The organism is Actinoplanes derwentensis, assembly GCF_900104725.1.
GTDB lineage: Bacteria > Actinomycetota > Actinomycetes > Mycobacteriales > Micromonosporaceae > Actinoplanes > Actinoplanes derwentensis.
On record NZ_LT629758.1, the window covers coordinates 56,373 to 171,715 of the forward strand.

Genomic DNA, 115,343 nt, shown 5'->3' on the forward strand with positions numbered 1-115,343 from the left:
AGGTCGCGATCCAAGCCGCCATCCTGGCCGTCCTCGGTGTGCTGGCCAGCGTGGAGATCCTGGGCCGCAGCACCCGCGTGACGGTCGCGCCCACCGGAGTGCGGCTGGAGACCGGCGACAGCGTTGTCACCGTGCCCCGGGCGGAGATCGACTTCGTCTTCCTGGAGCGTGGCAGCCTGATCATCCTGGACGGGGAGTCCCGGCAGATGTTCCACGGCGAGCCACAGGCCGATGCGGGCCCGCTGGAGAAGACCTTCCTTGCGTACGGGTACCCGTGGCGTGCCGACGACCCCTTCACCGATCTCTACCAGCCGTGGGTGCCCTACTCCGGGGAGCTGCCGGTGGCCGTCGAGGCAGTCCTGTCGGCCCGTGCCATGGCTGTGCGCAAGAAAGCCGGCAAGGAGGCCGCCGAACTGCGCGGATCGCTGGAGAAGCTGGGTTACGCGATCCGCGACGACGGTGACCGTCAGCACTGGCGACCCCTGGTCCGGTCATGACCGGCACGCAGAACGAGCCGGCACCCGTGGCCTCTGGTCGTCCGCGGTTCAGCCGGTCGTGGATGGGCCGGGTGTGGGACGGCCGGGCGTGGGACGTGGCGGCGATCCTGGTCTCCTGGTTCGGCGGGTTGCTCCTGGCCGGCGACGCGGCTGAGATCCGGGGGCTCGACGACGACACCACCTTCCTCATCTTCCTGAGCGGTTGTGTCCTGTCCCTGGCGCTGTGGTGGCGGCGTAGCCACCCGATGCCGGTCGCCCTGTTCCTGGCGGCCGCCGCGACGGTCGACGACGCGGCCGGTGCCGCCGCGCTGATCGCTCTCTACACGGTCGTGGCCCGCCGCCGGGGCCGCCCGGTCGTGGCGATCGTCGCGGTGAACCTGCTGGGCGGGGCCGTCTATTCGGTCCTCTACCCCGACCCGTCCGTCCCGACGGTGGTGAGCCTCGTCCTGAGCGTCGCCATCACCGCCACCACGGTCGCCCTGGGAACGGCCGCCCGCTCCCGGCGGGAGCTGATCGAGTCACTGCGGGAACGAGCCGCCCGAGCCGAGGAGGAGTCCCGCCTCCGCGCCGACACGCTGCGCGCCCTGGAACGAGAACGGATCGCCCGCGAGATGCACGACGCCCTCGCCCACCGGATCTCCATGGTCAGCCTGCACGCCGGTGCCCTGCACATCCGCCCCGATCTGACGCCCGACGAAGTGGCCAGGGCCGCCACGCTGATCCGGGACAGCGCAGCCCAGGCCTTGGACGACCTACGCGAGATCCTTGGCATCCTGCGGGCCGGCCCGACCGAGGACCTGCGCCCCCAGCCCGACCTGAGCCACGTGCCCGAACTGGTCGCCGAGGCCGGCCGGGCAGGCTTGTCCGTCACGTTCACCGACCGTCTCGGCTCCCCACCGGTCGGCGCGTCCCTGGGCCGAACGGTCTACCGCCTGATCCAGGAGGGCCTGACCAACGCCGCCAAACACGCGCCGTCAACTCCCGTCACGGTGCTGCTCGACGGCGACCCGTCATCCGGCCTGCACATCCACATCTCCAACCCGCTCCCCACCAGACCCCGCCGCCCCACGCCACCCGTTCCCCGCTCCGAGCCGTCCGCTTTCCGTTCCGCGTCAGCCGAATCCCATTCCCGCTGGAAGCCAGCCGGTCCTCGCGCCGCGTCAGCCGAATCCCATTCCCGATCCGGGCCTTCCGGTTCCCGCTCCGTGTCGGCCGGATCCCCGTCCGGCTCAGGGCTGATCGGGCTCGCCGAGCGTGTCGACCTTCTCGACGGGCGACTGCGACACGGCGTGTACGGCGACCCGCGGACCGGCCTCACCTTCGACCTGGAAGCCTGGTTGCCATGGCCGCCGACACCGTCCACGCCTTGATCGCGGTCTACGCCTTGGTCGCGGTCCACGCATTGCTCGCGGACCACGTCCTGATCGCGGTCCACGCCCGGGTCGCGGTTCGTCACCTGGACGCCGTCCGTGGCCTGGTCGGTGGTCCCGGCCGGAGTCCTCGGGGGCGGAGCGGTGTTCTCGTCCGTCATCCGGAAACCTGGGCGTCTTGACCTCTCCCCGCCCTAAAGGACCCCGTTGGGGAACGGCCAAACCATCTGAATCCGCTTGTTGGCATGATTGTCGGGTTTGCCGGGTGGAAAGGGTTCAGGGTGTCGCTGGAAGCGTGGGATGACCGTGGGGTGCCGGAGTTGACCGCGCGGGTGGTGCGGGCGTCGTTCCCGAAGGGCACTCTCGCGGTGCGGATCCGAGACGCGCTCGGGCCGGTCTTTGGCGATTCGGCGTTCGCACTGGCGTTCCCGGCGGTGGGCCGTCCGGCGGCCTCGCCGGGGGTGTTGGCGCTGGTGTCGGTGCTGCAGTACGCGGAAGGGCTCAGCGACAGGCAGGCCGCTGACCAGGTCCGGGCCAGGATGGACTGGAAGTACCTGCTCGGTCTGGAACTCGATGATCCCGGTTTCGACTACACGATCCTTGGCGATTTCCGGGCCCGGCTGATCAAACATGGGCTGGAGGAGAAGGTCCTGGAGGTGATCCTGGACCACTGCTCGCGGCTGGGACTGCTGCGCGCCGGTGGCCGGCAACGCACCGACTCCACCCATGTGCTGGCAGCGGTGCGCACGTTGAACCGGATGGAGTTCGTCGGGGAAACCCTGCGGGCGGCCCTCGAAGTCCTGGCCAAGACCGCTCCACAGTGGCTCGCCCCACGCATCGATGCCGACTGGGCCGGGCGATACGGTGCCCGGATCGACTCGTACCGCTTCCCCAAGGGCGACGACGTGCGCATGCGGTGGGCTGAGCAGGTAGGGCGGGACGGCTATCTGATCCTGGACGCGGTCGCTGCACCCGGTGCGCCGGCATGGTTGCGGGAGATCCCGGCGGTCCAGGTCCTCGGCCAGGTGTGGGAGCAGCAGTACCAGCGTGCTGGTGAGGAGGTGCACTGGCGGGAGGGCAAAGACCTCCCGCCCAGTAGAAACCGGCTGGCCTCGCCGTACGACATCGACGCCCGCTACGGCCTCAAACGGGGTCTGGGCTGGTCCGGTTACAAGGTGCATTTCAGCGAGACCTGCGAGGCGGACCTGCCGCGGATCATCACTGGTGTGCTGACCACCGATGCCACAGTCACCGACACCGAGACAACCGGGACCATCCATCAGAACATGGCCTGCCGGCAACGAGTGCCGGGCGAACATGTGGTCGACGCCGGTTACGTCACCGCCGCGCACATCGTGACCGCTCGCGACGAACACGGTATCGATCTGCTCGGTCCGGTAGGACTGGATACCCACCAGGGCGAACGTTTCCCGCAGAGCGCCTTCCGCATCGACTGGCAGTCCAAGGCCGTGACCTGCCCGCAGGGCAAGACCAGTATCAGCTGGTCGGCCCAGCGCAAGAGCAGCGGCACCGAACTGGCACGAGTGCACTTCGCCGCCGGTGACTGCACGGGTTGCCCGGTCCGGGCCGAGTGCACCACTGCCAGCGTCAACAGTAAATGGGGTCGCAGCCTCACCCTGCTTCCCGCAGCTCAGCAGGAAGTCTTGGAGGCCAGACGTGGTGAACAGGTCACCGAGGCGTGGCAGCAGCGCTACCACATCCGCGCCGGAGTCGAGGCCACGATCTCCCAGGTCGTCCGGCACACCGGAATCCGGAGCACCCGATACACCGGTGCGGACAAGACCCACCTCGGTCACCTCCTCGCCGCTACCGCAGCCAACATCGTCCGCATCGACGCCTGGCTCACCGGAACACCACTCGGCCGAACCAGAACCAGCCACCTCACCCAACTCGACCTCGACCTCGCTGGCTGAAGGTCGTTACATACCGTTTTGGCCGTTCCCCAACGGGGTCCTAAAGGACGGGGATTCCGGCGGTCGCCCGCCGGGTTTCCTGCTTCACAGCCTGCCGCCCCGAACGGAGATTCCCCCGTTGAGGTCTTACGCCGGCTCCACAGGCAGACACCGCCAGCCCGGCGGCCAAAATGTTGCGTGCCGCGTTCACGTCACGGTCGTGGGTCGTGCCGCACCGGCACGTCCATTCCCGTACGTTCAGCGGCATCTTGTCAGCGATGGCTCCGCACGCCGAGCAGACCTTGGACGACGGGTACCAGCGGTCGATCACGACCAGGTCCCGGCCGTACCACTCGGCCTTGTAGGTCAGCAGGGAGCGGAAGTCATGCCAGGCCGCGTCGCTGATGGCGCGGGCCAGGCTGTGGTTCTTGACCATGTTGCGTACGGCCAGGTCCTCGATCACGATCGTTTGGTTCTCACGAACGAGCCGAGTAGTCAGTTTGTGCAGGGTGTCGCGTCGCCGGTCGGTGATGCGGGCGTGGACGCGGGCAACCTTGAGCCGGGCCTCGGCCCGGTTCTTGGAGCCCTTGTCCTTGCGGGCCAGTTCCCGCTGCGCGCGGGCCAGCCGCTTGCGGTCGGTGCGTTCGTGGCGGGGGTTGGCGACCTTCTCCCCGGTGGACAGGGTGACCAGATGGGTCAACCCGGCGTCGATCCCGACCGCTGCCGTGGTGGCAGGCATCGGGGCCGGGATGTCCTCGCAGAGCAGGGACACGAACCAGCGGCCCGCCGAGTCCCGCGACACCGTCACCGTGGACGGTGTCTGCCCCTCGGGCAGCGGCCTGGACCAGACGATGTCCAGCGGAGCGGACATCTTCGCCAGGGTCAGCTTGCCGTCCTTGAAGCGGAACGCGGACGGGGTGAACTCGGCCGACGCCCGCGACTTGCGCTTGGACTTGAAGCGCGGGTAGCGGGTCCGTTTCTCCCAGAACGCGGAGAACGCGCCTTGCAGGTGCCGCAGGCACTGCTGCAAGGGCACGGAGGACACCTCGTTGAGGAAGGCCAGTTCCTCGGACTTCTTCCACGCGGTCAGCATGGCGCTGGTGGCGTTGTAGTTGACTCGCTCCTGGCGCTGGTACCAGCCCTCGGTGCGGGCCTGCAACGCCAGGTTGTAGACCTTGCGCACGCACCCGAACGTCCGGTTCAGCAGGTCGGCCTGCTCCGGGTCCGGGTAGAAGCGGAACTTGAACGCCCGCTTCACGCTTGAGGTCACGCTCACAAGTTAGCACAATAGTTTGGAAACGATCGTGCGGGCTTGTCGCGGGTGGTAGACGCCTATCCGCCTTGACGGCGGATCGGCTATCCCCGACCTGCTCCGCAGGGGTTCCGTTTCCTCTCCGGCCTGAAGGCCGGAGTATCCACAGAAGGAAATCTGATGACCGATACCGTCCGTGTCCTGATCGCCGATGACGATCCGCTCGTGCGGGTCGGGTTGTCGCTGGTGCTCGGCGCCGACCCGGTGATCCGGATCGTCGGCGAAGCCGGGGACGGCGCCGAAGCCGTCGCGATGACCCGTGAGCTGAAACCCGACGTGGTCCTGATGGACGTGCGGATGCCCCGGATGGACGGGCTGGCCGCCACCGAGGAACTGCGGCGTGACGGGCCGTCGCCCGCGATCATCGTGCTGACCACCTTCGACACCGATGCGAACCTGCTCGGAGCACTCCGGTTGGGCGCCAACGGCTTCCTGCTCAAGGACATCGCCCCCACCGAGATCATCAGTGCGGTCCGCCGCGCCGCGGCCGGCGAGTCGATCCTGGCTCCGGCGGTACTCCCACGCCTGATCGACTACGCGGTCGGCCGCAGCGACCCAGCAAATCCGGGCTCAACCCGGGGCACGGGCTCGGGGGAGGATCTGAGCCGCGGTTCGCGGGAGGAACAGGGCCGAGGTTCGTGGGAAGGCTCGGGCCGGGATTCGCTGGGGAGTTCGGGCCGGGGCTCTGGGAGGAGTGGGGGCTGGGGCTCACGGGAAGACCTGGGCCGGGGCTCGGGGGAGAGCGCGGACCGGGCCGGCGACGGTGCTCGGGAGCGGGCGTTGGCGGTTCTGGAGAGGCTGGCCGAGCGGGAGCGGCAGGTCGCCGAGGCGGTGGCGACCGGGGCGTCCAACGCGCAGATCGGGACCGAGCTGCACATGAGCGTGCCGACGGTGAAGGCCTATGTGTCGCGGGTTCTGGACAAGCTCGGCTGCGTCAACCGGGTGCAGGTCGCGGTGCTGGTGCACGAGGCGGGGATCCGGCGAGCGTGACCGTCCCGCACGGGCGTAGCGGGTAACGACGCGGCACGGGGTGGCACGGGTGGCGTGGGACCTGGCTGGGCGCGGGTGGGACCTGGGACCTGGGACATCGGGGAGCGTGAAAGTTACGGAAGTCGTGAGGGTCGTTACACGAGGTGGCTATCGCTGGTAACGGACGCTAGTTTGAGTTCCGGTGCAAAGCCCACGGGATGAGTAGGTTTTGCGGCGACCGTCACAACTGCTGACCAGGGTGTTCACGTGATCGAAATAGGCGGGCTTCGCAAGACGTACCGCTCCAGGAAACGGGCCGTCATTGCTGTCGACGGGGTGGACCTCAGTGTTGGTGAGGGCGAGGTCTACGGGGTTCTGGGGCAGAGTGGCGCGGGCAAGAGCACGCTTCTACGGTGTGTGAACATGCTGGAGCGGCCTGATGCGGGCACCGTCTCGGTCGACGGTCGTGAGCTGACGAAGCTGCGCCGCAAGGACCTGCGGATCGCGCGGCAGGGGATCGGGATGATCCACCAGCATTTCGCGCTGCTGTCGTCGCGGACCGTGGCCGGTAACGTCGCGTTCGCGCTGGAAGTGACCGGTACTCCGCGGGCCGAGCGCAAGGCCCGGGTCGCTGAGCTGCTCGATCTGGTGGGGCTCGGTGAGCGTGCTGACGCGTACCCGGCTCAGTTGTCCGGGGGTCAGAAACAACGAGTCGGGATCGCCCGTGCGCTCGCCGCACGGCCTAAGGTCCTGCTCTCCGACGAGGCCACTTCGGCGCTCGATCCGGAGACGACCGAGTCGATCCTGCGGCTGCTGCTCGACCTCAACCGGCGTCTCGGGCTGACCGTTCTGTTGATCACCCACGAGATGACCGTGGTGAAGCGGATCTGCACGTCGGCCGCGGTGATGCGGGACGGGCGTTTCGTCGAGTCCGGCACGATCGCCGACCTACTGAGGCGGCCGGACTCCGAGCTGGCCCGCGACCTGTTCCCCCTGGAACCCCGCGTCCCCCTGGAGCCCGGCGTATCCCCCACGTCCGGCGGATCTCCCACGTTCGGCGGCAGTGGCGGCACGACGAGCGACAGCACGACGAGCGACAGCACGACGAGCCACGGCACGACGATCGTTGACATCACGGTCAGTGGTGCTGATGCGGATGAGCCGATCATCGCCGACCTCGCGAGGCGGTTCGAGATCGACGTACGCATCCTGGGTGGTTCGGTGGAGACCCTGGCCGCGACGCGTGCCGGCCGCTGGCGGCTGGCCCTGCCCGGCTCGCCCGATGCCAACAGGGCGGCTCTCGACTACCTGCGTAAGCGCGGAGTGACGGCATGACCTGGTCCGAAGTCCTCGAACTGCTCGAAGTGGGCCTTCAGGAGACCGCCTGGATGGTCCTCGTCTCCACCCTGCTCACCGCGGTCGGCGGGCTGCTCGTCGGGGTGCTGCTGGTGCTCACCGACAAGGGTGGCCTGCTGCCGGTGCCGCCGCTGAACGTGGTGCTGGGCCTGATCGTGAACGTCGGCCGTTCGCTGCCGTTCATCATCCTGCTGGTCGCCGTCATCCCGTTCACCCGGGCGATCGTCGGCACCACGATCGGCACCGACGCGGCGATCGCGCCGCTGACCATCGGTGCGATCCCGTTCTTCGCGCGGATCGTCGAGTCGGCGTTGCGGGAGGTCCCGGCTGATGTGGTCGCCGCGGCCACCGCGATGGGCGCCACCCGAACCCAGATCGTCGGCAAGGTGCTGCTGCGTGAGTCGCTTCCCGGCCTGGTCGCGGGTCTGACGATCACAGTGATCGCGCTGGTCGGCTACTCGGCGATGGCCGGCGTGGTCGGCGGTGGCGGCCTCGGTGACCTGGCCATCCGGTACGGCTATCAGCGTTTCGAAACCGACATGATGATCGCCACGGTGGTGGCTCTGATCATCTTCGTTCAGCTCGTCCAGATGGTCGGTGACCTGCTCGTCCGCAGGTTGTCGCACCGCTGAGCCACTCGGGCCGTGATCCGGTCCGGGGTTCGTCCGAATTCCTCTAAGTCCGATCGAAATGAAAGGTAAAGTCATGCGCCGCCGTTCCCTTGCCGCTGTCCTCGCCGCAGCCACCCTCACCCTGGGACTGGCCGCCTGTGGTTCCTCCAGCGACGACGCCGCCGAGTCGGCGTCCACCGACACCCTCAAGGTCGGCGTCAGCCCGGTCCCGCACGGTGAGATCCTCAAGTACGTCTCGGACAACCTGGCCGCCGCCGAAGGCCTGAAGATCGAGATCGTCGAGTTCAACGACTACATCCAGCCGAACGTCGCGCTGAGCGAGAAGCAACTGGACGCCAACTACTTCCAGCACATCCCGTACCTGGAGGAGGAGGTCGACGCCAAGGGCTACAAGTTCACCGCGCTCAAGCCGGTGCACATCGAGCCGCTCGGCGTCTACTCCAAGACGGTCAAGGCGATCGCCGACGTCCCCAACGGTGGCGTCGTCGCGATCCCGAACGACCCGTCGAACTCGGGCCGGTCCCTCAACCTGCTCGCCAAGAACGGCCTGATCACCCTCAAGGAGGGCGTCGGCGTCAAGGCGACCGAGAAGGACATCACCGTCAACCCGAAGAACCTGCAGTTCAAGGCCCTCGAGGCGGCTCAGCTCCCGCGCAGCCTGGAAGACACCGCGATCTCGGTGATCAACGGCAACTACGCGATCGAGACCGGCCTCAAGCCGTCGACCGACGCGCTCGCGCTGGAGACGGGTGACGACAACCCGTACGCGAACCTGGTCGTCGTGCGCACCGGCGACGAGACCGACGCCCGCATCGTCAAGCTGGAGAAGCTGCTGCACTCGGCCGAGGTCAAGAAGTTCATCGAGGACAAGTATCAGGGTTCCGTCCTGGCCGCGTTCTGATCCAGGACACCGAGAGGGAGTCACGTGAGAACGCGGCTCCCTCTTTCCCGAATTCGGGGTAGCGCGGGCCTCTCACCAGGCGCATCATCAAGGGATGGCTGAGCAGACCCATCCGGCCGAGGCCGTTTCCGCCTCCGCGCGGCACCGCACCGAGCGCTTCGGCATCCTGCCACCGCGCATCCTCGCCGACGACGTCGTCGAGCTGGTCGACACCCGTCGTGCCGACCAATGTCCCGCCACGATCCTGAGCTTCGAGCACGAGCGGGCCCTGCACACCGCGGCCTGACGCGTCACCCCGGTTGCCGTGGTGACCGTGCGGTGAGGGGAGAAAAGGGCGCGCCCTCCGCCCGGTTCGGGAGCGGAGGGCACGCGGGAGAGGTCGGGTCAGAGCGCCAGTACTGCGGCGATCTTCTCGGTGGGGAGACCGAGGGCCGAGCCGACCAGGTCGTTGGTGAGGGCGCCGTGGTGCGCGTTCAGGCCGAGGGCGAGGGCCGGGTCGGCGCGCAGGGCGTCGCGCCAGCCGAGGTCGGCCAGGCGGATCGCGTACGGCAGGGTGGCGTTGGTCAGTGCGTACGTCGAAGTGTTGGGGACGGCACCGGGCATGTTGGCGACGCAGTAGAAGACCGAGTCGTGCACCTGGTAGACCGGGTTCTCGTGGGTGGTGGGCCGGGAGTCCTCGAAGCAGCCGCCCTGGTCGATGGCGATGTCGACGAGCACCGAACCGGGTTTCATCCGCTTGACCAGGTCGTTGCTGACCAGAGTGGGTGCTTTGGCGCCGGGCACCAGGACGGCCCCGATCACCATGTCGGCGGTGGTCACCGACTGTTCGATGGTGTACGAGTTCGACACCAGCGTCTTGACCCGGCCGCCGAACTGCGCGTCGATCTGCCGCAGCCGCGGGATGCTCAGGTCGAGCACGGTGACGTCAGCGCCGAGACCGAGGGCGATGGTGGCCGCGTTCACGCCGGAGACACCGCCTCCGATGATGGTGATGCTGGCCGGCGCCACGCCGGGAACCCCGCCGGGGAGCACGCCACGGCCGCCGCTGTTGCGCATCAGGCTGTAGGCGCCGACCTGCGGGGCGAGCCGCCCGGCGACCTCGGACATCGGGGCGAGCAGTGGCAGGGAGCCGTCAGCGAGCTGGACCGTCTCGTACGCGATGGCGGTGGTCCCGCTGTTGAGCAGGGCTTTGGTGCCCTCGGCGTCGGCGGCCAGATGAAGGTAGGTGAAGAGGACCTGGCCTTGGCGCAGGCGGTGGTACTCGCTGGCGATCGGTTCCTTGACCTTGAGGATCATGTCGGTGGTGCCCCACACCGAGTCCGCGTCGGGAAGGATGTGGGCGCCCGCGCTCACGTAGTCACCGTCGGTGATCGAGGATCCCGCTCCGGCCCCGGACTGCACCGACACCTGGTGCCCGTGCCGTACCGCTTCCACCACGCCGGCCGGGGTGATGGCCACCCGGTACTCGTGGTTCTTGACCTCTGACGGCACACCGATGTGCATGGCGATCCCTTCCGCTGCTCTTGTCGTTAGAGTGAAACGATGTGCAGCACTCCGGCAAGCCGAACGAAGAAGATTCTGTTCGTAACGGTGGTGGCGCATTTGCTGCCGGGGGGCAGCGTGCTGTGACCGACGTACCGAAGGATGTTCGAGGTCTCGATCACATCGACCTGGAGTTGCTGAGCCTTCTGCGGGTCGACGGCCGGATGCCGAACAACGCCCTCGCCGACCGGGTCGGCATCGCCCCGTCCACCTGCCTCACCAGGATCCGCCGGTTGCGGGAGATCGGTGCGGTCCGTGGTTTCCACGCCGACGTCGACCCGGCGTGGATCGGCCGCCCGATCCAGGCGATGATCGCGGTCCGGATCCGCCCGGACGCCCGCGAGGCGATCGGCCGTTTCGCCGAGTCATTGGCCGGCATCCGCGCGGTCCGCGACGTCTACTTCGTCTCCGGCTCCTACGACTTCCTGCTGCACGTGGCCTGCGCCGACGTCGACGACCTACGCGCCGTGATCACCGAACGCCTGAGCGGCACCGGCCTGATCTCCGGCACCGAGACTTACTTGATCTTCGAACACCGCCGCGGCGTCTAGAAGGACATCGCCGCGGCATATGAGGCACCGCCGGGGCGCGGCGAAAGCGCGGCGCGGAAGAACAGAAGACCTACGAAGCGGGCCGCTCCAGCCAGATCGTGTCGGGCCATTCCGCCTGATCAGCGGCTTCCCGGCGCAGCAGGGCGAACCCGTGCCGGGCGTAGAAACGGGCGGCCCGGTCATTCCCGTCGAGGTGCTCGAGCCGTACCGGACGGCCCGGAGCGAGATCGAGCAGTGCCCGGATCAACGCCGACCCGACGCCGGCCGACTGGACGTCCGGGTGGACGTACAGCTTCCAAATGATCGGCACCTCGCCCCGCAGATCGATGTTGCCGGTCGCGATCGGCCCGTCGTCGTCCGTGGCGACCAGAACCGTGGTGGTGCTCAGGCTGCGCGCGACCGCCTCCGGTGACCACCAGCCGGCCAGACCGTGCGCGATGTAATCCGGCCCGGCGAACCGGTAGGTCTCCGGCCAGGTCGTATGCCCGATGTCCACAATGCCGGTGATATCGGCGACAGTCGCTTCTCGGATCTCCACCCGAGCATATTTACATGATCACCTATGCTCGCGGCGCACAGCGAAGCGACCAACGAGAAGCGACCGCCCGGGCGACGCGCCGCTGTTCACGATGGGAACATTTCTGCTCGTCCCGGCGAGGGTGATCACCCTGTCCATCGCCGTCGTCATGATCATTATGCTCTGGTGGGCGATCACCCGGGCTCGTACCGTTGAAGAGAGCCGTTGATGTCGACGAGTGTGTTGCCGGCCTGGGCGGGCCGGGCGGCGAGGGTGGCCGTGGCGACCACCGCGCTGACGTTGCTGGTCTCCTGTTTCGCGTTCGGCGGGGTGATGCAGTGGTACCCGGTCGGCGGGGACCGGGCGCCGAAACCCCAGGGTGCCGGGTCGGTGCCGGCCGTGGTCGGGGCGCCGACACTGTGGACCTCGGACGCTCTGGAGGCGCCGATCGGGGCGGCGTCGGTGCTGTACACGTCGAACACCTGGTTCCCGGACGAGTCGGACTGGCTCGCCGGGCTGGTCGGCCGGTCCGACGACAGTTACCGGGTGGCCGAACTCTACGGCCCGGCCGGGATGGGCACGGTGCTGTCCCCGGACGGTTCCCGGCTGGCCGCCGAGGAGGGTATCGCCGACCTGACCACCGGGCGGGTCACCGCCTATCAGGGCGTGGTGTCGTCCGGCGAGGGCGACGACGAGCCCGCGGCGCAGGCGTGGTCCCCGGATGGGAAGTCGGTGGCGGTGCTGGTGGGCCGATGGACCGACCACGACGGCCTTGCTCCGGACGTACGGCTGCTGCTCGCCGACGCCGAGACCGGCGCGACGCGCGAGATCGCCGTGCTGCGGACCCTCGCCGCGTTGTCGGGCTGGACCGTGGCGTTCTCGCCGGACGGTTCGCGGCTGGCATTTCAGAACGGAGCGGGGGTACGGGTGATCACGCTCGCCGACGGCACCGGGGTGGACGTGCCGCTGCCGTCCGGTGCCCGGCTGGCCGGCAAGGGGGCGTGGTCGCGCGACGGGAGGAACCTGCTGGTGGTGTCGGGTGCCGAGTGCGGGTGCGGCGACTACCCGATGCGCTGGACGGTCACCGAGATCGCGGTCGCGGACGCGGTGGCCACCGGCCGGTCATGGAGCCGGGACGGGATCTACGCGCTGCGGGTGCTGGGCTGGTGGCCGTCCGGTGATCCGGTGGCCGTCGAGTACACGCCGACCGTGGACGCGCGGCCGACGACCTTCGAGGACGAGGGCAGCCAGTACGACCTGACCAGTCAGAACCTGATCCGGACCGCGAGCCTGATCGAACTGGGCACGTCGGCGGTGCTGCTGTCCGGCGACGACCACGGGGCAGCAGGTGACGTGGAGTCGCTGGACGTGCCGGATCAGGTGCTGTCGTCGGGGGCGGTGCGGCCCGGTGACCCGCCGCTGTTCGACATGGACCTGATCTCGGTGGTGGTGCTGGTCGTGATCGGCGCTGAACTGTCGGTGCTGCTGGCGTTCGCCGGCTCCTGGCTGGTGGCGAGGTTCCGGCGGGGCCGGTTCGGCCGGTAGCGGGCCGAACCGGCGTCACGCGGGGGCGAGGCGGTCGCTGATCACGTGCGCGGCGAACAGGTGGAAGCCGATGACCAGCGGAATCGTGGCCGGCATGGACAGCGCCAGGAAGAACGCGAGGACCCCGGCCAGCGCGGGCGCCAGCGCCGACCAGGGCCGGGTGGTAGCCCGCTCCCAGGCCCAGCGAAGCGGGGACGGGGTCTCCCGGCCGATGGCCACCAGGGTCAGGGTGGCGACCCCGGCCAGCCAGGTGGCGGCCACCGCGGTCACCACCAGGACGGGTGTGCCGCCGGGCACCCAGCCGCGGCTCAGTGCCATCAGGTCGATCAGCAGCAGCGCCGCCGCCACGGCAAAGGGCATGCCGGGCAGCAGCGCCCGGCCGAACCGGCGCAGCAGCGACCGGAAGCCCGGCAACCGGCCGTGCTCGTAACGGTGCCGGACCGCGGTGGAGCCGGCGGCCAGTGCCGCCGGCAGGGTCAGCAGCGGTAGCCCGGCGACCGTGACCACTACGCCGATCAGGGCGAGATCGGTGCCGAGAGCGAAGCGTTCCCGCCAGTCCAGGCGGAGCTCCGGCGCTGCTTCGACCGGCCAGTTCATCCTTTCAGGCCCGACGTGTTGATGCCTTCGACGAGCATCCGCTGGAAGGCCACGAAGAACAGGAAGACCGGGGCCAGCGACAGCACCGACATGGCGAACATCGGCCCCACCGAGGACTGCCCGCTGGAGTCGATGAACAGGGTCAGTGCCACCGGGGCGGTGTACTTCTCCAGGTCGGACAGGTAGACCAGCTGCCGGAAGAAGTCGTTCCACGTCCAGATGAAGGAGAAGATCGCCGTCGACACCAGGGCCGGGCGGGACAACGGCAGGATCACATGCCGGAACACGCCGTACGGGGTGCAGCCGTCGATCGTGGCGGCCTCGTCCAGGTCCCGGGGCACACCCCGCATGAACTGGACCATCAGGAAGACGAAGAACGCCTCGGTGGCCAGCAACTGCGGGACGATCAGCGGGGCGTACGGCCAGTCGCCGCCGACCCAGCCGAACGTCTTGAACATGACGAACTGCGGCACGATCAGGACGTGCCCGGGCAGCAGCAGCGTGCCGATCATGAGGGCGAACCAGAAGCCGCGCAGCTTGAACTTCAACCGGGCGAACGCGTACGCCGCCAGCAGGCAGGAGACGCAGTTCGCGACCACCGTCAAGCCGGCCACGAGCGCGCTGTTGACGAAGAACCGCCCGAAACTGACGTCGAAGTTGGTCCAGCCCGCGGCGTAGTTGCCCGGTGTCCATTCGCGCGGCAGGATCGACATGTTGTTCAGGACCTCCTGTTGGCCCTTGAACGAACTGCCGAGCATCCACACCAGCGGGTAGAGCACCACCGCCGAGAGCAGGACCAGCGTGAGCGGCCGGGCCAGGCGCTGGAGGGTCATCAGTCTTCTCCGTCCGAGTAGTGCACCCAGAACCTGCCGGTCCGGAAGACGACGGCGGTCACCAGGCCGATAGCGAGCAGGAAGACCCAGGCCATCGCCGAGGCGTACCCCATCTGGTATTCGTTCCAGCCCTTGATGTAGAGGTGCAGGGTGTACATGAGGGTCGAGTCGACCGGGCCGCCGGTGCCGTTGCTGAGCACGAACGCCGAGGTGAAGCCCTGGAACCCGTTGATCGTCTCGAGGACCAGGTTGAAGAAGATCACCGGGGAGAGCATCGGCAGGGTGATACTCAGGAACTTGCGCATCGCGCTCGCCCCGTCCACCGAGGCCGCCTCGTACAACTCGGTCGGCACCTGTTTGAGACCGGCCAGGAAGATCACCATCGGGGCGCCGAACTGCCACACGGCCAGCAGGATCAGGGTGCCGAGGGCGAAGTCCGGGTCGTTGACCCAGGCTTTGCCCTCGATGCCGAACCAGGCCAGGAACGAGTTGAACGCGCCGTCCCGGTTGAACATGTTGACCCAGACGATGGCCAGCGCCACACTGCCGCCGAGCAGCGACGGCAGGTAGAACAGGCCCCGGAACAGGCCGGCCGCCTTGAACGAGCGGTTCAGCAGCACCGCCACCCCGAGCGCGGCGGCGAGCTTGAGCGGGGTCGCGACCAGCGCGAACACCAGGGTGGTACGGACCGCGTGCCAGAACGACGGGTCCTCGGTGAACATCGTGCGGTAGTTGTCCAGCCCGACCCACTGCATCGACTCCCAGTCGGAGAGGACGTCGTAGTCGGTGAAGCTGAGGTAGAGCGACATCAGCATCGGGATGGCCGTGATGGTCAGCAGCCCGAGGAGCCAGGGGGAGAGGAAGACGTAGCCGGCGGTGCTCTCCGCGTTGTGCCGCGCGGGCCGGCCCCGCCGCTGGGAAGCGGCGGGACCGGCCGACGGCGCGGTCGGCGAGGGCCGGGCCGTGGTTGTCGCCATGGGACCAGAACTCACTTCTTGATCGCGGCCTGAGCGGCAGTGAAGAACTTCTCGGCCGCCTGTGCCGGGGTGGCGCGTCCGTACTGAGCCTCCTCGGCGGCCTTGATCAGCTCCGAGCGGACGGTGCTGTGACCGGCCGGCGGCACCGTGGGCGCCGGCCCGAAGTTCTTCGCCAGTTCACCGACGACCTCGATGGTCTGCTTCATCGACGGGTTGTCGGTGGAGGCGGCGACGGCGGCCCGGATGTCGCTGTTGGACGGCAGACCACGGTCGGTGCCGAGGATCTTGCCGACCTCCGGGTCGTTGGCCAGGAAGTTGAGCACGTCGGCGGCGACCTCCTTGTGCTCGGTGCCCCGGAAGACCGAGAAGTACATCGAGGCGCGCGGCCACTGCTTGGAGGCGTCACCGGGGTACGCGATCACCCCGAGCTGGTCCTTGGTGTTCTTCTGCAGCTCCGGCATCTGGTTGGCCCACACCCAGGAGGTCAGCGCCTTACCGGTGACGACCAGCTGCTTGCTGACGTCGGTGGCGTTGCCCTCGTGGATGACGTCCGGCGTCGGGGTGGCCTTGGCGTCGCGGGCGCCCTTCCACAGCTCGAACCAGGCCTGCACGTCGGCCTGGGTGAAGCCGAGCTCGGTGCCGTTGTAGAGCTCCTTGCCGGTCTGGCGCAGCCACACCCAGAACGCCTTGTAGTCGGCGCTCGGGTCCATCGTGCCGGGCACCCCGGTCTTGGTGGTGGCGTCCTTGGCCCAGGCGATGTGCTCCTCCCAGGTCTGCCCGGTGGTGGGCAGGGCGACCTTGGCGGCCTCCAGCTTGGTCTGGTTGTAGACCAGGCCCTGGGTGTTCTCGCCGAACGGCAGGCCGGCCAGCTTGCCGTCGACGGTGCCGTAGTCGAGCAGACCCTTCGGGAACTTCGTGGTGTCGAGCTTCCCGGACTTCTGGTACTCGGCGAGGTCCAGCGTGACGTTGCGGCTGGCGTACTCGGCCAGGTAGTTGTCGTCGATCTGGAAGATGTCCGGAGCGTCGTTGCCGGCCGTCAGCGTGGCCAGCTTGTCGAAGTAGCCCTGGTTGGCCTGCCAGGTCTTCTTGAACGTGACGTCCGGGTGTTTGGCCGTGTAGAGCGCGAGAGCCTGTTCGGTGAGCTGGGCGCGGGCTTCGGCGCCCCACCAGAAGAAGCTCAGTTCGGTCTTGCCGTCGGCGGCCTTGTCGTCACCGCAGCCGGAGAGGGCCAGGGGAAGGGCTAGCATGCCGGCGACGAGGCCGCTCAGCAGGCGGCGCCGGGGAAAGCGGGATGCGGTCATGGGGGTTCGTCACTCCTTGACGGTTGCGGCAACCTCAGCGTCGATCGCTACGGCCGGGGCGTACGGCCCCGGTCCGGTGGAGTTGCGAATGATCAAGTCGGTCCGGAGGGTTATCTGTCCGGTCGTCGGGTCGTCGCCCTGCTGCAGCAGCATGTCGACGGCGGCCCGGCCGGCGGCCGCGGTCGGGTTGGCCACGGTGGTCAGCCGGGGCCGGATCAGACCGCTGTACGCGATGTCGTCGATCCCGACGACACTCACCTGCCCGGGTACGTCCACACCACGGTCCTGCAACGACTGGAGCAGACCGATCGCCATCAGGTCGTTGTAGGCGAGCACCGCGGTGGCGCCGCTGCGGAGCACCGCCTCGGCGGCCGCGGCACCGGTCTGTTCGACCGGTTGGTTCGGGCCGAGGACGGTCAGATCCGCGCCGGCCGCGCGGGCGGTGGCCCCCGCGGCCCGGCGGATCTCCCGGTTGGTCCACGAGCCCCGCGGACCGGCCAGGTAGACCAGTTCGCGGTGGCCGAGGGCGAGCAGGTGACGGACGGCTTCCCGGGCGCCCTGCCCCACGTCCATGACCACCGCTGGCAAGCCGGTGATCAGGCGGTTGACGACGACCAGCGGCACTTCGCGGCGCAGCTGTTCGATCTGGTCGTCGGTCATCCGGGGGCTGCAGAGGAGAATCCCGTCGACCTGCTTGGCCAGGGCCTGCACCAGGTCGAGCTCGACGATCGGATCCTCATCGGTGTCGGCGACGAAGACGTGGTAGTCACGTCGCCGGGCGTGGGTCTCGGCCGCCTTGATCAGAGGCGGGAAGAACGGATTCGCGATATCGGCGACGATCAGGCCGATGTTGTGGGTACGTCCGGTGATCAGTGCCCGGGCCGCCCGGTTCGGGCGGTAGCCGAGCTTCTCCGCGGTGGCCAGAACCCGGGACCGGGTCTCGGGGTTGACCAGATGCGGTGCGGAGAACGTGCGCGACACCGTGGAGATGTGCACGCCGGACGCTCGAGCGACGTCTCGGATCGTCACGGCCACGGTGTCCTCCTTGACAGCGACCCGGAGTGTGACCCGGGTCTCTCGGTGACAGCCATTAATGCAAACGGTTGCGGTGGTGTCAACGCCCTTCTATGTCGTGGCTGTTGCCTGATGATCACGTAGTGTGGTCAAACGTGGACAAAGTAGAGCCATGCATTGACTTTGGTCGTGGTCCCCTCCCTAATCTGTTGCAAACGTTTGCCGACAGGAGGCGACGGCATGACCCTTCCCCCTCGCCGCCGGTACGCCCTCGTGGGCGCCGGCTCCCGGGCCGGGATGTTCCTGCGGGCGATCACCGGCGACCACGCGGACGTGGCCGAACTGGTCGCCATGGCGGACACCAACCCGGCCCGCCCGGCCGTCCACAACGAACGCCTCGCCCGCCTCGGCGTGCCACCGGTCCCGGTCTACGACGCGGCCGACTTCACCGAGATGCTCAAACGCGAGCGTGTCGACGTGGTGCTGGTCGCGACCGTGGACCGCTACCACGACCACTACATCGAAGCGGCAGTCGACGCCGGTTGCGACGCGATCACCGAGAAGCCGATGACCGTCGACGCGGCCGGCTGCCGCCGCATCCTGGACGCCCAGCGGCGCACCGGGCGCGACGTCCTGGTCACCTTCAACTACCGCTACAACCCGCTGCACGAGGCGGTGAAGCGGATCATCGCGTCCGGCGAGATCGGTGAGGTCGGCTCGGTCCACTTCGAATGGCTGCTCGACGTGCGGCACGGCGCCGACTACTTCCGCCGCTGGCACCGCGAGAAACAGAACTCCGGCGGCCTGCTCGTGCACAAGGCCGGACACCACTTCGACCTGGTCAACTGGTGGCTCGACGACAGCCCCGACCAGGTCTTCTCGGCCGGGCGGCTGTTCTTCTACGGCGAACAGGGCAAACGCCACGGCTACGCCCGTGACTACGACCGGGCCCACGAGGCCGCCGAGGCGCAGGGCGATCCGTTCGCACTGCGGATGGCCGACGAACCCGCGATGAGAGAGCTCTACCTTCAAGCCGAGCAGCACGACGGCTACCACCGTGACCGCAACGTCTTCGCCCCCGGCGTGACCATCGAGGACGACATGGCGGTGCTGGTCCGCTACACCGGCGGCGCGTCGATGAGCTACCACCTCACCGCCTACGCGCCGTGGGAGGGCTACCGGGTGATGTTCAACGGCAGCAAGGGGCGCCTGGAACTGGAGGTCGTCGAGAGCGACCACGTGGCCCCCGGCGCCGCGTCCGGTGTCAAAGGCGAACCGGGCGCCGAGTCCACCGCCGAACAGGGCTTCAAACGCCTGCTGGTCCGGCCGTTCTGGGCACCGCCCCGCGAGATCGAAGTGGACGGGCTCGCCCGGCACGGCCACGGCGGCGCCGACGTCCGGATGCTCGCCGACCTCCTCCGACCCGACACCCCCGAGGACCCGCTCGGGCGGACCGCGAACGCCGTGGACGGCGCCCGTGCCCTGCTCACCGGCCTGGCAGCCAACGAGTCCCTGGCACAGGGCCAAGCCGTCCGCGTGCACGACCTTCTAGATCTCAAGGACTTCAGGTGACCGACGAGAACCATCTGTTCCCCGCCGAGCCGATTCAGCGGCAGATCGCGCGTGAGCTCTACACCCACGCGAAGGACCTGCCCCTGATCAGCCCACACGGGCACGTCGACCCGGCACTGCTCGCCGACGACGTGCCCTTTCCCGACCCGGCCCGGCTGTTCGTGGTCCCCGACCACTACGTGACCCGGATGCTGGCCAGCCAGGGCATCCCACCGGCCCGCCTCGGGGTGCCCAGCGTGGACGGCACGGACGTGGAGACCGACGGCCGGGCGATCTGGCGGCTGCTCGCCGAGAACTGGAAGCTGTTCCGGGGCACCCCGTCACGGCTCTGGACCGAGAAGGTGCTCGCCGACGTCTTCGGCATTTCCACAATCCTTTCCGCCGGTACGGCCGACGAGGTCTACGACGAGCTGTCGTCCCGGCTCGCCGAACCGGACTACCGGCCGCGTGCCCTGTTCACCAGGTTCAACATCGAAGTCCTGGCCACCACCGAGAGCCCACTGGACGACCTGCACGCACACGCCAAACTGGCCGCCGACGGTTGGGGCGGCCCGGGCGGCCGGGTGATCACCACGTTCCGGCCGGACAACCTGGTCGACCCGGAGTGGCCGGGCTGGGCCGGGCGGGTCGCCGACCTGGGCGTGCTCACCGGACTCGACGTCGGCACGTACTCCGGTTTCCTGTCCGCGCTGCGCAGCCGCCGCCAGGCCTTCATCGAAGCCGGGGCGACCAGCTCCGACCACGGCCACCTCACCGCCCGGACGCTGGTCCTGTCGGACGCCGACGCGGCGGTGCTCTACCGCAAAGCGCTCGGCGGTGGCGCTGACGCGGCCGAGGCCGAGGCGTTCCGGGCACACATGCTGACCGAGTTCGCCCGGATGTCGCTCGACGACGGCCTGGTCATGCAACTGCACCCGGGTTCGGTGCGCAACCACAACACCGCGCTGTACGAGCGGCACGGGCGCGACACCGGCGGCGACATCCCGTCGGCCACCGACTACGTGCACGCGCTGCGCCCACTGCTCGACGCGCACGGCACCGACCCCCGGCTGCGGATCGTGCTGTACACCCTGGACGAGACCGCGTTCAGCCGGGAACTCGCCCCGCTCGCCGGCGGCTACCCGTCGCTGTACCTGGGCGCGCCGTGGTGGTTCCTGGACAGCCCGAACGCGCTGCGCCGGTTCCGGGAGTCGGTCACCGAATCGGCCGGCTTCTACAACACGTCCGGGTTCGTCGACGACACCCGCGCGTTCTGCTCCATCCCGGCCCGGCACGACGTGGCCCGCCGCATCGACGCCGGCTATCTCGCCAAACTCGTCTCCGAGGGCACGCTGCCGCTCGACGAGGCCGCCGAGACCATCGCCGACCTGGCCTACCACCTGCCGAAACGAGTCTTCCGGCTGGACGGTGCGGCATGAGCCTGAACCGGGCGGCGCTGGACTCCCTCAAACCGGAGAACCGGCCCGCCGTCACGCCCGGCTCGGTCCGGCCCGGCGTCGTCCACCTCGGGCTCGGCGCCTTCCACCGGGCCCACCAGGCCGTCTACACCGAAGCCGCGGTCGCCGCTTCCGGCGGGAACTGGGGCATCATCGGGGTGGCGCCCCGCTCCCGGGAGATCCTCGACAAGCTGCGGACCCAGGACGGGCTCTACAGCGTCCTGACCGTGGACGGCACCGGCGACCGGGCGAAAGCGGTCGGCATCCACGGCGGGTTCGGGCACGCGGCCGGTGATCCGCACGGCGTGGTCGCGGCGATCGCCGACCCCGGCATCCGGATCGTGTCGATGACGGTGACCGAGAAGGCGTACCGGCTCGACCCGGCGGGACGGCTGCTGCTCGACGAGCAGTTGCGGGCCCAGCTCACCGGACAGGCGCCGCCGACCACCGTACCGGCGCTGCTGGTTCGTGGGATCCTGCGGCGGCACGCCGCCGGTGCCGGGCCGCTGACCGTGCTCTGCTGCGACAACCTGCAAGGCAACGGCGCGCGGATCCGTGGCCTGGTCGAACAGGGGCTGGAGGTCGCCGGGGCCACGCTGCCCGCCGGGGTGGCCTTCCCGGCCACCATGGTCGACCGGATCGTGCCCGCCACCAGCGCGGATCACATTCGCCGTACGGCCGTCGCGCTCGGTGCCCACGACGCGGTCCCGGTCGTCGCCGAACCGTTCACCCAGTGGGTGATCGAGGACGACTTCCCCGGCGGCCGGCCCGGCTGGGACGGCGTCGGCGCGATCATGACCGGCGACGTCACGTCCTGGGAGAAGCTGAAGCTGCGGGCCCTCAACGGGGTCCACTCGGCCTGCGCCTACCTCGGGGCGCTCGCGGGCCGCGAGCTGATCGCCGACTCCCTGCAGATCCCGGGCCTGACCGCGCTGCTGCGCCGGTTCATCGCCGAGGACATCGCCCCCACCGTCCAGCCGCCCGAGGGCGTCACGGTGATCGGCTACGGCGACACCTCGCTGGACCGGTTCGCCAACCGCGAACTCGGGCACCGCAACATCCAGGTCGCGATGGACGGCAGCCAGAAACTGCCGTACCGATTGCTCGGGACCATCGCCGACCGGCGGCGCGACGGCGCGTTCCCCGGCTGGGCGGTGTTCGTGCTGGCCGCCTGGATGCGCTTCGCGCGGGGGTACGCCGACTCCGGCGCGAGCCTCCCCCTGGACGACCCGCTCGCCGGCCGGATCCGGGAGGTGCTCGCCGCCGCCCCGGACACCCCGGCCGGAGTGGTCGGCGCGCTGCTGGCCCTGGACCAGATCTTCCCGCCCGCACTGGCCGGCGACGACGAACTGCGCCGGGCGCTGATCCGCTGGTACGGGGAACTGGAGAGACACGGCGTCGAAACGACCGTCCGGAGCCTGGCGTGACCACCCGGGTCGCCCTGATCGGCGCCGGTGGCCACGGACTGTGGCACCGCCGGGTCCTCCAGAAGCTGTGGGACGACGGCCGGATCAACGTGGTCGGCCTCTGCGACCGGCAACCCGTCGAACCGGCTCCGGACGCGCCACTGGACGGGGTGCCGTTCTTCACCGACCACGGCGACCTGCTCGCCACCGCGTGGCCGGACGTCGTGGTGGTCTGCACTCCGCCGCACACCCATCTCGCACTGGCCCTGGACGTCTTCGCCGCCGGAGCGGACCTGCTGCTGGAGAAGCCGCCGGTGATGTCGCTCGCCGAACACGAACGGCTGGCCGCGGCGGTCACCGCCGGCAACCGGGTCCTCCAGATCGGGTTCCAGGCGCTCGGGTCGGCGGCCCTCGCTGAACTGTGCGTGGCCGCCCCGGCCGGCGACATCGGGGTGTCCGGGGCCTGGTGGCGGCCGGACAGCTACTACCGCCGGGTGCCGTGGGCCGGGCGCCGGTCCGTCGACGGGCGGCCGGTCTTCGACGGAGCTCTGGTCAACCCGTTCGCGCACGCCCTGATGCAGGCCCTGGCGGTCGCTGATTCCGGCCTTCCGTTCACCACCGCGAAGATCGAACTGGAACGGTACCGGTCCCGGGACATCGAGACCGACGACAGTACGTTCCTGCGGCTCACCGCAATCGACGGGCGGCGGATCACGATCGCGGTGACACTCGCCTCGCGGGTGTTCATTCCCGGGGAGATCCACGTCGGCGACGCGGTCCTGGAATACCCGACCGACCGGCTCAGACTGCCCGGCGAATCCGATTTCACGCACGTGCCGGGCCGGGCCGGACTGCTGGAGAACCTGATCGACCACCGCGACGACCCGGAAGTGCCGTTGCTGGCGCCACTGAAACGAACCGCTGGATTCACCGCGGTCGCCGAGGCGATCGTGACCGCGCCGGAACCCGTGACCATTCCCGATGCATTCCGGGAACCGCATCCGGACGGGGGCGGATCGGTGGTGACCGGAATCGACCAGGTGATCCGGGACGTGGCCGACAGCGGGCGATTGCCGTCCGAACTCGGCGTTCCCTGGGCGCGCTGACTGTTTTACCGGCTCTGCCCACCCGTACCCACGAATGGCTGTTGATCTCATGGAAAGGAGAACCGTGCGCACCGCTCTCGCCGCGACCATCGGCCTCGTCCTCACCGCCGGTGTCGCCTCAGCCCCCGCTCTCGCCGCCCCACCCGGGGTGCCGTCCCAAGCCCGGGAGGTCCTGCCCGCGAACGACGGATGGGCGGCCGCCACCACCGGCACCACCGGCGGTTCAGCGGCCGACGACACGCACGTCTTCGTCGTGCGCAACCGGGCCGAACTGGCCGCCGCCCTGGCCGGTGGCACCGACCCCACCCCGCGGATCGTGCTGATCAAAGGCACCATCCGGGCCAACGAGGACGACGCGGGCACTCCACTGACCTGCGCCGACTACGCCGACCCGGACTACAGCCTGGACCGTTACCTGGCCGCTTACGACCCGGCCGTGTGGGGTCGCGCCACCCGGCCGACCGGCCCCCTCGAAGAGGCCCGGGTCCGGTCGCAGCGCAACCAGGCGGCCCGGGTGCAGTTGAAGGTCGGCGCCAACACGACCGTCTACGGCCTGCCGAACGCGCGCCTGATCGGCGGCAACCTGCTGATCCAGAACGTCGACAACGTGATCGTGCGCAACGTGCGTTTCGAGGACGCCGCCGACTGTTTCCCGGCCTGGGACCCGACCGACGGTTCGGCCGGGAACTGGAACTCCAACTACGACCTGATCACGCTCACCGGGGCGACCCACGTATGGGCCGATCACAACACGTTCAGCGACGGCGACAACGTCGACGCGAGCCAGCCGCAATACCTGGGCCGGCCCTATCAGGTGCACGACGGGGCGCTCGACGTCATCCGCGCCTCCGATTATGTGACCGCCTCCTGGAACAATTTCCAGGAACACGACAAGACGATGCTGATCGGCTCCAGCAACACGGTCGGCGCGGACGTCGGGAAACTGCGCGTCACCCTGCATCACAACCGTTTCGCGAACATCGGCCAGCGGGTGCCCCGGGTTCGTTTCGGGCAGGTCGACGTCTACAACAACTACTACTACCAGACCGATGAACAATCGTATTCGTATTCGTGGGGTGTGGGCGTCTACTCGGCCGTCTACGCCGAGAACAACTTCCTGCTCCGCAGCGCGGATCTGGCCCTCGACGACATCGTCTACGACTGGGGCGGCACGGCGATCACCGAGATCGGCACTCTGACCCGGGTCGGCACCGGAGGGGTTCAGGCGGTCAGCCTGGTCGGCGAGTACAACGCCACCCACGACCCCGACCTGGGCACCGACGCCGGCTGGACACCGGTGCTGCGGGCCGGGCCGGTCACCGCGACCGCTGACGTTCCGGCGCTGGTCGGCAAGGGGGCCGGCGCGGGACGGCTGTGATCGCCCGGGATTCCCGGCCCGTTTACCCGGCGGACCGGGAATCCCGGAACTACGCTTGCCACCATTCCCGGCATTTCCGTAATGTTCGGAGTGGCTTCCATGCGTCTCGCTGTGCTCCTCACCGTCAGCCTCCTGCAGCTCACCGGCCTCGCCGTGCCGGCCTCCGCAGCCGTCCGTACCCCACCCGGTGCCGGCTCCGCGACCCTGGAACGGATGCGCCGTCAGGTCACCGCCGACACCGGTGCCGCCGAAGTGCCCTGCTGGCGCAACCTCAGCATCAGATCAACCGCCAACGGCCGGTACGTGTCGGCCGAGATCGGCTGGAGCGGCGCCCTCCACGGCACGCTCCGGGCCCGCGCGGTGACCGCCGGCAAATGGGAGAAGTTCATCGTCTGCCGTGACCCGGGCACCGGGATCACCAACATCAAAGCGCAGGCCAACGACGACTTCGTCTCCGCTGAACTCGATTACGCCGGAGCCCGCTACGGCCTGCTGCGCGCCCAGGCCGACAAGGTCGAAGGCTGGGAACGGTACTACTCCAACAGCGCTCCCGGCGGGCAGTTCTCGTTCTACGCCCGGAGCACCCGGCGGTGGATCGCCGCCGAGGTCACCTTCACCGGAACCCTCAACGGAGTGTTGCGTGCCAGGTCCACCAGCGTGAGCGCCGAGGAGACCTTCACCTGGTGAGAGCGGCATTAAAGGCGTAAGTCCCCGAACCTTAAGTTTTTCTTTATTCCGGACTTCGGTGATCCGTGGTTGGGAGCGTTCCCGTATGGACCGATCGAGAAGGTGGTCCAAGAGGAAGGCACGCACATGAAGCGGTACCGAAGCAACGCTGGTGGATCCAACACACGGCGCTGGCGCGTCGCGGGTGTCGCGGGTGTCGCGGTGGCGCTGGTCGGTGCGGGCCTGGGTGTCGCGGCCGCCGCCGACAATGCCATCCCCACGGTGAACTGCCCGACTGTCGCCGACAAACTGGGCGCCGTACCGGCCCAGGCGCAGGCCGAGATCGCCCGCAACCTCGAACTGCTGAACACGCAGATCACCGAAGCCAACAACCGGATCCGCACCACGCAGGGACAGGGCGGCGCCGCCTTCATCCAGAACGCGATCCTCGGCCCGCTGAAGGACAAGCGGTTCGCCACGATCAACCGGATGGAGACGGCCATCGGCCGGACCATCGCGAAGCCGGACCTGAACGCCGAAGGCCTGTCGACCTGCTCACTCAACGCCGAAGGCGGCGGCGACGTCTCCCCGGAACCGACCGAGGTCCCCGAGGCGTCCGTCTCGTCCGGTGCCGCCGTCGTCGCCGACGTCCCGACCGTGAACTGCCCCGACGTCGTCATCGACGTGGCGATTCCGGCGCAGGCGCAGGCCGAGATCGACCGGAACCTGGCTCTGCTGGACACCCAGATCGACGAGGCCAACACCCGGATCAAGAACACCGTGGGCCAGGGTGGGGACGCCTTCATCCAGAACGCGATCCTCGGCCCGCTGGAGGACAAGCGCTTCGCGACCATCAACCGGATGGAGACGGCGATCGGCCGCAACGCCGCCAAGCCGGACCTGAACGCCGAGGCGCTGGCACCCTGCTCGCTGAACGAGGCCGGCGACGGTGCCGAAGCCGGTGGTGACGAGGCCGCCGAGGAGCCGACCGCGGCCCCGACTGCGACCGTCCCCGCAGGTAACGCCGGCGTCAACGACGGCACCGCCACCGTGAACTGCCCCGAGGTCGTCATCGACGTGGCGATTCCGGCGCAGGCGCAGGCCGAGATCGACCGGAACCTGGCTCTGCTGGACACCCAGATCGACGAGGCCAACACCCGGATCAAGAACACCGCCGGCCAGGGTGGCGCCGCGTTCATCGACAACGCGATCCTCGGCCCGCTGGAGGACAAGCGCTTCGCGACCATCAACCGGATGGAGACGGCGATCGGCCGCAACGCCGCCAAGCCGGACCTGAACGCCGAGGCGCTGGCACCCTGCTCGCTGAACGCGTGACGCGTGACGCGCGACTCGTGACGCTCGCTCGACTCGTGACGTGACTGGAGTGGCCCGGCTGTCCGACAGCCGGGCCACTCTCGTTTCGTTGTCATCGAGGGATGACAATGACCGCATGGGAAAGCCTGAAGTCCTGGCCCGAGTGGACGCCGACCTCGACCGTGGCCACACCCACCTCGCCGCGCAACGCCTCAACAGCTTGATCGCGGGCGATCCCTTCGACCTCTCGCTGCGCATCCGGCTCCGCGACGTGCACCGCCGGACCGGCAATCACGCCCAGGCCGGGCGCTGGGGATACCTCACCGAGGACGTCACCCCGGCCGAACTCGGGGCTTTCGCGAAGGCGTACTACCGCTCGGACGCCGACCAACTACGGGCCCTCGGGCTGCGGGGTGACCGGCCGCGCGGGCTCGGGCCCCTCGCCGAGGGCCGCCTGGCGGCTCTGACCGACGGCCCCCGGCCATCAGCGGCCGTCCCCGATCCACCGGGGCCGGCCCCGTATCCGGTTCCGCAGGCCGCGGCCACCCGCCGCACCGCGTCGCCGGCTCCCGACATCCTCGCCTCGGATTTCGCCGGCGCGATCATCCTGCTCCTGGTGGCGATCCTGACGGGCATCGGCGTGGTGACGGTGATCAGCTGGTTCCTCTGACCCGATTTTCAGCGGCCCTGCCCCGCTTTGGCCCGCCCGGCGTCCCGGGTTCCTTCGCGTCGCGTTCAGCGGCCTGGCACCCCGCCGGGGGTCTCCGCGGCGAAGAGGCCGTTCAAGCCGGAGACCGCCGCCTCCCGTTCACGGGCTTCGAGGGCCTCGCGTTCCACGTTCTGGGCCTCCTCGACCATCGCCTCGGCCGCCACCGAAGCGACGTGGGAGCGGTCGCGCACCTGAACCGCCTCGGCGACCGCCTCCTCGTAGGCCTGCAGCGCGTCCCGCACCCGGCCGTCGTCGATCTCCACCGCCGCCGGGCCGGCCGCCGACCAGATGCCGTTGAGCTGCTCGACGGTCAGCTCGCCGCGCCGGTAAGCAGCCAGCGCCGCCCGCTGGACCAGCAGATGCGTCTCGTCGGCCGTGGCCACCCGAGCCTCCCAGCGCGCCTCCAGGAAACGGTCCTCGGCCCGGTCCCGCTCACCGGCCGCCTGCGACGCCCGATGCCAGGCGTCGTCGGCCTCCCGCACCGCGCGCCCGGCGGCGGCCCGCACCGCCCCCGCCTCGGTCAGCATCTCGTCCGGCTCGTCCGGCACCCGTCGCGGTCTCTGCCAGGCGGCCACCACGGCCACGCAACCCAGGATCACCACGATGACGGCGGCCGCTCCAGCCATCCACGTCCAGACCATTACTTGCGAAGCCTCCCCAATGAACCTTTTCACCCGACACTAGGCCGAAGCCACCGAGTCTGCCTCGCGTCGTGGATCACGAATCGATGGCATTGATCGCTCAGTGATAGCACTATCCGATAGCCTCATGCGCCACCTGTGGATCGCGGATCACACCTGTGGACGGCCGTCCCGGCCGTAACACCGGCGTGGTAGAAATCGCGCCGACAGATATCGATCAGGGAGGGTCTCGTGTTGCCAGCGAGCACAGACACGATCGCCGCATCCGGCGGCGCGGGAGTCCGGGCCGGCGGCAGCGTGATCGTCTACCTGTCCGTGAGCCTGCGCTCCCGCCTGCGAGAACGCGCCGCGGCCACCGGCCGCTCCCACACCCAACTGGTCTTCGACGCCCTCAACGCCACCCACATGCGGCTCGACGGTCTGCTCGGCGCGTTCCCCGCGCAGCCCGGCCTGGCAGACGGCATCTTCCTCGCGCAGCGGTCCGGGCGGCGCCTGCACCGGGAGGACCGGGTGCAGGTGTCGATCCGCCCGCATCCGGCCAACCTCGCCGTCATCGATGAATTGGCGGCACGGCACACTACCGGCAACCGCTCCGCGTTGATCGCCACGGCGCTCGACGAGTTCCTCCCCGCCGGCATTCCGGCACCCCTGAAAGGCGTGACCCCGTGAAGCAGCTCAACGACCTGACAGCGGACTTCTGGCGAGATTACGCCGCCTTGGTCCTCCTGGCCGCGGGCCTGCTCGGGGTGGTGCTGCTGATCGCCCTCGGGATCTGGGCCAAACGGTCGAAGAAGCCGCTGCGCCCGATCGCCCTGGCGTTCAGCATGAACCTGGCGCTGCTGCTCAACGCCGAGGGCATGTGGGTCATCGCGATCGACCAGCTGAAACTCCCGGCGATCTTCGCGGTGCTGGTCTTCGCCGTCTTCGAGATCTGTTTCCTGACGGCGACGTCACTCGCCGCCGAGCAGTACCGGCGGACGTCCGTCTACGCCGCTGACGGAACGATCGTCACCCCCGGCCACCCCGGCCCGATGCTGTGGATCGCCGCGCTCATCGCCGGGCTGTCCGGCATCATCGTCGCCAGCAACGCGGCCACCTTCACCGAGCAGCTGCTGCGCCTCGCCGTCCCCTGCATGATCTTCCTGATGTGGTGGGCGGCCCTGACCGCCGCCGGCCAGCGGGTGCGCCGCGGACGGTTCGCCTACAGCCCCCGCCGCCTCGCCGAGCGCTGGGGTTTCCTCATTCCGGACGACGACCCCGATCTGGTACGGATGGGAGCCGACCGTCAGACCCGCCGCATGGTCGTCAACTACCACCGCGTCAGTGCCGGCCGTTTCCCCAAGTCGTTCTGGCGCAACCGCCTGCTCAAGGACGCCCGCACCGCCGGGGAACCGGTCGTCGAAGAGGTCATCGAACAGCTCGCCCGGATCCAGCGCGTGATGGACCTGCTCGTGCCCGGCGCGGTCCGGATCAACGTGCCCACCCGCCCCGAATCGCTGCGATCCGCGGCCACCGGGCCCGCTCTGTCGGCCGCCGCACCGGAACCGGCCGCCGCCGCCCCGGCCGCTGCTGCCACCGCAGTTCCGGTGCCGTCGCAGGTCCCGGCATCCGCGCAGGCCGTGCAGTTCGTCGAGCCGGTGCGGTTCGTGCAGCCCGCCACCGATCCGGTCGACACGGTGGTCCCGGCTGACCTCGAACCGGCCGTCGCGGTCGTGCCCGCACAGCGCACCGCCGCATCCTCCGCGCTCTCCGTACCCGCGTCACCCTCGGAGCTTCCGCCGGTCGCTGTCGCCCAGCCCGTTGCGGTCTCCCCGTCGAACGGGGTCCCGCAGCCGGCTGCGGGACCCCCGTCGAACGGTGTCGCTCAGCCGATCACGGTCTCGCCGTCGAACGGTGTTCCTCAGCCGGTTGCGCTCTCGTCGTCGAACGGTGTCGCTCAGCCGGTCAGTGCTCTTGCACCGGCCATCGCCGCGGCCAAGGCCGCCGCGGCTCGGGAGGACGGCGTCTCCTCGGAGACCGTCGCCGCTCTGCGGGCCGTCGTCGCGGCGCAGGCCTCCTACCCGGCCCCGCGCGCCGGGGAGAGCGCCACGGTTCCGGTGGCGTCGGTGTCACCCGTCCCCGAGCAGCCGGCCCCGGCGCAGCCCGCCCCGCCCGCGATCCCCGCGTGGGCGTCGACCGGCACCGGTGCCCGCCCGGCCGTGAGTATCGCCGGTTCGCCCTGGTGGCGGCTGGCCGTCGACCGGCTGAGCAAGCTGGTCGCCCAGGAGATCAGCGCCGAGGACCTGCCGGAGATGAACTACCTGCGGATCAACGAACTGGCCCGCAAACTCGCGCCCCGGGTGTCCGAACTGGGCGAGGGCGTGGTCCGGACGTTCATCGGCGAGTACGTCCGGGAGCTGGACGGCGAACACGTCGAATCGGCCTACCCGTGGCGTGACTTCCTGCCGGCCCCGGCCGCCGCCCAGCTCGGTTCGGACGCCTGGCTCGCCGCCCTCGCCGACCTGCGCACCGCCCTCGAGGAGGAACTCGGCGAAGGCCAGCCGATGGACCCCGACGAGCTGTCCGCTGTGCTCGCACCGAGCGCGCCCCGCCTCGACGAGGGCACGGTCCGCGCCTTCATCGGCGACTACGTGCTGGCGCTGAGCGGTATGTCCGCGGCCGGTGCCGGCCAGCCGTGGGCCGAGCTGATGCCCCGCCCGCAGTCGGCTCGCCCGGCCAGCGACGAGGATCTGCTGGAGGTGCACGGTCCCGAACTGTTCGAGCACCTGCGCAGCACCGGCCGCCTGAGCCGCTACAAGGTCCAGGCCGTGACCGGAATCAAGAGCCGGGTCCAGGCCGACCGGATCAAGGCGACCATAGAGGAACGATCCGCCGAAACCGCCACCGCCTGACCACGAGGCGACTGACGAGCCGTAGTGGGAGAACCGCCCGAGCCGATCGGCTCGGGCGGTTCTTCGTTCCCGACTTCTCATGAAGGTGCCCCGGCGGGGAACAGGAGATCGGGCGCGATGTCAGGCGCGGGACCGTCAGGCCGGGGGTGGCCTGTCAGGCCGGGCGGGTGTTGCGGCTTGTCAGGCTGGGGTGGACAGCCAGACTGAGCGGGTGCTGCGGACGGTCAGGCCCGGGAGGGCGCGCAGCACGCGGGCGTCGTCGGCGAGCAGTGTGTCGAAGGTGGCGCGGTCGTCGGCGGAGAGGCCTTCGGCGACGCCGGTGCGGAAGCGCCGCAGGGTGGCGACGGCGTAGCGGACAGCCTGGGCGGACAGCGGCGCGGACAGGTCGACCACCAGCTCCCGGGAGTCCCGGATCTTGAAGCCCGCGGCGCTCAGCCGGGCCGCCCAGTCCGAACCCTGGTGCGGCAGATGTTCAGCGCGGGCCTGATCCGCGATGGCGTGGCAACGGTCCTCCAATCCGGGGCGGCCGAGACCGATGTCGGCGGGCAGGAACCGTGGCACCGACTCCATCTCGATCATCGCGAGCAGCCCGCCGGGTCGAAGCACTCCGCGGATGCCGGCCAGTACCCGTTCCGGGTCACCCATGTGATGCATCGATGACGCCGCCCACACCAGGTCGGCCGCACCGATCTCCGGCCAGCCCGCGTCGAGGTCGGCCTGTCGGGTCCGGATCCGTCCGTCGAAGCCGTGCCGCCGGGCACTCTCGCCGAGATGAGTCAGCATGTCGGCCGAGGTGTCGATGGCGGTGACGGTGGCTTCCGGGAAGCGGCGGAGCAGCGCGAACGTCCCGGTCCCGGTGCCCGCGCCGATGTCGACGACGTCACGAACCGGACGGTCACCGGCCAACTCGGCGATCCGGTCGGTGAGCTCGGCCAGATGCCCGGCGGTGACCTCGGCATCCAGATCGAGCATCTCCGTCATCTCATGCGAGAACCCATGAGCATGCTCGGACCCGTGCGCATGGCCGGACCCGTGACCGGTCCCGTGCGCATGGCCGGACTCGTGTCCGTGTCCGGGGCTGGCGGTGTGGTGGTGACCGGGGGAGTGGTGTTCGTGTGCCATGCGACCGACTGTAGGCCCACTTTGCGCTGAGCGCATACACTCTTGCGTATGACGCAAGACGCTGAGGTGGACGCGCTCGTCCGGGCCCGGATTCGGGGGCTGCGGCTCGCCAAGGGCTGGTCCCTCGACGATCTGGCGGGCCGCTGTCATCTGAGCCCCTCGACACTGAGCCGGATCGAGACCGGGCACCGGCGGATCGGCCTGGACCAGCTCACCGCCATCGCCCGAGCGTTGGGGGCGAGCCTGGATCAGCTCGTCGATTCCGGTGGTGACGCCGTGGTGATCAAGCCGCATCACCACCCGGAGCGGGGGATCACGACGTGGGTGCTAGCCGGTGAACAGGGCCGCACCGGGATGACGGTGGCCCGGATGCGGGTCACCCGTCCGGCGTCACGACGGCCCGAGGATCTGCGGGTGCATCCGGGCAAGGACTGGTTCACCGTGCTGTCCGGCACGGTGGAACTGGTTCTCGGCGACCGTCTCGTGGTGGTCGAAGCGGGCGAGGCGGCCTCGTTCTCGACGATGGTCCCGCACTCGTTCGGCGCCCGCGGCGGCCCGGCCGAGGTGATCGCTGTCCTGACCCCGGACGGCGAGCGCACCCACGTCGACAACTGAAACCCGAAACCCACCGGAAGACTGGTCAGTCCGGGGTGGTGGGGGCGGTGCAGCTGGAGCGCCAGATCAAGGTGGCGTCGGCGGCCTCGATGTGGGGTTCGGCGCTGTCGCCGAGGGCCAGGGCCATCGCCCGTTCGCCCATCTCGACCAGGGGAAGTTTGACGGTGGTGAGGGCGGGCGTGACGTCCCGGGCGATGGGCATGTCGTCGAATCCGGTCACCGAGATGTCGTCGGGGACGCGGATGCCGCGTTCGCGGAGGGTGGCCAGGGCGCCGACGGCCATCGAGTCGTTCAGGGTGATCAGGGCGGTCAGGTTGGGCTGTGCGTCGAGGAGCCCGGCGGTGGCGGTGGCGCCGCCGTCGCGGGTGAAGTCGGAGTAGACGATCCGGGACGCGGGCAGTGGGACGCCCAACTCGTCGAAGGCGCGGCGGAAACCGGTGAGCCGGTCGGTGGTGGTGGTCAGGTAGCGGGGCCCGGCGATCACCCCGACGTCGCGGTGCCCGAGTCCGAGCACGCGCAGGCCGAGGGCGTGGGCGCCGATCTCGTTGCCGGGCAGGACCGCGCTGCCGACGAGCCGGTGCCGGCCGATCACCGCGACCCGGCCGCCGGCCTGCTGGTACGCGTTGAGTTCACCGTTGAGCCGTTCGGTGAACTGGTCGTCGTGGTAGCCGGAACCGGCCAGGATCAGCGCGTGCACCTGCTGGGCGCGCAGCAACCCGACGTAGGCCAGTTCGCGTTCCGGTTCCCGGTAGCTGTTGCAGATCACCAGGAGCCGGTCGTGCGCGCCCGCCTGGCGTTGCAGCCCGCGGGTGATCTCGGCGAAGTACGGGTCGGAGACGTCGTGCACGATCACGCCGACCGCGGATTTGCGGGGGCGGGCCACGTTCTGGGCGTGCGCGTTGGGCACGTAGTGCAGTTCGCGGACCGCGGCGAGGACCCGCTCACGCAGGTCCTCGTTGACCTTCTTCGCGCTGTCGTTGATGACGCGCGAAACGGTCGCCGGGGACACCCCGGCAAGCCGTGCGACATCCGCCAGGGTGACCGCCATCCGCACAGGTTAGCGGGACAGCAACGTCAATGTGTCCACGACCCGGTTGGCGAAGCCCCACTCGTTGTCGTACCAGGCCACCGCTTTGACGAGCCGGCCGTTCGCGGCGGTCAGCAGGGAATCGAAAACGGACGACGCGGGGTCGCCGGTGATGTCCGAGGAGACCAGTGGATCGGTGGAGTAGACCAGCACACCGCGCAGTGGCCCGGACGCCGCAGCCTCGAACGCGCTGTTGATCTGCTCGACCGTCACCTCCCGGCTGACCAGGGCGTTCAGCTCGACCAGGGAGCCGACCGGAACCGGGACCCGCACCGAGTACCCGGCGAGTCTGCCGGCGAGGCGGGGCAGCACGGCCCCGATCGCGGTGGCCGCTCCGGTGGTGGTGGGCGCGATGTTGACCCCGGCGGCCCGGGCCCGGCGCAGGTCGCGGTGCGGGCCGTCCTGCAGGTTCTGCTCCTGGGTGTAGGCGTGGATCGTGGTCATCGACCCGGCTTCGATGCCGGCCAGGTCGTCGAGGACCGAGGCGACCGGGGCGAGCGCGTTGGTGGTGCAGGAGGCGTTGGAGACGATCCGGTGGCGGGCCGGGTCGTAGTCACCGTGGTTGATCCCGTACGCGATGGTGATGTCCGCGTCCTTGGCCGGTGCGGTGACCAGGACCTTGCGGGTGACGTGCACTCCGGCGCCGGCGGTGAACCGGCCGGTGGACTCCACGGCCACGTCGATGTCCTGCCAGGGCAGCCGGGCCGGGTCGGGCTCGGCGGTCACCGCGATCTTGCGGCCGTCGACGATCAGGTGGTCCCCGGCGGCTTCGACCGTTCCGGGGAACCGTCCGAGGGTGCTGTCGTAGCGGAGCAGATGGGCGAGCGTACGGCTGTCGGCCAGGTCGTTGACGGCGACGATCTCGACGTCCGTACCCCGCTGGATCGAAGCTCGTAAGACACTGCGACCGATCCGGCCGAATCCGTTGATGGCGATTCTCATGCCGTCGACTCTTCGCCCCGGCCGGCTGTGAAAAAAGTCGCGGAAGCGCCGGATCCCGCAAGCTTTCCGCCAAACTCCCTGCGGTACTCGGTCGGTGTCGTCCCGAGGATCCGCTGGAAGTGCAGCCGCAGGTTGGCGCCGGTGCCGAGGCCGACGTGCCCGGCGATCTGCTCGACGCCCAGCGCCGAACTCTCCAGGTACCAGCGGGCCATGTCGACGCGGGCCCGCAGGATCCACTGCATCGGGGTGTAGCCGGTGTCCTCGACGAACCGGCGGCCGAACGTGCGGGTCGACACCCGTGCGTGCCGGGCCATCTCGGGGACACCGATCGGCTCGTTCAGACGCCGCAGGGCCCATTCGCGGGTGGCGGCGAAGACGTCGCCGAGAGGTTCGGGCAGGCTGCGCGGGACGAGCTGGGGCTGGCCGCCGCTGCGGTAGGGCGCGGCGATGATGGTCCGGGCCACGTCGTTGGACGCTTGCACGCCGTGGTCGCGGCGGATCATGTGCAGGCACAGATCGATGCCGGCGGCGAGTCCGGCCGAGGTGAGCACGTCCCCTTCGTCGACGAACAGCACGTCCGAAACAACCGATATTTCGGGATAAAGGCGTTGCAGAGTGGCAGTGCGCTGCCAGTGTGTCGTAGCCCGCCGCCCGTCGAGCAACCCTGCCGCCGCGAGCGCGAACGCCGCCGTGCAGATCGAGACCATCCGGGATCCGCGGGCTGCCGCGCCACGTAGAGCGTCGAGGACCGGCAAGGCCGGCGGAGACTCGTAGGTATTGAAAGCGGTCACGACGACGGTGTCCGCGTCATGCAGGAGCTCCAGACCGTACTCGACCGTATAGCCGAGCCCGTCCCGCCCCGGAACCGGTCCGGGGGTGACCGAACAGTGCCGCAGTTCGTACCCCAGGCCGTGCCGGGGCGCGAAGATCTGGCTGATGATCCCCACGTCCAGGGGATTGGCACCCGGTAATACCAGGACCGCGATTCGATGTGGTCGCACACAACAATCCTGCCTGGTGCCTGGAAACGCTTTTGTGGCGCGTGTACCGTGGGTCGGTCGCGGAAAGGACGGTCAGCGATGAGGGAAGACCGGAACCGCTCGACCGGGCGCCCGACCTTGGAAGAGGTCGCAGCCCGGGCCGGAGTGGGTCGTGGGACCGTGTCCCGGGTTGTCAACGGGTCGGCGCAGGTGAGCCCCAAGGCGCGATCGGCAGTGCAGGACGCCATCGACGCTCTTGGTTATGTACCGAACCGGGCGGCCCGAGCGCTCGTCACGCAGCGCACTGACTCGATCGCTCTGGTGATCTTCGAGTCGGGGGAGCGGTTCTTTGCTGAGCCGTTCTTCGGCCGGATAGTGCAGTCGATATCGTCCGTGCTGGTGGCCCGCAATCTGCAGATGGTCCTGATGATCGCGCAGGCCCCCGAGGAACGCCGTCAGCTCGAGGGTTACCTGACCCGCCAGCACGTCGACGGCGCCCTGTTGCTCTCATTGCACGGTGACGATCCGTTACCGGCGGTCCTGGAGGAGCGGGGGGTGCCGACGGTCCGCGCCGGCCGGCCGTACCACCCGGAACCGGTCAGTTTCGTCGACGCCGACAACCGGGCCGGGGCCCGCGCCGCCGTCACCTACCTGCGGGAGCAGGGCCGCCGCTGCATCGCCACGATCACCGGTCCGCTCGACATGGCGGTGGGTATCGCCCGGTTCGACGGTTACCGCGACGTGGTCGGCGAGGGACCCGCGGCCCGCGGCGACTTCGGCGAGCTGAGCGGCGCGACCGCGATGGAATGGCTGCTCCAGCAGTACCCACAGATCGACGCGGTCTTCTGCGCCTCCGACATGATGGCCGCCGGTGCGCTGCGCGTGCTGCGCCGGGCCGGGCGCCGGGTGCCGCAGGACGTCGCAGTCGTCGGTTTCGACGACTCGGTCGTCGCCCGGCACACCGACCCGCCGCTGACCAGCGTCTATCAGCCGGTCGAGCAGATGGGCCAGGAGATGGTCCGCCTCCTGCTCACCAAGATCGACGGCGAAGAGCACACCGACTGGGAGACCGTGCTCCCGACCCGCCTGATCTTGCGTGGGTCCGCTTAAAACCTTTCATTTTGTACGGTCGTCAGCAGCCCCGCCTCCACCCCGCGAGGTGGGCGCGGGGCCGGGACCGATGCGCGGCTGCCGGGCCGAATGCGGTGGTCCAGGCCCGGCTCAGACCACGGCTCGTAGGTCGGCGATGCGTTCCTGCAGGATGGCCGCCTGGTTCTCGGAGAGGCCGCCCTCGTTGAGCCGCTGACGCACCTTGCGCCGCAGCTGGTCGACCTGGTCGGTGAGGTCGTCGCCGGAGTCCGGGTCGATCAGGCGCAGCAGGTTCTCGAAGTCGAGGGCCACGTCCTGCCGGATCTCGCCCTGTTCCTCGCCCCGTTCGACGGCGGTCCGCACCCGGCGCAGCGCCACGTCGACGGTCAGCGCCGCGGTGATCGCCTGACTCGCCGAGGTGACGGCGGCCGACGGGCTGGGTGAGCCGGCCGAGGGCGAAGGGCTCGGCGACACGCTGGGCGGAACCGGCGGTGGTGTCTCGGCGTTCTCGGTGACGGACACCGTGGGTTCGGTGGTGTCGGCCGGCCCGGCGGCGAACTCACCCTCCCGGCTGGACGTCCCGACGGCCTGCACGGCGAAGACGAACGCGACGGCGAACGCGAGCAGGGCGGCGCCGACCGCCACCCGGCGTACCACCGGTGTGCTCTGTGTGACGGCGCCCGCGGTGGCCGGGACCTTGGCGTGACCGGTGGGTGGTCGGCCCGGCAGCGGAATGGTCAGCCGGGCCGGGGCGGACGGGATCAGCCGGGACAGCACCCGGCGGGCCTGCGCGGCGGTCGGGCGGCGGTGCGGGTCCTCGTCGAGGCAGCGCATCACCAGCTCCCGCAGCCGGCCGGGCAGCGCCTCCGGCAGGGGAGTGGGCCCGTGCACGAGGGCGGCGGCCAGTTCCTCCCAGGTGTTGACGTCGTACGGCGGATCACCGGTGACCATCTCGAACAGCAGCACGCCCAGCCCGTACAGATCGGTCGCGGGTTCGGCGGGTTTGCCGTCCAGTCGTTCCGGGGCCGCGTAGGCGGGCGTGCCGAAACTGGCGCCGGTCTCGTCGTCGTCCGGCTCACCGGCGGCGGCACTGATCCCGAAGTCGAGGAGTTTGACACCGCCGGGGCAGAGCATCACGTTGCCCGGTTTGATGTCACGGTGCACCACGCCGGCGGCGTGCGCGGCGGCCAGAGCCTCGGCGACCGCGGTACCGATCGACACCGCCTCACCCCACGGCATCGGCCCGCCGAGGTCGCAGAGCCGGGCCGCCACCGTCTCCCCGGCCAGTAGTTCCATCACCACGAACGGGGCGACCGAACCGTCCGGCCGGACCGCCTCCCGGTAGTCGTGCACGGCGGCGATGCCCGGATGGGACAGCCGCGCGGCGAGCCGGGCCTCCCGCCAGGCCAGGTGCGCGGCCCGGGTGTCACCGGCCGGAAGCTTGACCGCGACCGGCCTGTCCAGCAACTCGTCGGTCGCCCGCCAGACCTGCGCCATGCCGCCGGTCTCCAACAGCGTCACCAGGCGGTATCGGGAGGCGAGCAGGACACCGGTGTCCGGCCAAACTTCGTGCATCCCAGGACATTCACGTAGTGCGGCGGGCATGTCAACTCTTGCGGTGCTCAGACGCGGCGCATCTCACCGTCGATGACAAAACACGAGGCAACCGAACCGCACCCGGGAGCACCCCGTTGTTGAACCCCGGCCTGCCGAAGCTTGGGTCCTCCCCGAGAAACCAAGGAGTTCCCAAAATGCGCATGCGCCGTACCGCAGTCGTCGTCGCCACCGTGGCCACCGCCTTCACCGTCTCCGTCGCCGGCAGCACCGCCGCATACGCCCAGACCGGTAGCGGCAAGGATCGCAAGCCGTACCCGACCGGCTCGGCGAAGCCCAAGTCCAGCGACTCGAAGGTGAAGCTCAAGCCCACCCCGGCGGTCACCGTCACCGCCACGGTCAACCCGACGGTCACCGCCACCGCCAGCCCGACCAGCTCGTCGGGTTCGTCCGGCCTCAAACTGCTCAAGCCGTTCCAGGCCACCGGAACGCTCGACGCGGTGAACCTGGCGGCCGGCACGATCACCGTGGACGCGACGAGCGGCACGGCCGACGTGATCGGCAAGGACATCACGGTGAAAGTCCCGAAGGTCGCCCAGGTGCTGCTGAACGGCAAGAACGTGCTGCCCGGCGACCTGACCACCGGGCTGAAGGTGTCGGTGGGCGGCCTGCGTACCGACGACACCTACACCGCCGGCCTGATCCAGGCCGGTGTCACCCCGGGCGGCATCCAGGCCGGTATCAACCTGGGCGGCATCCAGGCCGGTATCAACCTGGGTGGCGTGAAGCCCACCACGACCCCGGCACCCACCACCTCACCGCTGGTCGGCGTGACGATCGGGGTCGGGTCGGGCCGGACTCCGGCGCCCACCAGATCGCCGCTGGTCGGCGTGACGATCGGGGTGGGTTCGGGCCGGACCGCGACGCCCACCACCGCCGCACCCACCGTCACGGTCACCGTCACCCGGACCGTCACGCCCACCCCGACCGTCTCGATCGAGCCCGGCAACCCGTGAGCCGCCGGTGATCCCCCGGGACCGGCACGCCCCACCCGCCATGACAAGCCGGGGCGTGCCGGTCACCGGCGTTCTACCGCTGAGGTTAATTCTCGCTCCGATCCGGCCGATAGCCGACGGGGAAGGTCCCCGTCAGGACGGAGTGCGGCATGGCGCCACCGTTGTCCACCCGGCTGCTGCGTGACCCCGGACTGATCGCGCTGACCGTGGTGGCCGTGCTGGTGGTCGGCGCGTGTCTGCTGGACGTGGGCACCTCGTACGGTCAACTGGTCGCCTGCGCGATCATCACGCCGATCCTGGACGTGTTCCAGTTCCACCTCGCCCGCCGGGTCTGCGCGCTGCCCGGTCTGCCGCGGTACGCCCACCGGTTCTGGCGGGCGATCTCGGTTGCCGGGCTGTTCTACCTCAGCGGCGACCTGGTGCAGCTGGCGACGATCCTGAACGATCCGGGCCTCGAGGAGAACATCGCCCATCCGGTGCAGTCGCTGACCCTGATGGCCGGGATGATCACGATCTGTGTGGCCGCGATGCGCCCCGGCGACCCGGCTGGCCGGTCTCGCCGGGACCGGCTCCGGATGACGCTGGACACCATGATCGTCAGCAGTGCGTCGGCCGTGGTGGCCTGGGCGTTGATGAGCCGGCCGGACACCGGGAGCCAGGGTGCCGGCGACCACCTGCTGGCCCTGTTCGGCTGCGGTGTGATCCTGTGCGCGGCGTACGCGGCGCTGCGGGCGGCCCTGACCGGGGTCGCCCCGGCCAGTCTTGCCGCCGCCGCCCCGCTCGCGGTCTCGACGGTGTTCCTGGCCGCGTCGAACATTCTGCTGCCCACCGGCGCCGTGACGGACGTCGGCACCCAGATGGCGCTGCTGCTCGTCCCGTCCTTCATCGTGCTCGCCGCACCCCGGATCCAGGTGCTTCAAGGGCGGGCCGGTCTGGAGGGGCAGTGGCTTAGCCTGCGGACCCGGCAGTACGGCAACCTGCCCTACGCCGGGACCGTGGTCTGCGCGGCCACGCTGGTGATCGTGCTGGCCACCAGCGGCCTGGGTGTCTCCGCGTGGGGCGCCCTGGCCGGGCTGCTGGCCAACGTCGGCATGGTGATCGCCCGGCAGGTGCTGACGCTGGCCGAGAACAACAGCCTGATCGAGGAGGTCCAGGACCGGGAGCGGCGGCTCACCGCCCTGCTGGAGCAGTTGCGGTTCCAGGCCGGCCATGACGAACTGACCGGGCTGGCGAACCGCCGCCAGTTCACCGCGGCGATGGCGGAGCGGTCCGGCGACGCCACGGTACTGCTGATCGACCTCAACCGTTTCAAACAGATCAATGACACGTACGGGCATGCCGCCGGGGACGCCATGCTGAGACACGTGACCGGTCTCCTGCTGGAGTGCGCCGGCCCGGGCGACCTGCCGGCTCGTCTGGGTGGCGACGAGTTCGCCGTCCTGGCCGCCGGTGACGCGGCCGCGGGCGAGCAGATCGCGGCCCGGCTGCGGACGGCCTTGAACCGTCCGGCCCGGATCGCCGGCCGGCCGATCCGCCCGGGCGCGAGCATCGGCGTGGCCAGCGGGCCGGCCGACGACCCGGACCAGCTGCTGCACACCGCCGACCTGCGGATGTACGAGGAGAAACAGCGAAGCCGGGCCGTCGTGTGATGCGGGGCTGGACCGCCGCGGCCGGAGCCGTCTGTCTGCTGGGCACCCTCTGGTACCTGAGCTGGATGGTCGCGTCCCCCGGCACCGTGGCGGTCGGCTACCTGTTCATGCCGGTCACCATGACGATCGGCGCGCTGTCGGTGCGCCGTCTGCGCCGGAGCATCCCGATGGAACCGCCGGGCCGCCGGTTCTGGCTGCTGCTGGAGATCTGCTGCCTGCTGTTCGCGGCCGGGTTCGCCCTGCTGGCCGTGGCCGCTTTCCGGGCCGCCCCGGAGCTGGCCGCGATGCCGCCGGCCGGTGCCGCGCTGATCGGCTCCGGGGTGCTGGTCGCGATGTGGGGCGTGGGCCAGGTGCCGCTCGGCGTGACGACCTGGGCGGAACGCGGCCGGCAGTGGCTGGACCGGACCATCGCCTTCCTCGGCTGCGCCACCGTGCTGTGGCATCTCGGTATCGCCCCGATGGTGTGGGCGGCCGAACCGTGGAGTGTCCCGGCGCTGTCGGTGCTGCTGCTGGCGTGCCTGTTCGCCGCCGGGTCGATCACCAAGGTGGCCTACATCGCCGGTGGGCCGGTGGACCGAACCGCGATGCGCCTGGTCGCCTCGACCGGCCTGGTCGCCGCCGTGGTGTCGCTGCTCGCCGTCCTCGGCGGCTACCAGGGAATCCTGCCCGGCCAGGCGGTGTGCATGCCGGTCTGCGGCCTGCTGATCACGCTCGCCGCCGGCCGTCAGCGGGCCACCGCGGCCCACTCCGGCCCGGCCGGCACCGGCAACGTCTGGCTGCCCTATCTGGCGGTGCTCGCGGTCGACGTGCCGGTCGTGGACGTGCTGATCCGCCCTCGGTTCTGGACGCCGGGCGTCTGGGAGGGCCGTCTGGTGGTCTCCTCGGCGGTGGTGGTGACCGCCCTGGTGGCGTTGCGGCAGTACGTGGTCTGGCGTGACAACATGGCCCTGCTGCGGGAGAAACGGGAGTCCGAGGCGCGGCTGCGGCACGAGACCACCCACGATCCGCTGACCGGGCTGGCCAACCGGGCGCTGTTCCGGCAGGCCCTGGACACCGCCCTGGAGACCGGCCCGGCCACCGTGCTGCTGGCCGACCTGGACGAGTTCAAGACGGTCAACGACTCGCTCGGCCACGACGCCGGTGACGGGCTGCTCGCCGCGTTCGCCGTGGTGCTGCGGGACGCGGCCGGGCCGGGCGCCGCGGTGGCCCGGCTGGCCGGCGACGAGTTCGCGGTGCTGCTGCCCGGCGACGTCACCGGAGAACAGGCCGCCGAGCGGGTGGCCGCGGTGACCGTGCGGCCGATCAGCGAGCAGCGGCTGCTGGTCCGGTTCAGCGCCGGCCTGGACACCGCGCCGCGGGGTACCCCGGCGAGTCAGGTGCTGCGTCGCGCCGACGCCGCCCTCTACATGGCGAAGGAACGCGGCGGTGCCAACTGGGTGCGGTACGCCGACGGCATGGAACGACCCGCCTCCGCACACGCCCGCCTCGGCGGCGACCTGCGCCGGGCCTTGGACGACGGCGAGTTCACCCTGCTCTACCAGCCGCTGGTGGCGCTGGACGGCGGCCGGATAGTCGGGGTGGAGGCACTGGTCCGCTGGGAGCACCCGGAACGCGGCACGGTGTCACCGGCCGACTTCATCCCGGCGGCCGAGCGGACCGGGCTGATCGTGCCGCTGGGCCGGTGGGTGCTGCGCGAGACCTGCCGGCAGGCGGCCGCGTGGATCGCCGAGTTCGGCCCGGACGTCCTGGAGAAGGCGTCCCCGAACGTGTCGGTGCGGCAGTTGCACGACCCCGACTTCGTCGCCGACGTGGCGGCCGCCCTCGCCGATTCGGGACTGCCCGCCGCCCGTCTCGTCCTGGAACTCACCGAGTCGGCCGTGCTCCGCGGACATCACGTGTCCCAGGTGCTGCAGGAGATCCACGCGATGGGCGTACGCCTGGCCCTGGACGACTTCGGCACCGGCGAGTCGTCATTGAGCCTGTTGCGCGCCTTCCCCGCGGCGATAGTCAAGCTGGACAAGTCGTTCGTCGACCACATCGAACTCGACGAGCCCGGCACCCCGGCGGCCGACGCCCGGCAGGCGGTGGCCCGCGCGGTGGTGCAGCTGGCGGGGGCCCTCGGCCTGGAGACGGTGGCCGAGGGCATCGAGAACCAGGAGCAGGCCGACCGGCTGCTCCAGCTGGGCTACACCGTCGGCCAGGGCTATCACCTGTTCCGCCCGATGCCGTCGGAGAAGCTCACCGAGATCCTCGCGGCCCGCCGGGTGACGGCGGCCGCCTGAGAGGCCCGGGTGACGGCGGCCGCCTGAGTGGCCTCCGGGTGACGGTGAGCGCCGTAGGGGCCGATATCGTACGGAGATGGACGCCGCTGACTCGCTGGCCGAATGGCTGGGCCGGCTCACGTTCGAGGGCCTGTCCGAGGGCGACGCCACCGCCCGGATCGTCGGCGAGATCGCCAAGTGGGCCGACTGGCAGGGCTGGCGGGTCTACCGGCGCGCGCCGAGTGTCTTCCCGCTGCCGCCGCCGTTGCGCGGCCATTCGGTGCTGGACGTCGCGTGCGCCCGGCCCGGCGATCAGCCGATCGCGATCGAGGTGGACCGCACCGACCGGCAGCGGACCGTCGACAAGCTGCTCGCCGAGGCCGCCGCCGGCCGGGTGGCGATCTGGGTGCGCTGGGGTGCCGGCCCGTTCCCGCCGCCACCGCTGCCGGTGCACCTGGTGAGCGTCGAGGCCATCCGCCGGTCCGGCCGGTGGCACACCGTGACGGCGGCCCGGCCCGCCCCGCAGCACTCCGCCGTCGACCCGATGGGTGTGGAGGCGCCGTTGTGGGAGGCGTGAACCAGCCGGACGGTTGAACCGCTGATGGCATTGATCACGAATTCCACCCCTTCGAATCATTTGCCGGAGGGTATTCGATAGGTCACGCTTGGTGGCGTGACACAGCATCCGCGGAGAAACCCGGCGTCCTGGTGGGCGCAGTTCCCAGTGGCCTCCGAGCGGTTCGACGCCGCCTACCTGACGGAGGGGCTGGGTGAGCTGATCACCCCGAAGATCGCCTCGCCGCTGCTGCGGCGAGAGGCGGAACTGGCCGTCTACGCGGTGGTGCGGCACCTGAACCGGCCGCAGTCGGAGGAGTTCGCCGATCGCGCGGCGAAGAGTGCCGAGCGGCTGGTCGCCACGGTGGCCCGGCTCGAGGAGCGCTCCGGCGACGGGTTCTCACTGGTCGAGGCACACGCGGTCGCGCTGCTGCTACAGGGCCGGCTCGGGGAGGCCGCGCATGCCGCCGAGGAGTTCCTGAAGACGCAGCAGATCCTGCGGCTGTTCGTCGGCGCGCTGCGGATGGAGCGTTTCGACGTGAACCTGACGGTGCGGATGCTGGCGGCCGGGCATCAGCCGGCCGCGGCGATGCAGTCCGGCCTGGTCGTCGGGAAGTACAGCTGGTGGCCCAGCTGGCTGGTCAACATCGTCACCGAGCGGGCGATGGCCGGTCATCTGGACGAGGAGATGGTCAGTGCCCTGGACCGGTGCGCCTACGCGGAGCTGACCCCGGCCCAGTCCCGGATCGCCCGTCGGCTGCTCGCCGGGGAGGACGCCCTGGTCGACGCCTCCGCGATCCGCCTGGAGGGCCTGGGCGAGCCGGAGGCGGCGAAGAAGTTGCGCCAGGGCGACCTGACCGCGGTCGCCCTGGCCGCCCGCCTCATCCCGGTCTGACAGACGTGTGGTGAGTTCGGGTGCGAATCGCACCCGAACTCACCACACGGAAACTAGGCGCCGCCTTCGGTGAGGGTGACGGGGGCCGGCTGGAACGCCGACCCGGTGACGTCGACGCCGGCCGCCTTGGCCGCCTCGATCGCCTGGTTGATGTAGTCGTTGGTGTAGGCCAGCCCTTCCGGGGCCTTGGTCAGGACGGTGTCGCCGGTCTGGTTCTTGGTGGTCATCGAGAGGTCCACGGTCTGCTTCCAGGCCGTTTCGTCGATGGCTCCGATTCCGGCGCCGGTGGCCGGCCAGATCAGCTTGTTGGTCTCGTTCATCTGCCACAGCTGGTGGCTCTTGCCGAGCTTGGATCCGGTGGCGACGACCAGGTCACGGCACTTCTCCGCGTTGTCGCGGCAGAACGCCCAGCCCTTGATCGTGGCGGTCAGGAACTTCACCGTCTGCGCCTGGTAGTTCGGGTCGCTGAGTTTCTCGGTGTTGGCCCAGACCGCGTCCTGCAGCATCGAGGAGCCTTCGGTCTTCCAGTCGATGACCGAGAAGTCGTCGGCGGTGTACAGCTTCCCGGTGGCCGGGTTCTTGGCTTCCAGGAGCTGGGCGTACTCGTTGTAGCTCATCGCCTGGGCGGCGTCGATCTCCTTCTTCAGCAGCGCCTGCATGTCGAACTGCTGCTGGACCAGGGTGACGTCCTTGCTGGGGTCGAGCCCGGCCTTGGTCATCCCGGCGAACAGTTCGAACTCGTTGCCGAAGCCCCAGTTGCCGACCTTCTTGCCCTTGAGGTCGGCGGCCTTGGTGATGCCGCTGTCCTTCCAGGCCACCTGGTAGGTGCCGGACCGGGCGAAGATCTGCCCGACGTCGGTGATCCCGGCGCCCTGTTCGCGGGAGGCGAGCGCCTTCGGCACCCACGCCACCGCGTAGTCGGCCTTACCGGTGGCGAGCACCGTCTGCGGGACGATGTCGACACCACCTTCGAGCAGCTCGACGTCGAGCCCCTGCTCCTTGTAGAAGCCCTGGTCCACGGCGGCGATGTAACCGGCGAACTGGGCCTGGAAGAACCACTGCAGCTGGAGCTTGATCGGGGTGAGGGCGCCGCTGGCGCCGGGGGCCGGAGTGGTGGCGGTATCGGCGGTGCCGCAGGCGCTCAAGGCGAGCACCGAAGCGAGAAGGGCTGTGCTGAATCTAGAACCGTGGGAGAGCTTCAAGACGCGAACCCCTTAACTGATCAACCGTTGTTTCCAAGGCATGGCCACACGTTCGAGCAGGAGCGTGACCAGGTAGAAGGTGAGTCCGAGGAGGCAGGCGCCGGCCACGAAGGCCCATGCACGGGGGTAGGCGGTGAACGCCGCGGCGGAGGTGATCCGCGCGCCGAGCCCGTCCTGCAGCCCGCCGAAGTACTCGGCGACGACCGCTGCGATGACGGCCAGCGACGACGCCTGTCGCAGACCGGTGAACAGATGGGGGAGCGCGCCGGGCAGCCGGACCTTGCGGGCGAACGTCCACCCGCCGGCCGCATACGTGCGCATCAGCTCCTGATGGACCGGATCGACCTCGCGCAGCCCGCGCAGCAGGTTGAGGAAGACCGGGAAGAACACCACGATGCCGGTGACCACCCGGCGCGGGAGGCTGCTGGTCGACTCGAACATGTTGTTGAGGATCGGGGCGAGCGCGATGATCGGCAGCGCGTTGACCACCGCCGCGAACGGGATCGACACCTCACCGAGCAGCGCCGACCGGCTCGCGGCGAGCGCGGCCAGCACCGCCAGCAGCGTCCCACCGATCAGCCCGACCAGCGCGTTCGTGCCGCTGGCCAGGGCGGCCTCCCAGATGTTGACGCGCTGTTCGACGATCTGCGCCCAGATGGCCGAGGGAGCGGGCAGGATGAAGGGCGCGACCCGGCCCAGAGTCACGAAGAGCTCCCACAACCCCAGAGCGACCACCCCGAAGACCACCGGCGGCAGTACGCGTCTCATGCCGCCACCTCCGCTTCGCTCCGGCGTCGCCATGAGGTCAGAACTGTGCCTGATGATTCGCTCGCAAGCTCGCTCATGAGCGCAGCGCCTGACGTACCTCAGTGATCTTTTCGAAGTAGACCGGAGCCTGCCGTCCCACCTCGTCCCGGGAGGGGAGTTTCACCTCGATCGACGCGGTGATCCGGCCGGGCCGGGCCGACATGACGACCACCCGGTCGGACAGGAACACCGCCTCGGAGATCGAGTGGGTGACGAAGACGGTGCTGGTGCCGGTCGTGGCGCAGATGCCGAGCAGTTCCGACTGCAGGCGTTCGCGGGTCATCTCGTCGAGGGCACCGAACGGTTCGTCCATCAGCAGCAGCGGCGGCTGGACCGCGAGAGCGCGGGCGATCGCGACCCGCTGCTGCATGCCGCCGGAGAGCTGACCGGGGTAGTGCCCGGCGAAGTCGGCCAGCCCGACCAACTCCAGCATCTGTTCCGCCTTGGCCTTGCGCTCGCTCTTGGGCACGCCACGCAGTTCCAGGGGCAGTTCGACGTTGCGGCGCACGGTTCGCCACTCGAAGAGACCGGCCTGCTGGAAGGCGATGCCGTACTCCTGCTCGCGGCGGGCCTGCGCGGCCGGTTTCCCGGCGACGGTGATCGTGCCGGTGGTCGGCTCGATCAGGTCGGCGATCAGCCGCAGCAGCGTGCTCTTGCCACAACCCGACGGACCGATCAGCGACACGAACTCGCCGTCACCGACGGTCAGATCCACGTCGGAGAGGGCGAGCACCTCATCCGTACGACCCTGATTGAAGATCTTGGTCAGTTGGTCGACGACCACCGCGGTCAAAGCGTCACCACCTCCACATGGCGCCGGTGCCGCATCAGCGGCAGTTCGAGAAGGGAGACGAAACCGGCGACCAGCAGGCCGAGCAGGGCCGCGCCGATCATCGCCGTGTAGACCTTGGCGGGATCCGAGGTGGCCTCCCGCGAGTATTCGATGATCAGCCGGCCGATGCCGCCGCGCGTACCGGTCGAGATCTCCCCGACCACCGCGCCGACCACGGCCGCCGCGCCGGCCAGGCGCAACGCCGGGAACAGGTAGGGCAGCGCCGCCGGGAAACGCAGTTTCACCAGCGTGCGCCACCAGCCGGCCGCGTAACTGCGCATCAGTTCCACACCGCTGTCGGCCGGCGACTGGAGCCCGCGCAGCATGCCCACCGCGACCGGGAAGAACGCCAGGTAGGCGGCGATCACCGCCACGGTCGCCCACGGCGGCATCAGCGTGCCGCCCCACCCGGCGATCAACGGGGCGAGAGCGACGAGCGGCACGGTCTGGGACAGGATGACGTACGGCAGCAGGCCCCGCTCGACGATCCGGAAACGTTGCATGGCCGCTGCCAGGAGCAGCCCGATCACCGCCCCCACCAGGAACCCGGCCGCGGTGATCCCGAGCGTGAACACGCACGCGTCGAGGACCACCCGCCACACCGGCCGGCCGCCGGTCATCTCCGGATCGGCCAGCCGTTGCACGATCGTCCACAGGTGGGGCATGGAGAGGTCGTCGGCGCGCGGGAGCACCCGCACGCCGAACAGCACCGTCCCCTCGGGATCGCCGGCCGCCTTGTAGCCTTCCCAGACGAGCGCGGCCGCGATCAGACCGGCGAGCACCGAGAGGACGCGCCTCACGAGGAGAACGCCGGGATGACGTGTTCGCCGTAGGAGGCGAGGGTCTCGGCCTTCGCGTCGTGCTGGAGATAGACGGCGAACTGGTCGACGCCCAGCTCCTTCAGCTCCGCCAGCTTCTTCAGGTGACTCTCCACCGGGCCGAGCACACAGAACCGGTCGACGATCTCGTCCGGTACGAACGTGGTGTGACTGTTGCCGGCGCGACCGTGCTCCGCGTAGTCGTACCCCTGGCGGGCTTTGATGTAGTCGGTGAGAGCCTGCGGGACCGCTCCGGACGATCCGTAGCGCGCCACGATGTCCGCCACGTGGTTGCCGACCATGCCACCGAACCAGCGGGTCTGCTCCCGCTGATGGTCGAGGTCGTCGCCGACGTAGGCCGGGGCCGCCACGCAGAACTTGATGGCGTCCGGGTCTCGCCCCTTGCCGGCCGCGGCTTTCCGGACCGCTTTGATCATCCACTCGGCGATGTCCGGGTCGGCGAGCTGCAGGATGAAACCGTCACCCACCTCGCCGGTGATGGCCAGGGCCTTCGGGCCGTACGCCGCCACCCACACCGGCAGGCGGCTGTCGGCGGCCCACGCGAGCTGGAGTTCCTGCCCGCGGACCGTGACCTTCTCCCCGTTGCCCAGGCCCTTGATCGCCAGGACGCTCTCGCGCAACTGGCCGAGCGTCTGCGGGGTGAGCCCGAGGACCCGCAGCGCCGAGTCGCCACGGCCGATGCCGCAGACCGTCCGGTTGCCGTACATCTCGTTGAGGGTCGCGAAGGTCGACGCGGTGACCGTCCAGTCCCGGGTGCCCGGGTTGGTCACCATCGGCCCGACCACGATCCGTTCGGTGGCGCCCAGGATCGCCGAGTAGACGACGAACGGCTCCTGCCAGAGCACGTGCGAGTCGAACGTCCAGAAATGGCTGAAGCCGGCCGCCTCGGCCTTCTTCGCCCACTCGACGATCTCCAGCGCGGGTGGGTCGTTCTGCAAGACGACACCGATGTCCATACCCGCCCCTTCCTAGATCAGGTAGTCGCTGAGGCCGCGTTTGACGTACCGGCCACGGCCGGCCCGCCCGGTGTACTCGCCACCGGAGGCGATCACCTCGCCGCGGGAGAGGACCGTGTCGACCTTGCCGTCGATCTCCCAGCCCTCCCAGGCCGAATGGTCCATGTTCATGTGATGGGTCTCGGCGCTGATCCGGGTCCGCCCGTTCGGGTCGTAGATGACCACGTCGGCGTCCGAACCGGGCGCGATGACACCCTTGCGCGGGAACAGCCCGAACATCCGGGCCGGGGTGGTCGCGATCGTCTCCACCCAGCGGCTCAGCGACAGCTTTCCCTCGACGACACCCTGGTAGAGCAGGTCGACGCGGTGCTCGACACTGCCGATACCGTTCGGGATCTTGGAGAAGTCGCCGCGGCCCAGTTCCTTCTGGTCCTTGAAACAGAACGGGCAGTGGTCGGTCGACACCACCGACAGGTCGTTGGTGCGCAGGCCCTGCCACAGATCGGCCCGGTGCGTCTCGTGCTTGCTGCGCAGCGGCGTCGAACAGACCCACTTGGCACCCTCGAAACCGGGCGCGCCGAGCTGGTCCTCCAACGTCAGGTACAGGTACTGCGGGCAGGTCTCGGCGAAGACGTTCTTGCCCTCGTTGCGGGCCCGCGCCACCTGCTCCAGGGCCTTGGACGCGCTCAGGTGCACGATGTAGAGCGGGCAGTCGGCGGCCACCGACGCCAGCCAGATCGCCCGGCTGGTGGCCTCCGCCTCCAGTTCCTGCGGCCGGGTCAGGCCGTGGTGGATCGGATCCGTCTCGCCGCGTTCCAGGGCCTGCTTGACCAGCACGTCGATGGCCGGGCCGTTCTCCGCGTGCATCATGATCATGGCGCCGTTGTCACGGGCCTTCTGCATCGCGCGCAGGATCTGACCGTCGTCGGAGTAGAAGACACCCGGGTACGCCATGAACAGCTTGAAACTGCTGATGCCCTCGTTGGCGACCAGGTAGTCCATGGCCTTGAGCGACTCGTCGTCGACCCCGCCCATGATCATGTGGAAGGCGTAGTCGATGTGACAGTTGCCCTCGGCCTTACCGTGCCAGGCGGCCAGGCCGTCCTGGATCACCTCACCGGTCTTCTGCACCGCGAAGTCGATGATCGTGGTGGTGCCGCCGATCGCCGCCGCCTTGGTGCCGGTGTCGAACGTGTCGCTGGCGTGCGTGCCGCCGAACGGCAGCTCCATGTGGGTGTGCGCGTCCACGGCACCCGGGATCACGTACTTCCCGGTGGCGTCGATGGTGTCCGCGATCTCCGGCGCGGTGCCCGGCGCGAACAGGGCGGTGATCGTCTCACCGTCGATGAGGACGTCCGCCTTGATCGCGCCGACCGGCCCGACCACGGTCCCGCCCTTGATCAGCAACGTCACGGTGCCACCAGCCCGTCGTACGAGTCGGGCCGGCGGTCCCGGTAGAACTGCCACCGGTCCCGGACCGTGTTCAGCAGGTTCAGGTCCAGGTCCCGGATCACCAGCTCCGGATTGTGGGTGTCGGCCACCTCGCCGACGAACTTGCCCTCCGGGTCGACGAAGTACGTCTGCCCGTAGAAGTCGTTGTCACCCAGATCCTCGACACCGACCCGGTTGATGGCGCCGATGAAGTACTCGTTCGCGACCGCGCTGGCCGGCTGCTCCAGCTGCCACAGGTAAGAGGAGAGACCCCGGCTGGTGGCCGACGGGTTGAACACGATCTGCGCGCCGTTCAGGCCGAGAGCCCGCCAGCCCTCCGGGAAGTGCCGGTCGTAACAGATGTAGACGCCGACCTTGCCGACCGCGGTGTCGAACACCGGATACCCCAGGTTGCCGGGCCGGAAGTAGAACTTCTCCCAGAACCCCTTGACCTGCGGGATGTGGTGCTTGCGATATTTGCCGAGGTACTCACCGTCGGCGTCGATCACGGCGGCGGTGTTGTAGAGGACACCCGGCTGCTCCTGCTCGTACATCGGCAGGACCATGACCATGCCCAGCTCCGCGGCGAGTGCCTGGAAACGCTCGGTGGTCGGACCGGGGACGGACTCGGCGTACTCGTAGTACGCGGCGTCCTGGACCTGGCAGAAGTACGGGCCGTAGAAGAGTTCCTGGAAACAGATCACTTTCGCGCCCTGGGCGGCGGCTTCGCGAGCGTAATCCTCGTGAACCTTGATCATGGATTCCTTGTCGCCCGTCCAGGTGGTCTGGACGAGGGCGGCGCGGACGACTCCGGTCGTCATAGCGGCCCCTCTCTCGTTGATCTCTCGCACGCGCAGTGCGCCATGAAGCGCCTGTGATCGTGTGTTTACTCCTCGTTATAGGTCCTGCGCCAGGTCTTGCTTGTAAGCGCCGGATGCCGTAGGACACTAACGACACACATTGAGGCGAACAATTGCCCGTACGTTACGGAATGTTTCGGAGACGATAATTTGCTGACCCTGATCACCGGGGCGGTTCAGGACAGAAGCGCCCGGGGCATCGCGGCCGCCGTGAGCCGGCTGATCACGTCCGGCCATCTGCCCGCGGGCGCCCGGCTGCCCACCGTCCGAGTGGTCGCCAGCGGGCTCGGCGTGAGCCCGACCACGGTCAGCGAGGCGTGGCGCAACCTCATCCTCGCCGGTGCCATCACCACGCGAGGCCGATCCGGCACCTTCGTCTCCGGGCCGCTGCCACCCCGCGCCCGGCTCCGGTACGCGCAGCTCAGCGGCGCCCGGCTCAACCTGCCCCGCGACCTGTCGACCGGCGTCCCCGACCCGCTGCTGCTGCCCGACCTGAGCGAGGCACTGCGCCGCATCGGCGACGGCCGCTGGTCCGGGAGCTACCTCGACGTCCCGGTGCTCCCCGAACTGGAGACCCTGCTGCTGCAGGGGTGGCCGTACCCGCCGGAGAGACTGACCGTCGTCGACGGTGCGATGGACGCCCTCGACCGCGTCGCCGGCGCCGTCCTGCGTTACGGCGACCACGTGCTCGTCGAGAACCCCGCCTTCCCGCCCCTGCTCGACCTGCTCCAAGCCGTCGGCGCCACCGTGATCGGCGTACCGATGGACTCCGCCGGGATCATCCCCGACGCCCTCCAGAAGGCCATCCGCGACTACCGCGCGGTCGCCCTCTTCCTCCAGCCGCGCGCCCACAACCCCACCGGCACCAGCATGGACGCCGCCCGCGCGGCACTACTGGCGAACGTCCTCCTCGAAGCACCGCACCTGCTGCTGGTCGAGGACGACCACGCCGGCGACATCGCCACCGCCCCGGTCGTCAGCCTCGGCCGCTACCTGCCCGAACGGACCGTCCGGGTGGCCAGCTTCTCCAAGAGCCACGGCCCCGACCTGCGCCTCGCCGCCGTCGGCGGGCCCGGCCACGTGCTCAGCGCGGTCGCCGACCGCAGACTGCTCGGTCCCGGCTGGTCCAGCCGGCTGCTCCAGGGCGTGCTGCTCGACCTGCTCACCGACCCGGGGACCGTCGCGCGGGTGGCAGCAGCCCGTTCCGCGTACGCCGAACGCCGCTCCTCGCTCCTGAAAGCCCTGCATGCTCGCGGTGTGAACGCGATGGCAGCCGACGGGATCAACCTCTGGATGGAGGTCCCCGACCAGCAGAACGCCCTGGTGGCCCTGGCCGCCCATGGTGTCGCGGCGGCGCCCGGCGCCCCGTTCTGCGTGACCCCGCTCGACAGCGACCACCTGCGGATCACCGCCGGACTGGTCGCCGACGGCTACGACGACCTGGCCGACGTGCTCGCGGCGGCCACCTTCCCCACCACCCGTGGCAGCGGCCGGCGTGGGCTCGCCCACCCGCCCGGCTGGCGGTAAGTAAGTTCCGGAAAGGAAACACGATGAGTCTGCTCGACCGGCACCGTGCCGTGATGCCGACCTGGATGCCCGTGTACTACGGCGAGGACGCCCTGGAGATCGTCTCCGGCAGCGGGCGGCGGGTCACCGACGCCACCGGGCGCACCTATCTGGACTTCTTCGGCGGCGTGCTGACCACGATGATCGGCTACGACATCGCCGAGATCAGCGACGCGGTCCGCAGTCAGATCGGCACCGGCGTCGCGCACACCTCGACCCTCTACCTGATCCGGCAGCAGGTCGAACTCGCCGAGAAGATCGCCCGGATCTCCGGCATCCCGGACGCCCGCGTCTTCTTCACCAACTCGGGCACCGAAGCCAACGAGTCCGCCCTGCTCATGGCCACCAACGTGCGCCGGTCCAACCAGGTCCTGGCGATCAAGAACAGCTACCACGGCCGTACGTTCGGCACGATGGCGATCACCGGGCACCGCTCCTGGTCGTCCAGCTCACTCAGCCCGCTCTCGGTGAACTGGCTGGCGTCCGCCGACCGGCTGCGCGGCCGGATGGCCGGACTCGGCGACACCGACCTGATCGACGCCGCCGTCGACGACCTGCGCGAGGTCCTCGCCACCGTCACCGCGGGCGACGTGGCCGCGCTGATCGCCGAGCCGATCCAGGGCGTCGGCGGCTTCGTGCACGGGCCGGACGGGCTGCTCGGGGCGTACCGGAAAGTCCTCGACGAGAGCGGCATCCTGCTCATCGCCGACGAGGTGCAGACCGGCTGGGGGAGGACCGGCGACCACTTCTGGGGCTACCAGGCGCACGACGTCGTCCCGGACCTGATCACCTTCGCCAAGGGCATCGGCAACGGATACGCCCTCGGCGGTGTGATCGGCCGGGCCGAGGTGATGAATGCGGTGCCCGCCATCAGCTTCGCCACCTTCGGCGGCAACCCGATCAGCACGGCGGCCGGCAACGCGGTCCTCGACTACGTGCTCGACCACGACCTGCAGGGCAACGCCAAGCGGGTCGGCACGATCCTGCTGGACGGGCTGCGCGCCCTGGACACCTCGATCGTGGCTGCGGTGCGGGGCCGGGGGCTGATGATCGGGCTGGAGTTCGTCCGGCCCGGGACCACCGAGCCGGACCCGGCCGTGACCGCGCGGGTCTTCGACCTCTGCCGGCAGAACGGTCTGCTGGTCGGCAAGGGCGGCCTTTACGGCAACGTGATCAGAATCGGTCCGGCGCTGACACTCACCGAAGCGGAGGCTCGCGACGGGCTGGCGATCTTGAGTGAAGCGGTCATGACGGCGGACACGGAGATTCGTACTCTATGAGTGTTTTGTACCTTTTATAGCTGGCGCATAGCTAAAGCAAAGTTCATCTGAAGGTTGTTGACGTAGACGCTGCGTAGTCACTTGATTGCGCAGCGTTCAAAATTGGAAAACGGGAGGTTAACGGAGGCGGAACCTTGTACATGTCCCGTTCCGCCTCTGGCAGTGGGCTCGTAACTCGGTCACGATCACGACGTGACAGAAACATCCGTGATCTTGGCGCTGGTGGTCATCACGGCCCTAGCCTTCGATTTCACCAACGGGTTCCATGACACCGCCAACGCGATGGCGACCTCCATCGCGACAAAGGCGCTCCGGCCCAAGACAGCCGTGGCCCTGTCGGGCGTCCTGAACCTCGTCGGGGCCTTCCTCTCGGTGGAAGTCGCACTGACCGTCACCAACGCCGTGGTCAAGATCCAGGACAAGAGCGGCGCCCCCAAGGCGGAACTCCTCGCCGACGGCGGCAGCACCCTGCTGCTGATCATCCTGGCCGGCCTGGTCGGTGGCATCGTCTGGAACCTGCTGACCTGGCTCCTCGGGCTACCGTCCAGTTCCTCCCACGCCCTCTTCGGCGGCCTCGTCGGCGCCACCCTCGCCGGCCTCGGCGTCGCGGGCGTCAACTGGAACGGCGACGGCTCCAAGCTCGACGGCGTGGTCGGCAAAGTCCTGCTCCCCGCCCTCATCTCCCCAGTCATCGCCGGTGCCGTCGCCGCCCTCGGCACCTGGGTGATCTTCAAGATCACCGCCGGAGTCGCAGCCCGGTTCACCGACAAAGGCTTCCGCTGGGGCCAGATCGGCAGCGCCTCGCTGGTCTCCCTGGCGCACGGCACCAACGACGCGCAGAAGACGATGGGCGTCATCACGCTCGCCCTCATCGCCAGCGGGCACTGGAACGACCTGGAGAACATCCCCCTCTGGGTGAAGGTCTCCGCCGCCCTCGCCATCGCGCTCGGCACCTACCTCGGCGGCTGGCGCATCATCCGCACCCTCGGCAAGGGCATCACCGACATCGTCCCGCCGCAGGGCACCGCCGCGCAGTCCGGCGCCGCCGCTGTCATCCTCGCGTCCAGCCACCTCGGCTTCGCACTCTCCACCACCCACGTCGCCACCGGCTCGGTCATCGGCTCCGGCCTCGGCCGCCCCGGCGCCACCGTCCGCTGGGGCGTCGCCGGCCGGATGGTCCTCGCCTGGATGATCACCCTGCCCGCCGCCGGAATCGTCGGCGCGGCCATGTACTGGATCGGCGACACCGTCGGCGGCACCGCCGGTGCCCTCGTCGTCGTCACCCTGCTCGTCCTGGCCTCGATCGCGATGTACCTGCGGTCCCGCAACGGCCGGGTCGACCACGAGAACGTCAACGACGACTGGGACGGCACCCCCGCCCCCGCCGCTGCCACCACCCCGTCCGTTCCCGCCGTCGTAGCCAACTGAAGGGCTTCTCGAAATGCACAACCTCGGTTACGCCCTCGACGGCGCCTGGCAGGTCCTCATCGCCGGCCTGGTCCTCGGTGCCGGCCTGCCCATCCTCTTCGCGCTCGGCATCCGCTCCCTCGCGTGGGGGGCCGGCGCGGCCGCCGTCGACGCCACCGGCGTCACGCCTGCCGACCGGAGGCCGGTCGGGACGGCGCTCGGGTATGCGCTCTTCGCGGTCGTGGTGGTCGGGGTGCTGCTCGGGCTTACGTTCATCGTGGCGAGCGGGTTCGGCTACAAGCTGGACTTCTCCCACATCTACCCGCTGATCGTGGCCAAGTAGTCCCCGCCCGCCCCCACCCCACCAAGCCCCTCTTGTTTACGGCTAGCCGAAAATCGGCGGGGTGTGGTTGGCCGGAAAAACAGCTGGGGTGGGGCTGGTCGGAAGGCAGTTGGGGTGCGGCTAGCCGCTGGAACGGGTGTGGCTGGCTCGGGTGGGTTAGAGCAGTGTTCGGGCCAGGGCTCCGATGTCGGGGTTGTCGGTGAACAAGCCGTCGATTCCGGTGCGCAGGAACGTCACCTGCTCGTCGATGGCCTTTCCGTACGCCGCGGGATCCGTGCCCACCCGCAACTCGGCCGGCAGGAACGAGTTCTCGGCCCGGAACGTGTAGGGGATCACCGTCAGGCCCGCCCCGTGCGCGTCTGCGACCAGGCGAGTCGGCGACCCGAGTGCGCCGTCCGCCTTCCGCGGGATGATCTGCCCCTTCTCCGGCCCGAGACCGTCCACGTACTGCGAGAGTTCCTTCAGACCAGCCGGCGTCAGGTAGTCGGCGTAGCTGCGCGGATCCTCGAACGGCGAGCCGGCCGCCCCGGTCAGGAACACCAGCGGCACCTCGACCCGGTGCTCGTCGGCGAGCGCCCGCAGGTTCACCGCCTCGAACGACTGGATGAACACCTTCGCACCCCGCCGGTCGAGCCCGTTTCGCCGTAGGACCCGCACCAGCGGCTTCTCCAGTTCCAGACCGAGCCGCCGGAAGTACGTGGGGTGCTTGGTCTCCGGGAAGACACCCACTTCCCGGTCCAGTTCCTTCGACAGCCGTTTACGCAGGTCCAGCACCTCTTGGAAGGTCGGCACCTCGAAGCGCCCGTCGTACAGCGTGTTCCGCTGCCGTACCGCCGGGATCCGCTCTGTCGCCCGGAGGGTTTTGAGTTCGGCCAGGGTGAAGTCGTGGGTGAACCAGCCGGTGACGCTGACTCCGTCCAGCGAGACGGTGCGTTTGCGGCCGGCGAACTCGGGCCGGGCCGCCACGTCGGTGGTGCCGCCGATCTCCGGTTCGTGCCGGCACACCAGGACACCGTCCTTGGTGGCGACCAGGTCCGGTTCCATGTAGTCGGCGCCCAGCCGGGCGGCCAGCTCGTACGACGCGAGGGTGTGTTCGGGCCGGTAGCCGGACGCGCCCCGGTGCCCCACCACCAGCGGCCTGGTCCGGCTGGGGCCGCGGTCGGCGGCCCACGCGGGGGCGGATGCCGCTCCGGTCAGTGCCGGAGCGGCGGCGGCGACGGCACCGAAGCGCAGCACCTGACGGCGATCTGCCACGTTCTCCTCCACGGATCGATCTCCGGCGGATGTCGCCGGATGTCGATGCTGAGTCGACGTGATCGATCCGTCGTCCAGGCGACGTCTTCGTGGCGTGTCCGCAAACGACGGGTCAATGGTCGTAACCGGACATACCTTGCGCGGAGCCGGGAGCCTAGAGCCGCAGGTGGTCCCAGTCGAGGAGCCCGTCGCCGAGGTCGCGGACGGTGGCGAGCAGCCCCAGACGGGCGGCTCGCAGCGCCGGGTCGTCGGCCATCACGAAAACCTCGTCGAAGAACGTTCCGACCGGCTCGACCAGGCCTTGGGTGGCGTTGACGAAGGACGAGACGTCGGTGAAGGCGGGTACCGCACTGACGGCTTCGTGCAGTGCCAGTTCGGCCGGTTCCTTGAGGACCGACGGGTCGTAGCCGGCCGCGGTGCCCGCCGGCACGATCCGCCGGGAGCGCTGGACGGCCGCCGCGACGGACAGGAAGCCCGGGTCGGTGACCGCGGTGGCCAGCTGGCCGAGCAGCACGTCGACGAGGGCGGGACGGGCCGCGTGGGGCAGCACCGCCCGTACCCGGTCGATGGGCTGGCCTTCTTCGGTGAGCACCTGCTCCAGGCGTTTGGCGAGGAACTCGCCGGCGGCGGTGCGGATCTCGGGGGAGACCGGCACGGGCTGGGCGCCGGCGGCCAGTTCGAGACCGTCGAGCAGCGAGAACCCGGCGAGGGCCGGGGTGTTGCGGTGCACCGCGAGCAGGCCGAGGACGGCGCGCCGGACCGCGAAGGGGTCGCTGGAACCGGTGGGCAGCCCGACGGTGGCGGCCAGGCCGGTGACCAGGTCGAGGCGGTCGGCCAGCGACAGCAGCGCGCCGGGGACCGAGGCCGGCAGCAGGTCGCCGGTGTTGCGGGGCAGTTCCGCCTCGTAGACGGCCTGCGCCACCGGCCGGTCCTCGCCGGCGTGCAGTGCGTAGTCGCGTGCCATCACTCCGGCGAGGCTGGTCATCTCGGTGACGAGCTGCGAGCCGAGGTCGAATTTCAGCAGTTCGGCGGCTCGGGTGAGAACGGGTGAACCGATGTCGAGGCGGTCGGCGATAGACAGTGCAAGGGCCGAGATGCGGGCGGCCCGGTCGGCCATCGAGCCGAGCTTGTCAGTGAAGGTGAGGCGGTTCAGGTGGGCTTTCATCTCGGCGATCGGGGTCGCGAGGTCGGCGCGGTAGAAGAAGGCCGCGTCCTCGTAACGGGCCCGCAGCACCGCTTCGTTTCCGGAGCGCACGAGTTCCACGTCGACGGGCCCGTTGGCGACGGTGACGAACATCGGCAGCAGAGCCCCGTCCGCGTCGCGCACCGGAAGGTAACGCTGGTGTTTGCGCATGACGGTGGTGAGGACCGCGTCCGGCAGCGACAGGTAACTCTCGTCGAAGGTGCCGAGCAGCGGCAACGGCTGTTCCACCAGGTCGGTGATCTGGTCGATGAGCGCGGCCTCGCCGTTGACGTCGATCCGGCCGTCCGGGTAGACGAGGTCCTGCGCGCCGACGACGATCAGTTCCCGCCGGTCCTCGTGGTCGGCGACGATCCCGTTGACGCCGAGGGTCTCGATGAAGGTCTCGGCCGAGTCGACGTCGGCGTGCGGCGGCACGGCGGTGCGCAGCAGCCGGGTGCGGCGCCCGGCGGCGAGGGTGGAGACGGCCACCGGCACGACGTCGTCGCCCCAGAGCGCGGTCAGCCAGCGGACCGGCCTGCTGAAGGACAGTTTCGGGTCGTTCCACCGCATGTTCTTGGCGGCGCGCAGCCCGGTGACGACAGTCGCGAGCACGTCGGCGAGCACGGTGGGTGCCGCGCGCCCGGCTTCGTGTTTCTTGACCACCACGTGGGGTACGCCGCCGAGCTCCTCGACCTCGACATCGGCGACTGTCACCCCTTGTCCACGGGTGAAGCCTTCGAGGGCTTTCGTCGGGGCGCCGTCGGGGCCGTACGCCGCTTGGGCTTTGGGTCCGCGGACGGTGCGCACGTAGTCTTCTTCGCGGGCGGCGACCGCGGTGACGACGGCGATGAGCCGGCGTGGGGTGCCGAAGACGCGGATGTCGCCGTGGCCGAGGCGGGTGCCTGCGAGCCCGTCGGCGAGGAGTCGTTTCACCTGGTCGCGGGCGGAGCGGAGTTCGGCCGGCGGCAGTTCTTCGGTGCCGATCTCGAAGACCAGGGTGCGTTCACTGTCACTGGTCTGGACGGTGGCGGCGGGCCGGGCCGGTTCCCGTGGGGTGACGGTGCCGAGGGGCAGGCCCTGTTCGGTGCGGCGTTCCACCCAGAGCCGGGCGACCTCGCCGGCGAGGCGTCGCATCCGGGCGAACTCGGTGGCCCGGTCGGAGGTGGAGACGGCGCCGCGGGAGTCGAGCACGTTGAAGGCTTGCGAGCATTTGAGGACGTAGGTGTGGGCGGGTACCGGCAGTCCCGCGTCGATCATGCGCTGGGCTTCACCGGCGTAGAGTTCCAGCAGTTTCCGGTTGGTGTCGACGTCGGCGTCGTCGAGGTAGTAGCGCGACATCTCGTACTCGGACTGGCCGAAGACTTCGCCGTAACTGACGCCGGGGGCGTACTCGATCTCCTTGAAGTGGGTCTTCTCCTGCAGCGCCATGATGATGCGCTCGATGCCGTAGGTGATCTCCACGCTGACCGGGTCGAGGTTGAGCCCGCCGACCTGCTGGAAGTAGGTGAACTGGGTGATCTCCAGCCCGTCCAGCCAGACTTCCCAGCCCAGTCCCCAAGCGCCGACGGCGGGGGCGGCCCAGTTGTCCTCGACGAAACGCACGTCGTGGGCGGCGACGTCGATGCCGATGGCGGCGAGGCTGCCGAGGTAGAGCTCCTGCGAGTTGCCGGGGTCGGGTTTGAGGATGACCTGGAGCTGGGTGTGGGTCTGGAGGCGGTTCGGGTTCTCGCCGTAACGGGAGTCGTCGGGGCGTACCGAGGGTTCGGGGTAGACGACGTGCCACGGTTCCGGGCCGAGTACCCGCAGGAAGGTCGCCGGGTTGAGGGTGCCGGCGCCGACCTCGGTGTTCATCGGCTGGACGACCAGGCAGCCCTGATCTGTCCAATACGTGGTCAACCGGGCCAGTGCGTCCTGCATGGTGAGCATGGGACCGAAGTCTAGGTGTGCCCGTACGGGGGTAGGTACGCAATATGCTCGCCGGAGACCTTTACAGCTTCCAGGACCTCCTAACGGATGAGGAGACCGCCACCGTCATGCGGGTGCGGGAGTTCCTCTCCGCCGAGGTGACACCGATCGCCAACGAGTACTGGGCGCGGGCCGAGTTCCCGTTTCACCTGATCAAGCAGTTCGCCGGGCTGGGTCTGGCCGGGGTGAAACGGTCGTCCTTGCTGGACGGCTGGCTGGCTCTGGAGATGGGGCACGCCGACGCGTCGATGGCCACGTTCTACGGGGTGCACGCCGGGCTGGCGATGGGCAGCATCCAGGAGTGCGGGTCGCCGGAGCAGCAGGAGCGCTGGCTGCCGTCAATGGCGTCGTTCGAGCAGGTCGGGGCGTTCGCGCTGACCGAGCCGACCGGTGGTTCCGACGTGGCGGCCGGTCTGCGGACGGTGTCCCGGCGTGAGGGTGACACGTGGGTGCTGAACGGGCGTAAGCGCTGGATCGGTAACGCCACCTTCGCCGACCTGACCGTGGTGTGGGCCCGGGACGAGGCCGACGATCAGGTCAAGGGGTTCGTGGTGGGCAAGGGTACGCCCGGGTTCACCGCCACCAAGATCGAGAACAAGATCGCGTTGCGGATCGTGCAGAACGCCGACATCGAGCTGGCCGGGGTGCGGGTTCCGGAGGCCGATCGGCTGCAGGGGGCCCGTTCGTTCAAGGACACCGCGCGGGTGCTGCAGCAGACCCGGGCGGGGGTGGCCTGGCAGTCGGTCGGGGTGATGCTCGCGGCGTACGAGATCGCTCTGGCCTATGCCGGGGAGCGTAAGCAGTTCGGCCGGCCGATCGCCAAGTTCCAGCTGGTGCAGGATCTGCTGGTGCGGATGGTCGGCAACGTGACCGCGTCGATGGGTATGTGTGTGCGTCTCGCCCAGCTGCAGGACGCGGGCGTCTACAAGGATGAGCATTCGGCGCTGGCGAAGGCCTACTGCACGACCCGGATGCGCGAGGTGGTGGGCTGGGCCCGGGAGTTGCTGGCCGGTAACGGCATCGTGCTGGAATACGACATCGGGCGGTTCGTGGCCGATGCGGAGGCGCTGTACTCGTACGAGGGCACCCGTGAGATCAACTCGCTGATCGTGGGCCGGGCCATCACCGGCCACGGAGCCTTCGTCTGAGCCGGTCGCTGGCTGAGCCGGTCGCTGGCTGAGCCGGTCGCTGGCTGAGCCGGTCGTGGGCTGAGCCGGTCGTGGGCTGAGCCGGTCGCGGGCCGGTGCGGCCGGCCCGCGATCACGGGAGCGGTCAGAGGTATTCCTTGCGGAGGACCTTCTGGGAGGCGGTGAACGACAGGTTGCACGAGGTCAGTTCGCCCTGCGGGGCGGGAGCGCTGGTCCACTCGAAGTAGAAGCGGCCCTTGGTGAGGCCCGGGTTCAGGTCGAACGAGGCGGGGCCCCGGCCTTCCGGGAAGTCCCGCCAGCCGGGGGCGCCCGGTGTGAAGGCGCTCTTGGCGTCGCGGGCGAACCCGATCCGGCCACCGGATCTCGGCTGGAGGCAGTCCCGGGTCAGTTCGACGTGCACGGGTGCCGGGTCGACGAACTGTTCCGGGCCGACCGTCTTGCACGACGGCAGGCAGGACAGTTTGCTCGCGGTCCACGAGTAGAGCATCTGATCGTGGACGCGATGGGTGTAGACCGTCAGGTAGTCGGAGGCGCTGGCGACGATCTCCTGTTTCTGGTGGCGGTATTCGGCGCTGTAGTCACCGGAGGCGGTCGCCTTGGTGACCCACCGGAACTTGCCCGAACTGCTCGCGGTGGTCGACCCCAGCAGCACCGGGGTGCCCTTTTTCGCCTTGAGGAAGTAGAAGTCGACCCGGCCGGCGTTGCCGCTGTTCCGGTCGAGGATCCCGGCGACGCCGCTGAGCACCACGGTGGTGCCGGGGGTCGCCTCCCGCGGCGTGACCGTGAAGTCCATCTCGGGGTCCGGAACCGGCGCGACGCCGGGCACCATCCCGGTCGCGGGTGCCGCGATCGGGGTCGCCGCGGCCGGGGTGGCGCCGGTCAATGTCATGGCCAGAGTGACGCCGGCAATGAGCAAACGAGTACTGCCCACCTTGTCCTCCCATGGGGTAGTTTCATGATCTTTAAACCGAAAACTACCAGGGTGGAATGCGTGGTCAATCGCTTATGACCGGTTGACTCTCCGCCAGGCACACCCCGCCTCCACCGCGCTTGGCCTGGTACATGTAGGTGTCGGCGGCCCGGATCAGCTCGGTCACCTCGGTGCCGTGCTCCGGGAACAGGGCGACGCCGATGCTGGCGCCGATGCGTACCGGCTCGCCCTCGATGTCGAAGGGTTCCCGCAGCCGCTCGCAGATCCGGGTGCCGACCGAGGCCGCCGCCGCATGGTCCGGGTCGCCGGTCAGCAGCACCGCGAACTCGTCACCGCCGAGCCGGGCCACCAGGTCGGGCCGCCGCACCACACCCTGCAGGCGTTTGGCGACCAGTTGCAGCAGTACGTCACCGGCGTGGTGGCCGATGGTGTCGTTGACCTGCTTGAACCCGTTCAGGTCGAGCAGCAGCAGAGCCACCCGGGTGCCGGTGCCGGAGGCGATCTCCACCGCGGACTCGGCCCGGTCCAGCAGCATCTTGCGGTTCGGCAGACCGGTCAGCGAGTCGTGGTTCGCCTGCCGGGTCAGTTCGCTCATGTGTACCGCGGCGGCTTCCCGCATCCGGGCACTGTCCATGATCAGGGTGCCTTCGAAGGCGAGTTGCTGCGCGAAGATCCGGTCCTGGGCGGTCCAGTCCCGGGTGCCGCTGGAGTCGCCGCACATCACGATGCCGACCGGGCCCTGCCCGGACATCAGCGGCATCGCGATGAACGACTGGAAACCGATCGACTGGATCAGGCCACCGGCCCGGACCTTCGTGGCGCCGGCGTCTGCGACCAGCATCGGCTCGCCCTTCTCGGCGGCGTTGCGCCACACCGGGGAGTCGGCGGCGGCCTGGCCCAGCAGGTTCCCGGTCACCGACCGCAGGGTCTCCTCGGGGAATCCGACCCCGTGCACGTACCGGATCCGGCCTTCGGCGTCGATCAGGTGCAGTGCGGCGTGTTCGGTGCGGAACGCGGTCGCACACGAGCGGGCCAGCAGTTCCGCCGCCGATTCCACGTCGTCGGCGTTCATGCCCTGTTCGAACATCTCCCGGATGGTGGCGCTGCTGTGCGCGACGAACTGCCGCTGCTTCTCCGCCGCCAGCCCTTGCAGGGTGGTGGCGAAGTGCAGGGCCATCGTCGAGACGGTGTCGAGCTGTAGCTGGTCCAGGGCCGGGCCGGTGAGCAGCAGTACGCCGACGGTCTGCCCGCCGATGCGCAGCCGGACCGACATCTGTTCGCCGTTGACCACCGGTTTGCCGCCGGCCGGGGCCCGGAACACCTTGCCGGCGACTAGTTGGTCGCGCCGGCCGGGTTCACCGATCCGGGCGCTGACCGTCATCATGCCGGTCTCCGAGTCCAGCTCGAACACGGTGGCGGCGGTCAGCCCGGCGATCGCCCGCAGGTGCGGGGCGGTCAGGTCGAGGACGTGCTGCACCGAGGGGGTGTCCTTGGTCATGAATGCCACCAGTTCGGCCAGCAACAGTCCGTGCCGGTCCGGCATCATGATCTGGCCGCCGGCCCCTTCCACCTCGGGACCGGCAGTCTGCATCTCGCTGCCCACGCTCATGGCACTAGGGTCGGCATCGCCGGGCCTGGGTTGAGTCACCGGGCACGAGTTGAGGGTCGCAATATGGGTGCGGTTCATCGGGACACCCGCCTCGCATGTCGCGGGGGCATGAACTCTCAGTTGCCTCGTTGTTTCGGAGTGATTGCGCTGGGAGCGCTCCCATGCAAAGCTGTCCACATCGGCCAGCGATCCCCACCGATGTGTTGGCCGGCCGTTCCCCGGCGTGCTCCCACGCCGTCCCCGTCTCGAGGAGCCTTCTGATGAGACCCATCCCCACTCGCGCCAGGGCGTTCACCGCCGCTGCCGCCGTCGGAGTCGTCGCCGCTTCGGGTGCCGTCGCCGTCGCTACCAGTGCCAGCGCCGCGGCCGGCTGTCGCGTCGACTACTCGGTGAACCAGTGGAGCAACGGATTCACCGGCAACGTCACCGTCGCCAACCTCGGCGACGCGATCACCGGCGGCTGGCGCCTGACCTGGACCTGGCCGGGCAGCCAGACGATCACCCAGGCCTGGAGCGCCACGGTCACCCAGAGCGGGACGGCCGTCACCGCGGTCAACCCGACCTGGGCGGCCTCGCTGCCCACCAACGGCACCGCCACCTTCGGCTTCAACGCCAACTACTCGGGTACCAACACCGCTCCCGCGTCGTTCTCCCTCAACGGCACGGTCTGCACCGGTTCGACCGGTTCGCCGTCGAGTTCCCCGTCGACGTCGACCTCCCCCTCCACCAGCACCTCCCCGTCGACCAGCCCGTCCCCGTCGACCAGCCCGTCCCCGTCGACGTCGAACCCGCCCGCGGGTAACAAGGTCGACAACCCGTACGCCGGGGCCCGGGGCTATGTGAACCCGGAGTGGAAGGCCAAGGCCGAATCGGTGACCGGCGGCAGCCGGGTCTCCAACAACCCGACCGCGGTCTGGATCGACCGGATCGCCGCGATCGCGGGCACCAGCGACAGCAGCTCCAACGGCTCGATGGGTGTCCGGGCCCACCTGGACGCGGCTCTGGCGCAGGGCGCCGGCTACATCCAGTTCGTCATCTACAACCTGCCCGGACGCGACTGCGCGGCGCTCGCCTCCAACGGTGAACTCGGCCCGGCCGAACTGCCGAGGTACAAGACCGAGTACGTCGACCCGATCGCCGCGATCCAGGCCGACGCCAAGTACGCGAGTCTGCGGATCATCAACATCGTCGAGATCGACTCGCTGCCGAACCTGGTCACCAACGTGGGCAGCGCAGCGGGTGCCACGGCGGCCTGCGACACGATGAAGGCGAACGGCGGCTACGTCCAGGGCATCGGCTACGCGCTGCAGAAGCTGGGCGCGCTCGCCAACACCTACAACTACGTCGACGCCGCCCACCACGGCTGGATCGGCTGGGACTCGAACTTCGGCCCGACCGCCGACATCATGCTCCAGGCCGCCCAGGCCTCGGGCAACGTGAAGAACGTGCACGGGTTCATCACGAACACGGCCAACTACTCGGCGCTTCGCGAGACCTTCTTCACCATCGGTACGAACGTCAACGGCACCTCGGTACGCCAGTCCAAGTGGGTCGACTGGAACCAGTACGTGGACGAGCTCTCGTTCGCCCAGGGCTTCCGTACCAAGCTGGTCTCGATCGGTTTCGACGCCGGGATCGGCATGCTGATCGACACGTCCCGCAACGGCTGGGGCGGTTCGGCCCGGCCCACCGCGGCGAGCACCAGCACGAACGTCGACACCTTCGTCAACGAGTCCCGCATCGACCGCCGGATCCACGCCGGCAACTGGTGCAACCAGTCCGGTGCCGGTCTGGGCGAGCGTCCCACCGCGGCTCCGGCCGCCGGGATCGACGCCTACGTCTGGGTGAAGCCGCCGGGCGAGTCCGACGGCTCCAGCACCCTCATCCCGAACGACGAGGGCAAAGGCTTCGACCGGATGTGCGACCCGACCTACACCGGTAACGCCCGCAACGGCAACAGCATGTCGGGTGCGCTGGCCGGCGCTCCGATCTCCGGGGCCTGGTTCGCGGCGCAGTTCTCGCAGCTGATGGCGAACGCCTACCCGGCGCTCTGATCCACCAGTACGACCGGCCGGCCGGTACCCGTCACGGGTGCCGGCCGGTTCGCGGTGTGCGGCGGGCTCAGGGCTGGCGGGCTCAGGGCGTGGCGGTGAAGAACCGGTAGACCGCCCGGTACGGCACCGCAGTCGTCGACGTGCCGGTGCACGCCCCGGCCGCCACCCCGCCGACGGTGTCCAGCCGCTGGATGTAGGTGACCCGGCCGAACAGGCCGCCACCGCGCGCGAGCCTCGTGGTGATCCGCAGTTGCGGGATGCTGTCCGGGTGCTCGGAGGGCACTCGGATCGCCGAGGTCCCGTCGCCCTCCAGCAGTGAGCCGTCCTGGTCCGACTGCCAGCTCGGCCCCCGCACGTGCAGGGCGGTCACCTTCTTCACCGGGTGCATGGTGACACCGGTGAGCGAGGCGGCCGGTTCGAGCAGGGCCCAGGCGCCGGTGCGGCACTCGTACACCTGAACGCCCTTGGCTTTGAGGACCGCGTGGATCGTGTGCCCGGGTGGCGGCGCCAGCTCGGGCGGCACCCGCGGGTCCACGCCGAAGTTGTCGGCCTGGGTGGTGGGCGGCCGGGCGGCCACCGGGACCCGGTCGGTCCCGGCGAACGAGACGCCCGCCGGCACACCGATGGACACGAGCGCGAGACCGCCGACCACGGCGGCTACCTTGACGTTACGCCGGACAAGTGTCACGGAGTCCTCCCCTATGGACGGTGACGCTGCGTTCTCACGCTAACGGCCACCGGCCCGGGGGAGGACCGTTGTGATGGGAAATCACCCTACCGGTACGACCCCGGCGCCGAGTAGAAGCCGGTCGGCGGTGACTGTTCGGCGATCCGGGTCTGCCGGGACCGGGACCGCAGCCGCAACAGCAGCATCACCCCGAGGAACACGCAGATCCCGCCGATGATCAGGCCCGGCCCGAGCAGAGCCGACTCGTTGGCGATCAGAGCCGCGTCGGCGTTGTCGGTGTCGCTGGGAGCCAGTGGTGGCTCGCTCTCCTCCACGATCGGTGCGGCCTCCTCGCTCTCCTCGGGTTCGGCGGCCTCCTCGGACTCGGACTCCGACGGCTCCGGTTCCGGTTCGGCCTCCCGGCCGCCCTCGACCTCGGCGGACGCGCCGGCCGCGGTCAACAGGGTGTTCTGCTCGTCGAAGGCGCGCACCTCGAACTGCACGTCACCGCCGTCCGGGCCGTCGAACGCGACCTGCCACCGGCCGGTGAGCGTGCGGCCCCGGCAGGATTCGCCCGGGTCCAGTTCGTTGTCCACGAACGTGCTCGTGGTGCCCTCGGTCCGGTCGGTGGTCGCGAACGGCCCGGCCTCCTCGACCCGGGTGACCCGCGCCTGGCCCGCGTCGATCCGGGTGCGCATCAGCAACACGAAGCGCACCTTGCGGCAGCGCCGGTTCTCCGAGGTGACCACGGCGGTCAGGGTCTCCGCGTCCCGGCCGACCGTGAAGTCGCCGGGCGCGCTCACTCGCACGCTGAAACCCCGCTCGTCAGCCGAGGCCGGTGCCGCGTACGGCACCGCACTCAGTACGGCGCCGGCGATTACCGCGCCGGAGAGCGCGGTGATCCGGTGTCGCATGACGATCCCCCTTCCCAGGGCAGCTCAGTACATTCGCCTGCATTACTTAGTTCGCCCCGGACGCGCGAAAGGTTCAGAGGGTGGCCCGGGTCACTTCTGGCGTCATCCTTATTTTTTCCTTAAGCTGGCAACCTTCTGCGCATCTGCCCAGCTCAGCAGGCCTGCGCGGAAAGTAATCGGACGACTACGCAAAAAATTCGGACGGTGTTCATCCGAACCCGGGCCCGGCACGTAATCCGGGGCAGGACACGGTCCGCGGCATGCAGGGGAAAGCACCGCCGGGACCGGGTTCAGCGCAGAGCTTGAGCGCGGGGCGTTCCCCACGGACGCCGGCGTCCCACCGCCCACGGGACGTGACCGCACCAAGGAAAACGAGGAGTCCATGGCCCGCTCGAAGAACAACAAGGCAGCCCCCACCCGGGTGGCGGTCGACGTCGGATCCACCGGTGCGCGTTCCGTACCGAAGGGTGCGGTGGCCCTGCTCATCGTGTGCATCGTCGCCGCCGTCTGGGCGGTCGCGATGATGACCGGTCCGGGTCGCGTCGGGTACTACATCCTTTTCATCTACCTCAGCTACTACATGGGCGTCATCGCCCTGGTGTCGCTGTCCATCACCATCATGATCGGACTGGTCGCCACCGACCGCCTGGTCCTCAGCATCCGCCAGCGGGTGCTGCTGCAGTCCGCACATCGCACCACTGGCGTGATCGCGGTCAGCGGCCTCTTCGTGCACGTCTGGGCGAAGTTCTCCGAGGGCCTGATCGGTATCGTCGACATCTTCATCCCGTTCCTGGTGGACGGGCGTGAGGGCTGGGTCGGCATGGGCACCATCTCCGGATGGGTGATGGTGCTGGTGATGTGGTCCGGTCTCGCCCGCGCCAAGTTCATCGGCCGCGGCAAGCCCTGGATGTGGCGTGGCATCCACTCCATCTCCTACCTGATCTGGCCGATCGCGCTGCTGCACGGTCTCGGCGCCGGCCGCCCCGCGGCCACCTGGGTCATCGTCAGCTACGTCGTCTGTGTGCTCGGTGTGCTGGTCGGCCTGGCCGTCCGGCTCTCGGTCAGCCTCAACCGCCGTAAGGACTTCGCCTCACCGGCCGGTGTCGGCGCGGTCAAGTCGAACGAGACCGGCACCCTGGTCCCCACCGCCACGGCACCGATCCGTCGCCCGCAGGCCACCCGCCGGGCCGAACCCGCCGTCGACCTGCTGGCCCCGGCCGGTGGCGCCGCCGGGCAGGTCACCCAGTCCTGGAGCATGGACGCTCCGCCGCCGCCCCCGGCTGCTCCGATCGCCCCGATTCCGGAGCCCCTGCCGGTCGAGGAGGTGCCGGCGCCCCGCGCCGCCCGCCAGCCGGAGCTGGAGGCACCCGCACCCCGGCCGCGCCGGGCCGTCGAGGACGACGAGCGGTACGACACCCAGACCCGGATGTCGCGCCGGGACCTCGAGGACGACCGGTACCGGTACGACGACGAACCGGCCCCGCGGTCCCGTGGCGGTCGCCCCCAGGACCGTTTCGACGAACCGGCCCCCCGTGCCCGCCGTTATGAGGACGACGAGCCGGCCCCGCGGTCGCGCCGCCGGGACGAGGTCGAGTCGACCGGCACCCGGATGCGCCGCGACGACCTGGAGTCCACCAGCACGCGGATGCGCCGTTACGAGGACGACATGGAGACCACCGGATCCCGGGCCCGCCCGCGCTACGACGACGACATGGAGTCCACCGGTGCCCGCCAGCGTCCCCGTTTCGAGGACGACATGGAGTCCACCGGATCCCGGGTCCGTCCCCGCTTCGAGGACGAGGAACCGGCCCCGCGGTCACGTCGCCGTGACCCGGAACCGGAGTACGACGCGCGCCCTAGTGGCCGCCGCCGTGCCGACGACGGGTACGACGACACCCCCGCACCCCGTGGTGCCCGGTCGGCCCGCTACGAGGAGGCGCCCCGCCGCGAGGAGCCGCCCCGGCGGCCCAGCCGCAGCGAGTTCGTCGACTTCGGCGACGCTCCGGTCGACGACAGCCCGACACTCGTCGACACCGGTTCACGGCGCGCCCGCCGCGCTGAGCCGGACGGCGGTGGTGGCCGCGACGGCCGCCGCGGCCGGGACGACAGCGACGACGGCTATTTCTCGCAGCTGCGCGGTGACTCGAAGTGAGTGAGGCTCAGGTTCCGCCGGTCACGGCGGTCGGCACACCCCGCATCACCGCTGGTTTCGACGAGTACGGCCGCCTCGACCTGCTGGCCCACCAGGAGGTGCACGGCGGGTTCGCGGCACTCTCCTCGGGGGAGCTGATCGGTCTCGCCGACCGCATCGAACTGCGTGGTCGTGGCGGCGCCGGCTTCCCGTTCGCCCGTAAGGTGCGCGCGGTGGTCGACTCCTGCCGCCGGCAGGAGTTGCCGCCGGTGATCGTCGTCAACGCCACCGAGGGCGAGCCGCCCTCGTGGAAGGACAAGGCGGTCCTCACCCGCGGCCCGCACCTGATCCTGGACGGCGCGGCCCTGGCCGCCGCCGCCCTGGACGCCGAGGAGATCGTCATCGGGGTCGCCGACGACGGTGTCGGTCAGGAATCCCTGGCGGCGGCGCTGGCCGAACGGAAGATGCCCTGCCCGACCCGGATCGTCGTGGTGCCCCACCGGTTCATCTCCGGTGAGGGTGGCGCGCTGGTCCGCGGCATCAACGGCGAGGCGCACATCCCGCCCGGCCGCAAGGTCCGGTCCAGCGAGAACGGCGTGATGGGCCTGCCCACCCTGCTGTCGAACGCGGAGACGTACTCACAGCTGGCCATCGCGGCCCGGCTCGGGCCGTGGGAGTACAACGCGGTCGGCATGCCGGAGGAGCCCGGCACGGTGATGCTCACCGTCGGCGGCTCCGCGACGGCCCCCGCCGTGGTCGAGGCGCCCAGTGGCACCCCGCTCATGGAGGTGCTGGAGATGTGCGGCGCCGACATCGGCCCGGGACTGCTGGTCGGCGGCTACCACGGCAAGTGGGTCACCGCCGAGCAGGCGAAGACCATCAAGATCTCCCGCAAGGGGTTCGCGAAGGTCGGCGGAACCCTGGGCGCCGGGATGCTGATCCCGATCGGCTCGAAGACGTGCCCGATCGGCGAGGTCGCCCAGGTCGTGCAGTACCTCGCCGGCGAGTCGGCCGGTCAGTGCGGCCCGTGCCGCATCGGCCTGCCCGACCTGGCCCGCGCGGTGACCCTGGTGGCGCTCGGCGGCAACGCGGTCAAGGAGGTGCGGCAGGCGGCCGGTCTGGTCAAGGGCCGCGGCGCGTGCAGCCACCCGGACGGCACCGGCCGGTTCGCACTCTCCGCCCTGGAGGTGTTCAAGGCCGACGTCGAGGCGCACGCCAACGGCGAGGGCTGTGGCAAGTCCGTCAAGGGCATCCTGCCGCTGCCGTACACGGCCGAGAAGGGCGCGCGCAAGCTCGCCCTGGACTGGTCCCGCTGCGACGGTCACGGGCTGTGCTCGGCGGTGGCCCCGGAGATCATCCGGCTGGACCACAACGGGTTCCCCGCGTTCCCCCAGACGCCCCTGCCGCCGTGGCTCGAAGACGGCGCGCGCAAGGCGGTGAACGTCTGCCCGGCTCTGGCCCTGCGCCTGACCGAGCCGACCCCGACGAGATGACGAAGGTGACATGAGGAAACGCGAGCTGGTACGCGTACCCAAGCTGGTCTTGATCGCTCTGACCACCGCGATCGCGGCTGCCGCCTGTGGCACCGCACCCGTCGCGTCTCCCGTGTCCCTCTCGTCGGCCCAGGCGCCGGCGGCCGGCCCGTCCCCGGCCGCCGTGCCCTCGGCCACCCCCACCACTGTGGTGGTGCCGAAGAACCTCACCTTCTCCGGGACCACCCTGGAGGGGGCGAAGTTCGACGCCGCGAGCCTGGCCGGCAAACCCGCCATCCTCTGGTTCTGGGCGCCCTGGTGCGCCACCTGCGCCAGCGAGGCACAGTCGATCGGCGACCTCAAGACCGAGTACGGGGACCGGCTGCAGATCCTCGGAATCGCCGGGATGGGCAAGAACACCGAGATGAAGCGGTTCGTCGCCGACTTCGAACTGCAGGGTGTGCCGCACCTGAACGACGCGCCCGGCAAGCTGTGGAAACGGTTCGGGATCGTGCAGCAGAGCTGGTACGTCTTCCTCGACGCGAACGGTAAGGAGACCTACAAGGGTTACCTGGACGACCTCCAGCTGACCCAGCGGGTTCAAGCCATGACGGCGTGATCGGCCAGTTCGGCCAGGGTGGCGAAGCGTTCGGCCTCGGCCTGCGCCCCGTAACCCGAGGTGTCGTCCTGCGCGGCCGGCGCCCGCACGTGGCCGGCGTCCTGGACGAAGATCCCGCAGTTGGGGTGGACGACGTGGTAGAGCTTCGGGTCTGCCGGTCTCCGCTGCCCCTGGCCCTGCCATCGCAGCAGCCAGACCCCGCGTGCGGGCGGGAACGAATCCATCAGGTCGGCGACCCGGGCGACGTCCTTCGGGTCGAAGAGCGGTCCGAACTCGACCTCGGCCGGAATCTGCGGCCGTAGCGCACCGCGGAGCACCCGGGCCGGTCGCAGCGTGACGATCACGGTGCTCATGTCGCCGATCGTCCGGCCCACCCGGACCCCGGTCACGTCGGCCTCGATCACGGCGGTGGCCTCGGCGTACGCCTCTTTCAGCGTGGCGGGCTGCCGTTTGAGATCCATCGCCGGGCCGGGCCGGATCGGCTCGAAGAACCGGGCACCGATCAGTGGGCCGGCGAAGGACGGCGCCGAGGACGGCACGGCGGCCACCGGCGGGGCCACCGTGGCCTTCTCCGAGGTGCAGGCGGACAGCAGAACGGCGGCCACCGTGACGATGGCCGCCGTGACGGGAAGCTTCATGGCCGGTTGGACGCGGCCGGAACGTCCCGGGTTCCGCCGGGTCAGAAAGCGGTCTTCTCGTTGGGCATCAGGAACCAGAGGATCGGATAGACCAGGAACTGGCTGCCCGGGATCAGGAAGAGGATCAGCACGAACAGCAGTCGTGCGATCCACGGGTCGAGGCCGAACCGGCGGCCGAGGCCAGCGCAGACGCCGGCGATCATCCGGCCCTGCAGGGGACGGATCAGGCCCTGGCGAGCGAGAGAGTCGTGCACGGCGTTCATCTTGAGGATCCCTGCCTTCACTCGGTGTGAACTGATGACTCCATGGTGTCCCCCGTCCGTGGACTTGCGCATCGGGTCTCCCCCCGATCCTCGACTCGGGGATCCCCATGAGACCGCCTACCCGGGTAGCGACGCGGCCCTATACAGTGCGAGCGGCACGCTTCGGGGGGACGGGAATGGCGGACGGCGCACTGCCGGGTGAGCGGACTCAACCGCTGCGCCCGCGTGATCCACGTGCCCTCGGTGACTATGAGCTGGTCGGGCGCCTGGGCGAGGGCGGGATGGGCACGGTCTACCTGGCCCGTACCGCGGGCGGGGTGCTCGTCGCTCTGAAAGTGGTGCGCGCCGATCTGGCGCACGACGACGAGTTCCGCCGGCGTTTCCGCAGCGAGGTGAACCGGGCCCGGCAGGTGCCGCCGTTCTGCACCGCCGAGGTGCTCGACGCCGATCCCGACCACGAGCAGCCCTACCTCGTCGTGGAGTATGTGGACGGTCCCACCCTGGCCGAGGTGGTCGAGCAGCGCGGCCCGCTGACCAGCGCCAACCTGCACGGCGTGGCGATCGGGGTGGCCACCGCGCTGACCGCGATCCACGGCGCCGGGGTGATCCACCGCGACCTCAAACCGCGCAACGTGCTGCTCGCGCCGGGCAGCCCCAAGGTGATCGATTTCGGGATCGCCCGGGCGATGGAGGCGACCAGCGCCAACACCCGCACCGACCAGATGGTCGGCACGGTGGCGTACATGGCTCCCGAACGCTTCGGCTCCGAGGACGAGACCCCGATCACCCCGGCGGCGGACGTGTTCGCCTGGGGCACCGTGGTGGCGTACGCGGGCACTGGCCAGACCCCGTTCCACGCCGACTCGCCGCCGGCCATGGCGGCCCGCATCCTCACCCAGCCGCCCCGCCTGGACGGGCTCAGCGGCCCGCTGCGCGACCTGGTCGGGCACGCCCTGGAGAAGGACCCGGAGAACCGGCCCAGCTCCCGGGAACTGCTCGATCTCCTGATCTCCGGGTCCGGGCGGCCGTCCGCGACCGCCGCCGCCTTCGCCGACCAGCCCGACCTGCGGGCGGCCGCGGTCGAGGCGCAGGCGGTCACCGGGGTCACCCCGGCGCCCACCCTGGTGCCGGCCCTGCACATCCCGCCCGGCCTGATCGGCTACGACGAGAACTCGATCATCACGGTGCCGATCTCGGCGCCACCCGGCCGGACCCTGCCCGGCCCGCCGCTGCCGGAACCGGCCCGGCGCTGGGCGCTGCCCGCCGCCGTCGGCTTCCTGATCCTGGCGATCACCGCGGGCGCGGTCATGCTGGCCCTGTCGGTGCGCGACCGCGGTGGCCAGGGTGAGGTGGACGCGGCCCCCACCGTGATCGCCGCCCCGTCACTGCCCGCCGCCGCACCCTGGATCAACGATTCGCTGCGGCAGCAGGCGTACTGGAAGCCGAGCGAACAGTCCGGCGAGGGCGAGTGCCACCTGGACCCGGCACGCGGCCTGGTCGCGCGCCGGGAGACCGAGGGCACCTTCAAGTGCAAGGGCCCGTCCGACCAGCTCCCCGCCGACCTGCGCATCGACGTGACGGTCCGGTTGAACACGCCGGACAGCTGCGCGACCGTCTGGTTCCGTAACGAGGGCAGCATCGGCTACCAGCTGCGGGTCTGCGAGCAGAACCTGTACTTCGGCGTGCACCGGTCGCGGGACGTCACGATCAAGCGGACCTTCCCGCTGACGCAGGCACCGATCGCGCGGGACGTGGACACCCGGATCGGGCTGGTGATCCAGGGCGATGAGGTGCGCATCCTGCGCGACGGCACCCAGATCGGGGTGGCGCCGCTGGAGGAGGCCGACATCACGGTGGGCCGGGTGGTGCTCGGCATCTACAACGAGCGCGATCCCGCACCCGGCCCGTACGAGGTGACCTTCAGCGACCTGCGGGTCTGGAAGCTCTGAAGCCGGGGCACGCGGCCCCGGCTTCGGCCCACGTCAGTCCTTCGCGAGCCCGGCCCGGCGCAGCGCGTCGGCCATCGCGTCGTTGCCGATGCTGCCGGCACCGCCGCCACCGCGCTGACCACCGCCCTGCCGGGGCTGACCGCCACGCTGACCGCCCTGACCGCCGCGCTGGCCACCCTGGCCACCCCGCGGCTGTCCGCCGCCGCCCTGGCCCCGCTGAGCGCCGCCGCCACCGCCCTGACCGCGGTCCTCGCGCGGCTGCCGGGCCTTGGCGGGCTCGTCGTTCAGGCGCATCGTCAGCGAGATCCGCTTGCGCTGCTCGTCGACCTCCAGGACGCGGACCTTCACCACGTCACCGGACTTGACCACCTCGCGCGGGTCCTGCACGAACTTGTCGGAGAGCGCCGACACGTGCACCAGACCGTCCTGGTGCACGCCGATGTCGACGAACGCGCCGAACGCGGCCACGTTCGTCACCTGACCCTCCAGGATCATGCCCGGCTTCAGGTGGGCGAGCTTCTCCACACCTTCGGCGAAGGTGGCCGTGGTGAACGCCGGCCGCGGGTCCCGGCCCGGCTTCTCCAGCTCCTTCAGGATGTCGGTGATGGTCGGCAGGCCGACCGCGTCGGAGACGAACTTGTCCGGCCGGATGCCCTTGAGCAGCGGGCTGTTGCCGATCAGCGTCTTGACGTCCGAGCCGGCGTCCGCCGCGATCGTGCGGACCAGCGGGTACGACTCCGGGTGCACGCTGGAGAAGTCGAGCGGATCCTCGCCGTCGCGGATCCGCAGGAAGCCCGCGCACTGCTCGAACGCCTTCGGCCCCAGCCGGGCCACCTTCTTGATCTCGTGGCGGTTCTTGAACGGGCCGTTCTCGTCGCGGTGCAGCACGATGTTCTCGGCCAGCCCGGCGGTGATCCCGGAGACCCGGGTCAGCAGGGGCGCGGACGCGGTGTTCACGTCCACACCGACGCCGTTCACACAGTCCTCGACCACGGCGTCCAGCGAACGGGCCAGCTTCACCTCGGACAGGTCGTGCTGGTACTGGCCGACCCCGATCGACTTCGGGTCGATCTTCACCAGCTCGGCGAGCGGGTCCTGCAGGCGGCGGGCGATGGAGACCGCGCCGCGCAGCGACACGTCCATGCCGGGCAGTTCCTGCGAGGCGTACGCGGAAGCCGAGTAGACCGACGCGCCGGCCTCGGACACCACCGCCTTGGTCAGCTTCGCCTCCGGGTGCCGCTTGATCAGCTCGGCGGCCAGCTTGTCGGTCTCCCGGGACGCGGTGCCGTTGCCGATCGCGATCAGGTCGACGTGGTGCTTCGAGGCGAGCGCGGCCAGCCGGTGGATCGACTCGTCCCACTTGTTCTGCGGCACGTGCGGGTAGATCACGTCGGTGGCGACACACTTGCCGGTCGCGTCGACCACGGCCACCTTCACCCCGGTGCGGAAACCCGGGTCCAGGCCCATCGTGGCGCGGGTCCCGGCCGGCGCGGCCAGCAGCAGGTCGCGCAGGTTCGCGGCGAACACCCGCACCGCCTCGTCCTCGGCCGCCTCCCGCAGCCGCACCCGCAGGTCGGCGCCGAGGTGGATGAGGATCCGGGTGCGCCAGGCCCAGCGGACCGTGTCCACCAGCCACTTGTCGCCGGCCCGGCCGAGGTCGGTGATCCGGTTGCGCCCGGCGATCCGGCCCTCGAAGTAGCCCTCGTCCTGTTCCGGGTGCGGTTCCATGGTGAGGTCGAGGACGTCCTCCTTCTCACCGCGGAGCATCGCCAGGATGCGGTGCGAGGGCAGTTTGCCGTACGGCTCGGCGAAGTCGAAGTAGTCGGAGAACTTGGCGCCGTCGGTCTGTTTGCCGTCGCGGACCTTCGCCACCAGGCGGCCCCGCGTCCACATCTGCTCGCGCAGCTCACCGATCAGGTCGGCGTCCTCGGCGAACCGCTCGATCAGGATCGCCCGGGCCCCGTCCAGGGCGGCCTGCGGATCGGCCACCCCCTTGTCCGCGTCGACGAACGCGGCGGCGGCGGCCTTCGGGTCCACGGTCGGGTCGTTCAGCAGACCGTCGGCGAGCGGCTCCAGACCGGCCTCGCGGGCGATCATCGCCTTGGTCCGGCGCTTCGGCTTGAACGGCAGGTAGATGTCCTCCAGGCGGGCCTTCGTGTCGGCCTGAAGGATCTGCTGCTCCAGAGCGTCGTCGAGCTTGCCCTGGGAGCGGATCGACTCCAGCACCGCGGCCCGCCGGTCCTCCAGCTCCCGCAGATAACCGAGGCGTTCCTCGAGCGTGCGCAGCTGGGCGTCGTCGAGTGTGCCGGTCACCTCCTTGCGGTATCGGGCGATGAAGGGCACCGTCGCCCCGCCGTCGAGCAGCTCGACCGTGGCGGTGACCTGCTCTTCCCGTACCCCGAGCTCCGAAGCGATGCGCTGATGGATAGCTGTCGTCACGTCGACGATTGTCACCGACGCGGTGGTGGCTTGTCGCGCCGCCCCGGACTGTCACCCGCCCGCGATCATGAAAAGCCCGTTCGGGACCGGTCCGGCCGTCCCTCTTCCGGGGGATGCCCGAGTCGCCCCTGAACCGTCGCGAAGGCTCATCCGTACCCCGATGTCGCGAATGTCACTTCCGTCTTTGCGGCCGGGGGAAAGACCTTTTCCGGCGCCGTACGGCCGGGCGAAGCCCGGTGATCGACCCTCCAGAGCGTCCCGCCGGGCTGTGACCTGCGCGATCATCGTGCTAACCGGGGTGCGCCGCCTACCGTGGTACCAGCCGGAAGCCGCGACACTTGGTAGGAGGTACTAGAGACAACGGAATTGGCCTTTGGCACTCTTGCAGCATGACGCTTGCTGTCCGGGCGGTCGCCGCCACTGATCAGGGCCTGGTCCGGTCCAACAACGAGGACGCCGTCTTCGTCGGTAATCGACTCTTCGTGGTGGCGGACGGCATGGGCGGGCTCCCCGCCGGGGAGCTGGCGAGCGACATACTCGTGCAGACGCTCAGCTCCGTCGACACCGCGCCCGACAACGGCGAACCCCTGCAGGACCTGATCTCCGCCCTGGAGACCGCCAACCAGCGGATCGAGGCGTCCGTCGCCGAGGACGACGCCCGCGACGGCATGGGCACCACGGTCACCGCGCTGCTTCTCTCCGGCGACCGCCTGGCGGTGCTCAACGTCGGCGACTCCCGCTGCTACCTGCTGCGCGACGGCGAGTTCCAGCAGCTCACCCGGGACGACACCTACGTCCAGGCACTCGTCGACCAGGGCGTCCTCACCCGCGACGACGCCCGCCGCCACCCGCAGCGCGCCCTGGTCACCCAGGCCGTGCAGGGGGGCGCGTACCGGCCGGCCGGCCGGACCATCCCGGCCCGCGTCGGCGACCGCTACCTGCAGTGCAGCGACGGCCTCTCCGACTACGTCGAGGACACGGTGATCGCCCAGACCCTGCGCGACATCGCCGACCGCAAGGAGTGCGCCGCCGCCCTGGTGAACCGGACCCTCGCCAACGGAGCCCCCGACAACGTCACCGTCATCGTCTCCGACGTCGTCGACTCCTGACCCCACCATCGGTGGAGCGAGCCTCCGGGTCTCGCTTCACCGGATGTCATGGCAACTCAAGGAATTCACGGATCTGCTCCTCGACCGCGCCCATCGTCGAATGCGACACGAATCCGTGAAGTTCGCGAAGTGCGGTGCGGTCGGCGATCTGCGCCACTCCATGGATACGGATCCAGGCGCCGCTCAGCGGATCGCCTTGTCGTAGCCGGACCGCCAGATGGTTGGGGTGGGGCGACTCCCGCACGACACTCAGAGCCCACGGCGTCATCTCCTCCACCATGTTGAACTCGTCGTTACTGATGACCAGGACCCGATGCTGGGATCCTCCTCGCAACAGGGTCCAGATCTGACCGCGTTTCACCATTCGGTGCCGCGCAGTGCGATGTCGTTGTTGCTCTCGATGAACTGACGGTCTGCCTCGATCTCCTCTGGCGAGCGGTTGCGGAGGAATTCACCGTAGGCCTGGGCTGCCGCGCGCTGCCGTTCACGGCGGGCTTCGGGAAGGATCCGCCGGACAGCGTCGGTCACGGCGGCCGAAGTGTTGCCGCGGCTCTGCAGATAGGCGGCGATGTCGTCGGGAACGCTGATGCTTAGCTTCACGGTCATACTTCTATCGTACCGGCGAGGCGGTGGGGAGTTGTCGTCGTCCGAACGGGTGAGCACCTATCCTCAGCGCGTGCTGATGGCTACCGAGCGGCTGATCCTGCGGCGTTTCCGGGCGTCGGACGCTCCGGTGCTGGCTGCCTATCGGTCGGATCCGGACGTCGCGCTCTACCAGTCGTGGGACGCGCCGTTTCCGGTCGAGAAGGCGGCGGTCGCGGTGCGGAACTTCGCGGACAGCTCGCCGACGGCGGCCGGGTGGTTCCAGTACGCCGTGGAACTCGCTGAAGAACGGCGGCTCATCGGGGACGTGGCGGTGCGGCTGCACGAGAACCTCGTACAGGCCGAGATCGGCTTCACCCTTGATACGGCGTACCAGAAGAAGGGTTTCGCCTTCGAAGCCGTCAGCGCCGTGCTGGACCGGCTTTTCCGGGTGCAGGGAGTGCACAAGGTCACCGGGGAGTGCGACGCCCGGAACGTGCGGTCGGCGGGGCTGATGGAGCGGCTCGGGTTCCAGCGGGAGGGCTTGCTGCGGCAGCAGACCTTCATCAAGGGCGAGTGGACCGACGACCTGCTGTACGGCCTGCTGGCCACGGAATGGCCAGCAGGCCGGTGAAGCGTCAGGCGGTGTAGCGGAGCCAGACGGCGCCGAGCGGGGGGATCCGTAGGGAGGCTGAGGCGTCGAAGCCGTGCCAGGCGATGTGTTCGGCCTCGACCCGGCCCAGGTTGCCGACGCCGGAGCCGCCGTACAGTTCGCTGTCGGTGTTGACCACCTCGTCCCAGCGGCCGGCACGGGGCAGGCCGATGCGGTAGCCCTCGTGCGGGACGGCGGCGAAGTTGACCACGCAGGCCAGGGCGTCGCCGTTGGGGGCGAAACGGGCGAACGAGAACGTGTTGTGCTGTGAGTCCTCGCTGGTGATCCACCGGAACCCGGCCGGGGTGGTGTCCTGCGTCCACAGGGCGGGAGTCTCCCGGTACACCCGGTTCAGGTCGCTGACCAGGAACTTGATGCCGCCGAACTGCGGGTCCTGGAGCAGGCCCCAGTCGAGCCCGCGTTCCTCGCTCCATTCGCGCGGGTCGCCCATCTCGGCGCCCATGAACAGCAGCTGCTTGCCGGTGAACGCCCACATGAAACCGAGCAGCGCCCGGGTGTTGGCGAGTCTCTGCCACTGGTCGCCGGGCATCTTGCCGGTCAGCGAACCCTTGCCGTGCACGACCTCGTCGTGGCTGATCGGCAGGGTGTAGTTCTCGCTCCACGAGTAGACGGTGGCGAAGGTCATCTGGTGGTGGTGCCACTGCCGGTGGATCGGCTCCTTCTCCATGTAGGAGAGGGTGTCGTTCATCCAGCCCATGTTCCATTTGAAGCCGAAACCGAGGCCGCCGAGGTGGGTGGGGCGGGTGACGCCGGGCCACGCGGTGGACTCCTCGGCGATCGTCATCACGCCGGGATGATTCTTGTAGACGGTCGCGTTCATCTCCTGCAGGAAGCTGATCGCCTCCAGGTTCTCCCGGCCGCCGTACTGGTTCGGCACCCACTCGCCTTCCTTGCGCGAGTAGTCCAGGTACAGCATCGAGGCCACGGCGTCGACGCGCAGGCCGTCGGCGTGGAACTCCTCGCACCAGTAGAGAGCGTTGGCGACCAGGAAGTTGCGCACCTCCTTACGGCCGAAGTCGAAGACGTAGGTGCCCCAGTCGGGCTGCTCGCCGCGCCGCCAGTCACCGTGCTCGTACAGCGGGCTGCCGTCGAACCGGGCCAGACCCCACTCGTCCTTCGGGAAGTGGGCGGGCACCCAGTCCAGGATCACGCCGATCCCGGCCTGGTGCAGCTTGTCGACCAGGAAGCGGAATTCGTCAGGTGTCCCGAAGCGCGACGTGGGAGCGTAGTAACCGGTGACCTGGTAACCCCACGAACCGCCGAAGGGGTGTTCCATCACGGGCATCAGCTCGACATGGGTGAAGCCCGTCTCGACGACGTACTGCACCAGCTGCTCGGCCAGTTCGACATAGGTGAGGCCGGGCCGCCACGAGCCGAGATGCACCTCGTACGCGCTGATCGGCTCCTGATGCCACGACTTGCCGGCGCGCTCGCGCATCCACTGCTCGTCGTCCCACCGGTAGTCCGACTGGAACACCACCGACGCGGTGGCCGGCGGGACCTCGGTGTGCTGAGCCAGGGGGTCGGCGTGCTCGCGCCACACCCCGTCGCGCCCGAGGATCTTGTACTTGTAGCGGGTGCCGACGTGCGCGGCCGGGATGTGCAGCTCCCAGACCCCGCTGGAACCCAGCGACCGCATCGGCCACCCGTCGTGCGGGCCCCAGCCGGTGAAATCGCCGACCACCTGCACGCCACGGGCGCCGGGCGCCCACACCGCGAACGCGACACCGGTGCCGTACGGCTGGGCGCCGAGCACCTTCCACAGTTTCTCGTGCCGGCCCTCACCGATCAGGTGCAGGTCGAGTTCGCCGAGGGTGGGCGGATGCCGGTACGGGTCGTCGTGTTCGGTCCCGTCGACGTCGAGCCGGTAGTCGAGCACGGTGCCGGGCAGTTCGGCGGCGAAGATGCCGACGTCGTGCACCTTGGTGGTCTCGTAACGCTCCCCGTCGTGCAGGACGGTCACCTCGGAGGCGCCTTTACGCAGGGTCCGCACGACGGTGCGCCCGTCGTGCGGGTGGGCGCCGAGGACGGCGTGCGGATCGTGGGTCTCCCCGGCGATCACCGCGTCCATGGCGCGTTTGTCGGCGGCTAGCCGGGAGGTGGTCTGACCGATCATGATTTTGGGATGCCCTCCGGGGTTCATCCGACGAGCCTGGCGATAGACCGCAGGGGGATCCGCAGCCAGCCGGGCCGATGTCGGGCTTCGTACGCGGCCTCGTAGACCGCCTTGTCCAGCTCGTACGCCGCCAGCAGCGCACCGTGCTCACGCGGGTCGGTGCCGGCCGCGCTGGTGTATCCGTCGCAGAACGCCGACTGGTTGCGGTCCACCCACTCCCGGGCCCGGGCCGCCAGATGCTCCTCGTCGTCCTGGTCGACCAGCAGCTGGTAGGCCGCGTACTCGTAGGACCGCAGCACCCCGGCGACGTCGCGCAGCGGCGAGTCGGGCAACCGGCGTTCGTCCAGCGGCTGGCCGGGCTCGCCCTCGAAGTCGATCAGCAGCCAGCTCTCCGGAGTGCGCAGCACCTGACCCAGGTGCAGGTCGCCGTGGATCCGCTGGACCTCGACCTGCTCGCCGGTGAGGGCGGTGAACCGATCGGTGATCGCCGGGACGTACTGCTGCAGTTCGGGCACCGCGCCGGCGGCGGTGCGCAGCCGGGCCAGGACCGCGTCCAGCGGGAACGGCGCCGGGCCGCTGCCGAGCTGTTCGGCCAGGGTCAGGTGGACCGAGGCGACCGCCTCGCCGAGCCGGTACGACTCGCCCTGGAAGTCACCGCCGACCTCGTCCGCGCCGAAGGCGGCGTCGGCGAACAGGTCCCGGGCCGAGGCGGTGGCCATCGCCCAGCCCTCGGCGGAGTTCACCGCGTATTCGGTGACCATGCCGAGAGCGTGGTCACCGGACGCCTGGAACGACCCGAAGAGCCGGGCCACGTGCGGATTCCCGGCCCGGCCGAGGACCCGGTTCAGCTCGATGTCCGGGTTGACACCGGAGGTGACCCGCCGGAACAGCTTCAGGATCGCGTCCTGGTCGAAGATCACGCTGGTGTTGCTCTGCTCCGCGTCGAACACCCGCGGCCAGGCCTCCAGCGGTAGCGTGACACCCGGCTCCTTGTCGAAGCTGACGTCACCGGCCAGCACCGACCGGTCGAAGAGCCCGAGCAGGTAACGCGCCGCCGCCGGGTCGTAGAGGGCGTCGTAACCGGTCCGGCCGTCGTCGTCGGTGCCGATGGTGGCCACCGCGCTGTACTCGGCCATCGGCCCGGCACCCCAGCCCACCACGATCTGGTAGCGCTCGGAACTGCCGTCGGTGTACTCCACGTCGACGAGGACCAGCTCCAGGTCCTCGCCCAGCGGGGTCGCGGACGCCTGTTTGGCCGAGGACAGGACCCGGCTGCGCCCGGCGTACCAGCGCTGTTTCGGTAACCACTCGGCGAAAGGCAGCGTCATTGCTTCTCCTCGGACCCGCACAGTTGGAACCAGTAGAACCCGTGCCCCGGAAGGGTCAGAAGGTACGGCAGCTGGCCGATCCGGGGGAAGTTGACATGACCGGTCAGTTCCACCGGGGTGTACCCGTTCCAGTGCTGGAGATTCAACTCGATCGGCTGTGGGAAGCGCGACAGGTTGTTCACGCAGAGCACCACGTCGTCGCCGATCTCCCGCAGGTAGGCGAGCACCGACGGGTTGGAGCCGCCCAGTTCCCGGAACGTGCCGGTGGCGAACGCCTCGTGCCGGCGCCGGACCGCGAGCATGGTCCGGGTCCAGTTCAGCAGCGAGGTGGCGCTGTCCCGCTGGGCCTCCACGTTCACTGCCTGGTAGCCGTACACCGGGTCCTGGTTGACCGGCAGGTAGAGCCGCCCCGGGGTGGCCGTGGAGAACCCGGCGTTGCGGTCCGGGGTCCACTGCATCGGGGTGCGCACGCCGTCGCGGTCACCGAGCCAGATGTTGTCGCCCATCCCGATCTCGTCGCCGTAGTAGAGCACCGGTGAACCGGGCAGCGACAGCAGCAGTGCGGTGAACAGCTCGATCTGGTTGCGGTCGTTCTCCAGCAGCGGGGCGAGCCGGCGGCGGATGCCGACGTTCGCCTTCATCCGCGGGTCCTTGGCGTACTCGGTGAACATGTAGTCGCGCTCTTCGTCGGTCACCATCTCGAGCGTCAGCTCGTCGTGGTTACGCAGGAAGATGCCCCACTGGGTGTTCTCCGGGATCGGTGGTGTCTGGGCCAGGATCTCCGAGATCGGGAAACGCGACTCCCGTCGTACGGCCATGAAGATCCGTGGCATCAGCGGGAAGTGGAACGCCATGTGGCACTCGTCGCCGCCGGAGCGGACGTCACCGAAGTACTCCACCACGTCGGCCGGCCACTGGTTCGCCTCGGCCAGCAGCACCCGGCCGGGGAACTCGTCGTCGATCACCTTGCGGCAGTGCTTGAGGAACGCGTGCGTCTGCGGCAGGTTCTCGCAGTTGGTGCCCTCCTCCTCGAAGAGGTACGGCACCGCGTCCAGCCGGAACCCGTCGATACCCAGGTCCAGCCAGAACCGCAGGACGTCCAGCATCGCCTCCTGCACCTTCGGGTTCTCGTAGTTGAGATCCGGCTGGTGCGAGAAGAACCGGTGCCAGTAGAACTGCCGCCGCACCGGGTCGAACGTCCAGTTCGACTCCTCGGTGTCGACGAAGATGATCCGCGCGTCCTGGTACTTCTCGCTGGTGTCGCTCCAGACGTAGAAGTCGCCGTACGGACCCTCGGGGTCGGTGCGGGACGCCTGGAACCACGGGTGCGAGTCCGAGGTGTGGTTCATCACCAGGTCGGTGATCACCCGGATGCCGCGTTTGTGCGCTGCGTCCAGCAGGGCCACGAAGTCCTCGACCGTGCCGAACTCGGGCAGCACCTTGTAGAAGTCGCGGATGTCGTAACCGCCGTCGCGCAGCGGCGAGTCGTAGAACGGCGGCAGCCACAGGCAGTCGACACCGAGCCACTGCAGATAGTCGAGCCGTTCGATCAGGCCACGAAGGTCGCCGCCGCCGTCGGAACCCGAGTCGTAGAAGGCCCGGACCAGCACCTCGTAGAAGACGGCCCGCTGAAACCAGGTCCGGTCGGCGGGCAGAGTCCGGGCGTGCCCGAACTCGTCGGAGGTCGGATGTTCGACCACCCCGTCCTCGGTGTGGCTTCCCTCAGCCGGATCGTGTTCTGACGTCGACAGCTCCATCGTGTTTCTCCCCTTGTTACTACCGTGCCTGTACGACGAACACGTGTGCCGGCTCCACGAATGGATCGATCCGGACCGCGTTGTACTGCCCCCACTCGTACGACGCCCCGGTGATCTGGTCGACGACGGTGAACCGGTCGTGCCATTCCAGGCCCAGAGCCGGCATGTCCAGAGTGGTGTTACCCCACTGCACGTTGCTCGAGTCGAACGAGCAGATGACCAGAACCGTGTTTCCGGTCTCCGGATCCCGTTTGGAGAAACAGAGCAGCGCGCCGTTGTCGATCTCGTGGAATCGCAGGTTGCGCAGCCAGTGCAGGGCCGGGTTGTCGTTACGGACCCGGTTGAGCTTCGTCAGATAGGGCGCCAGGGATCGGCCGGCCCGCTCCGCCGCCGCCCAGTCCCGCGGCTTCAGCTCGAATTTCTCGTTGTCGATGTACTCTTCCGCGCCCGGCCTGGGCACGTGCTCGAACAGCTCGTAACCGGAGTAGAGACCCCAGGACGGAGTCAGCATCGAGGCCAGCACCGCCCGGATCTTGAACATCGGCGGGCCGCCGTTCTGCAGCGACTCGTGCAGGATGTCCGGTGTGTTCGGCCAGAAGTTCGGCCGCATCCAGTCGATCGAGGTGAGGAGCTGTTGCATGTACTCCTTCATCTCGGCGGCGGTGGTGCGCCAGGTGAAGTAGGTGTACGACTGCGTGAACCCGATCTTGCCGAGGCCGTTCATCATCGCCGGGCGGGTGAACGCCTCGGCCAGGAACAGCACGTCCGGGTTGGTCTCCTTGACCTTCGGGATCAGCCACTGCCAGAAGTTGACGGCCTTGGTGTGCGGGTTGTCCACCCGGAAGATCTTGACCCCGTTGTCCACCCAGTGCATGACCACCCGGTGGACCTCGTCACGCAGGGTGCGGTAGTCGTTGTCCCAGTTGATCGGGTAGATGTCCTGGTACTTCTTGGGCGGGTTCTCGGCGTACGCGATGGTGCCGTCGGCCTTCGTGGTGAAGAACTTCGGGAACTGCTTGACCCACGGGTGATCCGGCGCGACCTGCAGCGCCAGGTCGAGCGCGATCTCCATGCCCAGCTCTTCGGCCCTCTCGCGGAACGCGATGAAGTCCTCGAGAGTGCCCAGCTCCGGGTGGATCGCGTCGTGACCGCCCTCGTCGGAGCCGATCGCCCACGGCGAGCCGACGTCCTCCGGCCGCGCGATCAGGGTGTTGTTACGGCCCTTGCGGTTGATCCGGCCGATCGGGTGGATCGGCGGCAGGTAGACGACGTTGAAGCCCATCGCCGCCACCGCGGGCAGCCGGTCGATGGCGGTCCGGAAGTTACCGTGCTTGATCGGCGTGGCGTCCGGGCCGATCTCGGCACCCTCGGAACGGGGGAAGAACTCGTACCACGACGAGTAGAGCGCGCGCTGCCGGTCCACCCAGATCGCGAACGACCGGGTCGTGGTGACCAGTTGCCGCACCGGGTTGTGCCAGAGCAGCTCTTCCAGGTCCAGCGCCGGAGTGACCCGGGAGAACAGCGACTTCTCGGTGTCACGCAGCGCGGCGGCGGCGTCGCGGACCCGGTCCTCGTCCTCCGCCGGGACGATCTTGGTGGCCAGGTCGAGCACGTCGGCGCCCTCGGCCAGGTCGTTCGCCAGTTCCTCGGCGCTCTGCCCGGCGCCGATCTTCTTCACCACCGCGTCGCGCCACGTCCGATACGGATCGTCGAACGCCTCCACGGTGAACGTCCACCGGCCGACCTCGTCGGGCCGGATCGCGCCGTGCCACTTGTCGAGGCCCGGCTCGCCGGGGGTCATCCGGGTGAAAGCCTGAATCGCGCCGTCGGGGCCGCGCCATACCACGTTCACGCCGAGCGCGTGGTGACCTTCGCGATAGGACACCGCCGAGACGGGAACCAGTTCACCGACCACCGCTTTCGCGGGGTAGCGGCCACCGGAAACGGCTGGTGTCACGTCTTCGATGGGGAAGCGACCGGTCATGATCTCCACCGTAGTCAGAGGGGTGCGGGAGGACTCGGCGACCGGGAAAACCAGCGCGCGCGGTGTCCCTATGACTTCTCCGCAGCGGAGTTTTTGAAACGGCCGATCGCCGATGCGTCCCAACCTACCGGAGGGGGACCCGCACCACGCATCCAGACGCGGCCGCGCGCGGCCGGAGAACACGATGATTTCACCTGATCGCAACAGGCGTTCATCTTTCGCCGCCGGGATGCTCCATCCGGACCGCCGGGACGGGAGTGCGTCGGTTGCCCTCGGTTGCCATCGGGGAACCCCGCTCAAGACCGGTCCCACGGCACCGAAACATCCCTCGACGCTTACCGACACCGGTGAGCGCACGAAGGAGGAGATCAACGTGGCCGGACTGTCCACCGCCCTGTCCCCGGTGATCGCCGCCAGCACCCACTGGCTGGCGCGGGCCTACCCCGGCGGTGAGGCCAACACGGTCTCCCACACGCTCGCCGAGCTCCAGGCCCGGCAGGCGATCACGGTCGCCGCCTGGCTGCGCTACCCCACCGAGATCGACGCGGCGCTCGTCGCGATCGCCGGCCCCGGCGGTTCCGCGATCCTCGACTGGCGGGCCGGCAGTGAGCCCGAGGACGAGTTCGCCGACGGTGAGGGCTGGCGTACCTGGGTCGACGAGGTCGTCGTCTCCTGGGCCGCGTGCCTGCTCGCCGACCCGCTCCTGGCCCGCCGCGGCGTCGACGCGGTCATCGCCGCGATGCCGGTGCCGGACCAGCGGCCCCGCCCGCACGGTCGCCGCGGTGGCCTGCCCAACGAGTTCCGCCGCCTGCTGCAGCCGGACGCCCGCGACCGGGACGCCGCCGCCTTGCTGCGCCACCCCGACCTGCTGGACCCGATCGCCGGCATGCACCGTGACCAGCTGCTCTACCTCCTGGACGCCGAGCAGGACCGCACCCCCCTGGCGGCCTGAATTCGGCTACCCCTCGCCGAGGGCCGGTTCGCGCACGCGGGTGCGGACGGCCCGCCGGAACGGTGCGGGGTACTCCAGAGGCCGCAAGGCCGGCATCACCCGAAGTCCTCCCGGGTGCCGGTCTTGCGGCCTCTTTCGTCGTGCTCAGGCCAGGCGGGCCGGGAAACCGCCGGTGGCGATCGGGCCCCAGGACTCGATCGTCACCCGGATCAGGCACTTGCCCTGGTCGGTCATGGCCTGGCGGTACTCGTCCCAGTTCGAGTGCTCGCCGGAGATGACCCGGAAGTACTCCACCAGCGGCTCCACCGCGTCCGGCAGGTCGATCACCTCGGCGACGCCGTCGACCTGCACCCACGGGCCGTTCCACTCGTCCGACAGGACGGTCAGGGTGACCCGCGGGTCACGGCGGATGTTCGCCACCTTCGCCCGCTCCGGGTAGCTGGCGATGACGATCCGGCCCTCGGTATCGACGCCGCACGTGTTCGGCGACGACTGCGGGCGGCCGTCCTTCTTCGTCGTCAGCAGGATCGCGTGGTGTCGCGAGCGCAGGAACTCGACCAGTTCCGCCCGCTCGACAGTCGAGTTCGTCGCCACTGTGCGTGCCATGTCGGTACTCCCCAATCGTGTTCGTCAGGCCTTTGAGGCGGCGATCGCTGCTCCGATGATGCCCGCGTTGTTGAGCAGGGTGGCCGGGACGATCGGGGTCTTGATGTCGAGCAGGGGGAAGAACTTCTCCGACTTCTTGCTGACACCGCCGCCGACGATGAACAGCCGCGGCGACAGCAGCATCTCCACGTGGCGCAGGTAGCGCTCGACCCGGACCGCCCACCGCTCCCAGCTCAGGTCCTCGGACTCGCGGGCGCGGTCGGACGCGAGCAGCTCGGCGTCGGCGCCGTCGATCTCCAGGTGACCGAACTCGGTGTTCGGGATCAGCACGCCGTCCAGGAACAGGGCGCTGCCGATGCCGGTGCCGAAGGTCAGCATCATGATCAGGCCGGCCTGGTCGCGGCCGCCGCCGAACGCCACCTCGGCCACCCCGGCCGCGTCGGCGTCGTTGAGAACCGTGACCGGTCTGCCGAGGCGCTCGGTGAAGAGCCGCGCGGCGGGCGCGCCGAGCCAGGACTTGTCGACGTTGGCGGCGCTGCGGGTCACCCCGTCGACCACCACACCCGGGAAGGTCACGCCGACACTGTCGAAACCGTCGAACTGGGCCGCTACCTGGGCGACCGCCTCGACCACGCTGGTGACGTCGGCCGGCTGCGGGGTCGGCACCCGGAAGCGCTCGCCGAGCAGTTCGCCGCGGAGCTGGTCGACCGGAGCCCCCTTCACGCCGGAGCCGCCGATGTCGATGCCGAGGATGGTCATCCGTCTTCCGTTCTGCCGTCACCTGCGGTTGTTTCCGCGGTTGGTGTCTACCACGTGGGCACTACGGGGAAACCCGCGCTATCGGGTGCGACCTGGCCGCCACCATCGAGTGAATCCGCTGCGTGACTGACGGCTTCACGTCAAGTCACTCATACTTTCGGCTGGCTGTGGCTAGGCTACTTGGCTAACGTTGCACTTCAGAACGGTCGCCGCGTGCGGGCACGGCTCTCTGCCCGCTGATGGAGGACCACTCATGACCCTGCTACAGGCGCCACGCCATCCCGCGCACTCGGTGCCGGGGACCACCGCATCCGAACTTCTGACCGAGTTGTCGTCAGCTCCCGCCGGGGCGCGGCGCACCCGGCTGCGGGCCCGGGCGATCGAGGCCTGGCTGCCTCTCGCCCGGCACCTCGCGCACCGCTACTCCGGCCGCGGCGAGCCCACCGACGACCTGATCCAGACCGCCACGGTCGGCCTGATCAAGGCCGTTGACAAGTTCGACCCCGAGCGCGGAGTCGACTTCGCCGGTTACGCCATCCCGACCATCATCGGCGAGATCAAACGCCACTTCCGGGACCGCACCTGGTCGGTCCGGGTGCCGCGCCGCCTCCAGGAGCTGCGCCTGGCCATCACCGAGGCCAACAGTTCCCTCACCCAGGTCCTCGGCCGGTCGCCGACCGTCCCGGACGTCGCCTTCCACCTGGGCATCACCGAAGAGGACGTGCTGGAGGGCCTGGAGGGGGCCCGGGCGTACAACGCGACCTCACTCTCCACCCCGATCAGCGCCGACGGCACCACCGAGCTGGGTGACACCCTCGGCGGGGAGGACCACGAGTTCGAGGTCGCCGAGACCCGCGTCGCGCTCGGCCCGGCGATGGCCAGCCTCGACCAGCGCGAGCAGAAGATCCTCACGATGCGCTTCTACGGGAACCTGACCCAGTCGCAGATCGCCGACCAGATCGGGATCTCCCAGATGCACGTCTCCCGCCTGCTCACCCGGGCCCTCGGCAAGCTGCGGCGCCACCTCGACGCGGAGATCTGACCGGCTGTTCGACGGCCCGCGGTGTGACCCGCGGGCCATCGTTGCTCACTCGGCGCCGCTGACCTGCCAGTTCAGGCTGATCAGCAGGGTCCGGGCCTCGTCGGCGACCTCGGCGTCGGCGTGCACCTCGTACGAGGACGCCTGGATCGAGCTGCGGGAGGTGAAGTCGCGCCGGCCGCCGGTCGCGGCGTGCGCGATGGCCCCGAAGATCGCACCCCAGATCGCGCCGATGACCACCGTGGTCAGCAGGATCGAGATCCAGCTGGAGTCGCTGAAGATGCCGAAGAACAGGCCGATCAGCAGACCGAACCAGGCGCCGCTGGCCGCGCCCGCGCCGGACGCCCGGCCCACCGTCAGCCGGCCCAGCACGTTCTCCACCAGGCGCAGGTCGGTGCCGACGATGGTGGTCCGCTGCACCGGGAACTTGTTGTCCGACAGGTGGTCGACGGCCTGCTGCGCGAGGGCGTACTCGGGGTAGGTGCCGACCACGATCGTCGGGCCGGTCCCGGCGCTGGTGCCGGTGGTCTGCGCGGGCAGGGCCGGCACGGTTCCGGCGGGACCGGGCGGGACGGCCGGTCCGGGGCTCACCGAGACGGTCGCGGTGGGCTCGGGTTCGGCCCGGTGATCGGAGGGCGTCGTCATGAGGGGGCTCCTTATTTCGCGGAAGCGGAAGCAGATGCGGGGGCGGAGCTGGAAGCGGGGGCGGGGGCCGGCTCGGCCGCGGTGAGCCGGATCCAGACGATGAACGCGACGGCGGTCGCGGCGACGATGCCGGCGGTACCGGTGAGGAAAGCGAACCGGCCGGAGACCAGATCCGGCAGGGCACCCTCGGAGAGGGCGACCGAGGCCATCCCGAAAGTGGCGGTCGCGATCGACAGGACGGCCGCGCCGCCCAGCACCATCATCACCAGGCGGTTGGGCAGTTGCAGGGCCCGGCTCGGGCCGCGCCGCAGCAGCCGCACCCCGAACAGCGCCAGCGACCCGCAGGCCAGCACGATGAACAGGGCGGCGATCGCGTCACTGGGCCGGTGCCACTCGGCCCAGACGGTGGCGACCGAGACGATCGCGACGTAACCCGCGCCGGCCAGGCCGACCATCCCGCGCATCGCCCGGGGGAAGACCAGCACCAGTACGAACGCGGCCGAGGCGGCGGCCGTGGCGTGACCGCTGGGCCACGAGTTCGGCATCGGGAAGTCGTCCAGCAGCGGCCGGCTGAGCCCGGCCTTGAGCTGCTGGGTGACCACGTTCGCGGTCACCACCAGGAAACCGGCGGCCAGCGCGAGGTCCATCCGTCGGCGCAGCGCCCCGAACACGGCGGCGAGCAGGCACACCCCGGCGAGAATGATGAAGCGGGTGTTGTCGAGCGTCCGGGTCAGCACCTCACTCACCTGTGGATGCTGGAAGTCGCCGCCCCGCAGCGCCTCGGTGTCGATGATCTGCCCCAGCGAGGTGCCGATGAACAGCCGGTGCACCGCGTACGCGGCACCCGCGGCGAAGGCCGCCACCACCAGCGGACTGATGGTGTGCCACGTGCTGACCGGCGTCTTCCGTGGTGCTTTCACGGACGTCTTCACCGGCGTCTTCCGGGGTGTTCTCACGGGCGCCGGTTGGGACGCGACGGCTGACATGGGGCCTCCTGGTCGAGCGATGTGCAACGCGGCTTTCCCCGATGCCGTGCTTTTGATGCGTGACTTCGGCAACGCTTTCGCACCCCTTCGCGCTCTCGCCCCGCACCGGGGGCCGTGGACCTTCGTAACCGACGCCGGCGCACCTGCTCCGGCGCCGGACGAGGGGACCTTCTCACATGGGGCACACCACCCGACGACTGCTCACCGGCGTCCTGCTGGTGCTCGCCGCCGGGGCCGGTACGGTCACGTCACCCGGCGTCGCGCAGGCGGCCGGTTCCGCCGGCGTCATCGGCACGATCCGCACCACCGACGGCCCGGTCAACGTGCGCAGCGGGCCCTCGGCCAAGTCCGCGGCCGTCCGGAAGATCGCCAACGGCGGCACCGTGCGGCTGGCGTGCTCGGTCCAGGGCCCGAAGGTCAAGGGCACCGTGCGGACCACCACCCAGTGGGACCGGCTGCCCGACGGGCGGTTCGTCTCGCACGCCTACGTGCTCTCCGCGGTTCTCAAGCCGTGCCCGCCGGCCGTCCCGGCGCCCGCTCCCGCGCCGACCACCCCGGCCCCGGTTCTGACGCCGGAGCAGTTCATCAAGGCCGCGGTGCCCGGAGCCCAGCAGGGCTGGCGGCAGTACGGGGTGCCGGCCTCGGTGACCATCGCCCAGTCGATCCTGGAGTCCGGCTGGGGACGCAGCGGCCTCTCCTCGACCGACAAGAACTACTTCGGGATCAAGTGCCAGAAGGGCGCGTACGGCCCGCACGCGAACGGCTGTCACGTCTACACGACGAACGAATGCGACAAGGCCGGTAAGTGTTTCGTGACCGAGGACGCGTTCCGGACGTACGCCTCGATGTCGCGCTCGTTCCAGGACCACGGCCACTTCCTGCGCAACAACAAGCGGTACACGCCCGCGTTCGCCTTCACCAAGGACGCGGACAAGTTCATCTGGAACGTGTGGAAGGCCGGTTACGCCACCGACCCGGAGTACTTCACCAAGGTTACTAAAATCATGGTCAAACACGATTTGTACCGGTACGACACCTGGAAGTGATCCGCGGCCTACGCTGCCTATGGTGGGGCAACGGGAGAACGGAGTGTGGCGGGCCACCGGCCCGCTGCTCTCCGTCTCCGTGCTCGTGATCGGCCTGATCGCCACCGTCCTGTCCGCGGCCGCGCTGTACGACGCCCAGCAGGACACTGCCGGCCGGATCATGGACCAGCGGCACGATGCCGCCCTGGAGTCGATCCGCCTGGAGACCGAGCGCTACCGCGGCATGGTCGACACCCTCGCCGCCGGAATCGCCAACGACCCGGTCACCACGGGGGACGATTTCGACGCCGCGTCCCGCCCGCTCGTCGACGCCGCCCTGGTCGGCGCGGCCCCGGTGGCCTTCGTCGTCCCGATGCCCGCCGACCGGCTCGCCGCCACCGAGCGGCTGTGGCGCGAACGTGGCGCGTCGGGCCCGGCCTTCCGCCCCGACCCGGCCGTCGGTGAACACTACTTCGCGGTCTTCGTCCGCCCCCTCGACGAGCAGGAGGAGGGCCCGCGACTGGGGACCGACCTGGCCGCTGTCGAACCGATCGCCGGCACCCTGGCCACCGCCCGCGACACCCGCCAGACGACCGTCTCCGACGCGTACGTCCTGGTCCGCGACCGCCGGCTGCCCACTGCCGAGCAACAGCAGTCGTTCGTCTTCGCCGCGCCGGTCTGGACCACCGCGAACACCTCGCAGTTCCGCGGCTGGGTGGTCGCCGGCCTGCGCAGCGCCAACTTCCTGCGGGACGTCCTGGACAACGCCGGACAGGGCCAGATCGCCGGTGACCTCATCTCCATCGACAGCGGCGCCCACCGCGACGTGGTCGCCACCTGGGGCGGCGACAGCGCCGGTGACCTGCACCGGAGCGGCCCGATCCGGGTCGCCGACCGGGACTGGATCCTGGAGACCAGCGGCGACTCCCGGCGACTGTCCGGCGCGGCCTGGTACCTGCCGATCCTCGCCCTGACCGGCGGCCTCGTCCTCTCCGGGCTGGTCGCCTGGCTGGTGCACGTGCTCGCCACCGGCCGGGCCCGGGCCCGCGACCAGGTCGACGAGGCCACCGCGGACCTGCGCGGTGCCGAAGCCGAGAGCCGGCGGCAGGCCGAACTCCTCGGCGCGATCATGACGACCATCGGTGACGGGGTCAGCGTCGTCGACTCCACCGGCCGTGTCCTGCTGGAGAATCCGGCCGCCAAACGGCTCCTCGGCGTCACCGAGAACCCGGCCGGCCCGTCGCAGTGGCAGGAGGTCTACGGCGTGTACCGGCCGGACGGCCGGACCCCGCTGCCGATGGAGGAGATGCCGCTGATCCGGGCCCTCAACGGTGAGGCCGTGGACGGATTCGAAGTGCTCATCCGCAACCCCGGGCGGCCCGAGGGAGTCCTGATCAGCATCGACGCGCGGCCACTCGACCCGAGCGCCGGCGAACACGGGGCCGTCGCGGTCAGCCGCGACATCACCGAACTGCGCCGCTACGAGGCCGACCTGTCGATCTTCGCGGGGGTGGTGGCGCACGATCTCAAAGCGCCGCTGTCGGTCGCCCGCGGATACGCCGAACTCGCCCTCGACGAACTCCCGGACGACGCGGCCGCCCAGGACGCGCTGCATCGCATCGTCAAATCCGTCGACCGGATGGACATGCTGATCGAGACGCTGCTCGCCTACACCACCGCCCGGCACGCCCCGCTGCGCACGGTGGCCCTCGACCCCGCCCCGCTGACCAGGGAGATCGTCGAGGACCGGATCGCCGCCCTCGGCCCCGGAGCGGCGCAGCCCGACTGGACGATCGGCGATCTGCCACCGGTGGAGACCGACCCGGCGATGCTGCGGCACATCCTTGACAACCTGATCGGCAACGCCCTCAAATACGTCCGGCCCGGGTCCGTGCCGCGAGTCGACATCGCCGCCGTGCCCTCCGGGAGGTGGGTGCGCATCGAAGTCGCCGACGCCGGGATCGGCATCCCCGACGCGGACAAACCCTATGTCTTCGAGTCCTTTCACCGTGCCGAGACCGCCGTCGGTTACGCCGGGACCGGCCTCGGGCTCACGATCTGCCGCCGCATCGTGCAACGGCACGGTGGCGAGATCGGGGTGGAGGACAACGACGGACCCGGCGGGGGTACGCGATTCTGGTTCACCCTTCCGGCGGCGTCGCCCACCGAGCCCCTGTCCGCGGACGCCTCGGCCTCGGCCGACCCGGAGATCAGGGAGGCCCTGGCCCAGTCGATGCGGGACCGGGCCGCACTGATCGAGGCGACCCGGCTGCCCGGGCTCGCCTCACCCAACCCACTGCGCACCCCCATACCGGGACGGCCTAGCTCTCCGCAGTGACCCGCGGCGGCAGCAGCTTCGTGATCAGCGCCAGCAACTGTGCCGGAGCGAACGGTTTCAGCAGCGTCGCCGACGCCCCGGCGTCCTCGGCCAGTCCGTCACCGGGCATCAGCGACCCGCTCGCCACCACCACCGGGATGTGCCGCAGGTCGTCGTCGGCCCGGATCGCCCGGCACAGGTCCAGGCCCGTCATGTGCGGCATGTCGACATCGGTGACCACCAGGTCGGGCCGGTGCTCCTTGACCGCGGCCAGGGCAGCGGCCCCGTCCGACGCCGCGACGACCCGGTGCCCGGCCCGTTCCAGCGACCGTTTCAGTACATACCGGATGTCATCGTGATCTTCCGCAACTACGATCACCGCTCGGCCCCGTTCGCTAGCGCCACTCCCCGTCAATGGAGATATCGAGTCACTCCCGATTTTGTGACGGGCGAACGGCAGCCGTCGCGCCGCGATAGATCCAAAGTGGCCGAACAGGTGATGGCACACGCTTGATCCGCAGCCAATCGTAGGGCGGGTGGACACCAGCCTCGACATGTCCGGCGATACACCGCTGAAGACCGACGAAGGTGACCCGGTCACCCGGGGCATGCCGGGGTGGAAGAAGGCCCTCCTCGTCCTCTCCACGCTCGTGCTGGTGATCGTCGCCGGGATCACCGGGGGCGGCTACTACCTGTATCAGCGCTACGACAGCAAGGTCGCGCGGGCCACACTCCTGCCGCCGGTCGCGCCCCAGGAGGCGGCGCAGAGTGCCGAGAACTGGAAGTCCGGCGCGGTGAACCTGCTGCTGCTCGGCTCGGACTCACGGGCCGCCGAAGCCGGTGGGGACAGCCCGGCCGGGGAGCGCTCCGACACGATCATGCTGGTGCACATCGCCAAGGGCCGGGACAAGGCGGCGATCATCTCGATCCCGCGGGACAGCTACGTGAACGTGCCCGCCGGTGGGAGCTGGAAGGGCGGCAAGAACAAGATCAATGCCGCGTTCGCGTTCGGTGGGGCGGAGCTGACCGCCACGACGGTGCGGCAGCTCACCGGGGTCGTGCTGGACGGCGCGATGATCGCCGACTTCGCCAGCATCCGGAACCTGGTCGACTCGGTGGACGGGGTCGAGGTCTGTGTGCCGTACGACGTGGTGTCCACCTTCTCCGACAAGGTGTGGAAGCAGGGCTGTCACGAACTCGACGGGGACACCGCCGAGGAGTTCATGCGGCAGCGCTACCAGGTGCCGGGCGGGGACTTCGGGCGGATGTACAACCAGCAGCTCGTCGTCAAGGCCGTCGTCGCGAAGGTGTCCAGCAGCGGTGCGATGACCGATCCGCTGGCGCTCGACGGGCTGATCGGCATCGCCGCCGACTCGCTGACCGTGGATCAGAACCTGGATCTGCGGGACCTCGCGTTCGCGGTGCGGGGGATCAGGCCCGCCGCCATCTCGTACGCCACCGTGCCGTACACCTCGGCGTCTCTGAAGACCTCGGCCGGGACGGCCGTGCGGCTCGACCCGAAGAAGTCGGCGGCGATGTTCGCGGCGGTCAAGGACGACACCATCGATCAGTGGCTGGCCGCCAACCCGTCGAAGACGCCCGGCAGCTGAAGCGGCGATAATCACCAGGCGGTCCGCAGCGGTTCCGCCTATTCTTGCTGCGCCATGTCGATAACGCCTGCCGCCCTGCGCACCCAGATCTCCGAACTGCTGCCCCGCGATCAGCGGAGGCTTCAGCGCCGCCTCGACTCAAGCCGGAGGATCCGCGACGACGATGCGCGGGCCGCCGCGCTCGCCGAGATCAACGCCGAAACCGAGCGAGCCAGGTCCCGGCTGGAGAGCCGGCTGGCCTCGGTGCCCGCCGTGACGTACCCCGAGGGTCTGCCGGTCAGCGCCCGCAAGGACGACATCGCTACCGCGATCCGGGACCATCAGGTCGTGGTCGTCGCCGGGGAGACCGGGTCGGGCAAGACCACCCAGATCCCGAAGATCTGCATCGAACTGGGCCGGGGTGTCCGCGGTCAGATCGGGCACACCCAGCCGCGGCGGATCGCGGCCCGGACGGTGGCCGAGCGGATCGCCGAGGAGATGGACCGGCCGCTCGGGTCGACGGTCGGCTACAAGGTGCGGTTCACCGATCAGGTGAGCGACGACACCCTGATCAAGGTGATGACCGACGGCATCCTGCTCGCCGAGATCCAGAACGACCGGATGCTGTCCCGGTACGACACCCTGATCATCGACGAGGCGCACGAGCGCAGCCTCAACATCGACTTCATCCTCGGCTACCTGCGGGACCTGCTGCCGAGACGGCCCGACCTCAAGCTGATCATCACGTCGGCGACGATCGAGACGGCCCGGTTCGCCGAGCACTTCGCGGACGCGGGCGGCAAGCCGGCGCCGGTGATCGAGGTGTCCGGCCGGACCTATCCGGTGGAGGTCCGTTACCGGCCCCTGGTGACGGTGACCGAGGACGACACCGAGGAACCGCAGGACGTGATCGACGGCATCGCCGCCGCCGTCGACGAACTGCCCCGCGACGGCGACATCCTGGTGTTCTTCTCCGGCGAGCGGGAGATCCGGGACACCGCCGACGCGCTCAACCGCAAGGACCTGCGCGGCACCGAGGTCGTCCCGCTCTACGGCCGGTTGTCGGCGGCCGAACAGCACCGGGTCTTCGAACGGCACAGCGCGCGCCGGATCGTGCTGGCCACCAACGTCGCCGAGACGTCGCTGACGGTCCCTGGCATCAAGTACGTGATCGACCCCGGCACCGCCCGGATCAGCCGCTACAGCCATCGGCTCAAAGTGCAGCGCCTGCCGATCGAGCCGGTCTCACAAGCCAGTGCCAACCAGCGAAAAGGGCGTTGCGGCCGGACGTCGGACGGCATCTGCATCCGGCTCTACTCGGAGGAGGACTTCGAGCAGCGGCCCGAGTTCACCGAACCGGAGATCCTGCGCACCAACCTCGCCTCGGTGATCCTGCAGATGACCAACCTGGGGCTCGGTGACCTGCAGAAGTTCCCGTTCATCGACCCGCCGGACCAGCGCAACATCACCGACGGCATCAAGCTCCTGGAAGAACTCGGAGCCCTGGAGAGCCGAAAACTCACCCCGATGGGCCGGCAACTCGCCCAGCTCCCGGTCGACCCGCGGCTGGCCCGGATGGTGATCGAAGCCGACCGGCAGGAGTGCCTGGCCGAGGTGATGGTGATCGCCGGCGCGCTGTCCATTCAGGACCCGCGCGAGCGCCCCGCCGAGAAACAGCAGCTGGCCGACGAGAAACACGCCCGGTTCGTCGACAAGGAATCGGACTTCTTCAGCTATCTCAACCTGTGGCGCTATCTGCGGGAGAAACAGCAGGAACTGTCCGGCAACCAGTTCCGCCGGATGTGCCGCAGCGAATACCTGAACTATCTGCGAATCCGTGAGTGGCAGGACATCTACTCGCAGCTCAAGCAGGTCGCTCGTACCCTCGATCTGCATCTGAAGGAGGACTGGGAGGCCGGCGTCGCGTCGCAACCCCTGCACTCCGCCCTCCTCGCCGGCCTGCTCAGCCACATCGGCATGAAGGACCAGGAGAAACGCGAGTTCATCGGCGCACGGGGCGCCAAGTTCGCGATCTTCCCGGGTTCGGCGTTGTTCAAGAAGCAGCCCCGCTGGGTGATGTCGGCCGAACTGGTCGAGACGAGCCGCCTGTGGGGCCGGGTGAACGCCCGGATCGAACCGGAATGGGCGGAGAAACTCGCGCCGCATCTGGTGAAGAGCAGTTACAGCGAACCGCACTGGGACTCGAAGATGGGCGCCGTCATGGCGTTCGAGAAGGTCACCCTCTACGGCCTGCCGATCGTGCCGCGCCGCCGGATCGGATACGGCCGGGTCGATCCGGTGGTCTCCCGGGAACTGTTCATCCAGCACGCACTCGTCGAAGGCGACTGGGAGACGCACCACAAGTTCTTCACCGAGAACAAACGGCTCCTGGAACGGATCAGCGAGACCGAGAACCGGGCCCGGCGACGCGACATCGCGGTCGACGACGAGACCGTCTTCGCCCTGTACGACGCGAAGATCCCGGCCGACGTGGTGTCGGCGCGACATTTCGACAGCTGGTGGAAGAAGGCCCGGCACGATGCCCCCGACCTGCTGACCTTCACCCGCGAGGACCTGGTCAACGCGGGGCGGGACACCGTCGACCCGCAGGCGTTCCCGGACGCGTGGATCAGTAACGGCGTGCGGATGCCGCTCTCCTACACGTTCGAGCCGAACACGCCGCACGACGGGGTGACCGCGACCGTTCCGCTGGAACTCATCAACAAGATCGACGCGGAGGACTTCGGCTGGTCGGTGCCCGGGTTCCGCCGCGACGTGGTGATCGCCCTGATCCGGGCGCTGCCCAAACAGCTGCGTACCGCCTTCGTGCCGGTGCCGGACTGGGCCGAGGCCGCCCTCGACCGGGTTCCGGTGCGGCGTGGCCCGCTGCCCGACGCGATCGGCGGCGAACTGCGCCGGCTCACCGGGACCGTGGTACCCCGCGACGCGTGGCGGCCCGACCAGGTGCCGGACCACCTGCGGGTGAACTTCCGGATCGTCAACGAGGCCGGCGAGACCGTGGCCCAGGGCCGTGACCTCGAGGTGCTGCGCCGACAACTGGCGCCCAAGGTGCAGGCCACCATCTCGAAAGCGGCCGGCAACCTGGAACGGCGGGGCATCACCGCCAACGACTTCGGGGTGCTGCCACGCCGGATCGCCCAGGTGCGCGGCGGGTACGAGGTGAACGTCTGGCCCGCGCTCGTCGACGAGACCGACAGTGTGGCGATCCGGGTCTTCGAGGACGAGGCGTCCCAGCGGGTGGCGATGGCCGCCGGAACCCGCCGGTTGTTACTGCTCACGCTCCCGCCGGCGGCGCGGTTCCTGCAGGGGCGCCTGGACAACCGGGCCAAGCTGGAGCTGTCCCGGGCCAACCCGTACAAGTCGATCGCCGATCTGCTCGACGACTGCGCGGGTGCCGCCGTGGACCGGCTCGTCGCCGAAGCCGGGGGACCGGTGTGGTCGTCGATCGAGTTCGCGTCGTTGCGGGACACCGTGCGCCAGGACCTGGTCGACGCGGTCGCCAACCTGGTCACTCAGGTGCAGGCGGTGCTGGCCACCGCGTACGACGTCGATCAGCGTCTTCGTTCCCTCAAGGATCCGCAGCTTCTCCCGGCTCTGGCCGACATCCGGCAGCAGCTCAAGGGCCTGGTGCACGTCGGGTTCGTGACCGAGGCCGGGTGGCGGCAGATCCATCAGATGCCCCGTTACCTGCGCGGCATCGTGCACCGGCTGGACCGGGTCGGCGGCAGCCTCGGCCGGGACCGGCAGTTGACCACGCAGATTCACGAGATCGAGTCGGAGTACCGCGAACTGCGCACCCAGGCCGGCCGTAACGGGCCCGCCGAAGAGGGTCTGCGGGAGATCCGCTGGATGATCGAGGAGCTGCGGATCAACTACTTCGCGCAGGCGCTCGGGACCGCGTACCCGGTCTCCGACAAGCGCATATATAAGGCTATGGATTCGCTGCCGATCTGAAAAGGTGCAGGTCGGTGCGCCTCTGGTGCCGTTCGGTCACTCCTGTAGTCGTGGCCGGACGGCACAGTTTAGGTTTCTCGGCATGACGAACTTCGCCTTCGCCGCCTCTGTCGCCGCCGTCCGCCCCGCCGGGGCCTACCTCGACGAGATGATGGCCCGGGTCGGCGTCGACGGCCTGACCGCCGCGTTCGCCGAGCCGGGCCTGCTCGCCCTGATCGACCAGCACGCCGCGGCGGTGCGGGAGGCGCTCCGGACCGCCGGTCGCCGCCCCGACGCTGCCGGGCTCGCGGCGTACGCCCGCAGCCTCGCCGCCGCCGCGGTCCGCAGCGGACGGCCGCTGCCGGAGCCCGGTGCCGCTCCGGCGTCGGTCGCCGGGTGGGCGTCGGCCGGCTTCCCGCTGCTGCGCGTGGTGGCGGTCTGCCTGATCGCGGTGTCCTCTAACGAGCTAAATTGAACCGGACTTAATGCATTAAAAAGCCCAATAGGGGATGTTTGACTGCATGAAGATCCTCCGGCTCGCGGCCCTGTCCGCGCTCCTCACGCTTCCCCTCCTCGGCGCCCCCGCGTCCGCGGCCGCCGAGCCGACCGGACCGGGGCTCGTCGCCCGCTACAACTTCGACGGCGGCACCAGCGAGGGCAAGATCAACGACCTGTCCGGCCGCGGAGCCGCGCTCACCCTGCGCGGCTCCAACAACGGCCAGGTCAGCATCCTCACCGAAGGCGCCGGCCGGTTCGCCGCGTTCCCCGCCATCTGCGCCGCCGCCGTATCCAACTGCGCCAAGGCACTCTTGGAGACACCCGACCGCCCCGACCTCGACCCCGGCACCCGCAACTTCAAATGGGCCGCCAGCGTGCGACTCACCGCCGGCCAGCTCAGCGGCAACGCCAACGTGATGCAGAAAGGCGTCGCCAACGCTGAAAGTCAGTGGAAGATGCAGGTCACCAGCAAGACCGGCCGCGCCCAGTGTGTGCTGGTCGCCCGCGGCAGCGCCCAGACGTTCACCGCCACGTCGGCCCGCCCCGTCGCCGACGGTTCCTGGCACCGCGTCGCCTGCGAACGCGCCAACGGTTCCCTCGCCGTCGCCGTCGACGGCGTGACCACCGGCAGGGTGACGGTCCCCGCCACGGTCGGCGTCGACAACGCCATGCCGATGCGCGTCGGCGGCCCCAACCTGGCCGGCTCCGGCGACATGTACCACGGCCAGATCGACGACATCTACATCCAGCTCGGCTGATCCGGTTCGACTGAACCCACGGAAATCCGGTTCGGCTGACTCCGCGAGCAGTCCGGCTCGGCTGCACCCACGAAACCGCCCGGCACCGGGATGTCCCCGGTGCCGGGCGGCTTTTTCATGCCCGGACTCGCCAGCCGGAAGTGTCCCCGGGCTGATGAACGTTCCTAGCTGCGGCGGAACGCGTAGCCGCGCCCGCCCGAGGAGCGATTCGCGCGGGCGCGGCCGGAACGCTCCCGGGCCGCCTGACGTTCGTCCCCGGCGCCGTGATGCGCGGCAGCCGAACCGGTTGAGTGATCCTTATCGGGCCCCGGAGGCATCGTGGGGTGCAGGGCGGCGGCGATGTCGCGTGCGGCGATCTCGTCCAGGTTCAGGTGCACGGAAAAGGGTTCAGCAGGCATGCAGCGACCTCCTTGAAGGCTCCACGCGGAGCCGGAAGCGAAACGGCGGCCATCGTCGCGGAGCCGGATGTGGGCCGGCGGTCAAGGTGGGACCGTGGCCATCGTCGTGGAGACGACATCGGACGGCGGCCATCGCCGTTGGAGTTGGACGTGGGCGTCGGTCATCGCCGCAGGAGCCCGTGCGGGACTGGCCTGCGGGGGACCGCGAGCAAGGGAACGCCACCGGACCGCGGCCGGACAGGTCAGCCGGGTGCGCGACGACGGCCCGGCAGGTGTGTGGCCTGACCGGACGTGCCGAACTCGGGACGGAGAAGCGCGTGAACCAACCCACTCCGGCCGGGCGCGGCATGCGGAGGACGGCGCGGCCCATACCGATGCGCGAGGCTCGGCGGGCGGCGGTCAGGAAGCAATCACAGCATGTCGCTCACGCTATTGCGGCCGGTGAGGGGCCGCAACCGATTATTCGGTACGCCGGTCAGGTCCCGCGGAAGTCGTCGGCCTCGGGACTACAGCGCTACGCAGTCCCTGTTCATGGCCGTTGCGCGACCGCCGGGCCGAATGCGGTGGTCGCCGGGGGGAGCGCTTCGGTGGGTATGTACAGGGCGTAGGCCATCTCGGCGGCCTCGGCGGCCTCGGCGGCCTCGGCGCCTGCCTCTGCGGCCTCGGCGCCTGCCTCTGCGGCGCCTCGCGTCGGAAGCGTGACCTCCTGGTGAATCGGAGGAGCCGAGTGCTGCCGCGGAAGCGGGGTCGACACCGATTTCCCAACCGGACGTACCCGCTGCTGGTGCCCCTGGGTCTGCCTGTCCCCCGGGACAAGGTGATCCCCGGCAGATACCTTGCCGACGACGCCGCCGCGCCCGGTCTGCACCGGATCCGCGAGGTGGTGGACCCGGAATACCAGGCGAACCGGGACCATGTGCGAGGTGCCTGCTCCTACATCAACATCGTCTACTGAACCATCACGGCGAGTGTCGCGCGGTGCCACTTCGCGAGGGCGCCGGGCGGCATTCGCCGTTCAGACGGCAGGTGAGGCGGGACTGGGTAACCGGTCCCTCTCGGTGGGAACCGCGCTCGGCGGTGCGGTCAGCGGCACCTTCCTCGCGGACGAGATCGGCCGCCTCGCGCGCCGCGTCCGCGGTGTGGCGGGTTCGGGTGGCGGGACCACCGCATTCGGCCCGGCGGTCGCCGGGCGGTCTGGGGGAGGGACCGCCTTGCGGGGTGGGGCGGTGCTTTGGTGTGGCGTACCGGAAAAGGGTTTCAGGGTTGTGGGATCTTGGTCAGGGCGGTGTCCAGCAGGTTCACCGAGGACGGGAAGTCGATCAACTGGTCCCGGATCAGGCGCAGGCCGGCTCGCAGGGCGTTCGGGGGGACGTCGCGAGCCCGGAGGACTTCGGTGGTCCACTGGGTGAAGTCGAGGAAGATGGTGGGCTCGCCCACGTAGAGGGCGGCGGCCAGGAAGTCGACCAGGTGGCCCAGGTCCTCGGCGGTGGATTCGGCCTGGGATTGGTCGTAGTGGTGGGCCGCCGGGTAGGACGCTGCCAGGCGCTGCATCGATGTGGTGATCAGTTCCGGTCGGCGGCGGGTCAGGTGGGTGTATTCCTCGTCGGCCGACAGGGGCTCGGCCGGGGAGTACAGCGGGCCGGCGACGTAGGGCGGTGGCCAGTCGGTGGCCAGGCGGGTCACCGCGTCCTCGCCGGTGGCGGCCCACGCCTGGGCGCCCAGAGGTTGCGCCCAGCGGCCGCCGGGGCCGAAACCGCGGCCGCCGGCGATCACCGGGACTCCGGCGGCTCGGCAGGCGGTGATGGCGGCGTGCGCGCGGGGGAGCCGGGTCGGGATCATGCAGCTCAGGGCCACCGCGTCGGGGCCGGTCTGGTGCAGGTGGGTGATCAGGTGGCGGCCGGGGACGCTGGCGCCCAGGTAGTCGACGCGCCAGCCGTCGAGGCGCAGCAACTCGGCGAGCATCCGGGCAGGTAGGCCGTGCCATTCGCCGTCCACACAGGCCAGGGTGATCCGGCCGCGCGCGGGTGGGGCGGCGACGGTGGCCGGGGCGCGGGTCCGGCCGGGGAAAGCGGGGGACGCGGGGGCGGGGGTTCGGGCGGCGATGGTGGCCAAGGCCCGTTCGGCGGCGGCGGTGGCGGCGTGTTCGCGGGCCACCGACCATTCGTTGGCGGCCCACAGCTCGCCGACGCGGATCTGGGTGGCGCCGATCAGGTCGACGATGAGCCGCTGTGCGGGAACGCCGTCGTCGAGCAGGCCGTCGACGAATGCGGCGGCGCCCTGCTCGTCGCCGTCGGCGACCAGGGCCAGGTAGTGGCCGGCCACCGCGTCGTCGATGCGGGTGACGACCTGGTGCGCGGTCACGAGCGGGGTCTCGGCCGCCGGTCGCTGATCGCGTACGGCGACGGGACGGCCGCTCCGCCGTCGCGCAGGCTCAGCGGGGTGCGGGTGGGGGCGCGGACCGCGAGCATGGCGATGTCGTCGGAGTGGCCGCCGTGCGACCAGTCGGAGACCAACTGCCGGATGCGTTCGACGGCGGCGGTGCCGGGGATGCCCCGGCAGGAGGAGAGGGCCTGCTGGAGGCGGGCCTCGCCGTACTGTTCGCCGCCGGTGGGGCCGCCGCGCGCCTCGGTGAGGCCGTCGCTGTAGAGCAGGCACAGTTCGCCGGGGGCGAGTTCGACGGTGGCCGGACGCACCACGGTGCGGGGCAGCACGCCGATCAGGGTGCCGGTGACCGGCACCTCTTCGACGGTACCGTCGGCGCGCAGGATCAGCGGTGGCGGGTGGCCGCCGGTGGCCAGGGTGAGCCGGACCCGGCCGTGGTCGATCCGGGTGACCGAGCCGACCACCAGGGTCACGAACCGGGACTGCCGCCCGGACTGGAGCAGCGCCTGGTTGAGCACATGCAGCATCTGCTCCGGACCGGTCCCGACCAGCCGCAGCGCGCGGAGCGTCTGCCGGATCTTGCCGGTGAGCACCGCCGCTTCCGGCCCGGTGCCGCACACGTCGCCGAGGGCGATCACGGTGTCGGTGCTGTCGCCGTCGGGGGCGAAGACGTCATAGAAGTCGCCGCCGATCCGCAGCGTCTCGCGGGCGGCCTGGTAGGAGCCGGTCAGCTCGAAACCGTCGATCTGCGGCAGTTCCGGCGGCAGCAGGTCGGCCTGCAGGACCGCGGTGATCTCGACCTGCTCCTGGTAGAGGGCGGCGGCCGAGATCGCCGAGCCGGCGCGGGCGGCGAAGACCCGGGCGAGCAACTCGTCCTCGGAGGTGAAGACGTCACCGCGGGCCAGGATCAGCGCGCCGGCCGGTTCGGCGTTGCCGGGCAGCGGGACGACCAGCAGCGCACCGACCGAGCCGAGCGAGGCCGGCATCAGCCAGCCGGGCACCTGTGCCGGGTCGAGCCAGCGGCTCGGGATCGGCGGGAAACCACCGAGGGCCTCGGCCAGGCCCGGCACCTCGGCGAGCAGCGGCTCACGCAGGGTGCCCTCCTCGACGGCGTGGCCGGGGGCGAGACGGGCCCAGGAACTCTGCCGGCGGTGCACCGGGCGGACGACCACGGCGACATCGGCGAGGTGGGCGACGGCGATCTCCAGCGTGGTACGGATGACCCGGCGCACGTTCAGGGAGGCGGACAGCCGCTGACCCGCCTCGACCAGGAACGAGGCCTGGAGCAGGGTGGTGGATGTCGTCATGTCGCCTCCTGTTCCATCCCCGTCGAATTCCTCAGCCTACGTGGTCGGACGGCAGACCACTCAGATCGACCACCACCGGGGCGTGATCGGACGGTCCCTTTCCCTTGCGGGCGTCCCGGTCGACATACGCGTCGGTGACTGCCGCGGCCACACCGGCGCTCGCGTAGACGAGGTCGATCCGCATCCCCTTGTTCTGGTGGAACATGCCCGCACGGTAGTCCCAGTAGGTGTACGGATGGTCACCTTTGAGGGCCCGGGCCGGTACGTCGGCGAGCCCGATCCCACGGACGGCGGCGAGCGCGTCCCGTTCCGGCACGGTGACGTGGGTGGATCCGGCGAACACCGAGACGTCCCAGACGTCGGCGTCGTCCGGGGCCACGTTCCAGTCACCGGCCACCACCAGCGGGCCGGCGGCCAGGTCGGGGATCAGGGCGTCGCGCAGGGCGGACAGCCAGGCCAGCTTGTACGAATAATGCGGGTCCTCCGGGCTGCGGCCGTTCGGCACGTACACCGACATGAACCGGATACCGCCGCACACGGCACTGATCGCACGCGCCTCCGGATCGGGGAAACCGGGCTGGCCGGTGAATCCGTGCCGCACGTCGTCGAGGCCGACCTTGGAGAGCAGGGCGACCCCGTTCCAGCGGCCCTGGCCGTACGCCGCGGTGGTGTACCCGAGGGCGGCGACCTCCTGCTCCGGGAACGCGTCCCCGGCGACCTTGGTCTCCTGTAGGCACACGACGTCGGGGGCGGTGCCGGTGAGCCAGTCGAGCAGCCGGGGCAGCCGGGCCTTGACCGAGTTGACGTTCCAGGTGGCGAAGCGCATACCGGATTTCTACCCGGTCGGGCGCCGGGTGGCGGCGATCAGGGCCGTGGCGAGCCCGGCCGTCAGGATCACCAGCGCGACGACGAGCCAGGTCATGATCCCCCCACACCGCAGGATTCAGCCTGCGAATAATGCCGGAGTTGCCCGCATGGCACCAGGGTCCCTGGAAGGTTTGTCTCCGAGAGGAGGCGGATCATGCGCGTGGAGGTCATGCCGGAGTTGCCGGCCGATCTGCTGGACGAGTCCTGGGAGTTCTACCTGCACTGCTTCAACGACCTGCGGGTGCTCGCGGCCAACCGGCACCTGCTGTACCGCGAGGAGTTCGACGATCTGATGTCGGACGAGCGGGTGCCCAAGTACGTGGCGCTCGACGCCGACGGCGGGGTGATCGGCCTCGCGGCGATGACCACCGACCTGGACGCGATCTCGCTGATCTCCCCGGAGTACTTCGAATATCACTGGCCGGAGCTGTTCCGGGAGAACCGGATCTTCTACGTCAGTTTTGTCGGCGCCGACCGGGGCACCCGCGGGTCGGGGGTGTTCATCGCCCTGCTGCGGCGGATGTACCAGCCGATCGGCGAGGTGGACGGCAAGGTCGTGGTGGACATCTGTTCCTACAACGAGGACCGGCACTCGCTGCCCCGGATGATCTCGATCATTCTGGGCCGGGCGGCCGGCCGGGCGCAGCCGACCCGGGTGGACGCCCAGTCGTTCTGGCTGTACGAATTCCCCAAGGCCGGTCTGCCGGTCCGCCGGGAGGAACGGCGCGGGCTGCAGCGGGACCGGCGGGTCAGCGGTTCTACCGAACGCCGTCGCGTCTGAGTTCCACCGCGGCCGGAGCCGGGGCCCGCCGGATCATCTCGCGCCAGCGTTCGGAGAACTCGGGGGCGAACACCGCGGCCCCCCACAGCCAGCCCTGTCCGTTGATCACACCGACGGCGTGGAGTGCCTCCCGTTGCAGGGCGGTCTCCACGCCCTCGGCGATCACCGACAGGCCGAGGGCGTGACTCATCGCCACCACCGCCCGGACGATCTCGTCGTCCTCCAGGTTGACACCGAGGCCGGTCACGAACGAGCGGTCGATCTTGACGCCGGTGACCGGGAAGCGGCGCAGGTAGCCCAGTGCCGAGAACCCGGTGCCGAAGTCGTCGACAAGCAGTTTCACGCCCAGTTCGCGGAGCTCGAAGAGCACCCTGGCGGTGACGCTGGAACCGTCCACCATCACCGACTCGGTCATCTCCAGGGCCACACAATGCGCGGGTACGCCGTACCGGACCATCTCGCCGGACACGATCAGCGGCAGCTCCGGGTCGTTGAGCTGCCGGGGCGACACGTTGATCGACAGGTAGAAGTCGTCGCCGACAGTGCCCTCCGAGCGCCACACGCCGAGCTGGCGCAGCGCCTCCTTGCGGACCCAGGCGCCGATCACGGTGATCAGCCCGGCGTCCTCGGCGATCGGGATGAACGTCATCGGCGGGATCGCCCCGCGGTCCGGGTGGTCCCACCGGACCAGTGCCTCGGCGCCGACCGGGATCCCGGTCTCCAGGCGGACGATCGGCTGGTACGCCACGTACAGCTGATCCTTCTCCAGGGCCTGCCGCAGCGCCACCTCCAGTTCGATGCGTTCCCGTACCTGGGTGTGCATGCTGGTGTCGAAGATGGTGGACCGGCCCGGCCCTTCACTCTTGGCCCGGTACATCGCGGTGTCGGCGTCGCGCATCAGCGCCTCGGCGGTGACCGTGGCGTTGGCCGGGTCGGCCTCGGCGTGCGAGATGCCGATCGACGCGCTGATCACCACGTCGTGGTCGCGGACCGGGAACGGCCTGGCGAAACAGCCGCGGATGTCGTCGACCAGGCGCAGCGCGTCACCCTTCTCGCCGACGTACGCGAGCAGGAACTCGTCGCCGCCGACCCGGGCGAGCGGGATCCCGCCCCGGACCGCGGTCCGCAGCCGCCGCCCCACGTCGATCACCAGCTGGTCACCGGTGTCGTGGCCCCACGAGTCGTTGACCCATTTGAAGCCGTCCAGGTCGAGCATGTAGACCCAGATCCGGGTGTGGCCCTCCGGGTCCGGCACGGTGACCAGGCGTTCGATCTCGGCCGACATGGACTGCCGGTTGGGCAGCCCGGTCAGCGGGTCGTGGGTGGCCTGGTGCTCGGAGCGCAACTGGGCGGCGACCTGGGCGCGGACCGCGGCGATCGCCCGCAGCAGCAGCAACCCGACGATCACCAGGCCGGCCACCGCGATCAGCATCCGGACCCCGGCGGACCGGGCGCCGGCGGTGGGCAGCAGCAGGAACGGCACGGCCAGGGCGGGTACCAGCAGCGCCAGCCGGGGCCAGGACCAGGCCTGGGCGGGTAGCTTGTCGGGCCGGCTCAGGTCCGCGACGGACGGGTGCAGGGTAGCTACCCCGAGTGCCGTGTACGCCAGCAGGAACGGCACGTTGAGCAGCGGCGACGCATAGATCTGACCGTCCACGCCGGCGATCGCGTAGGCCAGGTCGCCGACGGCCATCAGCGTCATCATGGTGATGTAGGCGACCATGCTGACCGGCCAGTGTCTGGCGGTGAAGGTGAGGTTCAGCAGCAGGAGCAGCAGCATCACGTCGAACAGCGGGTACGTGCCCTGGATGATCGAGAGCAGCGGGTCGCGGCCGGGGATGGTGGCCGCCGGAACGGCCAGCAGCAGGGTGCTGATCAGACCGGCGGCGATGAAGACGATCGCGCAGTCCAGCACCGCGTGCCGGTCCAGACTGCCGCGCCGCCGCATCAGGGCCACCAGGAACGTGGCGAGCAGCAGATAACCGCTGAAACTGGCCACGTCGGCGACCAGCGGCCACGGCATCGGCAGTTCGGTGACCGTCGGCCGGATGATCACGCCGATCAGGAAGAGCAGCGCCGACGCGGCCATCGTCAGCCAGGCGGACCGGGGCTCGGCGCCCCACCGCCGTGGCCCGGTGAAGCAGCCCACGACGGTGGCGACGCCGAGCAGGACGAACCCGGCGGTGGCGACCGCCGACTCCGGGGCCGCGGCGTAGATCGCGGTGACGACGATGCCGGCAGCGGCGATGACCTGCCACAACCGGAGCATGACGGCGGTGGGGAGCACGGAGCGCACCGGGCATTCCTCCCGTACGGCCCGAAGATCAATAGATGGGCCAACGGTAGCAATTCGGGCAGGGTGTTATCGGGCTTCCAGGAAGCTGCCGGTCGGTGCCCGGACCAGCACGGCCGGGCATGCGCTGTGCCGCAACACCCGGGCGGCGACCGTGCCGAGCCGCCCGCCCGGCGCGGTGTCCCGGGGCCCCAGTACCAGTAGGCCCGCCTGGTGCGAGGCGCCGATCAGGGTGGCCGCCGGGCTTCCGGTGAGCACCCGGCGGAGCGCACCGGTCACCTCCGGAACCCGCGCCAGCACCTCGGCGAGCACCCGCCCGCCCTCGGCCGCCCGGCCCGGTTCGGACACGTGCAGCACGTGCAGCGCCCCGTTCCGGCGCCCGGCCGCCTCGGCCGCGAACCGCAGCACCGGCACCGACCCGGGCGAGCCGTCCACCGCGGCCACCACCGGCCCCGACGGGGGACGATGCGTGCGGGCCACCGCCACCGGGCACCACGCCCCGGTCACCACCTCGGCCTGCGGCTCTCCCACCACCAGCAGCACCGCTGTCCGGCTCAGCCGCAGGAGCACCCGTCCCGGCGGGCCATCCACCAGTTGACCGCGCGCCCGGACGCCGGGTGTGTAACGCTGGGCGGTGGCGACCGCCTGATCCACCAGGCGCGCGGCGACCCGGCGAGCGGGTCCGTAACCGGCGTCGGCGGGCCCGTCGAAGGCGTGCACCACCAGCAGCACGCGCCCGCGGGAGACCGCCTCCCGCGCGGCGAGCCGGATCGCGGCCGAGTCGGAGGGGATTCGGCCGACTCCCACGACGATGTGCATAGGGCCTCCCGTAACAGAGTCGCAATATACCGACCATTGTCTATGGCGCAACGACCCATACGTACTGGTGACCAATGCCTCAACGGGTGGCCACCTGATGACCCATTCAGGTTGAGGGTTTACGGTGAACGGCAAAATCTTTGGGACATCTGCCGGTGAAGTGAGGGAAATACATGACGGATGTCAAGCTCGACCACCCCGGTGGTCAGTTGTCGATGGCGGTCAAGAAGGCCGTCGACGGTCCGGGCGGCATCGACGTCAGTGCTCTGCTGAAGGAGACCGGTTACGTAACCCTCGATCAGGGTTTCGTGAACACCGCGTCGACCACCTCAGCGATCACTTACATCGACGGTGACCAGGGCATTCTGCGCTACCGTGGCTACCCGATCGACCAGCTCGCGGAGAAGAGCACCTTCCTCGAGGTGTCCTATCTGCTGATGAACGGTGAGCTGCCCACCCCGGCGCAGCTGCGGGACTACGCCGACAAGATCCGTGTGCACACCCTCCTGCAGGAGGAGATGCGCACGTTCTTCTCCAGTTTCCCGCGTAACGCGCACCCGATGTCGGTGCTGTCCTCGGCCGTCACCGCGCTGTCGACGTTCTACCAGGACGCGCTCGACCCGCTCGACGAGGAGCAGGTCGACATCTCCGCCATCCGCCTGATGGCGAAACTTCCGACGATCGCGGCCTACACCTACAAGAAGTCCATCGGCCACCCTCTGCCGTACCCGGACAACTCCCTGGACTACGTGCAGAACTTCCTGCGCCTGACGTTCGGGCTGCCGACCGTCCAGTACGACGTCGACCCCAAGGTCGCCAAGATCCTGGACATGCTGTTCATCCTGCACGCCGACCACGAGCAGAACTGCTCCACGTCGTCGGTGCGGCTGGTCGGCTCCTCGCAGGCCAACCTGTTCGCCTCCATCTCGGCCGGTATCGGGGCACTCTCCGGCCCGCTGCACGGTGGCGCCAACGCGGCCGTTCTCGAGATGCTCGAGCAGATCCGCAAGGACGGCGGAGACGTCAACTCGTTCGTCACGCGAGTGAAGAACAAGGAAAAAGGCGTCAAGCTGATGGGCTTCGGCCATCGGGTCTACAAGAACTACGACCCGCGCGCCGCCATCGTGAAGAAGGCCGCCCAGGAGATGCTCTCCACCCTGGACAAGCCGGACCCGCTGCTGGAGATCGCGTTCAAGCTGGAGGAGATCGCCCTCTCCGACGAGTACTTCATCTCCCGCAAGCTGTACCCGAACGTCGACTTCTACACCGGCCTGATCTACAAGGCCATGGGTTTCCCGACCGACATGTTCACGGTCCTGTTCGCGATCGGCCGGCTCCCCGGCTGGATCGCCCAGTACCGCGAGATGATCGCCGACCCCGCCAACAAGATCGGCCGTCCGCGGCAGATCTACACCGGGTCCCCGGTGCGCGACTTCGTGCCGGCCGACCAGCGCTGATCAGTTTGGCCAGACGCCCCGCCGGATATCGTCCGGTGGGGCGTCTGGCGTCTGACGGGCGGAATCGGTAGGGAGAGCACATGGACGTGGTGATCGGGATCGACACCGGGACGACCTCGACCAAGGGGATCGCGGCCGGACCGGCCGGTGAGATCCGGGCCCTGACCAGCGTTCACTACCCGCTTGCGGTTCCCGGGCCGGGCCGCGCCGAACTCGACCCGGTGCGGATCACCGACGCGGCCCGCAAGGTCCTCGCCGACGTGACCGCCACCTGCCGGGAGAACGGCGACCGGGTGATCGCGGTCAGCCTCAGCTCGTTCCTGCACGCCCTGCTCCCGATGGACGCCGCCGGGCAGCCCCTCGGCCCGGTCGTCACCTGGGCCGACAACCGCTCCGCGGGCGAGTGCGAGCGCATCGTCGCGGACGGGGACGCCCGGCAGCTCCAGGCCCGCACCGGCACCCCGGTCCACCCGATGTCGCCGCTGACCAAACTCGCCTGGTGGGCGCAGGAGGACCCGGCGGCGCTGCGGGACACGCCCCGCTGGGGCGGGGTCAAGGAGCTGGTCGTCGCGGCGCTGACCGGCGGTCCCTTCCTCGTCGACCTGTCGGTCGCCTCGGGCACCGGCCTCTACGACATCCACTCACGGCGGTGGGACCAAGACGCCTTGACCATTGCGGGCGTACGACCGGAGCAGCTCGCCGAGGTCGTACCCACCACCCAAGCCCTGACGCTCAGCCCTCAGGTGGCCGCCGCGGCGGGTCTGCCCCCGGAGACTCCACTGATCATCGGCGCCGCCGACGGGCCGCTCGCCAACCTCGGCGTCGGCGCGGTCTCGCCCGGCGTCGGTGCGGTCTCCCTCGGCACCAGTGGTGCCCTGCGCACCGTCGTCGGCGCTCCCACCAGCGACAACGCCGGGCGGCTGTTCTGCTACGCCCTCACCGAGGACCGCTGGGTCATCGGCGGGGCCGTCAACAACGCCGGTTCGGTGGTCCGCTGGGCCGGTCAGGCCCTGGACCCCGGCACTGCCGGTTCGTCTCGTGGTTCCGGTGGTGAGGACGACGACGACCGCGACGCCCGGCTGCTCGACGAGGCGGCCGGGATCGTGGCCGGCAGCGAGGGCCTGCTCTGCCTGCCCTACCTGCTCGGCGAACGGGCGCCCTGGTGGCGGCCCGGCATGCGGGGCGCCTACCTCGGGCTGCGCCGCGAACACGGCCGGCCGCACCTGGTCCGCGCCGCCGTCGAAGGCGTCTGCCAGCAACTCGCCCTGGTCCGGGACTCCTTCGACGCCGAAGGTAACCCGCTCACCGAGATCCGGGCCACCGGCGGAGCCGCCGCCTCCCGGCTGTGGATCACCGTGCTCGCGTCGGCTCTGGACCTGCCGGTGACCGTCGCCGACGTGCCCGAGGGCACCGCGCTCGGCGCCTGCCTGCTGGCCCGGCACGCCCTCGGCGAACTCCCCGACCTCGACCAGGCCGCCGCCCTCGTCCCCACCGGCACACCCACCCGGCCTGACCCGGCCGACGCCGCCCTCTACCGGCGGCTGCGCCCACTGGTGGAGAAGTCCGCGCTCGCAGTCCTCGACGTGGTCACCGAACTCGACCGGATCGCCCCCGAACCCCTGCCCGCCACCGAGAAGGCCGTCCCCGCCGGATCGTGACCACGCCGGGTCCGGACCGAACCCGAAGTCACCACGCTCACCCGCCCGCTTCCCGGCGTGGTGACCTGGGGTGCGAATCGCACCCCAGGTCACCACACTGAAGGGGCTGCCGTGATGTCGCCGGCCGTGACCTACCCCGCGTTGACGGGTTACTCGCCGGTCCGGAAGAGTGACCGGCGAGCGGTAGCGGAGGAACCCGGTGCGAATCCGGGACGGTCCCGCCACTGTGACCGGGGAAATCGCCCCGGGAGCCAGGAACTCCGGCCGCTCGCGACAACCGACAGCGGGCGTGGACACCCGCCGGAAGGGACCCTGGTGACGAATCCGTACCCGTTCTCGGCCGTGGTGGGCCTCGACGACCTCCGACTGGCCCTGCTGCTCACCTCGGTCTCCCCGGCCGTCGGCGGTGTCCTGGTCCGAGGTGAGAAAGGTACCGCCAAGAGCACCGTGGTCCGGGCTCTCGCCGGTCTCCTCCCGCACGTCGAGGTGGTGCACGGCTGCCGGTTCGCCTGCGACCCGGACGCGCCCGACCCCGGCTGCCCGGACGGCCCGCACACCCTCGGCGGCCCGGCACTGTCCCGTCCGGCCAGCCTCGTCGAACTCCCCGTCGGCGCCACCGAGGACCGGGTCGTCGGCACTCTCGACCTGCAGCGGGCCCTCAGCGACGGGGTCAAGGCGTACGAGCCCGGCCTACTCGCCGCCGCCCACCGCGGCGTCCTCTACGTCGACGAGGTGAACCTACTCCCGGACCACCTGGTCGACCTGCTCCTGGACGCCGCCGCGATGGGCCGCGCCCACGTCGAGCGCGACGGCGTCTCGGTCAAACACGCCGCCCGGTTCCTGCTGGTCGGCACCATGAACCCGGAAGAGGGCGAACCCCGCCCCCAACTCGTCGACCGGTTCGGCCTGGTCGTCACGGTCGCCGCGCCCCGCGACGCCCGCCAGCGCGCCGAAGTGGTCCGGCGGCGCCTGGCCTACGAGGCGGATCCGGCCGGTTTCGCGGCCCGCTACGTCGCCGACGAGCAGGTCTACGAGGCTCGCATCGCCGCCGCCCGCGCCCAGCTCCCGTCGGTGGTGCTGCCTGACGCCGAACTGGACCGGATCGCCCGCGTCTGCCTCGCCTACGGCGTGGACGGCATGCGCGCCGACATCGTGGTGGCCCGCTGCGCAGTGGCCCTGGCCGCCTGGCACGGCCGCGACCGGGTGACCGCCGACGACGTCCGCGACGCCGCCC

The 115,343-nt window shown here is 69.8% G+C and carries 100 protein-coding genes and 1 riboswitch (2 of these 101 cut by a window edge); of the genes, 53 read left to right on the plus strand and 47 right to left on the minus strand.

Annotation, left to right across the window (positions count from 1 at the left end; all coding sequences use genetic code 11):
• The 4 genes from BLU81_RS00275 to BLU81_RS00290 all read left to right on the plus strand — a co-directional run.
• A protein-coding gene (locus tag BLU81_RS00275; RefSeq protein WP_092540489.1) for a YqeB family protein crosses the window boundary here: on the plus strand, positions 1-497 show its 3' portion. It extends 196 nt beyond the left edge of the window; only the last 497 of its 693 coding nucleotides appear in the window; the start codon falls outside the window, past its left edge; the stop codon is at positions 495-497.
• Complete coding sequence (locus BLU81_RS00280) at positions 494-1,867, plus strand: sensor histidine kinase (RefSeq protein ID WP_231953914.1); 1,374 nt, start codon at positions 494-496, stop codon at positions 1,865-1,867. Before BLU81_RS00275 ends, BLU81_RS00280 begins: the two co-directional genes overlap by 4 nt.
• The gene (locus BLU81_RS00285) at positions 1,840-2,049 is read left to right on the plus strand and encodes a hypothetical protein (RefSeq protein WP_092540491.1); all 210 of its coding nucleotides are present in this window, start codon (positions 1,840-1,842) and stop codon (positions 2,047-2,049) included. Before BLU81_RS00280 ends, BLU81_RS00285 begins: the two co-directional genes overlap by 28 nt.
• Positions 2,050-2,148: 99 nt before the next feature.
• Complete coding sequence (locus BLU81_RS00290) at positions 2,149-3,801, plus strand: IS1182 family transposase (RefSeq protein WP_092540493.1); 1,653 nt, start codon at positions 2,149-2,151, stop codon at positions 3,799-3,801.
• A gap of 40 nt (positions 3,802-3,841) precedes the next feature.
• Here BLU81_RS00290 and BLU81_RS00295 read toward each other — a convergent pair whose 3' ends face one another.
• Positions 3,842-5,050, minus strand: a complete 1,209-nt coding sequence (locus tag BLU81_RS00295; RefSeq protein ID WP_092556372.1) for an RNA-guided endonuclease InsQ/TnpB family protein — start codon at positions 5,048-5,050, stop codon at positions 3,842-3,844.
• Between the two features lie 162 nt (positions 5,051-5,212).
• Here BLU81_RS00295 and BLU81_RS50120 point away from each other — a divergent pair, with 162 nt between their 5' ends.
• The 5 genes from BLU81_RS50120 (at position 5,213) to BLU81_RS00320 (ending at position 9,236) form a co-directional block, all read left to right on the plus strand.
• Positions 5,213-6,082 (plus strand): response regulator transcription factor, encoded by an 870-nt coding sequence (locus BLU81_RS50120; protein WP_231953925.1) that lies wholly within the window; start codon positions 5,213-5,215, stop codon positions 6,080-6,082.
• 246 nt (positions 6,083-6,328) lie between these two features.
• Positions 6,329-7,396 carry a methionine ABC transporter ATP-binding protein gene (locus BLU81_RS00305; protein ID WP_092540495.1) on the plus strand — a complete coding sequence of 356 codons (1,068 nt, stop codon included), beginning with the start codon at positions 6,329-6,331 and terminating at the stop codon, positions 7,394-7,396.
• A complete protein-coding gene (locus BLU81_RS00310; RefSeq protein WP_092540497.1) occupies positions 7,393-8,049 on the plus strand; it encodes a methionine ABC transporter permease in 657 nt (218 codons plus the stop codon). The genes BLU81_RS00305 and BLU81_RS00310 overlap by 4 nt, the downstream gene beginning before the upstream one ends.
• A gap of 73 nt (positions 8,050-8,122) precedes the next feature.
• A complete protein-coding gene (locus BLU81_RS00315) occupies positions 8,123-8,950 on the plus strand; it encodes a MetQ/NlpA family ABC transporter substrate-binding protein (RefSeq protein WP_172890471.1) in 828 nt (275 codons plus the stop codon).
• 94 nt (positions 8,951-9,044) lie between these two features.
• On the plus strand, positions 9,045-9,236 hold the full coding sequence (locus BLU81_RS00320; RefSeq protein ID WP_092540501.1) for a hypothetical protein: 192 nt from the start codon (positions 9,045-9,047) through the stop codon (positions 9,234-9,236).
• 98 nt (positions 9,237-9,334) lie between these two features.
• On the opposite strand, the gene ald is transcribed toward BLU81_RS00320, so the two are convergent.
• Positions 9,335-10,453, minus strand: a complete 1,119-nt coding sequence (ald, locus tag BLU81_RS00325) for an alanine dehydrogenase (protein WP_092540503.1) — start codon at positions 10,451-10,453, stop codon at positions 9,335-9,337.
• A 122-nt stretch (positions 10,454-10,575) separates the two neighbouring features.
• Here ald and BLU81_RS00330 point away from each other — a divergent pair, with 122 nt between their 5' ends.
• Positions 10,576-11,043, plus strand: coding sequence for an Lrp/AsnC family transcriptional regulator (locus tag BLU81_RS00330; protein ID WP_092540505.1), 468 nt, complete (start codon positions 10,576-10,578; stop codon positions 11,041-11,043).
• 70 nt (positions 11,044-11,113) lie between these two features.
• Here BLU81_RS00330 and BLU81_RS00335 read toward each other — a convergent pair whose 3' ends face one another.
• Positions 11,114-11,581: a GNAT family N-acetyltransferase gene (locus BLU81_RS00335; protein ID WP_092540507.1), complete on the minus strand. Its 468-nt coding sequence runs from the start codon at positions 11,579-11,581 to the stop codon at positions 11,114-11,116.
• 207 nt (positions 11,582-11,788) lie between these two features.
• On the opposite strand from BLU81_RS00335, the gene BLU81_RS00340 reads away from it, so the two are divergent.
• On the plus strand, positions 11,789-13,105 hold the full coding sequence (locus BLU81_RS00340) for a TolB family protein (protein ID WP_157751045.1): 1,317 nt from the start codon (positions 11,789-11,791) through the stop codon (positions 13,103-13,105).
• 15 nt (positions 13,106-13,120) lie between these two features.
• Here BLU81_RS00340 and BLU81_RS00345 read toward each other — a convergent pair whose 3' ends face one another.
• From BLU81_RS00345 to BLU81_RS00365, 5 genes are read right to left on the minus strand one after another with little or no spacing between them, the layout of a single operon-like run.
• Positions 13,121-13,702 (minus strand): hypothetical protein, encoded by a 582-nt coding sequence (locus BLU81_RS00345; protein WP_092540511.1) that lies wholly within the window; start codon positions 13,700-13,702, stop codon positions 13,121-13,123.
• Positions 13,699-14,535, minus strand: coding sequence for a carbohydrate ABC transporter permease (locus BLU81_RS00350; RefSeq protein WP_172890472.1), 837 nt, complete (start codon positions 14,533-14,535; stop codon positions 13,699-13,701). Before BLU81_RS00350 ends, BLU81_RS00345 begins: the two co-directional genes overlap by 4 nt.
• Entirely contained in the window at positions 14,535-15,512 is a 978-nt protein-coding gene (locus BLU81_RS00355) for a carbohydrate ABC transporter permease (protein ID WP_092540513.1), read from the minus strand. The genes BLU81_RS00350 and BLU81_RS00355 overlap by 1 nt, the downstream gene beginning before the upstream one ends.
• Positions 15,513-15,523: 11 nt before the next feature.
• Positions 15,524-16,813, minus strand: coding sequence for an ABC transporter substrate-binding protein (locus BLU81_RS00360; RefSeq protein ID WP_092540515.1), 1,290 nt, complete (start codon positions 16,811-16,813; stop codon positions 15,524-15,526).
• Between the two features lie 9 nt (positions 16,814-16,822).
• Positions 16,823-17,848 (minus strand): LacI family DNA-binding transcriptional regulator, encoded by a 1,026-nt coding sequence (locus tag BLU81_RS00365; RefSeq protein WP_092540517.1) that lies wholly within the window; start codon positions 17,846-17,848, stop codon positions 16,823-16,825.
• 219 nt (positions 17,849-18,067) lie between these two features.
• Here BLU81_RS00365 and BLU81_RS00370 point away from each other — a divergent pair, with 219 nt between their 5' ends.
• The 8 genes from BLU81_RS00370 to BLU81_RS00405 all read left to right on the plus strand — a co-directional run bounded on the left by BLU81_RS00370 (position 18,068) and on the right by BLU81_RS00405 (position 27,375).
• Positions 18,068-19,399 carry a Gfo/Idh/MocA family protein gene (locus tag BLU81_RS00370; protein ID WP_092540519.1) on the plus strand — a complete coding sequence of 444 codons (1,332 nt, stop codon included), beginning with the start codon at positions 18,068-18,070 and terminating at the stop codon, positions 19,397-19,399.
• Positions 19,396-20,817, plus strand: coding sequence for a glucuronate isomerase (gene uxaC / locus BLU81_RS00375; protein ID WP_092540521.1), 1,422 nt, complete (start codon positions 19,396-19,398; stop codon positions 20,815-20,817). Before BLU81_RS00370 ends, uxaC begins: the two co-directional genes overlap by 4 nt.
• Positions 20,814-22,262 carry a mannitol dehydrogenase family protein gene (locus BLU81_RS00380; protein ID WP_092540523.1) on the plus strand — a complete coding sequence of 483 codons (1,449 nt, stop codon included), beginning with the start codon at positions 20,814-20,816 and terminating at the stop codon, positions 22,260-22,262. The genes uxaC and BLU81_RS00380 overlap by 4 nt, the downstream gene beginning before the upstream one ends.
• Entirely contained in the window at positions 22,259-23,347 is a 1,089-nt protein-coding gene (locus tag BLU81_RS00385; protein WP_092540525.1) for a Gfo/Idh/MocA family protein, read from the plus strand. Before BLU81_RS00380 ends, BLU81_RS00385 begins: the two co-directional genes overlap by 4 nt.
• Before the next feature lie 64 nt (positions 23,348-23,411).
• A complete protein-coding gene (locus BLU81_RS00390) occupies positions 23,412-24,725 on the plus strand; it encodes a pectate lyase family protein (protein ID WP_239135552.1) in 1,314 nt (437 codons plus the stop codon).
• A gap of 99 nt (positions 24,726-24,824) precedes the next feature.
• Complete coding sequence (locus tag BLU81_RS00395; protein ID WP_157751047.1) at positions 24,825-25,412, plus strand: fascin domain-containing protein; 588 nt, start codon at positions 24,825-24,827, stop codon at positions 25,410-25,412.
• Between the two features lie 126 nt (positions 25,413-25,538).
• Positions 25,539-26,726: a hypothetical protein gene (locus tag BLU81_RS00400; protein WP_092540532.1), complete on the plus strand. Its 1,188-nt coding sequence runs from the start codon at positions 25,539-25,541 to the stop codon at positions 26,724-26,726.
• Between the two features lie 115 nt (positions 26,727-26,841).
• Entirely contained in the window at positions 26,842-27,375 is a 534-nt protein-coding gene (locus BLU81_RS00405) for a DUF6584 family protein (RefSeq protein WP_157751049.1), read from the plus strand.
• 65 nt (positions 27,376-27,440) lie between these two features.
• On the opposite strand, the gene BLU81_RS00410 is transcribed toward BLU81_RS00405, so the two are convergent.
• Positions 27,441-28,040, minus strand: coding sequence for a hypothetical protein (locus BLU81_RS00410; RefSeq protein WP_157751051.1), 600 nt, complete (start codon positions 28,038-28,040; stop codon positions 27,441-27,443).
• A 249-nt stretch (positions 28,041-28,289) separates the two neighbouring features.
• On the opposite strand from BLU81_RS00410, the gene BLU81_RS00415 reads away from it, so the two are divergent.
• Positions 28,290-28,724, plus strand: coding sequence for a hypothetical protein (locus tag BLU81_RS00415; RefSeq protein WP_157751053.1), 435 nt, complete (start codon positions 28,290-28,292; stop codon positions 28,722-28,724).
• Complete coding sequence (locus tag BLU81_RS00420; RefSeq protein ID WP_092540540.1) at positions 28,721-30,946, plus strand: polycystic kidney disease 1-like 3; 2,226 nt, start codon at positions 28,721-28,723, stop codon at positions 30,944-30,946. The genes BLU81_RS00415 and BLU81_RS00420 overlap by 4 nt, the downstream gene beginning before the upstream one ends.
• 180 nt (positions 30,947-31,126) lie before the next feature.
• Here BLU81_RS00420 and BLU81_RS00425 read toward each other — a convergent pair whose 3' ends face one another.
• Entirely contained in the window at positions 31,127-31,918 is a 792-nt protein-coding gene (locus BLU81_RS00425) for a class I SAM-dependent methyltransferase (protein ID WP_197686088.1), read from the minus strand.
• A gap of 198 nt (positions 31,919-32,116) precedes the next feature.
• On the opposite strand from BLU81_RS00425, the gene BLU81_RS00430 reads away from it, so the two are divergent.
• Positions 32,117-32,683 (plus strand): helix-turn-helix domain-containing protein, encoded by a 567-nt coding sequence (locus BLU81_RS00430; protein ID WP_092540544.1) that lies wholly within the window; start codon positions 32,117-32,119, stop codon positions 32,681-32,683.
• A 25-nt stretch (positions 32,684-32,708) separates the two neighbouring features.
• On the opposite strand, the gene BLU81_RS00435 is transcribed toward BLU81_RS00430, so the two are convergent.
• Genes BLU81_RS00435 through BLU81_RS00445 form a run of 3 tightly spaced genes read right to left on the minus strand, consistent with a single transcriptional unit; the run spans position 32,709 to position 35,713 of the window.
• The gene (locus tag BLU81_RS00435; RefSeq protein WP_092540546.1) at positions 32,709-33,731 is read right to left on the minus strand and encodes a LacI family DNA-binding transcriptional regulator; all 1,023 of its coding nucleotides are present in this window, start codon (positions 33,729-33,731) and stop codon (positions 32,709-32,711) included.
• A gap of 9 nt (positions 33,732-33,740) precedes the next feature.
• Complete coding sequence (gap, locus tag BLU81_RS00440) at positions 33,741-34,712, minus strand: type I glyceraldehyde-3-phosphate dehydrogenase (RefSeq protein ID WP_092540548.1); 972 nt, start codon at positions 34,710-34,712, stop codon at positions 33,741-33,743.
• Positions 34,709-35,713, minus strand: a complete 1,005-nt coding sequence (locus BLU81_RS00445) for a GlxA family transcriptional regulator (RefSeq protein ID WP_092540550.1) — start codon at positions 35,711-35,713, stop codon at positions 34,709-34,711. Before BLU81_RS00445 ends, gap begins: the two co-directional genes overlap by 4 nt.
• A 78-nt stretch (positions 35,714-35,791) precedes the next feature.
• On the opposite strand from BLU81_RS00445, the gene BLU81_RS00450 reads away from it, so the two are divergent.
• Positions 35,792-36,802 carry a LacI family DNA-binding transcriptional regulator gene (locus BLU81_RS00450; RefSeq protein ID WP_092540552.1) on the plus strand — a complete coding sequence of 337 codons (1,011 nt, stop codon included), beginning with the start codon at positions 35,792-35,794 and terminating at the stop codon, positions 36,800-36,802.
• Between the two features lie 111 nt (positions 36,803-36,913).
• Here BLU81_RS00450 and BLU81_RS00455 read toward each other — a convergent pair whose 3' ends face one another.
• Complete coding sequence (locus tag BLU81_RS00455; protein ID WP_092540554.1) at positions 36,914-38,356, minus strand: serine/threonine-protein kinase; 1,443 nt, start codon at positions 38,354-38,356, stop codon at positions 36,914-36,916.
• A gap of 176 nt (positions 38,357-38,532) precedes the next feature.
• Between BLU81_RS00455 and BLU81_RS00460 the strand changes: the two genes are divergently transcribed.
• The 5 genes from BLU81_RS00460 (at position 38,533) to BLU81_RS00480 (ending at position 44,711) form a co-directional block, all read left to right on the plus strand.
• Positions 38,533-39,351 (plus strand): hypothetical protein, encoded by an 819-nt coding sequence (locus tag BLU81_RS00460; protein WP_157751055.1) that lies wholly within the window; start codon positions 38,533-38,535, stop codon positions 39,349-39,351.
• Between the two features lie 149 nt (positions 39,352-39,500).
• Positions 39,501-41,000, plus strand: a complete 1,500-nt coding sequence (locus BLU81_RS00465) for a GGDEF domain-containing protein (RefSeq protein WP_092540559.1) — start codon at positions 39,501-39,503, stop codon at positions 40,998-41,000.
• On the plus strand, positions 41,000-43,282 hold the full coding sequence (locus BLU81_RS00470; protein ID WP_092540561.1) for a putative bifunctional diguanylate cyclase/phosphodiesterase: 2,283 nt from the start codon (positions 41,000-41,002) through the stop codon (positions 43,280-43,282). Before BLU81_RS00465 ends, BLU81_RS00470 begins: the two co-directional genes overlap by 1 nt.
• Before the next feature lie 76 nt (positions 43,283-43,358).
• On the plus strand, positions 43,359-43,838 hold the full coding sequence (locus BLU81_RS00475) for a hypothetical protein (protein WP_092540563.1): 480 nt from the start codon (positions 43,359-43,361) through the stop codon (positions 43,836-43,838).
• A 96-nt stretch (positions 43,839-43,934) separates the two neighbouring features.
• Complete coding sequence (locus BLU81_RS00480; RefSeq protein WP_092540565.1) at positions 43,935-44,711, plus strand: hypothetical protein; 777 nt, start codon at positions 43,935-43,937, stop codon at positions 44,709-44,711.
• A gap of 53 nt (positions 44,712-44,764) precedes the next feature.
• On the opposite strand, the gene BLU81_RS00485 is transcribed toward BLU81_RS00480, so the two are convergent.
• From BLU81_RS00485 to BLU81_RS00515, 7 genes are all read right to left on the minus strand, one after another.
• The gene (locus BLU81_RS00485) at positions 44,765-45,865 is read right to left on the minus strand and encodes an ABC transporter substrate-binding protein (RefSeq protein WP_092540567.1); all 1,101 of its coding nucleotides are present in this window, start codon (positions 45,863-45,865) and stop codon (positions 44,765-44,767) included.
• Between the two features lie 60 nt (positions 45,866-45,925).
• Positions 45,926-46,681, minus strand: coding sequence for an ABC transporter permease (locus BLU81_RS00490; protein WP_092540569.1), 756 nt, complete (start codon positions 46,679-46,681; stop codon positions 45,926-45,928).
• Between the two features lie 73 nt (positions 46,682-46,754).
• Positions 46,755-47,504, minus strand: coding sequence for an ABC transporter ATP-binding protein (locus tag BLU81_RS00495; protein ID WP_231954912.1), 750 nt, complete (start codon positions 47,502-47,504; stop codon positions 46,755-46,757).
• A 5-nt stretch (positions 47,505-47,509) separates the two neighbouring features.
• Positions 47,510-48,352, minus strand: coding sequence for an ABC transporter permease (locus tag BLU81_RS00500; RefSeq protein ID WP_092540573.1), 843 nt, complete (start codon positions 48,350-48,352; stop codon positions 47,510-47,512).
• A complete protein-coding gene (locus BLU81_RS00505) occupies positions 48,349-49,347 on the minus strand; it encodes a TIGR03842 family LLM class F420-dependent oxidoreductase (protein WP_092540575.1) in 999 nt (332 codons plus the stop codon). Before BLU81_RS00505 ends, BLU81_RS00500 begins: the two co-directional genes overlap by 4 nt.
• A 12-nt stretch (positions 49,348-49,359) precedes the next feature.
• Positions 49,360-50,760 (minus strand): dihydropyrimidinase, encoded by a 1,401-nt coding sequence (hydA, locus tag BLU81_RS00510; RefSeq protein WP_092540577.1) that lies wholly within the window; start codon positions 50,758-50,760, stop codon positions 49,360-49,362.
• On the minus strand, positions 50,757-51,599 hold the full coding sequence (locus BLU81_RS00515; RefSeq protein ID WP_092540579.1) for a nitrilase-related carbon-nitrogen hydrolase: 843 nt from the start codon (positions 51,597-51,599) through the stop codon (positions 50,757-50,759). The genes hydA and BLU81_RS00515 overlap by 4 nt, the downstream gene beginning before the upstream one ends.
• 189 nt (positions 51,600-51,788) lie before the next feature.
• Between BLU81_RS00515 and BLU81_RS00520 the strand changes: the two genes are divergently transcribed.
• The 4 genes from BLU81_RS00520 (at position 51,789) to BLU81_RS00535 (ending at position 56,234) form a co-directional block, all read left to right on the plus strand.
• Positions 51,789-53,165 (plus strand): aminotransferase class I/II-fold pyridoxal phosphate-dependent enzyme, encoded by a 1,377-nt coding sequence (locus tag BLU81_RS00520; protein WP_092540581.1) that lies wholly within the window; start codon positions 51,789-51,791, stop codon positions 53,163-53,165.
• A 23-nt stretch (positions 53,166-53,188) separates the two neighbouring features.
• Positions 53,189-54,484 (plus strand): aspartate aminotransferase family protein, encoded by a 1,296-nt coding sequence (locus BLU81_RS00525; RefSeq protein WP_092540583.1) that lies wholly within the window; start codon positions 53,189-53,191, stop codon positions 54,482-54,484.
• 192 nt (positions 54,485-54,676) lie between these two features.
• A complete protein-coding gene (locus tag BLU81_RS00530) occupies positions 54,677-55,912 on the plus strand; it encodes an inorganic phosphate transporter (RefSeq protein WP_092540585.1) in 1,236 nt (411 codons plus the stop codon).
• Between the two features lie 13 nt (positions 55,913-55,925).
• Entirely contained in the window at positions 55,926-56,234 is a 309-nt protein-coding gene (locus BLU81_RS00535) for a hypothetical protein (RefSeq protein ID WP_092540587.1), read from the plus strand.
• A 156-nt stretch (positions 56,235-56,390) separates the two neighbouring features.
• On the opposite strand, the gene BLU81_RS00540 is transcribed toward BLU81_RS00535, so the two are convergent.
• On the minus strand, positions 56,391-57,488 hold the full coding sequence (locus BLU81_RS00540; protein WP_092556378.1) for a glycerophosphodiester phosphodiesterase: 1,098 nt from the start codon (positions 57,486-57,488) through the stop codon (positions 56,391-56,393).
• 154 nt (positions 57,489-57,642) lie between these two features.
• Positions 57,643-60,597, minus strand: coding sequence for a glycine--tRNA ligase (locus BLU81_RS00545; protein WP_092540589.1), 2,955 nt, complete (start codon positions 60,595-60,597; stop codon positions 57,643-57,645).
• Between the two features lie 44 nt (positions 60,598-60,641).
• On the opposite strand from BLU81_RS00545, the gene BLU81_RS00550 reads away from it, so the two are divergent.
• Positions 60,642-61,784, plus strand: a complete 1,143-nt coding sequence (locus tag BLU81_RS00550) for an acyl-CoA dehydrogenase family protein (protein ID WP_092540591.1) — start codon at positions 60,642-60,644, stop codon at positions 61,782-61,784.
• A gap of 124 nt (positions 61,785-61,908) precedes the next feature.
• On the opposite strand, the gene BLU81_RS00555 is transcribed toward BLU81_RS00550, so the two are convergent.
• On the minus strand, positions 61,909-62,715 hold the full coding sequence (locus tag BLU81_RS00555) for a hypothetical protein (protein WP_157751057.1): 807 nt from the start codon (positions 62,713-62,715) through the stop codon (positions 61,909-61,911).
• A gap of 64 nt (positions 62,716-62,779) precedes the next feature.
• Entirely contained in the window at positions 62,780-64,324 is a 1,545-nt protein-coding gene (locus tag BLU81_RS00560) for a sensor domain-containing diguanylate cyclase (RefSeq protein ID WP_092540595.1), read from the minus strand.
• Between the two features lie 260 nt (positions 64,325-64,584).
• On the opposite strand from BLU81_RS00560, the gene BLU81_RS00565 reads away from it, so the two are divergent.
• Positions 64,585-66,378: a glycoside hydrolase family 6 protein gene (locus BLU81_RS00565; RefSeq protein WP_092540597.1), complete on the plus strand. Its 1,794-nt coding sequence runs from the start codon at positions 64,585-64,587 to the stop codon at positions 66,376-66,378.
• 82 nt (positions 66,379-66,460) lie between these two features.
• On the opposite strand, the gene BLU81_RS00570 is transcribed toward BLU81_RS00565, so the two are convergent.
• Both BLU81_RS00570 and BLU81_RS00575 read right to left on the minus strand, forming a co-directional pair.
• Positions 66,461-67,066 (minus strand): DUF3455 domain-containing protein, encoded by a 606-nt coding sequence (locus BLU81_RS00570; RefSeq protein ID WP_157751059.1) that lies wholly within the window; start codon positions 67,064-67,066, stop codon positions 66,461-66,463.
• 86 nt (positions 67,067-67,152) lie between these two features.
• On the minus strand, positions 67,153-67,959 hold the full coding sequence (locus BLU81_RS00575) for a hypothetical protein (RefSeq protein ID WP_092540601.1): 807 nt from the start codon (positions 67,957-67,959) through the stop codon (positions 67,153-67,155).
• A gap of 382 nt (positions 67,960-68,341) precedes the next feature.
• On the opposite strand from BLU81_RS00575, the gene BLU81_RS00580 reads away from it, so the two are divergent.
• From BLU81_RS00580 to BLU81_RS00590, 3 genes are read left to right on the plus strand one after another with little or no spacing between them, the layout of a single operon-like run.
• Complete coding sequence (locus tag BLU81_RS00580) at positions 68,342-70,111, plus strand: translation initiation factor III (protein WP_092540603.1); 1,770 nt, start codon at positions 68,342-68,344, stop codon at positions 70,109-70,111.
• Positions 70,108-71,583 carry an NADH-quinone oxidoreductase subunit NuoF family protein gene (locus BLU81_RS00585; RefSeq protein WP_092540605.1) on the plus strand — a complete coding sequence of 492 codons (1,476 nt, stop codon included), beginning with the start codon at positions 70,108-70,110 and terminating at the stop codon, positions 71,581-71,583. The genes BLU81_RS00580 and BLU81_RS00585 overlap by 4 nt, the downstream gene beginning before the upstream one ends.
• Positions 71,584-71,593: 10 nt before the next feature.
• On the plus strand, positions 71,594-72,181 hold the full coding sequence (locus BLU81_RS00590; RefSeq protein ID WP_092540607.1) for a TlpA family protein disulfide reductase: 588 nt from the start codon (positions 71,594-71,596) through the stop codon (positions 72,179-72,181).
• On the opposite strand, the gene BLU81_RS00595 is transcribed toward BLU81_RS00590, so the two are convergent.
• Positions 72,163-72,819, minus strand: a complete 657-nt coding sequence (locus BLU81_RS00595) for a hypothetical protein (protein ID WP_092540609.1) — start codon at positions 72,817-72,819, stop codon at positions 72,163-72,165. The genes BLU81_RS00590 and BLU81_RS00595 overlap by 19 nt on opposite strands.
• 41 nt (positions 72,820-72,860) lie before the next feature.
• The gene (locus tag BLU81_RS00600; protein ID WP_092540611.1) at positions 72,861-73,082 is read right to left on the minus strand and encodes a PspC domain-containing protein; all 222 of its coding nucleotides are present in this window, start codon (positions 73,080-73,082) and stop codon (positions 72,861-72,863) included.
• A gap of 176 nt (positions 73,083-73,258) precedes the next feature.
• Between BLU81_RS00600 and BLU81_RS00605 the strand changes: the two genes are divergently transcribed.
• A complete protein-coding gene (locus BLU81_RS00605) occupies positions 73,259-75,031 on the plus strand; it encodes a serine/threonine protein kinase (protein WP_092540613.1) in 1,773 nt (590 codons plus the stop codon).
• Positions 75,032-75,064: 33 nt separating this feature from the next.
• Here the strand turns inward: BLU81_RS00605 and BLU81_RS00610 are convergent, their stop codons facing one another.
• Positions 75,065-77,470 carry a Tex family protein gene (locus tag BLU81_RS00610; RefSeq protein ID WP_092540615.1) on the minus strand — a complete coding sequence of 802 codons (2,406 nt, stop codon included), beginning with the start codon at positions 77,468-77,470 and terminating at the stop codon, positions 75,065-75,067.
• A gap of 389 nt (positions 77,471-77,859) precedes the next feature.
• Here BLU81_RS00610 and BLU81_RS00615 point away from each other — a divergent pair, with 389 nt between their 5' ends.
• A complete protein-coding gene (locus tag BLU81_RS00615; RefSeq protein WP_092540616.1) occupies positions 77,860-78,579 on the plus strand; it encodes a PP2C family protein-serine/threonine phosphatase in 720 nt (239 codons plus the stop codon).
• Positions 78,580-78,625: 46 nt separating this feature from the next.
• Here the strand turns inward: BLU81_RS00615 and BLU81_RS00620 are convergent, their stop codons facing one another.
• Entirely contained in the window at positions 78,626-78,943 is a 318-nt protein-coding gene (locus BLU81_RS00620) for a type II toxin-antitoxin system PemK/MazF family toxin (RefSeq protein ID WP_092540618.1), read from the minus strand.
• The gene (locus tag BLU81_RS00625) at positions 78,937-79,185 is read right to left on the minus strand and encodes a hypothetical protein (RefSeq protein ID WP_092540620.1); all 249 of its coding nucleotides are present in this window, start codon (positions 79,183-79,185) and stop codon (positions 78,937-78,939) included. Before BLU81_RS00625 ends, BLU81_RS00620 begins: the two co-directional genes overlap by 7 nt.
• Before the next feature lie 76 nt (positions 79,186-79,261).
• On the opposite strand from BLU81_RS00625, the gene BLU81_RS00630 reads away from it, so the two are divergent.
• Complete coding sequence (locus BLU81_RS00630; protein WP_092556382.1) at positions 79,262-79,795, plus strand: GNAT family N-acetyltransferase; 534 nt, start codon at positions 79,262-79,264, stop codon at positions 79,793-79,795.
• Positions 79,796-79,799: 4 nt separating this feature from the next.
• Here the strand turns inward: BLU81_RS00630 and glgB are convergent, their stop codons facing one another.
• The 4 genes from glgB to BLU81_RS00650 are packed head-to-tail and all read right to left on the minus strand — an operon-like array spanning position 79,800 to position 87,019.
• On the minus strand, positions 79,800-81,950 hold the full coding sequence (glgB, locus tag BLU81_RS00635) for a 1,4-alpha-glucan branching protein GlgB (RefSeq protein ID WP_231953927.1): 2,151 nt from the start codon (positions 81,948-81,950) through the stop codon (positions 79,800-79,802).
• Between the two features lie 23 nt (positions 81,951-81,973).
• A complete protein-coding gene (locus BLU81_RS00640; protein WP_092540622.1) occupies positions 81,974-83,278 on the minus strand; it encodes a maltokinase N-terminal cap-like domain-containing protein in 1,305 nt (434 codons plus the stop codon).
• Positions 83,275-85,035, minus strand: coding sequence for a maltose alpha-D-glucosyltransferase (gene treS, locus BLU81_RS00645; RefSeq protein WP_092540624.1), 1,761 nt, complete (start codon positions 85,033-85,035; stop codon positions 83,275-83,277). Before treS ends, BLU81_RS00640 begins: the two co-directional genes overlap by 4 nt.
• A gap of 19 nt (positions 85,036-85,054) precedes the next feature.
• Entirely contained in the window at positions 85,055-87,019 is a 1,965-nt protein-coding gene (locus tag BLU81_RS00650; protein ID WP_092556384.1) for an alpha-1,4-glucan--maltose-1-phosphate maltosyltransferase, read from the minus strand.
• A 373-nt stretch (positions 87,020-87,392) separates the two neighbouring features.
• On the opposite strand from BLU81_RS00650, the gene BLU81_RS00655 reads away from it, so the two are divergent.
• The gene (locus BLU81_RS00655; protein WP_172890473.1) at positions 87,393-87,971 is read left to right on the plus strand and encodes a hypothetical protein; all 579 of its coding nucleotides are present in this window, start codon (positions 87,393-87,395) and stop codon (positions 87,969-87,971) included.
• A 144-nt stretch (positions 87,972-88,115) separates the two neighbouring features.
• On the opposite strand, the gene BLU81_RS00660 is transcribed toward BLU81_RS00655, so the two are convergent.
• Together BLU81_RS00660 and ppgK are read right to left on the minus strand one after the other, a co-directional pair.
• Positions 88,116-88,577: a PPOX class F420-dependent oxidoreductase gene (locus BLU81_RS00660; RefSeq protein ID WP_092540626.1), complete on the minus strand. Its 462-nt coding sequence runs from the start codon at positions 88,575-88,577 to the stop codon at positions 88,116-88,118.
• Between the two features lie 24 nt (positions 88,578-88,601).
• Positions 88,602-89,336 carry a polyphosphate--glucose phosphotransferase gene (gene ppgK / locus BLU81_RS00665; RefSeq protein ID WP_092540628.1) on the minus strand — a complete coding sequence of 245 codons (735 nt, stop codon included), beginning with the start codon at positions 89,334-89,336 and terminating at the stop codon, positions 88,602-88,604.
• Between the two features lie 253 nt (positions 89,337-89,589).
• Here ppgK and BLU81_RS00670 point away from each other — a divergent pair, with 253 nt between their 5' ends.
• Positions 89,590-90,378 carry an RNA polymerase sigma factor SigF gene (locus BLU81_RS00670; RefSeq protein WP_092540630.1) on the plus strand — a complete coding sequence of 263 codons (789 nt, stop codon included), beginning with the start codon at positions 89,590-89,592 and terminating at the stop codon, positions 90,376-90,378.
• 45 nt (positions 90,379-90,423) lie between these two features.
• Here BLU81_RS00670 and BLU81_RS00675 read toward each other — a convergent pair whose 3' ends face one another.
• Both BLU81_RS00675 and BLU81_RS00680 read right to left on the minus strand, forming a co-directional pair.
• On the minus strand, positions 90,424-91,020 hold the full coding sequence (locus BLU81_RS00675; protein WP_231953929.1) for a general stress protein: 597 nt from the start codon (positions 91,018-91,020) through the stop codon (positions 90,424-90,426).
• Between the two features lie 11 nt (positions 91,021-91,031).
• On the minus strand, positions 91,032-91,940 hold the full coding sequence (locus tag BLU81_RS00680) for a phosphatase PAP2 family protein (RefSeq protein ID WP_231953931.1): 909 nt from the start codon (positions 91,938-91,940) through the stop codon (positions 91,032-91,034).
• Between the two features lie 242 nt (positions 91,941-92,182).
• Between BLU81_RS00680 and gsmA the strand changes: the two genes are divergently transcribed.
• Together gsmA and BLU81_RS00690 are read left to right on the plus strand one after the other, a co-directional pair.
• Entirely contained in the window at positions 92,183-93,052 is an 870-nt protein-coding gene (gene gsmA / locus BLU81_RS00685) for a sporangiospore maturation cell wall hydrolase GsmA (RefSeq protein ID WP_092540634.1), read from the plus strand.
• Positions 93,053-93,071: 19 nt separating this feature from the next.
• Positions 93,072-95,369, plus strand: a complete 2,298-nt coding sequence (locus tag BLU81_RS00690) for an ATP-binding protein (RefSeq protein WP_092540636.1) — start codon at positions 93,072-93,074, stop codon at positions 95,367-95,369.
• On the opposite strand, the gene BLU81_RS00695 is transcribed toward BLU81_RS00690, so the two are convergent.
• Positions 95,353-95,727, minus strand: coding sequence for a response regulator (locus tag BLU81_RS00695; protein ID WP_092540638.1), 375 nt, complete (start codon positions 95,725-95,727; stop codon positions 95,353-95,355). The genes BLU81_RS00690 and BLU81_RS00695 overlap by 17 nt on opposite strands.
• 157 nt (positions 95,728-95,884) lie before the next feature.
• On the opposite strand from BLU81_RS00695, the gene BLU81_RS00700 reads away from it, so the two are divergent.
• The 4 genes from BLU81_RS00700 to BLU81_RS00715 all read left to right on the plus strand — a co-directional run bounded on the left by BLU81_RS00700 (position 95,885) and on the right by BLU81_RS00715 (position 102,147).
• Complete coding sequence (locus tag BLU81_RS00700) at positions 95,885-96,958, plus strand: LCP family protein (protein ID WP_231953933.1); 1,074 nt, start codon at positions 95,885-95,887, stop codon at positions 96,956-96,958.
• A 54-nt stretch (positions 96,959-97,012) separates the two neighbouring features.
• Entirely contained in the window at positions 97,013-100,912 is a 3,900-nt protein-coding gene (hrpA, locus tag BLU81_RS00705; RefSeq protein ID WP_092540640.1) for an ATP-dependent RNA helicase HrpA, read from the plus strand.
• A gap of 82 nt (positions 100,913-100,994) precedes the next feature.
• On the plus strand, positions 100,995-101,366 hold the full coding sequence (locus tag BLU81_RS00710) for a DUF6401 family natural product biosynthesis protein (RefSeq protein WP_092540642.1): 372 nt from the start codon (positions 100,995-100,997) through the stop codon (positions 101,364-101,366).
• Positions 101,367-101,412: 46 nt separating this feature from the next.
• Complete coding sequence (locus tag BLU81_RS00715) at positions 101,413-102,147, plus strand: LamG-like jellyroll fold domain-containing protein (RefSeq protein ID WP_092556392.1); 735 nt, start codon at positions 101,413-101,415, stop codon at positions 102,145-102,147.
• 164 nt (positions 102,148-102,311) lie between these two features.
• Here the strand turns inward: BLU81_RS00715 and BLU81_RS00720 are convergent, their stop codons facing one another.
• Positions 102,312-102,545: a hypothetical protein gene (locus tag BLU81_RS00720; RefSeq protein WP_092540644.1), complete on the minus strand. Its 234-nt coding sequence runs from the start codon at positions 102,543-102,545 to the stop codon at positions 102,312-102,314.
• A 784-nt stretch (positions 102,546-103,329) separates the two neighbouring features.
• Between BLU81_RS00720 and BLU81_RS47495 the strand changes: the two genes are divergently transcribed.
• Positions 103,330-103,500: a hypothetical protein gene (locus BLU81_RS47495; RefSeq protein ID WP_157751061.1), complete on the plus strand. Its 171-nt coding sequence runs from the start codon at positions 103,330-103,332 to the stop codon at positions 103,498-103,500.
• A gap of 302 nt (positions 103,501-103,802) precedes the next feature.
• Here the strand turns inward: BLU81_RS47495 and BLU81_RS00730 are convergent, their stop codons facing one another.
• The 3 genes from BLU81_RS00730 to BLU81_RS00740 are packed head-to-tail and all read right to left on the minus strand — an operon-like array spanning position 103,803 to position 107,060.
• Entirely contained in the window at positions 103,803-104,906 is a 1,104-nt protein-coding gene (locus BLU81_RS00730; protein ID WP_092540648.1) for a cobalamin B12-binding domain-containing protein, read from the minus strand.
• Entirely contained in the window at positions 104,903-106,234 is a 1,332-nt protein-coding gene (locus tag BLU81_RS00735; protein ID WP_092540650.1) for a PP2C family protein-serine/threonine phosphatase, read from the minus strand. Before BLU81_RS00735 ends, BLU81_RS00730 begins: the two co-directional genes overlap by 4 nt.
• Positions 106,235-106,265: 31 nt before the next feature.
• Positions 106,266-107,060: an exodeoxyribonuclease III gene (locus BLU81_RS00740; protein ID WP_092540652.1), complete on the minus strand. Its 795-nt coding sequence runs from the start codon at positions 107,058-107,060 to the stop codon at positions 106,266-106,268.
• A gap of 195 nt (positions 107,061-107,255) precedes the next feature.
• Between BLU81_RS00740 and BLU81_RS00745 the strand changes: the two genes are divergently transcribed.
• Entirely contained in the window at positions 107,256-107,882 is a 627-nt protein-coding gene (locus BLU81_RS00745; protein WP_197686091.1) for a hypothetical protein, read from the plus strand.
• Here BLU81_RS00745 and BLU81_RS00750 read toward each other — a convergent pair.
• Positions 107,860-110,178 (minus strand): putative bifunctional diguanylate cyclase/phosphodiesterase, encoded by a 2,319-nt coding sequence (locus BLU81_RS00750; RefSeq protein ID WP_092540654.1) that lies wholly within the window; start codon positions 110,176-110,178, stop codon positions 107,860-107,862. The two genes, BLU81_RS00745 and BLU81_RS00750, sit on opposite strands and share 23 nt — an antisense overlap.
• Before the next feature lie 66 nt (positions 110,179-110,244).
• Complete coding sequence (locus BLU81_RS00755) at positions 110,245-110,994, minus strand: universal stress protein (protein ID WP_092540656.1); 750 nt, start codon at positions 110,992-110,994, stop codon at positions 110,245-110,247.
• Between the two features lie 173 nt (positions 110,995-111,167).
• On the opposite strand from BLU81_RS00755, the gene BLU81_RS00760 reads away from it, so the two are divergent.
• From BLU81_RS00760 to BLU81_RS00770, 3 genes are all read left to right on the plus strand, one after another.
• A complete protein-coding gene (locus BLU81_RS00760) occupies positions 111,168-112,451 on the plus strand; it encodes a citrate synthase (protein ID WP_092540658.1) in 1,284 nt (427 codons plus the stop codon).
• 80 nt (positions 112,452-112,531) lie between these two features.
• The gene (locus tag BLU81_RS00765) at positions 112,532-114,109 is read left to right on the plus strand and encodes a gluconokinase (protein WP_092540660.1); all 1,578 of its coding nucleotides are present in this window, start codon (positions 112,532-112,534) and stop codon (positions 114,107-114,109) included.
• 129 nt (positions 114,110-114,238) lie between these two features.
• A riboswitch (cobalamin riboswitch) is annotated at positions 114,239-114,392 on the plus strand.
• A 32-nt stretch (positions 114,393-114,424) separates the two neighbouring features.
• Positions 114,425-115,343, plus strand: partial view of a VWA domain-containing protein gene (locus BLU81_RS00770; RefSeq protein WP_092540662.1) — the beginning only. The gene runs 1,472 nt beyond the window's last position; only the first 919 of its 2,391 coding nucleotides appear in the window; it begins with the start codon at positions 114,425-114,427; its stop codon lies beyond the right edge, outside the window.

Excerpts from the sequence above, each read along its gene's own strand:
- BLU81_RS00755 (WP_092540656.1), bottom strand. The coding sequence starts at position 110,994 with ATGCACATCGTCGTGGGAGTCGGCCGAATCCCCTCCGACTCGGCCGCG.
- BLU81_RS00535 (WP_092540587.1), top strand. The coding sequence starts at position 55,926 with ATGCACAACCTCGGTTACGCCCTCGACGGCGCCTGGCAGGTCCTCATC.
- BLU81_RS00560 (WP_092540595.1), bottom strand. The coding sequence starts at position 64,324 with ATGAGCGTGGGCAGCGAGATGCAGACTGCCGGTCCCGAGGTGGAAGGG.
- BLU81_RS00760 (WP_092540658.1), top strand. The coding sequence starts at position 111,168 with ATGACGGATGTCAAGCTCGACCACCCCGGTGGTCAGTTGTCGATGGCG.
- BLU81_RS00675 (WP_231953929.1), bottom strand. The coding sequence starts at position 91,020 with ATGACGACGCCCTCCGATCACCGGGCCGAACCCGAGCCCACCGCGACC.
- BLU81_RS00505 (WP_092540575.1), bottom strand. The coding sequence starts at position 49,347 with ATGGACATCGGTGTCGTCTTGCAGAACGACCCACCCGCGCTGGAGATC.
- BLU81_RS00720 (WP_092540644.1), bottom strand. The coding sequence starts at position 102,545 with ATGCCTGCTGAACCCTTTTCCGTGCACCTGAACCTGGACGAGATCGCC.
- hrpA (WP_092540640.1), top strand. The coding sequence starts at position 97,013 with ATGTCGATAACGCCTGCCGCCCTGCGCACCCAGATCTCCGAACTGCTG.
- BLU81_RS00405 (WP_157751049.1), top strand. The coding sequence starts at position 26,842 with ATGGGAAAGCCTGAAGTCCTGGCCCGAGTGGACGCCGACCTCGACCGT.
- BLU81_RS00595 (WP_092540609.1), bottom strand. The coding sequence starts at position 72,819 with ATGAAGCTTCCCGTCACGGCGGCCATCGTCACGGTGGCCGCCGTTCTG.
- BLU81_RS00710 (WP_092540642.1), top strand. The coding sequence starts at position 100,995 with ATGACGAACTTCGCCTTCGCCGCCTCTGTCGCCGCCGTCCGCCCCGCC.
- BLU81_RS00670 (WP_092540630.1), top strand. The coding sequence starts at position 89,590 with ATGACCCTGCTACAGGCGCCACGCCATCCCGCGCACTCGGTGCCGGGG.
- BLU81_RS00575 (WP_092540601.1), bottom strand. The coding sequence starts at position 67,959 with ATGCGACACCGGATCACCGCGCTCTCCGGCGCGGTAATCGCCGGCGCC.
- BLU81_RS00315 (WP_172890471.1), top strand. The coding sequence starts at position 8,123 with ATGCGCCGCCGTTCCCTTGCCGCTGTCCTCGCCGCAGCCACCCTCACC.
- BLU81_RS00640 (WP_092540622.1), bottom strand. The coding sequence starts at position 83,278 with ATGACGCTGCCTTTCGCCGAGTGGTTACCGAAACAGCGCTGGTACGCC.
- BLU81_RS00310 (WP_092540497.1), top strand. The coding sequence starts at position 7,393 with ATGACCTGGTCCGAAGTCCTCGAACTGCTCGAAGTGGGCCTTCAGGAG.
- BLU81_RS00430 (WP_092540544.1), top strand. The coding sequence starts at position 32,117 with ATGACGCAAGACGCTGAGGTGGACGCGCTCGTCCGGGCCCGGATTCGG.
- BLU81_RS00355 (WP_092540513.1), bottom strand. The coding sequence starts at position 15,512 with ATGGCGACAACCACGGCCCGGCCCTCGCCGACCGCGCCGTCGGCCGGT.
- BLU81_RS00740 (WP_092540652.1), bottom strand. The coding sequence starts at position 107,060 with ATGCGCTTCGCCACCTGGAACGTCAACTCGGTCAAGGCCCGGCTGCCC.
- BLU81_RS00745 (WP_197686091.1), top strand. The coding sequence starts at position 107,256 with ATGCGCGTGGAGGTCATGCCGGAGTTGCCGGCCGATCTGCTGGACGAG.
- BLU81_RS00435 (WP_092540546.1), bottom strand. The coding sequence starts at position 33,731 with ATGGCGGTCACCCTGGCGGATGTCGCACGGCTTGCCGGGGTGTCCCCG.
- BLU81_RS00660 (WP_092540626.1), bottom strand. The coding sequence starts at position 88,577 with ATGGCACGCACAGTGGCGACGAACTCGACTGTCGAGCGGGCGGAACTG.
- BLU81_RS00340 (WP_157751045.1), top strand. The coding sequence starts at position 11,789 with ATGTCGACGAGTGTGTTGCCGGCCTGGGCGGGCCGGGCGGCGAGGGTG.
- BLU81_RS00525 (WP_092540583.1), top strand. The coding sequence starts at position 53,189 with ATGAGTCTGCTCGACCGGCACCGTGCCGTGATGCCGACCTGGATGCCC.
- BLU81_RS00280 (WP_231953914.1), top strand. The coding sequence starts at position 494 with ATGACCGGCACGCAGAACGAGCCGGCACCCGTGGCCTCTGGTCGTCCG.
- BLU81_RS00600 (WP_092540611.1), bottom strand. The coding sequence starts at position 73,082 with ATGAACGCCGTGCACGACTCTCTCGCTCGCCAGGGCCTGATCCGTCCC.
- ald (WP_092540503.1), bottom strand. The coding sequence starts at position 10,453 with ATGCACATCGGTGTGCCGTCAGAGGTCAAGAACCACGAGTACCGGGTG.
- glgB (WP_231953927.1), bottom strand. The coding sequence starts at position 81,950 with ATGATCGGTCAGACCACCTCCCGGCTAGCCGCCGACAAACGCGCCATG.
- BLU81_RS00615 (WP_092540616.1), top strand. The coding sequence starts at position 77,860 with ATGACGCTTGCTGTCCGGGCGGTCGCCGCCACTGATCAGGGCCTGGTC.
- BLU81_RS00475 (WP_092540563.1), top strand. The coding sequence starts at position 43,359 with ATGGACGCCGCTGACTCGCTGGCCGAATGGCTGGGCCGGCTCACGTTC.
- BLU81_RS00590 (WP_092540607.1), top strand. The coding sequence starts at position 71,594 with ATGAGGAAACGCGAGCTGGTACGCGTACCCAAGCTGGTCTTGATCGCT.
- treS (WP_092540624.1), bottom strand. The coding sequence starts at position 85,035 with ATGGAGCTGTCGACGTCAGAACACGATCCGGCTGAGGGAAGCCACACC.
- BLU81_RS00450 (WP_092540552.1), top strand. The coding sequence starts at position 35,792 with ATGAGGGAAGACCGGAACCGCTCGACCGGGCGCCCGACCTTGGAAGAG.
- BLU81_RS00565 (WP_092540597.1), top strand. The coding sequence starts at position 64,585 with ATGAGACCCATCCCCACTCGCGCCAGGGCGTTCACCGCCGCTGCCGCC.
- BLU81_RS00320 (WP_092540501.1), top strand. The coding sequence starts at position 9,045 with ATGGCTGAGCAGACCCATCCGGCCGAGGCCGTTTCCGCCTCCGCGCGG.
- BLU81_RS00370 (WP_092540519.1), top strand. The coding sequence starts at position 18,068 with ATGACCCTTCCCCCTCGCCGCCGGTACGCCCTCGTGGGCGCCGGCTCC.
- BLU81_RS00395 (WP_157751047.1), top strand. The coding sequence starts at position 24,825 with ATGCGTCTCGCTGTGCTCCTCACCGTCAGCCTCCTGCAGCTCACCGGC.
- BLU81_RS00455 (WP_092540554.1), bottom strand. The coding sequence starts at position 38,356 with ATGCACGAAGTTTGGCCGGACACCGGTGTCCTGCTCGCCTCCCGATAC.
- BLU81_RS00380 (WP_092540523.1), top strand. The coding sequence starts at position 20,814 with ATGAGCCTGAACCGGGCGGCGCTGGACTCCCTCAAACCGGAGAACCGG.
- BLU81_RS00765 (WP_092540660.1), top strand. The coding sequence starts at position 112,532 with ATGGACGTGGTGATCGGGATCGACACCGGGACGACCTCGACCAAGGGG.
- BLU81_RS00425 (WP_197686088.1), bottom strand. The coding sequence starts at position 31,918 with ATGCTCGATCTGGATGCCGAGGTCACCGCCGGGCATCTGGCCGAGCTC.
- ppgK (WP_092540628.1), bottom strand. The coding sequence starts at position 89,336 with ATGACCATCCTCGGCATCGACATCGGCGGCTCCGGCGTGAAGGGGGCT.
- BLU81_RS00460 (WP_157751055.1), top strand. The coding sequence starts at position 38,533 with ATGCGCATGCGCCGTACCGCAGTCGTCGTCGCCACCGTGGCCACCGCC.
- BLU81_RS00350 (WP_172890472.1), bottom strand. The coding sequence starts at position 14,535 with ATGACCCTCCAGCGCCTGGCCCGGCCGCTCACGCTGGTCCTGCTCTCG.
- BLU81_RS00490 (WP_092540569.1), bottom strand. The coding sequence starts at position 46,681 with ATGAGACGCGTACTGCCGCCGGTGGTCTTCGGGGTGGTCGCTCTGGGG.
- BLU81_RS00465 (WP_092540559.1), top strand. The coding sequence starts at position 39,501 with ATGGCGCCACCGTTGTCCACCCGGCTGCTGCGTGACCCCGGACTGATC.
- BLU81_RS50120 (WP_231953925.1), top strand. The coding sequence starts at position 5,213 with ATGACCGATACCGTCCGTGTCCTGATCGCCGATGACGATCCGCTCGTG.
- BLU81_RS00515 (WP_092540579.1), bottom strand. The coding sequence starts at position 51,599 with ATGACGACCGGAGTCGTCCGCGCCGCCCTCGTCCAGACCACCTGGACG.
- BLU81_RS00620 (WP_092540618.1), bottom strand. The coding sequence starts at position 78,943 with ATGGTGAAACGCGGTCAGATCTGGACCCTGTTGCGAGGAGGATCCCAG.
- BLU81_RS00735 (WP_092540650.1), bottom strand. The coding sequence starts at position 106,234 with ATGACGACATCCACCACCCTGCTCCAGGCCTCGTTCCTGGTCGAGGCG.
- BLU81_RS00360 (WP_092540515.1), bottom strand. The coding sequence starts at position 16,813 with ATGACCGCATCCCGCTTTCCCCGGCGCCGCCTGCTGAGCGGCCTCGTC.
- BLU81_RS00715 (WP_092556392.1), top strand. The coding sequence starts at position 101,413 with ATGAAGATCCTCCGGCTCGCGGCCCTGTCCGCGCTCCTCACGCTTCCC.
- BLU81_RS00625 (WP_092540620.1), bottom strand. The coding sequence starts at position 79,185 with ATGACCGTGAAGCTAAGCATCAGCGTTCCCGACGACATCGCCGCCTAT.
- BLU81_RS00410 (WP_157751051.1), bottom strand. The coding sequence starts at position 28,040 with ATGGCTGGAGCGGCCGCCGTCATCGTGGTGATCCTGGGTTGCGTGGCC.
- BLU81_RS00400 (WP_092540532.1), top strand. The coding sequence starts at position 25,539 with ATGAAGCGGTACCGAAGCAACGCTGGTGGATCCAACACACGGCGCTGG.
- BLU81_RS00550 (WP_092540591.1), top strand. The coding sequence starts at position 60,642 with ATGCTCGCCGGAGACCTTTACAGCTTCCAGGACCTCCTAACGGATGAG.
- BLU81_RS00580 (WP_092540603.1), top strand. The coding sequence starts at position 68,342 with ATGGCCCGCTCGAAGAACAACAAGGCAGCCCCCACCCGGGTGGCGGTC.
- BLU81_RS00605 (WP_092540613.1), top strand. The coding sequence starts at position 73,259 with ATGGCGGACGGCGCACTGCCGGGTGAGCGGACTCAACCGCTGCGCCCG.
- BLU81_RS00470 (WP_092540561.1), top strand. The coding sequence starts at position 41,000 with ATGCGGGGCTGGACCGCCGCGGCCGGAGCCGTCTGTCTGCTGGGCACC.
- BLU81_RS00545 (WP_092540589.1), bottom strand. The coding sequence starts at position 60,597 with ATGCTCACCATGCAGGACGCACTGGCCCGGTTGACCACGTATTGGACA.
- gap (WP_092540548.1), bottom strand. The coding sequence starts at position 34,712 with ATGAGAATCGCCATCAACGGATTCGGCCGGATCGGTCGCAGTGTCTTA.
- BLU81_RS00630 (WP_092556382.1), top strand. The coding sequence starts at position 79,262 with ATGGCTACCGAGCGGCTGATCCTGCGGCGTTTCCGGGCGTCGGACGCT.
- BLU81_RS00345 (WP_092540511.1), bottom strand. The coding sequence starts at position 13,702 with ATGAACTGGCCGGTCGAAGCAGCGCCGGAGCTCCGCCTGGACTGGCGG.
- gsmA (WP_092540634.1), top strand. The coding sequence starts at position 92,183 with ATGGGGCACACCACCCGACGACTGCTCACCGGCGTCCTGCTGGTGCTC.
- BLU81_RS00650 (WP_092556384.1), bottom strand. The coding sequence starts at position 87,019 with ATGACCGGTCGCTTCCCCATCGAAGACGTGACACCAGCCGTTTCCGGT.
- BLU81_RS00690 (WP_092540636.1), top strand. The coding sequence starts at position 93,072 with ATGGTGGGGCAACGGGAGAACGGAGTGTGGCGGGCCACCGGCCCGCTG.
- BLU81_RS00285 (WP_092540491.1), top strand. The coding sequence starts at position 1,840 with ATGGCCGCCGACACCGTCCACGCCTTGATCGCGGTCTACGCCTTGGTC.